The sequence below is a fragment of the Streptomyces roseolilacinus genome (assembly GCF_014649335.1).
In the GTDB taxonomy this organism is placed as follows: domain Bacteria; phylum Actinomycetota; class Actinomycetes; order Streptomycetales; family Streptomycetaceae; genus Streptomyces; species Streptomyces roseolilacinus.
This window is the reverse complement of record NZ_BMSV01000001.1, coordinates 570950-686292: the sequence shown is the minus strand read 5'-3', so window position 1 is coordinate 686292 and position 115343 is coordinate 570950. Positions and strand designations below refer to the sequence as shown.

The 115343-nt window shown below is 74.6% G+C and carries 101 protein-coding genes, 2 pseudogenes and 1 riboswitch (1 of these 104 cut by a window edge); of the genes and pseudogenes, 65 read left to right on the top strand and 38 right to left on the bottom strand.

The features are described 5' to 3' along the window. Positions 1-106, top strand: the 3' end of a protein-coding gene (locus tag IE106_RS03050) for a hypothetical protein (protein WP_189529654.1). 575 nt of this gene lie to the left of the window's left edge; only the last 106 of its 681 coding nucleotides appear in the window; its start codon lies off the left edge, out of view; it ends in the stop codon at positions 104-106. On the opposite strand, the gene IE106_RS03045 is transcribed toward IE106_RS03050, so the two are convergent. Beyond that, complete coding sequence (locus IE106_RS03045) at positions 36-1238, bottom strand: class I SAM-dependent methyltransferase (protein ID WP_189529653.1); 1203 nt, start codon at positions 1236-1238, stop codon at positions 36-38. The two genes, IE106_RS03050 and IE106_RS03045, sit on opposite strands and share 71 nt — an antisense overlap. 93 nt (positions 1239-1331) lie before the next feature. On the opposite strand from IE106_RS03045, the gene IE106_RS03040 reads away from it, so the two are divergent. The 3 genes from IE106_RS03040 to groL all read left to right on the top strand — a co-directional run bounded on the left by IE106_RS03040 (position 1332) and on the right by groL (position 4620). Then, on the top strand, positions 1332-2306 hold the full coding sequence (locus IE106_RS03040; protein WP_189529652.1) for a polysaccharide deacetylase family protein: 975 nt from the start codon (positions 1332-1334) through the stop codon (positions 2304-2306). Between the two features lie 252 nt (positions 2307-2558). Next, positions 2559-2867 carry a co-chaperone GroES gene (gene groES / locus IE106_RS03035; RefSeq protein WP_189529651.1) on the top strand — a complete coding sequence of 103 codons (309 nt, stop codon included), beginning with the start codon at positions 2559-2561 and terminating at the stop codon, positions 2865-2867. A gap of 118 nt (positions 2868-2985) precedes the next feature. Continuing rightward, on the top strand, positions 2986-4620 hold the full coding sequence (groL, locus tag IE106_RS03030) for a chaperonin GroEL (protein WP_189529650.1): 1635 nt from the start codon (positions 2986-2988) through the stop codon (positions 4618-4620). Between the two features lie 114 nt (positions 4621-4734). On the opposite strand, the gene IE106_RS03025 is transcribed toward groL, so the two are convergent. Together IE106_RS03025 and IE106_RS03020 are read right to left on the bottom strand one after the other, a co-directional pair. Beyond that, the gene (locus tag IE106_RS03025) at positions 4735-5508 is read right to left on the bottom strand and encodes an SDR family NAD(P)-dependent oxidoreductase (protein ID WP_189529649.1); all 774 of its coding nucleotides are present in this window, start codon (positions 5506-5508) and stop codon (positions 4735-4737) included. Between the two features lie 80 nt (positions 5509-5588). Continuing rightward, positions 5589-6269 carry an MOSC domain-containing protein gene (locus tag IE106_RS03020; protein WP_189529983.1) on the bottom strand — a complete coding sequence of 227 codons (681 nt, stop codon included), beginning with the start codon at positions 6267-6269 and terminating at the stop codon, positions 5589-5591. A 100-nt stretch (positions 6270-6369) separates the two neighbouring features. Between IE106_RS03020 and IE106_RS03015 the strand changes: the two genes are divergently transcribed. Beyond that, complete coding sequence (locus IE106_RS03015; RefSeq protein WP_189529648.1) at positions 6370-7263, top strand: LysR family transcriptional regulator; 894 nt, start codon at positions 6370-6372, stop codon at positions 7261-7263. A 297-nt stretch (positions 7264-7560) separates the two neighbouring features. Here the strand turns inward: IE106_RS03015 and IE106_RS03010 are convergent, their stop codons facing one another. Beyond that, positions 7561-7881: a WhiB family transcriptional regulator gene (locus tag IE106_RS03010; protein ID WP_189529647.1), complete on the bottom strand. Its 321-nt coding sequence runs from the start codon at positions 7879-7881 to the stop codon at positions 7561-7563. Positions 7882-8248: 367 nt separating this feature from the next. Here IE106_RS03010 and IE106_RS03005 point away from each other — a divergent pair, with 367 nt between their 5' ends. The 4 genes from IE106_RS03005 to IE106_RS02990 all read left to right on the top strand — a co-directional run bounded on the left by IE106_RS03005 (position 8249) and on the right by IE106_RS02990 (position 12628). Then, a complete protein-coding gene (locus IE106_RS03005) occupies positions 8249-8860 on the top strand; it encodes a response regulator transcription factor (protein WP_003948568.1) in 612 nt (203 codons plus the stop codon). Between the two features lie 248 nt (positions 8861-9108). Further along, positions 9109-9714, top strand: coding sequence for a sigma-70 family RNA polymerase sigma factor (locus IE106_RS03000; protein WP_308427853.1), 606 nt, complete (start codon positions 9109-9111; stop codon positions 9712-9714). 169 nt (positions 9715-9883) lie between these two features. After that, positions 9884-11389, top strand: a complete 1506-nt coding sequence (gene guaB / locus IE106_RS02995; RefSeq protein WP_189529646.1) for an IMP dehydrogenase — start codon at positions 9884-9886, stop codon at positions 11387-11389. Positions 11390-11503: 114 nt separating this feature from the next. Next, on the top strand, positions 11504-12628 hold the full coding sequence (locus IE106_RS02990) for a GuaB3 family IMP dehydrogenase-related protein (protein ID WP_189529645.1): 1125 nt from the start codon (positions 11504-11506) through the stop codon (positions 12626-12628). Positions 12629-12715: 87 nt separating this feature from the next. On the opposite strand, the gene IE106_RS02985 is transcribed toward IE106_RS02990, so the two are convergent. Together IE106_RS02985 and IE106_RS02980 are read right to left on the bottom strand one after the other, a co-directional pair. Beyond that, complete coding sequence (locus tag IE106_RS02985; RefSeq protein WP_189529644.1) at positions 12716-13213, bottom strand: hypothetical protein; 498 nt, start codon at positions 13211-13213, stop codon at positions 12716-12718. Positions 13214-13505: 292 nt separating this feature from the next. Next, on the bottom strand, positions 13506-14750 hold the full coding sequence (locus tag IE106_RS02980) for a nucleotide sugar dehydrogenase (protein ID WP_189529643.1): 1245 nt from the start codon (positions 14748-14750) through the stop codon (positions 13506-13508). Between the two features lie 241 nt (positions 14751-14991). On the opposite strand from IE106_RS02980, the gene IE106_RS02975 reads away from it, so the two are divergent. Beyond that, entirely contained in the window at positions 14992-16698 is a 1707-nt protein-coding gene (locus tag IE106_RS02975; RefSeq protein WP_189529642.1) for a glycerol-3-phosphate dehydrogenase/oxidase, read from the top strand. On the opposite strand, the gene IE106_RS02970 is transcribed toward IE106_RS02975, so the two are convergent. Beyond that, a complete protein-coding gene (locus tag IE106_RS02970) occupies positions 16635-17771 on the bottom strand; it encodes a serine hydrolase domain-containing protein (RefSeq protein WP_189529641.1) in 1137 nt (378 codons plus the stop codon). The genes IE106_RS02975 and IE106_RS02970 overlap by 64 nt on opposite strands. 155 nt (positions 17772-17926) lie before the next feature. Between IE106_RS02970 and IE106_RS02965 the strand changes: the two genes are divergently transcribed. From IE106_RS02965 to IE106_RS02940, 6 genes are all read left to right on the top strand, one after another. Next, the gene (locus IE106_RS02965) at positions 17927-20272 is read left to right on the top strand and encodes a serine/threonine-protein kinase (protein ID WP_189529640.1); all 2346 of its coding nucleotides are present in this window, start codon (positions 17927-17929) and stop codon (positions 20270-20272) included. Between the two features lie 146 nt (positions 20273-20418). Further along, entirely contained in the window at positions 20419-23073 is a 2655-nt protein-coding gene (locus IE106_RS02960; RefSeq protein ID WP_189529639.1) for a serine/threonine kinase C-terminal domain-containing protein, read from the top strand. Positions 23074-23237: 164 nt separating this feature from the next. After that, positions 23238-24854, top strand: coding sequence for a serine/threonine-protein kinase (locus IE106_RS02955; RefSeq protein WP_189529638.1), 1617 nt, complete (start codon positions 23238-23240; stop codon positions 24852-24854). 30 nt (positions 24855-24884) lie between these two features. Further along, positions 24885-26534 (top strand): serine/threonine-protein kinase, encoded by a 1650-nt coding sequence (locus tag IE106_RS02950; protein ID WP_373295891.1) that lies wholly within the window; start codon positions 24885-24887, stop codon positions 26532-26534. A 103-nt stretch (positions 26535-26637) separates the two neighbouring features. Next, positions 26638-28317 (top strand): succinic semialdehyde dehydrogenase, encoded by a 1680-nt coding sequence (locus IE106_RS02945; RefSeq protein WP_189529637.1) that lies wholly within the window; start codon positions 26638-26640, stop codon positions 28315-28317. A gap of 51 nt (positions 28318-28368) precedes the next feature. Further along, positions 28369-30225, top strand: a complete 1857-nt coding sequence (locus IE106_RS02940) for a GMC family oxidoreductase (RefSeq protein ID WP_189529636.1) — start codon at positions 28369-28371, stop codon at positions 30223-30225. A gap of 83 nt (positions 30226-30308) precedes the next feature. Here IE106_RS02940 and IE106_RS02935 read toward each other — a convergent pair whose 3' ends face one another. Then, positions 30309-31313 carry a hypothetical protein gene (locus IE106_RS02935; RefSeq protein WP_189529635.1) on the bottom strand — a complete coding sequence of 335 codons (1005 nt, stop codon included), beginning with the start codon at positions 31311-31313 and terminating at the stop codon, positions 30309-30311. Positions 31314-31768: 455 nt separating this feature from the next. Beyond that, positions 31769-32134 carry a chorismate mutase gene (locus IE106_RS02930; protein ID WP_189529634.1) on the bottom strand — a complete coding sequence of 122 codons (366 nt, stop codon included), beginning with the start codon at positions 32132-32134 and terminating at the stop codon, positions 31769-31771. 329 nt (positions 32135-32463) lie between these two features. On the opposite strand from IE106_RS02930, the gene guaA reads away from it, so the two are divergent. Together guaA and IE106_RS02920 are read left to right on the top strand one after the other, a co-directional pair. After that, positions 32464-34062, top strand: a complete 1599-nt coding sequence (gene guaA, locus IE106_RS02925; RefSeq protein ID WP_189529633.1) for a glutamine-hydrolyzing GMP synthase — start codon at positions 32464-32466, stop codon at positions 34060-34062. Between the two features lie 192 nt (positions 34063-34254). After that, on the top strand, positions 34255-34764 hold the full coding sequence (locus tag IE106_RS02920; RefSeq protein ID WP_189529632.1) for a DoxX family protein: 510 nt from the start codon (positions 34255-34257) through the stop codon (positions 34762-34764). Here the strand turns inward: IE106_RS02920 and IE106_RS02915 are convergent. Both IE106_RS02915 and IE106_RS02910 read right to left on the bottom strand, forming a co-directional pair. Then, positions 34671-34934 (bottom strand): hypothetical protein, encoded by a 264-nt coding sequence (locus tag IE106_RS02915; RefSeq protein WP_189529631.1) that lies wholly within the window; start codon positions 34932-34934, stop codon positions 34671-34673. The two genes, IE106_RS02920 and IE106_RS02915, sit on opposite strands and share 94 nt — an antisense overlap. Next, complete coding sequence (locus IE106_RS02910; RefSeq protein WP_189529630.1) at positions 34921-36306, bottom strand: PspC domain-containing protein; 1386 nt, start codon at positions 36304-36306, stop codon at positions 34921-34923. The genes IE106_RS02915 and IE106_RS02910 overlap by 14 nt, the downstream gene beginning before the upstream one ends. Positions 36307-36490: 184 nt before the next feature. On the opposite strand from IE106_RS02910, the gene IE106_RS02905 reads away from it, so the two are divergent. The 3 genes from IE106_RS02905 (at position 36491) to IE106_RS02895 (ending at position 39803) form a co-directional block, all read left to right on the top strand. Further along, positions 36491-37777 carry an ATP-binding protein gene (locus IE106_RS02905; protein ID WP_189529629.1) on the top strand — a complete coding sequence of 429 codons (1287 nt, stop codon included), beginning with the start codon at positions 36491-36493 and terminating at the stop codon, positions 37775-37777. After that, entirely contained in the window at positions 37774-38472 is a 699-nt protein-coding gene (locus IE106_RS02900) for a LuxR C-terminal-related transcriptional regulator (protein ID WP_189529628.1), read from the top strand. The genes IE106_RS02905 and IE106_RS02900 overlap by 4 nt, the downstream gene beginning before the upstream one ends. 197 nt (positions 38473-38669) lie before the next feature. Then, positions 38670-39803 (top strand): alpha/beta hydrolase, encoded by a 1134-nt coding sequence (locus tag IE106_RS02895; protein ID WP_189529627.1) that lies wholly within the window; start codon positions 38670-38672, stop codon positions 39801-39803. A gap of 19 nt (positions 39804-39822) precedes the next feature. Here the strand turns inward: IE106_RS02895 and IE106_RS02890 are convergent, their stop codons facing one another. After that, the gene (locus IE106_RS02890) at positions 39823-40914 is read right to left on the bottom strand and encodes a C40 family peptidase (protein WP_189529626.1); all 1092 of its coding nucleotides are present in this window, start codon (positions 40912-40914) and stop codon (positions 39823-39825) included. A 261-nt stretch (positions 40915-41175) separates the two neighbouring features. Here IE106_RS02890 and IE106_RS02885 point away from each other — a divergent pair, with 261 nt between their 5' ends. Next, entirely contained in the window at positions 41176-41529 is a 354-nt protein-coding gene (locus IE106_RS02885; protein ID WP_189529625.1) for a hypothetical protein, read from the top strand. Positions 41530-41811: 282 nt separating this feature from the next. Next, a complete protein-coding gene (gene pcrA / locus IE106_RS02880; protein ID WP_189529624.1) occupies positions 41812-44274 on the top strand; it encodes a DNA helicase PcrA in 2463 nt (820 codons plus the stop codon). 313 nt (positions 44275-44587) lie between these two features. Here the strand turns inward: pcrA and IE106_RS02875 are convergent, their stop codons facing one another. After that, a complete protein-coding gene (locus IE106_RS02875) occupies positions 44588-46135 on the bottom strand; it encodes a M23 family metallopeptidase (RefSeq protein WP_189529623.1) in 1548 nt (515 codons plus the stop codon). Between the two features lie 219 nt (positions 46136-46354). Continuing rightward, positions 46355-47188: an esterase/lipase family protein gene (locus IE106_RS02870; RefSeq protein WP_189529622.1), complete on the bottom strand. Its 834-nt coding sequence runs from the start codon at positions 47186-47188 to the stop codon at positions 46355-46357. A 328-nt stretch (positions 47189-47516) separates the two neighbouring features. Between IE106_RS02870 and icmB the strand changes: the two genes are divergently transcribed. Then, the gene (icmB, locus tag IE106_RS02865; RefSeq protein ID WP_189529621.1) at positions 47517-47930 is read left to right on the top strand and encodes a coenzyme B12-dependent isobutyryl CoA mutase small subunit; all 414 of its coding nucleotides are present in this window, start codon (positions 47517-47519) and stop codon (positions 47928-47930) included. A 382-nt stretch (positions 47931-48312) separates the two neighbouring features. On the opposite strand, the gene IE106_RS02860 is transcribed toward icmB, so the two are convergent. Beyond that, complete coding sequence (locus IE106_RS02860; protein ID WP_189529620.1) at positions 48313-49929, bottom strand: DUF5691 domain-containing protein; 1617 nt, start codon at positions 49927-49929, stop codon at positions 48313-48315. A gap of 17 nt (positions 49930-49946) precedes the next feature. Continuing rightward, positions 49947-51284, bottom strand: coding sequence for an SWIM zinc finger family protein (locus IE106_RS02855; RefSeq protein WP_189529619.1), 1338 nt, complete (start codon positions 51282-51284; stop codon positions 49947-49949). A gap of 124 nt (positions 51285-51408) precedes the next feature. On the opposite strand from IE106_RS02855, the gene IE106_RS02850 reads away from it, so the two are divergent. The 8 genes from IE106_RS02850 (at position 51409) to sucD (ending at position 61542) form a co-directional block, all read left to right on the top strand. Further along, positions 51409-51834, top strand: a complete 426-nt coding sequence (locus IE106_RS02850; protein ID WP_189529618.1) for an MmpS family transport accessory protein — start codon at positions 51409-51411, stop codon at positions 51832-51834. A gap of 232 nt (positions 51835-52066) precedes the next feature. Beyond that, positions 52067-53191, top strand: coding sequence for an ATP-binding protein (locus IE106_RS02845; protein WP_189529617.1), 1125 nt, complete (start codon positions 52067-52069; stop codon positions 53189-53191). Beyond that, positions 53188-55536: a DUF5682 family protein gene (locus tag IE106_RS02840; RefSeq protein ID WP_189529616.1), complete on the top strand. Its 2349-nt coding sequence runs from the start codon at positions 53188-53190 to the stop codon at positions 55534-55536. Before IE106_RS02845 ends, IE106_RS02840 begins: the two co-directional genes overlap by 4 nt. Beyond that, positions 55533-56690 (top strand): VWA domain-containing protein, encoded by a 1158-nt coding sequence (locus IE106_RS02835; protein WP_189529615.1) that lies wholly within the window; start codon positions 55533-55535, stop codon positions 56688-56690. Before IE106_RS02840 ends, IE106_RS02835 begins: the two co-directional genes overlap by 4 nt. A gap of 193 nt (positions 56691-56883) precedes the next feature. Beyond that, a complete protein-coding gene (locus IE106_RS02830; protein ID WP_189529614.1) occupies positions 56884-58155 on the top strand; it encodes a hypothetical protein in 1272 nt (423 codons plus the stop codon). 94 nt (positions 58156-58249) lie between these two features. Next, the gene (locus tag IE106_RS02825; protein WP_189529613.1) at positions 58250-59125 is read left to right on the top strand and encodes a hypothetical protein; all 876 of its coding nucleotides are present in this window, start codon (positions 58250-58252) and stop codon (positions 59123-59125) included. A 323-nt stretch (positions 59126-59448) separates the two neighbouring features. Further along, complete coding sequence (gene sucC / locus IE106_RS02820) at positions 59449-60627, top strand: ADP-forming succinate--CoA ligase subunit beta (RefSeq protein WP_189529612.1); 1179 nt, start codon at positions 59449-59451, stop codon at positions 60625-60627. 24 nt (positions 60628-60651) lie between these two features. After that, on the top strand, positions 60652-61542 hold the full coding sequence (gene sucD, locus IE106_RS02815) for a succinate--CoA ligase subunit alpha (protein WP_189529611.1): 891 nt from the start codon (positions 60652-60654) through the stop codon (positions 61540-61542). Positions 61543-61618: 76 nt separating this feature from the next. On the opposite strand, the gene IE106_RS02810 is transcribed toward sucD, so the two are convergent. Beyond that, complete coding sequence (locus IE106_RS02810; RefSeq protein WP_308427852.1) at positions 61619-62536, bottom strand: RNA polymerase sigma factor; 918 nt, start codon at positions 62534-62536, stop codon at positions 61619-61621. A gap of 116 nt (positions 62537-62652) precedes the next feature. Here IE106_RS02810 and IE106_RS02805 point away from each other — a divergent pair, with 116 nt between their 5' ends. Next, the gene (locus IE106_RS02805; protein WP_189529610.1) at positions 62653-64158 is read left to right on the top strand and encodes a cell division protein PerM; all 1506 of its coding nucleotides are present in this window, start codon (positions 62653-62655) and stop codon (positions 64156-64158) included. A 91-nt stretch (positions 64159-64249) separates the two neighbouring features. On the opposite strand, the gene IE106_RS02800 is transcribed toward IE106_RS02805, so the two are convergent. After that, positions 64250-64894, bottom strand: a complete 645-nt coding sequence (locus IE106_RS02800) for a hypothetical protein (protein WP_189529609.1) — start codon at positions 64892-64894, stop codon at positions 64250-64252. A 246-nt stretch (positions 64895-65140) separates the two neighbouring features. On the opposite strand from IE106_RS02800, the gene purN reads away from it, so the two are divergent. Together purN and purH are read left to right on the top strand one after the other, a co-directional pair. Further along, positions 65141-65773: a phosphoribosylglycinamide formyltransferase gene (gene purN, locus IE106_RS02795; protein WP_189529608.1), complete on the top strand. Its 633-nt coding sequence runs from the start codon at positions 65141-65143 to the stop codon at positions 65771-65773. Next, positions 65760-67313 (top strand): bifunctional phosphoribosylaminoimidazolecarboxamide formyltransferase/IMP cyclohydrolase, encoded by a 1554-nt coding sequence (purH, locus tag IE106_RS02790; protein WP_189529607.1) that lies wholly within the window; start codon positions 65760-65762, stop codon positions 67311-67313. The genes purN and purH overlap by 14 nt, the downstream gene beginning before the upstream one ends. Positions 67314-67384: 71 nt before the next feature. On the opposite strand, the gene IE106_RS02785 is transcribed toward purH, so the two are convergent. Together IE106_RS02785 and IE106_RS02780 are read right to left on the bottom strand one after the other, a co-directional pair. Then, complete coding sequence (locus IE106_RS02785) at positions 67385-67585, bottom strand: DUF397 domain-containing protein (protein ID WP_189529606.1); 201 nt, start codon at positions 67583-67585, stop codon at positions 67385-67387. Further along, complete coding sequence (locus tag IE106_RS02780; RefSeq protein ID WP_189529605.1) at positions 67491-68405, bottom strand: helix-turn-helix domain-containing protein; 915 nt, start codon at positions 68403-68405, stop codon at positions 67491-67493. Before IE106_RS02780 ends, IE106_RS02785 begins: the two co-directional genes overlap by 95 nt. Positions 68406-68522: 117 nt before the next feature. On the opposite strand from IE106_RS02780, the gene IE106_RS02775 reads away from it, so the two are divergent. Beyond that, positions 68523-68771, top strand: coding sequence for a hypothetical protein (locus IE106_RS02775; protein ID WP_189529604.1), 249 nt, complete (start codon positions 68523-68525; stop codon positions 68769-68771). After that, complete coding sequence (locus IE106_RS02770; protein ID WP_189529603.1) at positions 68771-68986, top strand: hypothetical protein; 216 nt, start codon at positions 68771-68773, stop codon at positions 68984-68986. Before IE106_RS02775 ends, IE106_RS02770 begins: the two co-directional genes overlap by 1 nt. Positions 68987-69066: 80 nt before the next feature. Here the strand turns inward: IE106_RS02770 and IE106_RS02765 are convergent, their stop codons facing one another. Beyond that, positions 69067-69612, bottom strand: coding sequence for a hypothetical protein (locus IE106_RS02765; protein ID WP_189529602.1), 546 nt, complete (start codon positions 69610-69612; stop codon positions 69067-69069). A 240-nt stretch (positions 69613-69852) separates the two neighbouring features. On the opposite strand from IE106_RS02765, the gene IE106_RS02760 reads away from it, so the two are divergent. From IE106_RS02760 to IE106_RS02710, 12 genes and pseudogenes are all read left to right on the top strand, one after another. Then, positions 69853-70707: a bifunctional methylenetetrahydrofolate dehydrogenase/methenyltetrahydrofolate cyclohydrolase gene (locus IE106_RS02760; protein ID WP_189529601.1), complete on the top strand. Its 855-nt coding sequence runs from the start codon at positions 69853-69855 to the stop codon at positions 70705-70707. A gap of 20 nt (positions 70708-70727) precedes the next feature. Continuing rightward, positions 70728-71636, top strand: a complete 909-nt coding sequence (locus tag IE106_RS02755) for a DUF3017 domain-containing protein (protein WP_189529600.1) — start codon at positions 70728-70730, stop codon at positions 71634-71636. A 336-nt stretch (positions 71637-71972) separates the two neighbouring features. Continuing rightward, positions 71973-72140: pseudogene (locus tag IE106_RS30800) on the top strand (helix-turn-helix domain-containing protein); the annotation flags it as partial. A 335-nt stretch (positions 72141-72475) separates the two neighbouring features. Next, positions 72476-72925 (top strand): DUF2690 domain-containing protein, encoded by a 450-nt coding sequence (locus IE106_RS30795; protein ID WP_308427851.1) that lies wholly within the window; start codon positions 72476-72478, stop codon positions 72923-72925. 196 nt (positions 72926-73121) lie between these two features. Continuing rightward, positions 73122-74111 (top strand): malate dehydrogenase, encoded by a 990-nt coding sequence (locus IE106_RS02745; RefSeq protein WP_189529599.1) that lies wholly within the window; start codon positions 73122-73124, stop codon positions 74109-74111. Positions 74112-74224: 113 nt separating this feature from the next. After that, positions 74225-74482, top strand: a complete 258-nt coding sequence (locus IE106_RS02740; RefSeq protein ID WP_189529598.1) for a helix-turn-helix transcriptional regulator — start codon at positions 74225-74227, stop codon at positions 74480-74482. Further along, positions 74479-75000 carry a hypothetical protein gene (locus IE106_RS02735; RefSeq protein ID WP_189529597.1) on the top strand — a complete coding sequence of 174 codons (522 nt, stop codon included), beginning with the start codon at positions 74479-74481 and terminating at the stop codon, positions 74998-75000. Before IE106_RS02740 ends, IE106_RS02735 begins: the two co-directional genes overlap by 4 nt. A gap of 107 nt (positions 75001-75107) precedes the next feature. Next, positions 75108-76616, top strand: a complete 1509-nt coding sequence (locus tag IE106_RS02730; protein ID WP_229839956.1) for an aldehyde dehydrogenase family protein — start codon at positions 75108-75110, stop codon at positions 76614-76616. 39 nt (positions 76617-76655) lie between these two features. Next, a complete protein-coding gene (locus tag IE106_RS02725; protein ID WP_189529596.1) occupies positions 76656-78206 on the top strand; it encodes a GMC family oxidoreductase in 1551 nt (516 codons plus the stop codon). Further along, entirely contained in the window at positions 78203-79267 is a 1065-nt protein-coding gene (locus tag IE106_RS02720) for a quaternary amine ABC transporter ATP-binding protein (protein WP_189529595.1), read from the top strand. Before IE106_RS02725 ends, IE106_RS02720 begins: the two co-directional genes overlap by 4 nt. Further along, positions 79264-81597 carry an ABC transporter permease gene (locus IE106_RS02715; RefSeq protein ID WP_189529594.1) on the top strand — a complete coding sequence of 778 codons (2334 nt, stop codon included), beginning with the start codon at positions 79264-79266 and terminating at the stop codon, positions 81595-81597. The genes IE106_RS02720 and IE106_RS02715 overlap by 4 nt, the downstream gene beginning before the upstream one ends. Positions 81598-81641: 44 nt before the next feature. After that, complete coding sequence (locus IE106_RS02710) at positions 81642-82676, top strand: ABC transporter substrate-binding protein (RefSeq protein ID WP_189529593.1); 1035 nt, start codon at positions 81642-81644, stop codon at positions 82674-82676. 9 nt (positions 82677-82685) lie between these two features. On the opposite strand, the gene IE106_RS02705 is transcribed toward IE106_RS02710, so the two are convergent. Genes IE106_RS02705 through IE106_RS02695 form a run of 3 tightly spaced genes read right to left on the bottom strand, consistent with a single transcriptional unit; the run spans position 82686 to position 84572 of the window. Then, positions 82686-83216, bottom strand: coding sequence for a GNAT family N-acetyltransferase (locus IE106_RS02705; protein ID WP_189529592.1), 531 nt, complete (start codon positions 83214-83216; stop codon positions 82686-82688). Positions 83217-83274: 58 nt separating this feature from the next. Then, the gene (locus tag IE106_RS02700; protein ID WP_189529591.1) at positions 83275-84006 is read right to left on the bottom strand and encodes an isocitrate lyase/PEP mutase family protein; all 732 of its coding nucleotides are present in this window, start codon (positions 84004-84006) and stop codon (positions 83275-83277) included. Next, positions 84003-84572 (bottom strand): carboxymuconolactone decarboxylase family protein, encoded by a 570-nt coding sequence (locus tag IE106_RS02695; protein WP_189529590.1) that lies wholly within the window; start codon positions 84570-84572, stop codon positions 84003-84005. The genes IE106_RS02700 and IE106_RS02695 overlap by 4 nt, the downstream gene beginning before the upstream one ends. A gap of 47 nt (positions 84573-84619) precedes the next feature. On the opposite strand from IE106_RS02695, the gene pdxR reads away from it, so the two are divergent. From pdxR to IE106_RS02680, 3 genes are all read left to right on the top strand, one after another. Next, positions 84620-86056, top strand: a complete 1437-nt coding sequence (gene pdxR / locus IE106_RS02690) for a MocR-like pyridoxine biosynthesis transcription factor PdxR (RefSeq protein ID WP_189529589.1) — start codon at positions 84620-84622, stop codon at positions 86054-86056. Positions 86057-86117: 61 nt separating this feature from the next. Next, positions 86118-86414 (top strand): hypothetical protein, encoded by a 297-nt coding sequence (locus tag IE106_RS02685; protein ID WP_189529588.1) that lies wholly within the window; start codon positions 86118-86120, stop codon positions 86412-86414. Between the two features lie 19 nt (positions 86415-86433). Continuing rightward, complete coding sequence (locus IE106_RS02680) at positions 86434-87615, top strand: glutathionylspermidine synthase family protein (RefSeq protein ID WP_189529587.1); 1182 nt, start codon at positions 86434-86436, stop codon at positions 87613-87615. Positions 87616-87664: 49 nt separating this feature from the next. Here the strand turns inward: IE106_RS02680 and rocD are convergent, their stop codons facing one another. After that, positions 87665-88870 carry an ornithine--oxo-acid transaminase gene (rocD, locus tag IE106_RS02675; protein WP_189529586.1) on the bottom strand — a complete coding sequence of 402 codons (1206 nt, stop codon included), beginning with the start codon at positions 88868-88870 and terminating at the stop codon, positions 87665-87667. 95 nt (positions 88871-88965) lie between these two features. Beyond that, a riboswitch (ZMP/ZTP riboswitch) is annotated at positions 88966-89056 on the top strand. Positions 89057-89090: 34 nt separating this feature from the next. On the opposite strand from rocD, the gene glyA reads away from it, so the two are divergent. From glyA to IE106_RS02655, 4 genes are all read left to right on the top strand, one after another. Beyond that, positions 89091-90359: a serine hydroxymethyltransferase gene (gene glyA / locus IE106_RS02670; protein WP_189529585.1), complete on the top strand. Its 1269-nt coding sequence runs from the start codon at positions 89091-89093 to the stop codon at positions 90357-90359. A 78-nt stretch (positions 90360-90437) separates the two neighbouring features. Further along, positions 90438-91451 (top strand): tryptophan--tRNA ligase, encoded by a 1014-nt coding sequence (gene trpS, locus IE106_RS02665; RefSeq protein WP_189529584.1) that lies wholly within the window; start codon positions 90438-90440, stop codon positions 91449-91451. 106 nt (positions 91452-91557) lie between these two features. Then, positions 91558-92154 (top strand): 2'-5' RNA ligase family protein, encoded by a 597-nt coding sequence (locus tag IE106_RS02660; RefSeq protein ID WP_189529583.1) that lies wholly within the window; start codon positions 91558-91560, stop codon positions 92152-92154. A gap of 137 nt (positions 92155-92291) precedes the next feature. Further along, positions 92292-93182, top strand: a complete 891-nt coding sequence (locus IE106_RS02655; RefSeq protein WP_189529582.1) for a YihY/virulence factor BrkB family protein — start codon at positions 92292-92294, stop codon at positions 93180-93182. Here the strand turns inward: IE106_RS02655 and IE106_RS02650 are convergent. Then, positions 93151-94395 (bottom strand): D-alanyl-D-alanine carboxypeptidase family protein, encoded by a 1245-nt coding sequence (locus tag IE106_RS02650; protein ID WP_229839954.1) that lies wholly within the window; start codon positions 94393-94395, stop codon positions 93151-93153. The two genes, IE106_RS02655 and IE106_RS02650, sit on opposite strands and share 32 nt — an antisense overlap. Positions 94396-94456: 61 nt before the next feature. Here IE106_RS02650 and IE106_RS02645 point away from each other — a divergent pair, with 61 nt between their 5' ends. From IE106_RS02645 to IE106_RS02635, 3 genes are all read left to right on the top strand, one after another. Continuing rightward, positions 94457-94708 (top strand): SCO4848 family membrane protein, encoded by a 252-nt coding sequence (locus IE106_RS02645; protein ID WP_189529580.1) that lies wholly within the window; start codon positions 94457-94459, stop codon positions 94706-94708. Positions 94709-94717: 9 nt separating this feature from the next. Continuing rightward, positions 94718-96148 (top strand): metallophosphoesterase, encoded by a 1431-nt coding sequence (locus IE106_RS02640; RefSeq protein ID WP_189529579.1) that lies wholly within the window; start codon positions 94718-94720, stop codon positions 96146-96148. A 161-nt stretch (positions 96149-96309) separates the two neighbouring features. Beyond that, positions 96310-97869, top strand: a complete 1560-nt coding sequence (locus tag IE106_RS02635; protein WP_189529578.1) for an ABC transporter substrate-binding protein — start codon at positions 96310-96312, stop codon at positions 97867-97869. Positions 97870-97887: 18 nt separating this feature from the next. Here IE106_RS02635 and IE106_RS02630 read toward each other — a convergent pair whose 3' ends face one another. The 4 genes from IE106_RS02630 to IE106_RS02615 form a co-directional block, all read right to left on the bottom strand. Continuing rightward, positions 97888-98643: a TetR/AcrR family transcriptional regulator gene (locus tag IE106_RS02630; protein ID WP_229839952.1), complete on the bottom strand. Its 756-nt coding sequence runs from the start codon at positions 98641-98643 to the stop codon at positions 97888-97890. Positions 98644-98787: 144 nt separating this feature from the next. Beyond that, positions 98788-99195: a hypothetical protein gene (locus IE106_RS02625; RefSeq protein WP_189529576.1), complete on the bottom strand. Its 408-nt coding sequence runs from the start codon at positions 99193-99195 to the stop codon at positions 98788-98790. A 100-nt stretch (positions 99196-99295) separates the two neighbouring features. After that, positions 99296-99484 carry a ferredoxin gene (locus tag IE106_RS02620; RefSeq protein ID WP_189529575.1) on the bottom strand — a complete coding sequence of 63 codons (189 nt, stop codon included), beginning with the start codon at positions 99482-99484 and terminating at the stop codon, positions 99296-99298. Positions 99485-99630: 146 nt separating this feature from the next. Beyond that, complete coding sequence (locus IE106_RS02615; RefSeq protein ID WP_229839950.1) at positions 99631-100245, bottom strand: TetR/AcrR family transcriptional regulator; 615 nt, start codon at positions 100243-100245, stop codon at positions 99631-99633. 236 nt (positions 100246-100481) lie between these two features. Here IE106_RS02615 and IE106_RS02610 point away from each other — a divergent pair, with 236 nt between their 5' ends. Continuing rightward, entirely contained in the window at positions 100482-101423 is a 942-nt protein-coding gene (locus tag IE106_RS02610) for an oxidoreductase (protein ID WP_229839948.1), read from the top strand. A 99-nt stretch (positions 101424-101522) separates the two neighbouring features. On the opposite strand, the gene IE106_RS02605 is transcribed toward IE106_RS02610, so the two are convergent. From IE106_RS02605 to IE106_RS02585, 5 genes and pseudogenes are all read right to left on the bottom strand, one after another. Continuing rightward, a complete protein-coding gene (locus tag IE106_RS02605; RefSeq protein ID WP_189529573.1) occupies positions 101523-102281 on the bottom strand; it encodes a succinate dehydrogenase iron-sulfur subunit in 759 nt (252 codons plus the stop codon). Beyond that, positions 102281-104035, bottom strand: coding sequence for a succinate dehydrogenase flavoprotein subunit (gene sdhA / locus IE106_RS02600; protein WP_189529572.1), 1755 nt, complete (start codon positions 104033-104035; stop codon positions 102281-102283). Before sdhA ends, IE106_RS02605 begins: the two co-directional genes overlap by 1 nt. Before the next feature lie 24 nt (positions 104036-104059). Then, positions 104060-104539: a succinate dehydrogenase hydrophobic membrane anchor subunit gene (locus tag IE106_RS02595; RefSeq protein ID WP_189529571.1), complete on the bottom strand. Its 480-nt coding sequence runs from the start codon at positions 104537-104539 to the stop codon at positions 104060-104062. Between the two features lie 8 nt (positions 104540-104547). Further along, complete coding sequence (sdhC, locus tag IE106_RS02590; protein WP_189529570.1) at positions 104548-104928, bottom strand: succinate dehydrogenase, cytochrome b556 subunit; 381 nt, start codon at positions 104926-104928, stop codon at positions 104548-104550. Positions 104929-105120: 192 nt separating this feature from the next. Then, positions 105121-105607: pseudogene (locus IE106_RS02585) on the bottom strand (2-oxo-4-hydroxy-4-carboxy-5-ureidoimidazoline decarboxylase). Positions 105608-106177: 570 nt separating this feature from the next. Here IE106_RS02585 and IE106_RS02580 point away from each other — a divergent pair. Both IE106_RS02580 and IE106_RS02575 read left to right on the top strand, forming a co-directional pair. Beyond that, positions 106178-107740 carry a beta-N-acetylhexosaminidase gene (locus tag IE106_RS02580; RefSeq protein ID WP_189529968.1) on the top strand — a complete coding sequence of 521 codons (1563 nt, stop codon included), beginning with the start codon at positions 106178-106180 and terminating at the stop codon, positions 107738-107740. A 197-nt stretch (positions 107741-107937) separates the two neighbouring features. After that, a complete protein-coding gene (locus IE106_RS02575) occupies positions 107938-108519 on the top strand; it encodes a hypothetical protein (protein ID WP_189529569.1) in 582 nt (193 codons plus the stop codon). 125 nt (positions 108520-108644) lie between these two features. On the opposite strand, the gene IE106_RS02570 is transcribed toward IE106_RS02575, so the two are convergent. After that, positions 108645-110552 carry a hypothetical protein gene (locus IE106_RS02570; RefSeq protein WP_189529568.1) on the bottom strand — a complete coding sequence of 636 codons (1908 nt, stop codon included), beginning with the start codon at positions 110550-110552 and terminating at the stop codon, positions 108645-108647. 42 nt (positions 110553-110594) lie between these two features. Further along, complete coding sequence (locus IE106_RS02565; RefSeq protein ID WP_189529567.1) at positions 110595-111023, bottom strand: nuclear transport factor 2 family protein; 429 nt, start codon at positions 111021-111023, stop codon at positions 110595-110597. 140 nt (positions 111024-111163) lie between these two features. On the opposite strand from IE106_RS02565, the gene IE106_RS02560 reads away from it, so the two are divergent. After that, entirely contained in the window at positions 111164-111751 is a 588-nt protein-coding gene (locus IE106_RS02560; protein WP_189529566.1) for an RNA polymerase sigma factor, read from the top strand. A 52-nt stretch (positions 111752-111803) separates the two neighbouring features. Here IE106_RS02560 and IE106_RS02555 read toward each other — a convergent pair whose 3' ends face one another. Next, entirely contained in the window at positions 111804-112385 is a 582-nt protein-coding gene (locus IE106_RS02555) for a Uma2 family endonuclease (protein ID WP_189529565.1), read from the bottom strand. Between the two features lie 692 nt (positions 112386-113077). On the opposite strand from IE106_RS02555, the gene IE106_RS02550 reads away from it, so the two are divergent. Next, the gene (locus IE106_RS02550; RefSeq protein WP_189529966.1) at positions 113078-113755 is read left to right on the top strand and encodes an RNA polymerase sigma factor; all 678 of its coding nucleotides are present in this window, start codon (positions 113078-113080) and stop codon (positions 113753-113755) included. After that, positions 113755-114894 (top strand): TrbL/VirB6 family protein, encoded by a 1140-nt coding sequence (locus tag IE106_RS02545; protein ID WP_189530010.1) that lies wholly within the window; start codon positions 113755-113757, stop codon positions 114892-114894. Before IE106_RS02550 ends, IE106_RS02545 begins: the two co-directional genes overlap by 1 nt. The last annotated feature ends 449 nt before the right edge of the window (positions 114895-115343 follow it).

Genomic DNA, 115343 nt, shown 5'->3' with positions numbered 1-115343 from the left:
GGCCGTGGCCCACTACCGGCTGGCCGTACGGCTGCTCAGCCCCGCTCCGCCGGCGCCGCGGCCGGCCGCCCCACCAGCATCGTCGGAGCACCCGCCACCCGCGTGAGGAACACCGTCGCCGCGTGCGGGCCCTTCGGCTTCACCCGGCGGCGCACCTCCTCCGGCTCCACCGCCGAGCCGCGCTTCTTCACCGTCAGGGTGCCCACCTCGCGCTCCCGCAGCAGCGCCTTCAGCCGCTTCAGGTTGAACGGCAGCTCGTCGGTGATCTCGTACGCGGCGGCGTACGGCGTCGGGCGCAGCTCGTCCGCCGTGACGTACGCGATCGTCTCGTCGACCAGCCCGCCGTCCAGCCGCGCGGCGACCTCCGCGACCAGGTGCGCCCGGATGACGGCGCCGTCCGGCTCGTACAGGTAGCGCCCGACCCCCCGGACCGGCGGGGCGGGCAGCGGCGCGGACGTGGCCAGGGCGGCGCCGGACGGCAGCAGCGTCGCCCGCACGGACCCCGGAGCCGTACCGAACCACAGCACGGCCTCCTTCACGTCCCCGCCGTCCGAGATCCACTCCGCCTCGGCCTCCGGCGGCACCACCTCGTGCGGGATGCCCGGCGCGACCTTCAGCGCCGCGTACGGGGCCCGGCGGGCCGCGTCCACCGCCCACGACAGGGGCGGCGAGTACGCCTCCGGGTCGAAGATCCGGCCCCGCCCGCCCCTGCGCGCCGGGTCGACGAACACGGCGTCATACGCGGAGGTGTCGACCTCCGTGACGTCGGCGCAGCGCACCTCGACCAGGTCGGCGATCCCCAGCGCCTCGACGTTGGCGCGGGCGACGGCCGCCGTGAGCGGGTCGCGGTCGACGGCGAGGACGGCGATGCCCGCGCGGGCCAGCGCCACCGCGTCGCCGCCGATGCCGCAGCACAGGTCCGCGACGCGCCGCACGCCGAGCCGGGCGAAGGACGCCGCGCGGTGGCGGGCGACCGAGGCGCGCGTGGACTGCTCGACGCCGTTCGGGGTGAAGAACATCCGGTACGCGTCGTCGGCGCCGAACTTCGCCACCGCCCGCTGCCGCAGCCGCGCCTGCCCGAGCGCCGCCGACACCAGCTCCGCGGGGTGGTCGCGGCGCAGCCGGGAGGCGACGGCCAGCTCCTGGGCGGGGTCGTAGTGGCGCAGGTCGGCGAGGAGGCCCCGGCCCTCGTCGGTGAGGAGCGAGGAGAAGGCGGCGAGATCGGTCACCCGTCCCATTCTGGTCCAGCGTGGGCCGGCCGGGGGACGGGCGCCGGCCCGGCGGCGGTGTCGGCCGGGTGCGGGGGCGCCGCGCTGACAGGATGCGGCGCCATGCAGCTAGTACGACAAAAGCGTCCATCATCGGTAAATCGGATCAATCGGGGAGTGGCCGCGGTGCTGCTCGCCGCCGCCCTGGGGACGGCCTGCGCGGCGGAGGGCGCCGGCCCGCCCGGCACCGGCGCGGCGGGCCGCCACGGCGGGCAGGAGCAGGGCGGGCAGGAGCGGGGCGGGCAGGGGCCGCAGGCCCCGCAGGCGCGGCCGCGGACCGCGTCCGGGGCACTGGCCGCGTACGTCGAGCGGTTCCGGCGGGAGCACGCGGCCCGCGCGGCCGCCGCCAGGCGGTGGGGCCTGCGGCGGACGCCGCTCCTCCCGCCGGACCCGCCGAAGGTGAAGCCGGAGATCACCTTCCGCAAGGGCTTCGAGGTCGGCGACCCGAGCCTCCCGCCGGTCTTCACCACCGTCCCCACCCGCGACCGCGTCGTGTTCCTGACCATCGACGACGGCGCGGAGAAGGACCCCGAGCTGCTGCGGATGATGTCCGAACTCGACATCCCGTACAGCGCCTTCCTCAGCGACTACCTGGTCAAGGAGGACTACGGCTACTTCAGGCGCATGCGGGACCTCGGCGTCGCCCTGCACAACCACACCCTCACCCACCCCTACATGCCCGCGCTGTCGTACGCGGAGCAGAAGCACGAGATCTGCGGCCAGCAGGACGTCATCGAGCGCCACTACGGCAAGCGGCCCACGCTGTTCCGCCCGCCGTACGGCAACTACGACTCCGACACGCTGCGCGCCGCGCGGGACTGCGGGATCAAGGCCGTGCCGCTGTGGACCGCCGAGGCGTTCCCCGACCGCATGGAGTGGCGCGAGTGGGACCGCGACCTGCATCCGGGCGACATCGTCCTCACCCACTTCCGCGGCCGCGGCGACTGGAAGGGGTCGATGGCCGACATGGTCCGGCAGGCCATGGACACCATCACGGCGCGCGGGTACGCGGTGGCCCGGCTGGAGGACTACGTGTAGCGGCGACGCGCCGCGGCGGCGCCCGGCCCGGCTTCCGCCGCACGTCAGTGCGGGTACGGACGCGGCGCGCGGCCGGTGACTGGCACTCCGCTTGACCGAGTGCTAACCGCGGTCATAGTCTCGGCTCTGGCACTCCCCGCAGGAGAGTGCCAACACAGCGACGGGCAGGTCCGGCACCCGCGACGACGGATCCACCTGGTCGCCACCTCAGACAGTTGACCCCGTGAGATCTCCGAAGGGGGAGGTCGGATCGTGACGACCACCAGCTCCAAGGTTGCCATCAAGCCGCTCGAGGACCGCATCGTGGTCCAGCCGCTCGACGCCGAGCAGACCACGGCCTCTGGCCTGGTCATTCCGGACACCGCCAAGGAGAAGCCCCAGGAGGGCGTCGTCCTGGCCGTCGGCCCGGGCCGCTTCGAGAACGGCGAGCGCCTGCCGCTCGACGTCAAGGCCGGCGACATCGTGCTCTACAGCAAGTACGGCGGCACCGAGGTGAAGTACAGCGGCGAGGAGTACCTCGTCCTCTCGGCCCGCGACGTGCTCGCGATCGTCGAGAAGTAATCCACCACGTGCCGTGAACCGCGCCCCTGGCCCCCGCTGATGTGCTGCCGCACGTACGCCGGGCGGCGAGGGGCGCCGTTCTCTCTCCATCCAGTACCGAGAGGGCTGAATCGCTCCCATGGCGAAGATCCTGAAGTTCGACGAGGACGCCCGTCGCGCCCTTGAGCGCGGCGTCAACAAGCTTGCCGACACCGTCAAGGTGACGATCGGCCCCAAGGGCCGCAACGTCGTCATCGACAAGAAGTTCGGTGCGCCCACCATCACCAACGACGGTGTCACCATCGCCCGCGAGATCGAGGTCGAGGACCCGTACGAGAACCTCGGCGCCCAGCTGGTGAAGGAGGTGGCGACCAAGACCAACGACATCGCGGGTGACGGCACCACCACCGCCACCGTCCTGGCCCAGGCGCTCGTCCGCGAGGGTCTGCGCAACGTCGCCGCGGGTGCCTCCCCGTCCGCCCTGAAGAAGGGCATCGACGCGGCGGTCAAGGCCGTCTCCGACGAGCTGCTCGCCACGGCCCGCCCGATCGAGGAGAAGTCCGACATCGCCGCGGTCGCCGCGCTGTCCGCCCAGGACCAGCAGGTGGGCGAGCTGATCGCCGAGGCCATGGACAAGGTCGGCAAGGACGGCGTCATCACCGTCGAGGAGTCCAACACCTTCGGCCTGGAGCTCGACTTCACCGAGGGCATGGCCTTCGACAAGGGCTACCTGTCGCCGTACATGGTCACCGACCAGGAGCGTATGGAGGCCGTCCTCGACGACCCGTACATCCTGATCCACCAGGGCAAGATCGCCGCCATCGCGGACCTGCTGCCCCTCCTGGAGAAGATCATCCAGACCGGTGGCTCCAAGCCGCTGCTGATCATCGCCGAGGACGTCGAGGGCGAGGCCCTGTCGACCCTCGTCGTGAACAAGATCCGCGGCACGTTCAACGCCGTCGCGGTCAAGGCCCCCGGCTTCGGCGACCGCCGCAAGGCGATGCTCGGCGACATGGCCGCCCTCACCGGCGCCACCGTGATCGCCGAGGAGGTCGGCCTCAAGATCGACCAGGTCGGCCTGGACGTGCTGGGCACCGCCCGCCGCGTGACCGTCACCAAGGACGACACCACCATCGTCGACGGTGGCGGCAACTCCGAGGACGTCACGGGCCGCGTCGCCCAGATCAAGGCCGAGATCGAGACGACCGACTCCGACTGGGACCGCGAGAAGCTCCAGGAGCGCCTCGCGAAGCTCGCCGGCGGCGTGTGCGTCATCAAGGTCGGCGCCGCCACCGAGGTGGAGCTGAAGGAGAAGAAGCACCGTCTGGAGGACGCCATCTCCGCGACCCGCGCCGCGGTCGAGGAGGGCATCGTCTCCGGTGGTGGCTCCGCGCTGGTCCACGCCGTGAAGGTGCTCGAGGACAACCTCGGCAAGGAAGGCGACGAGGCCACCGGTGTCGCGGTCGTCCGCCGCGCCGCCGTCGAGCCGCTGCGCTGGATCGCCGAGAACGCCGGTCTCGAGGGCTACGTCATCACCTCGAAGGTCGCGGACCTCGACAAGGGCCAGGGCTTCAACGCCGCCACCGGCGAGTACGGCGACCTGGTCAAGGCCGGCGTCATCGACCCGGTGAAGGTCACCCGCTCCGCGCTGGAGAACGCCGCGTCGATCGCCTCCCTCCTCCTCACCACCGAGACCCTCGTGGTGGAGAAGAAGGAAGAGGAGCCGGCGGACGCGGGCCACGGCCACGGCCACGGCCACGGTCACTCCCACTGACGCACCGTCAGCGCCCGCGCGTCCCGGCCCCGCCGCCGGGGCGCGCGCCGGACACGGCGAGGCCCGGTACCCCCTCGGGGGTACCGGGCCTCGCCCGTACCGGTGCCGCCCGCCCTACCGCGGGCCGTACTTGCGCCCCGCCCGCGAGCTCACCCCGCCCAGCAGCCCGCGCGGCACCAGCTTCACCACGCCCATCAGCGCCTTGTACCGCGGGTCCGGGACCGACAGCGTCCGCCCGCGCGCCAGGTCCGCCAGCGCGTCCGCCACGACCCGGTCGGCGTCCAGCCACATCCACCCCGGGATGTTGTCCGTGCCCATCCCGGCCCGCTGGTGGAACTCCGTCCGTACGAAACCGGGGCACAGCGCCATCAGCCGCACCCCGCTCCCCGCCAGGTCCCGCGCCGCGCCCTGGGTGAACTGCACGACCCACGCCTTCGACGCCCCGTAGGTGCCGCGCGGCACGAAGGCGGCGACGGACGCGACGTTCACCACGCCGCCCCGCCGCCGCTCCCGCATCGTCGCCGTCGCCGCGGCCGTCAGCCGCAGCACCGCCTCGCAGTGCACCTTCAGCATCTTCAGCTCGTCGGCCATCGCCACGTCGAGGAAGCGGCCCTTGTTGCCGAACCCCGCGTTGTTGACCAGCAGGTCCACCGGCCGCTTCGGGTCGGAGAGCCGCGCCTCCACGGCGGCGATGCCCGCCTCCCGGGCGAGGTCCGCGGGCAGCACCTCCGCCTCCACACCGTGCCGGTCGTGCAGTTCGGTCGCCTGCTCCCGGAGTCGTTCCACGTCGCGGGCGACCAGGACCACGTCGTGGCCGTCGGCCGCCAGCCGCCGCGCGAAGGCGGCCCCGATACCCGCCGTCGCGCCAGTAATCAGTGCACTCGTCATACGCGGCACGTTAGTGCCCCGCCCGGACGCGCCGTAGCCCCGCCCACCGGCCCCGGCGCGCGCCCGGTGCGGGGCCCGGCTCAGGGGACCGGCACTCCGGGCGCCTGCTCCGCGTACCGCCGTGCCGCCTCCAGCAGTTCCGGGTGCGGGGCGTCGCCCGCGGCCAGGACCCGCGGCAGCAGCTCGCGCCGCGTGGTCTGCGCGCGGAACGCCAGCGCCACGGTCACGTCGTGGTCCGGCCGGTGGACGATCTCGACCGGGTCGCCGGCCCGGACCTCGCCCGGCTCGACCACCCGCAGGTACGCCCCCGGCGCCCCGTGCTCGGTGAACCGCCGCACCCACCCCTGCTCGCCCAGCCAGCCCGCGAAGGTGCGGCACGGCACCCGCGCGTCCGTCACCTCCAGCACCAGCGACGCGCCGATCCGCCACCGCTCCCCGAGCAGCGCCCCGTCCACGTCGACCCCCGAGGTGGTCAGGTTCTCCCCGAAGGAGCCGTTCGGCAGTGGCCGGCCCAGCGCCTCCTCCCAGCGGTCCAGCTCCTCGCGCGCGAAGGCGTACACCGCCTGGTCCGAGCCGCCGTGGTGGCGCAGGTCGCACACCGCGTCCCCGGCCACGCCCCCGCCGCCGACCCCCTTGGGCCCCGGGTCCGCCACCCGGACGGGCCCGCCCACCGGGACCTTCGCGATCCCGGTCTCGCCGCTCGGCGCGTTGGTGTACCCCACCTTCCTCCGCCGTCCCGTGTTGACCGTCAGCACCCGCATCGCCGTGATCTCGTCCATGGGCCGCACGCTAGCGCCGCTTCGCCCAAAGATTCCACGTCATATTTCGCGCGAACTTAAAGGGACCCTTATATTCGAGGCTGTGATCGAAGCCCGTCACCTCCGAGTCCTCCGCGCCGTGGCCGCCACCGGCTCCTTCTCCGCCGCGGCCCGAGAGCTGGGCTGCACCCAGCCGGCCGTCAGCCAGCAGATGAAGGCCCTGGAGTCCTCCGCCGGCACGCCCCTGCTCATCCGCACCGGCCGCGAGATGCGCCTGACCCAGGCGGGCGAGGCCCTGGTCCGGCACGCCGCGGGCATCCTCGCCGGACTGACCGCCGCCGAGGAGGAGGTCGCCGCCATCGCGGGCCTGCGCGCCGGCCGCGTCCGGCTCGTCTCCTTCCCGAGCGGCAGCTCCACGCTCGTCCCGACCGCCCTCGCCGCCCTGCGCGCCGCGCACCCCGGCACGCGGGTCTCCCTCGTCGAGGCGGAGCCGCCCCGCTCGGTGGAGATGCTCCGCGAGGGCGACTGCGACATCGCCCTGGCCTTCCGGTACGCGGGCGGCGCCGCCGAGTGGGACGACCTGGTGGTACGGCCGCTGCTCACCGACCGGCTCGTCGGCCTCGTCCCCGAGGGGCACCGGCTGGCCGGCGCGGACGCCGTGGCCATCGGCGAGCTGGCCGAGGAGCCCTGGATCGCGGGCTGCCCCCGGTGCCGCCGCCAGCTGGTCGAGGTGTGCGAGGACGCCGGCTTCACGCCCCGCATCGACTTCGCGACCGACGACTACCCGGCGGTCGTCGGCCTCGTGGGCGCGGGCCTCGGCGTGGCGGTCCTGCCGGAGCTGGCGGTCGAGTCCGTACGGCCCCGGGGCGCCCGCACGGTCGCGGTCGAGCCGCCGCTGGAGCGGGAGATCGTCGCCCTCACCCTGCCGGACCTGGCGCAGGTCCCGGCCGTCGCGGCCACGCTGGGCCGGCTGGCGGAAGCGGCCTCGCGCGGGTAGGGGCGGACCCAGGGGGGAGCGGCCCGGGCGGGGACGAGTCCGGGCGTGGCGCGCGGGCGGCTTCGCCGCGCGGGCGGGGACGTACCCGGGAGTCGTGCGGGGGCACGCCCGGGGACGCCGGGGGCACCGGCGGCAGCGCGTACCGGCTTCGCGCGGGCCGCGGCTTCGCACGCGGGGACGCGTCGCGGGGCGGCCTCCGGCCCCGGGGCGCGTCGGGGCAGCGGGAGGGGCGGGGCGCCACCTGCTGTGCGCGTCCCCGCTGAAACGTTCCTTCAGACGAGGGGGTCTGACCCGTGGTCAGCCGTTTCCCGCCGGTGCCGCGGACGTGGTGACCAGCCGGGTGCGCGCCCGGCCCATCAGTTCCTCGCGCTCGTCCTCGGTGAGGCCGCCCCATACGCCGTAGGGCTCGCGCACGGCCAGGGCGTGGGCCGCGCACTGGGCGCGCACCGGGCAGCGCATGCAGACCTCCTTCGCCGAGTTCTCACGCGCGCTCCGAGCCGCGCCGCGCTCTCCCTCGGGATGGAAGAACAGGGAACTGTCGACCCCTCGGCAGGCCGCGAGCAGCTGCCAGTCCCACAGGTCGGCGTTGGGTCCGGGAAGGCGGGAGAAATCTGCCATGGCGCATGTCCCCTTGGTGCCGGTACTGAGCTTACTGAGCGGACTACTTGTCGCAGTAGATGTAAATATGACTCATTGCGAATCTAGCTACAGACACCGCCAAAGGGAAGGAAAAGCCGCTAAATGGGGCATAGCTCTGAGTGGAGCGGTGGTGACCTGCGACGCTCTGCTCCGTGTGCACCCCTTCACGTAGAGTGTCGAAGGGGTGCTGGTACCCGTAACTCTTTCGAGTGACCGTCGTTGAGAGTGCGAGGCGGTTGAAAGAAAAAGCGCTCGGGCAGGCGTCCGAGGGTGTCAACCGCACAGGTGACGATTCGTAACCAGCCTGGAGGCCCAAGGTGACGCGCATCAGCTGCGGAGGACGGCCATGACATCCGTCCTCGTCTGCGACGACTCCCCGCTTGCCCGAGAAGCGCTCCGCCGCGCCGTCGCGACCGTGCCCGGCGTCGAGCGCGTGACCACCGCGGCCAACGGCGAGGAAGTCCTCCGCCGCTGGGGCGCCGACCGCTCGGACCTGATTCTGATGGACGTGCGCATGCCCGGCCTGGGCGGCGTGGAAACCGTCCGCCGGCTGCTCTCCGCGGACCCCGGCGCCCGCATCATCATGCTCACGGTCGCCGAGGACCTCGACGGCGTCGCCCTCGCCGTCGCCGCCGGCGCCCGCGGGTACCTGCACAAGGACGCCTCGCGCGCGGAGCTGCGGGCCACGGTCACGCAGGCCCTCGCCGACCCGACCTGGCGGCTCGCCCCGCGCCGGCTGCGCTCCGCCGAGATGGGCGCCGCGCCGACGCTCACGGCCCGGGAGATCCAGGTGCTGGAGGGCATGAGCCACGGCCGGTCGAACGCCGAGATCGGTCGCGAGCTGTTCCTCTCCGAGGACACGGTCAAGACCCACGCCCGGCGGCTCTTCAAGAAGCTGGGCGCCTCGGACCGTGCCCACGCCGTCGCCCTCGGCTTCCGCTGGGGCCTGGTGCGGTAGCGCGACCCGGGCCCCGAGGTGGCCGTTTCGGTCCCCGTCCGCCGCGCGGCGGACGGGGCGGCGCAGGCCCGATGTCTGTTTCCTGCGCGATGCCGCATCCTTGAGGGGTGGAGTTCCTCGGGGACGAGTCGATCGAGCGGGAGGGGAGGGCGCAGGGGATGACTTCCGGCGCACCTGCTCATAACGCTTCGGTGCACAAGGCTGGACGCGGTGCCTCGGAGCGGACGCGGTCAAGGCACCATGGACCGATGCGCGACGACCAGACGCCGACCACCCCGACGCCCCCCGCGGGGCCGGGGACGATCGGGGCGCTCGTGCACCGCGCGGTGGAGGGCGACGAACAGGCCACGCACGACCTCCTGGCCCACGTCCACCCCCTGGCCCTGCGCTACTGCCGCACACGGCTGAGCCGGCTGCCCGGCGACGCCCGCCACTTCGTCGAGGACCTGGCGCAGGAGGTCTGCGTCGCCGTCCTCATGGCCCTGCCCCGGTACAAGGACACGGGCCGCCCGTTCGAGGCGTTCGTCTTCGCCATCGCCGGGCACAAGGTCGCCGACCTGCAGCGGGCCGCCATGCGGCACCCCGGCTCGACCGCCGTGCCCTCCGACGAGATGCCCGAGCGCCCCGACGACTCGCTGGGCCCCGAGGAGCGGGCCCTCCTCAGCGACGACGCCGAATGGGCCCGGCGCCTCCTCGCCAACCTCCCGGAGAACCAGCGGGAGCTGCTCGTCCTGCGCGTCGCCGTCGGCCTCACCGCGGAGGAGACCGGCCAGATGCTCGGCATGTCCCCCGGGGCCGTCCGGGTCGCCCAGCACCGCGCCCTCAGCCGCCTGCGGGCCCTGGCCGGCCAGTAGGCGCACGGCCGTACGGGGGTGCCCCCGCGGCGCCGTCGCGGAGCCGTATGGCGGATGTCATACGTGTGAACGTACAAAGCTGCCGGGTGATCTTGCTCGTGGAATGAGACACGCACGCGGCCCGTTAGCATGGACATCCGCACCGATCAAGGCCATTGGGGAAGGTGTCATGACTGCCAACGTCGACGGAGTGCCGGAGAAATTCGCGGCACTCGGGCTGACCTACGACGACGTGCTGCTGCTGCCGGGCGCGTCGGACATGGCTCCCGACCAGATCGACACCTCCTCGCGGCTCTCGCGGAACGTGCGGGTCAACATCCCGCTGCTCTCGGCCGCGATGGACAAGGTGACCGAGTCCCGCATGGCCATCGCCATGGCCCGGCAGGGCGGCGTCGGCGTCCTCCACCGGAACCTGTCGATCGCCGACCAGGCGAACCAGGTCGACCTGGTGAAGCGCTCCGAGTCCGGCATGGTCACGGACCCGATCACGGTCCACCCCGACGCCACGCTCGCCGAGGCCGACGCGATCTGCGCCAAGTTCCGCATCAGCGGCGTGCCCGTCACGGACCCGGCCGGCAAGCTCCTCGGCATCGTCACCAACCGCGACATGGCCTTCGAGACCGACCGTGCCCGTCAGGTGCGCGAGGTCATGACCCCGATGCCGCTGGTCACGGGCAAGGTCGGCATCTCCGGCGTCGACGCCATGGAGCTGCTGCGCCGCCACAAGATCGAGAAGCTGCCGCTCGTCGACGACGACGGCATCCTCAAGGGCCTCATCACCGTCAAGGACTTCGTCAAGGCGGAGAAGTACCCGAACGCCGCGAAGGACAAGGAGGGCCGGCTCCTCGTCGGCGCCGCCGTCGGTGTCGCGGGCGACGCGTACGAGCGGGCGCAGGCCCTGATCGAGGCGGGCGTCGACTTCATCGTCGTCGACACCGCCCACGGCCACTCCAAGCTGGTCGGCGACATGGTCGCCAAGATCAAGTCCAACTCCGGCGTCGACGTCATCGGCGGCAACGTCGCCACCCGCGACGGCGCCCAGGCGCTCGTCGACGCGGGCGTCGACGCGATCAAGGTCGGCGTCGGCCCCGGCTCCATCTGCACCACCCGCGTCGTCGCCGGCATCGGCGTCCCGCAGGTCACGGCGATCTACGAGGCGTCGCTCGCCGCCAAGGCGGCCGGTGTCCCGGTCATCGGCGACGGCGGCCTGCAGTACTCCGGCGACATCGCCAAGGCCCTGGTCGCCGGCGCCGACACGGTGATGCTCGGCTCGCTCCTGGCCGGCTGCGAGGAGTCGCCGGGCGAGCTGCTGTTCATCAACGGCAAGCAGTTCAAGTCGTACCGCGGCATGGGCTCCCTGGGTGCCATGCAGTCCCGCGGCGACCAGCGCTCCTTCTCCAAGGACCGGTACTTCCAGGAGGGCGTCGCCTCCGACGAGAAGCTGGTCCCCGAGGGCATCGAGGGCCAGGTGCCCTACCGCGGCCCGCTCTCCGCGGTCGTCCACCAGCTGGTCGGCGGCCTGCGCCAGTCGATGTTCTACGTCGGCGGCCGCACCGTCCCCGAGCTCCAGGAGCGCGGCCGGTTCGTCCGCATCACGTCGGCGGGCCTCAAGGAGAGCCACCCGCACGACATCCAGATGACCGTCGAGGCGCCGAACTACAGCAGCAAGCGCTGAGCGGACCCCCGCTCGACACCACCGCAGGGGCGGCCCGGGATCGCCCGGGCCGCCCCTCCGCGCGCGCGTCGGGGATACTGGTAGGCGCAGACGCAGAGGGAAAGGCCACACATCGTGACTGAGATCGAGATCGGGCGCGGCAAGCGCGGCCGCAGGGCGTACGCCTTCGACGACATCGCCGTCGTACCGAGCCGGCGCACCCGGGACCCGAAGGAGGTCTCGATCGCGTGGCAGATCGACGCCTACCGCTTCGAGCTGCCCTTCCTGGCCGCCCCGATGGACTCCGTGGTGTCGCCGCAGACCGCGATCCGCATCGGCCGGCTCGGTGGCCTCGGCGTCCTCAACCTCGAGGGCCTGTGGACCCGCCACGAGGACCCGCAGCCGCTCCTCGACGAGATCACCGAACTCGACGGGGAGAGCGCGACCCGCCGTCTGCAGGAGATCTACGCCGCCCCGATCAAGGAGGAGCTGATCGGGCAGCGCCTGAAGGAGGTGCGCGACGCCGGCGTCGTCACCGCCGCGGCGCTCTCCCCGCAGCGCACGGCCCAGTTCTCCAAGGCCGTCGTCGACGCGGGCGTGGACATCTTCGTCATCCGCGGCACGACGGTCTCCGCCGAGCACGTCTCCGGCGCGGCCGAGCCGCTGAACCTGAAGCAGTTCATCTACGAGCTGGACGTGCCGGTCATCGTCGGCGGCTGCGCCACCTACACCGCGGCCCTGCACCTGATGCGCACGGGCGCGGCGGGCGTGCTGGTCGGCTTCGGCGGCGGCGCGGCGCACACCACCCGCAACGTCCTGGGCATCCAGGTCCCGATGGCGACCGCGGTCGCCGACGTGGCCGCCGCCCGCCGCGACTACATGGACGAGTCCGGCGGCCGGTACGTGCACGTCATCGCCGACGGCGGCGTGGGCTGGTCCGGCGACCTGCCGAAGGCCATCGCGTGCGGCGCCGACGCCGTGATGATGGGCTCCCCGCTGGCCCGGGCCACGGACGCGCCCGGCAAGGGCCACCACTGGGGCATGGAGGCCGTCCACGAGGACGTGCCGCGCGGCAAGCTCGTCGACCTGGGCGTCGCCGGGACGACCGAGGAGATCCTCACCGGGCCGTCGCACTCGCCGGACGGGTCGATGAACTTCTTCGGCGCGCTGCGCCGGGCGATGGCGACGACCGGTTACAGCGAACTGAAGGAGTTCCAGCGCGTCGAGGTGACGGTCGCGGACTCGCAGCACAGCCGCTGACACCGGGTACGGACACCGGACACGGGGAGGGGCCCGCACCACGTCGGTGCGGGCCCCTCCCCGTGTCGTCGCGCGTCCGGCGGGCCGCTACGCGGAGCCCTTCTTGGCGCCGGCGAAGGCGGTCACCGCGCCGATGCCCAGGAAGACGTACGTCATGCCGTCCGCGGCGGTCTTCCACAGGTCGGCCAGCTCGGCGAAGTTCTCGAAGAAGACCTCCGCGAACGAGGCCTGGCCGAGCTTGCTGAAGACGACCGCGATCGCGACCAGCTGGCCCAGGTAGACCGCGCCGGCCGCGAAGAGCGCCGAGCCGACCGCCAGGACCGGGTTGCGGCCGCCGACCTTGCCGGCGACGAAGCCGACGAGCAGGCCGACGCCCACCGCCGCGTAGCCGATCTCCCGCTCGATCGCGCCGCCGATGCCGCCGTACGCGCCCGCGGCGACCACGGCGGCGCCCAGCGCGGCGAGCAGCCCGAGGACGATGTTGTTCCGCGCGGGCGCCGGGGCCGGCGCCGGGTGCTGCGGGTAGGGCTGCGCGGCCGGGTCGGCGAACGGGTTGCCGGACGGAGGCGGAACGGACTGGCTCATGCTGGGAATCCCCCCTGGAGGAAACGGGCGGCCGGCATCTGACGTGTGCACGGCCGCGCGCGAAATCAGAGGCGGACACTAGCAGGCCCCTCCGACAGCGGGCGGCGCGATGGGCGACCGTGACCGGCCCGCAAGCAAGCCGAGACCAAGGCGGGGGCGCACGGGTCGCGGCCGGGCGGCGCGCCGGCCGCCGCCGAACCGCCCGTCCCCGGCCGCCGCCGAACCGCCCGTCTCCGGCCGCCGCCGCGCCGATCGTCGCCGGTCGCGTCGGTGGTGCCGGTCGCGCCGGGTGTCAGAGGCGGTGCGCCGCGCCGACCGGGGTGGCCCCGCGGGTGTCGAGCAGCAGCTGCGCCTTCACGGCCAGGCCCTGGAGGTCGTAGGTGCGGTGGTGCTGGAGCAGGATCGTCAGGTCGGCGCCCGCGGCCGTCTCGTACAGGGAGTCCGCGCGCGGGACCGGCAGGTCGCGCACCCGCCAGACCGGCACGTACGGATCGTGGTAGCTGACCGCCGCGCCCATGTCCATCAGCCGCTGCGCGATCTCGGACGCGGGGGAGCCCTCGCGGTCGGCGAGGTCGGGCTTGTACGTGACGCCCAGGAGCAGGACGCGGGCGCCGCGCACGGACTTGCCGTGCTCGTTGAGGAGCGTGGCGCAGCGCTGGGTCACGTACTGGGGCATGCGTTCGTTGATCTGGCTCGCCGTCTCCACCAGGCGCAGCGGGCGGTGCGGGCCGACCGTGTCGACGGGGACGCCGTGGCCGCCGACGCCGGGGCCGGGACGGAACGCCTGGAAGCCGAAGGGCTTGGTCTCGGCGCACCGGATGACGTCCCACAGGTCGACGCCCAGCTCGTTGCAGAGCACCGCCATCTCGTTGACCAGGGCGATGTTGACGTGCCGGAAGTTGGTCTCCAGCAGCTTGACCGTCTCGGCCTCGCGGGGGCCCCGCGCACGCACCACCTTGTCGCTGAGGCGCCCGTAGAAGGCGGCGGCGGACTCGGTGCAGGCGGGGGTGAGCCCGCCGATGACCTGGGGGGTGTGGGCGGGGTCGTGGGCGCGGTTGCCGGGGTCGAGGCGGGCGGGGGAGTACGCGAGGTGGAAGTCGCGTCCGGCGCGCAGCCCGGAGCCCTCCTCCAGGATCGGGCGGAGGACGTCCTCGGTGGTGCCGGGCGGGACGGGCGACTCGAGCAGCACGGTGGTGTGGGGGCGCAGCCGGGCGGCGAGCGCGCGGGCGGCGTCCGTGACGGCGGTCAGGTCCAGGGTGCGGGAGGCGGCGCAGGGCGGGGTGGGCGCGCAGATGACGGCGGTGCGGACGCGGCCCAGCTCGGCGGGGTTCGTGGTGGGGCGGAAGCCGGACGACAGCATCCGGCGGATCTCGGAGGGGGTGAGGGAGCCGTCGACCGGCGGCCGTCCGGCGGCCAGCTCGGAGACCGGCCGGGAGTCGGTGTCGTAGCCGATCGTGTCGATACCGGCGGCGGTGGCGGCCTGGGCGAGGGGCAGCCCGAGGTGGCCGAGGCCGATGACGGCGAGGTCTGCGGGCATGGGCGTGAGCCGTCCTTCCCAATAGCCGGAGGGGGCAAGACGCGCAAGTCCTGTGGACAGAACGAGCGGACGCAATGTCAGACTAGGCTTAAATATGACCGTTATGCGGTATTGCGCGGTCGTGGTCGCCCGAATGTTGTCCACAGGTGGTGCGGGGCCGGTGGCCGATGTCGGTGCGCGGGGACAGAATCGGGTCTGTGGGCCCGAGCACACGGGGGGACGGCGGCGACGGGAGGCAGCGGTGAGGACAGCGAGACTGGGACCCGCGGAGCGGGCCGCGGCCCTGGCGGCGATGGCCGAGCGCGAGCTCGACGTGCTGGTCGTGGGCGGTGGTGTGGTCGGGGCCGGCACGGCGCTCGACGCGGCGACCCGCGGCCTCGCCACGGGGCTGGTGGAGGCCCGCGACTGGGCGTCGGGCACGTCCAGCAGGTCCAGCAAGCTCATCCACGGCGGACTGCGCTATCTGGAGATGCTCGACTTCGCGCTGGTGCGGGAGGCGCTGAAGGAGCGCGGCCTGCTGCTGGAGCGGCTGGCGCCGCACCTCGTCAAGCCGGTGCCGTTCCTCTATCCGCTGCGGCACAAGGGCTGGGAGCGGCTGTACGCCGGGTCGGGCGTCGCCCTGTACGACGCGATGTCCGTCTCCTCGGGCCACGGCCGCGGCCTGCCCGTGCACCGCCACCTGTCGCGCCGGCGCGCCCTGCGGGTCGCCCCCGCCCTGCGCAGGGACGCCCTGGTGGGCGCCCTGCAGTACTACGACGCCCAGATGGACGACGCGCGCTACGTCGCCACGCTGGTGCGGACGGCCGCGGCGTACGGGGCGCACGTCGCCAGCCGGGCCCGCGTCATCGGCTTCCTCCGCGAGGGCGAGCGGGTCGTCGGCGCCCGGGTGCAGGACGTGGAGGCGGGCGGCGACTACGAGATCCGCGCCCGGCAGGTCGTCAATGCGACGGGGGTGTGGACGGACGACACGCAGGCGCTGATCGGGGAGCGCGGCCAGTTCCACGTCCGCGCCTCCAAGGGCATCCACCTGGTCGTCCCCAAGGACCGCATCCACTCGACGACGGGCCTGATCCTGCGCACGGAGAAGAGCGTCCTGTTCGTCATCCCCTGGGGCCGCCACTGGATCGTCGGGACGACCGACACCGGATGGGACCTCGACAAGGCGCACCCCGCCGCGTCGAGCGCCGACATCGACTACCTCCTGGACCACGTCAACAGCGTCCTCGCCACCCCGTTGACCAGGGACGACGTGGAGGGCGTCTACGCGGGGCTGCGCCCCCTGCTGGCCGGCGAGTCCGACGCGACCAGCAAGCTGTCCCGCGAGCACACGGTCGCCCACCCCGTGCCCGGCCTGGTGGTGGTCGCGGGCGGCAAGTACACGACCTACCGCGTGATGGCCAAGGACGCGGTGGACGAGGCGGTCCACGGCCTGGACGTGCGGGTCGCCCCCTGCGTCACCGAGGAGGTGCCGCTGCTGGGCGCCGAGGGGTACCGCGCGCTGTGGAACGCCCGGGCCCGCATCGCCGCCCGGGCGGGCCTGCACGTCGTCCGCGTCGAGCACCTGCTGAACCGGTACGGGACCCTGGCGGAGGAGGTGCTCGACCTCGTCGCCGAGGACCCGGCCCTCGCGGAGCCCGTCACCGGCGCCGACGACTACCTCCGCGCGGAGATCCTCTACGCCGCCTCCCACGAGGGCGCCCGGCACCTGGACGACGTGCTCACGCGCCGGACCCGGATCTCCATCGAGACCTTCGACCGCGGCACCGGCTGCGCCCGCGAGTGCGCCGAACTGATGGCGCGGGTCCTCGGGTGGGGCGAGGAGCAGGTGGCCAAGGAGGTGGAGCACTACGAGAAGCGGGTCGAGGCGGAGCGGGAGTCGCAGCGTCAGCCGGACGACCAGACCGCGGACGCGGCCCGGTTGGGTGCGCCGGACATCGTGCCGCTGTGACCCGCGGCCCCGGCGGCGGGCGGGCAGAACTCGGCTTCCAGGACGGAGCGTTCCAGGGGCGGCCCGGGGGCCGCGGCCAGGGTGTCCGTGTTCACGCGGAAGGTGAGGACGTGCCGGCCGTCGGCGGTCGCGGCGGTGCGGACGTAGCTGCCCGGCACGCGGCCGTTGTGGCCCCAGACGGTGACGCCGCAGGGGAGCCGGGTGGGGAAGAGGCCCATGCCGTAGCGGCCGTGGGCGGAGGAGGTGTCCAGCAGGGCGTCCAGCTGGGCCGGGGGGAGGAGGCGGCCGTCGAGGAGCGCGGTGTAAAAGCGGTTCAGGTCGGCGAGGGTGCTGACCAGTTCGCCCGCCGCGCCCGCGACGCGCGGGTCCAGGGCCGTGACGTCCCGTCCGGCGGAGTCGTAGCCCCGGCCGTGCGGGACGGGGAGGGCGGTGCGGGCGCCGGGGAAGGACGTGCCGGTGAGGCCGAGGGGGGTGATGATGCGGCGGCGCGCCTCGTCGGCGTAGGAGCGGCCGGTGACGTGTTCGACGATCCGGCCGAGGACGACGTAGTTGGTGTTGGAGTAGGCGAAGTCGCCGGGCGGCTTCGGGGGGTGGGAGGCCAGGGCCGCGCGGAGCCCCTCGGGCGGGGAGGCGGGGCCGGTGGGCCGTGTGAGGTCGGGGAGGCCGCTCGTGTGGGTGAGGAGGTGGCGCAGGGTGACGCGCCGGTCCAGCGGGGGAGGCAGGAGGCCGGGGGCGTGGGCGACGACCGGGTCGTCGGGGGCGAGCCGTCCCTCGGCCGCCAGTTGGAGGACGACCGTGGCGACGAACGTCTTCGTGACGCTGCCCGCGCGGAAGTGGTCGGGGCGGCCGATGGCCGGCCCCGTCGTCTCGAACCGGACTGCCTTCGGGGCCCCGGGCGCCCCGGTGGGCCGGGAGGTCCCGGAGGTTTCGGAGAGGAGCGCGGCGGCCGGGGCGTGGCCCGCCGTGACCAGCCTCGTCAGGGCGGGGGACGGCGTGGCCGCGGGATCATCCACGGTCAGTCCGCCGACGAGCAGAACCAAGGGCACCCCGAGTCTCGTCCTGCACTTCGGCATGGCGCGGCCCCCTCCTTCACGCTCATCCTGGCCGACGCCGGACCCGGGAGAACCACCGGTCCCGGAGTGAGGGACAATGAAGGCGCCACCAGGGCGGGTTGCCGCAGCGCGCGGACGCGGCAGGCGCGGGCGGAACAGGATCGCAGAGGGGACGCATGTCGGGAGCGGAGCAGTCGCGGGACGCGGCGCGGCAACCTCAGCGGGGCGCCGACGGCGAGGGCACGACCTCGAAGGGTGCGACGGTGAGGGGTGACGAGGCCGAGCAGGCCGCGACGTCGAAGGGCGGCGCCGGTGCGAAGGGCGCTGCTCCGGAGGGTGACGCCGTGAAGGGTGCCCGTTCCGAGGGCGCCCCGGCCGAGGACGCCCCCGGGAAGGCCGCGCCCGCGAGCGCGGCACCGGAGGACGAGGCACCGGTGGACGGGTCCCCGAAGGGCGAGTCCCCGAAGGGCGGTACCCCCGAGGGCGGAACCCCGGAGGACCAGGCGTCCTCGGACGGCTCCCCCGTCGGCGGGACGCCCGCCGAGGCGGCCCCGGACAAGGCGGCGACCGGTGGCAAGGGCGCCGGCGCGGCCGGGACGGACCTGGTGAAGAAGCCCGCCGGCGCCGCCCGCGTGACGGCCGAGGGCCAGTTGCTGGCGGGGCGTTACCGGCTCGGCCCCGTCCTCGGACGCGGCGGCATGGGCACCGTCTGGCGGGCCGTCGACGAGACCCTCGGCCGCACCGTCGCGGTCAAGGAGCTGCGCTTCCCCAACGCCATCGACGAGGACGAGAAGCGACGCCTCATCACCCGGACCCTCCGCGAGGCCAAGGCCATCGCCCGGATCCGCAACAACAGCGCCGTCACGGTCTACGACGTGGTCGACGAGGACGACCGTCCGTGGATCGTCATGGAGCTCATCGAGGGCCGCTCCCTCGCCGACGTCATCCGCGAGGACGGCACGCTCACGCCGCTGCGCGCCGCCGAGGTCGGCCTCGCCATCCTCGACGTGCTGCGGTCCGCGCACCGCCAGGGCATCCTCCACCGCGACGTGAAGCCGTCGAACGTCCTCATCTCGGACGACGGCCGCGTCGTCCTCACCGACTTCGGCATCGCCCAGGTCGAGGGCGACCCGTCCATCACGTCCACCGGCATGCTCGTCGGCGCGCCCTCCTACATCTCGCCGGAGCGCGCCCGCGGCCAGCGGCCCGGCCCGGCCGCCGACATGTGGTCCCTCGGCGGCCTCCTCTACGCGTGCGTGGAGGGCCACCCGCCGTACGACAAGGGCTCCGCCATCGCGACGCTCACGGCCGTGATGACCGAGCAGCTGGACCCGCCGACGAACGCCGGCCCGCTCGACAAGGTCATCTACGGGCTGCTCGCCAAGGACCCGGCGCAGCGCCTCGACGACGCCGGCGCGCGGGCGCTGCTCAACGAGGTCATCCGGGTGACCGGGGCCCCGGCCGCCCCGTCGCGGCCCGAGCCCCCCCTGGAGGCCACGCGCGTCGTACCGCTCCCGCCCGTCCCCCCGGCGGACTCGGCCACCACCGGCGCGGCGTCCGGCGCCGCCCCGGTGGGCGACGCGACCGCCGAGCGGCTGCGCGGCGCCCTGCGCTCGGTGCGGAACGCCGCCGCGGCGGCCGCCACCACCCGGCAGGCCAAGCCGGCCAAGGCGGAACGCTCCGGTCCGCCCGCTCCCGCGCGGGCGTCGCTCACCGACGTGGTGCCCCGGCGCACGCTGGTCACCATCGCGGTCGTGGCGGTCCTCGCGGTCCTCGCCACCGTCCTCGCGTTCGCCCTCGGAGGCGACGACGGCACGACCGCCCAGGACACGGGCGGCACCCAGGGCGGCGACAAGACCGCGTCGGCGGGCGCCACCACCGGTGGCGGCCCGACGGACGGCGCCGCCACCGGGGGCAACGGCGGCAGCCCGGACGGCGAGCCCGGAGAGCAGCAGGACGGCGGGTCCGGCGCCACGGGCGGCGGGTCCGGCACGACGGGCGGCACGGGCACGGGCACCAAGCCGCCCGCCTCGCCCAGCGCCGGCACCGGTACCGGTCCCGCGCTCCCCGCCGGGTACAAGACGGTCACCAACGGCCGCTTCCACTTCTCCATGGCCATGCCCGCCGGCTTCCGCATGACGGGCGTGGCGGGTCGCGGCTCCGGCGGGATATTCAGCGCCTCGGGCGGTTTCCCGCGCGTGCAGGTCGACTACACCGACAGCCCCGGCGGCGACGCCGCCGCCGCGTGGTCCTCCGCCATGGGCGCCGTCGCCGCGAGCAGCAACGGCTACAAGCACCACGGCATCAAGCCCGTCTCGTACAACGGCTACCCGACCGTCGCCGACTGGCAGTTCGAACGGAACCAGGGCGGGACGCGGGTGTGGGTGCTCAACCGGGGCTTCAAGGTCGACGCCACGCACGGCTACGCCATCATGATCTCGTGCAAGTCCAGCGAGTGGAACGGTCCGGAGTGCACCACGCTCAGGAACACCGCGTTCGCGACGTTCCGGCCCACGGACTGACCCGCGACACGTATCGTGAGAGCGCGCGGACCGTGCGCGGCTGAATCAAGCGGACAACTGCACGAGCAAGGACCAGGATCGACGGCTCCGTACGATTCCGTGCGAACGGCGGAGCCCGGGGGACAGCGCGCGGCTGGGGAGGCGTCGTGGACGACTACGCGGGAAGGGTGCTCGCCGACCGCTATCGCCTGCCTCTCGTCCCCTCCGGCGAGGACGGGGACGCCGGGGCGTACGGGCCGGTCGAGACGCGCGCCTTCGACACGTACAGCGGCCAGGAGGTCATGGTCCGGCAGCTGCCCCTGCCGGAGACCGTGGACGCCGAGGTCGTCGACGTGGACGACGCCTACCACCGCCCCTACGGGCGCGCGCCGCAGCACACGGCCGTCCGCGCCACCGTCGACCCGGCCGTCCAGCGGGCCGTCGAGGCCGTGCAGGCCGTGGCCCGGATCCCCGACCACCCGCGCCTCGACCAGGTCTTCGACGTCTTCACCGAGAGCGGTTCGCTGTGGATCGTCAGCGAGCTGGTCCCCGCCCGGCCGCTCGCCGCCCTCGTCCGCGACGAGCCGCTCAGCCCGTACCGCGCCGCCGAGATCGCCTCCGACGTGCTCACGGCGCTGCGCGCGCTGCACGCCCACGGCTGGACGCACCGCAACATCACCGTGCGCACGGTCCTCGTCTGCGACGACGGGCGGGTCCTGCTCACCGGGCTCGCGACCGGCGCCGCCGAGGAGGCCCTGTGCGGTTACGCGCCGGTGCCGCTCCCCGACGACGCGGACACCCCGTACCCGGACGCGGACGGCGACCGGTACGACGACGGGTACGACGACGGCGAGGCGGAGCCCTACGCGGACGAGGCCGAGGGGCAGGACGACGGCGCGTACGACGGCGCGTACGTCGACGAATACGGCGACGCGTACGACGACGAGGCCGACGAGGCCGAGATCGTCACCGGGCACGCGCGGGCCCACGACGAGGACGACCCGTACGACGACGTGTACGAGGACCCGTACGGCGCCCCCCGCGCCCTGGCCCCCGTACCCCTCCCGCCCGGCCCGCCGGCCCTGCCCAGCGGCTACGAACCCCAGTACGTCGACCAGGTCGCGGACCGCATCGCCGACGACGGCGAGGACGAGGACGACGAGGCCCACGGCACCGCCCGGTACGGCGCCCACGGCCCCCACGACCCCTACGGCCCCGACGACGTCCACGGCCCCGACGACGTCCACGGCGACGAGGACGAGGGGGACGACGGGGACCGCCCCCCGCGCGCGCTGCTCGCCGGCACGTGGCGGGACGGCCCGGTCCCCGCGGGCGGCGGCACCTCCCCCTACGGGGACGCCACCCCGTACGGCGGCGCCACCCCGTACGGCGGCGCCCGCGCCGCCCTGCGCGCCGACTCCCGGCGCCGGACCCCGCAGGCCGGGGAGCCCTGGCCCGCGCACCCCCGCGGCGCGTCCGGTCCCGACCAGGGCCACGCCGCCGGGGCGGACACGGCCCCGGCACCCGACGACGTCTACCGGGGCCCGACCACACCGCTGGCCGCCGAGCGCGCCCGCCAGGCCAGGATCGCCGTCGTCGGCGCCGTCACCGAGCGGTGGGCGCCCGAGCAGGCCGGCCCCGTCCACGGCACGTGGCGGCTCGCCCCGCCCGTCGGCCCCGCCACGGACCTGTGGGCGCTCGGCGCGCTGCTGTTCCGCGTCCTCCAGGGCCACGCCCCCTACCCCGAGGACAACGCCGCCGAGCTCGTCCAGATGGTGTGCTCCGAGCCGCCCGCGTTCGCCGAGGAGTGCGGCCCGCTGCGCCCCGTCGTCGAGTCGCTGCTGCGCCAGGACCCGACCGAGCGCCCCGAGTTCGAGGAGCTGCGCGGATGGCTGCGCTCCCTCGTCCGCTCGGCGCCCGAGCCCGACGCGGGCGCCTCCGTCGTCCCCATGCCGTCCGTCGACGCCGCCCGCCTGCCCATCATCCGCCGCCGCGGCGACCTGGTCCGCAGGCGCCGTACGCGCACCCGCACCCCCGCCGCCGCGGTCCCCACCGCCCCGGCGCCCGCCCGGCACCGCCACAAGAAGGCCAAGGACCCGCGGTCCGGGGGCAGTCCGCGCGCACTGGGGCGCACGCTCCTGCTGCTGATACTGCTCGGGCTCGCCGCCGCCGTCGCGTACGCGGTGCTGTTCCTGCCCGAGGCCGGGACGCGGGACCGGTCGCAGAGCCCCACCGGCACGGCCCGGCCGACCGCGACCGCCCCGCACGGGCAGGTCCCGCCCAGCCCGGAGGCGTCCGCGTCGCGCAGCCCGTCACCCGGTGACCCGGCGCCCTCGACGAACGCCGGGACGCCCACCGCGCCCGCCCTGCCGGAGGGGTACGTCGTCCGCGAGGACCCGGAGGGCTTCCGCGTCGGCGTCGACCGGACCTGGCGCCGCAGCCCCATCAACGACATCGGGCAGGTCCGCTACTCGGACGGCGACTACACGCTGATCGTCGTCCCCGGCCGCGACACCGTCCGCACGGCCGGCGCGGACCCGCTGGAGTACCAGCGCGCCAAGGAGCGCGAGCTCCAGCCGTGGCGCGACTCGACCTGGGCGTCGGCGACCGGCCTGCGCCGCGTCGACGTCGGCCGACAGGCCATGGCCGAGGGTCAGTTCACCTGGCAGGACGCCAACGGCCGCCAGGTGTACGTGCGCAACCTCGCGCTCCTCGTCGGCGACCGCTACCACGTCATCCAGGTCATCGGCCCCGAGACCGGGCGGGACAGGGTCACGGAGATCTACGAGCAGGCGACCAAGGCGTACCACGCGACACGCTGACGGAGCATCGGTTCGCCCGTTCGGACCACGGAGAGTGGCGAATTCGCGCCAATCGGAGGGGTCCGTGTCACGGTGCGGTCTCCGTGGCCGCCCCGAGGTTCCGCGCGCCGCACACCCTCCGTAACCTTGCTCCGAAGCAGCGGGGCGGGGCCGAGCGGAGACACGTGGAACAGACGCAGGGCATGGGCGGGGGGCTGGTGCTCGCGGGGCGCTACCGGCTGGGCGAGACCATCGGCCGGGGTGGGATGGGCAAGGTGTGGCGCGCCCACGACGAGGTGCTCCACCGTACCGTAGCCGTCAAGGAGTTGACGGCCGGTCAGTACGTCTCCGAGGCCGACCGGGTCGTCCTGCACGCCCGTACGCAGAAGGAGGCACGGGCCGCCGCCAGGATCACGCACCCGGCCGTCGTCACCGTCCACGACGTGCTGGAGCACGACGACCGCCCGTGGATCGTCATGCAGTACGTCGACGGCTCCTCCCTCGCCGACGCGGTCAAGTCCGCGCCGGACGGCCGGATCGCGCCGCGCGAGGCCGCCCGGATCGGCCTGCACGTGCTGGGCGCGCTGAGCGCCGCGCACGCCGCCGGGGTGTTGCACCGGGACGTCAAGCCCGGCAACGTGCTGCTGGCCCGGGACGGGCGCGTCCTGCTCACCGACTTCGGCATCGCCGCCATCGAGGGCGACTCCACCATCACCCGCACCGGTGAACTCGTCGGCTCCATCGACTACCTGGCCCCGGAGCGGGTGCGCGGCGCCGACCCCGGCCCGGCCTCCGACCTGTGGGCGCTGGGCGCCACCCTGTACACGGCGGTCCAGGGCGAGTCGCCCTTCCGCCGCTCGTCACCGATCAGCACCATGCAGGCCGTGGTCACCGAGGAGGCCGCGGCGGCCGCGCACGCGGGCCCGCTCGCCCCGGTGATCGTCGCGCTGCTCCGCAAGGACCCCGCCGACCGGCCCGGCGCCGCGGAGACGGAACGCATGCTGATCGAGGCGATGGAAGGCCGTACGCCGACCGCCGCGCAGGCGTTCGTACCGACCCGCTCCGTGTCGGCCGACGAACTGCGGGAGGTGGCGGACGGCGTGGCCCGCGCCCGGCCGGGCGACACGGCCACGGCCCCCGCCCCGCAGCCCGCCCACGGCCAGGCGACCGTCCGCGCCGGACGGGCCCGCCGGCACAGGGCCGCCATGGTCGTGCTCCTCGCGGCGGCCGTCGGCGCGGGCGCCGGGTTCGCCGTCATGCGGTACGCCGACGACGCCGGCCCCACCGACACCGTCGTCGTCGACGCCGTCTCCACGCCGAGCGCGTCGTCCGCCCCGGACGGCGGCGTGCCGGAGGGGTGGGAGCGCGTCGAGGACCCGCTCGGCTTCAGCCTGCTCGTACCGGTCGGCTGGAAGCGGCAGATGGACGGCGACCAGATCGACTACACCCCGGACAACGGCAGGCACCGCATACGCGTCAGCGTCGACGACGCGCCGGATTTCGAGAACCCGTACATGCACATGCTCGACGTGGAAAAGAGCCTGCGGGAGAGACTGCCGGAATACCGCCGGGTGAAGCTCGACCAGAATACGTTCCGTGATCAGCTGGAATCCTGTCTCTGGGAGTTCACCTGGTACGAGAAAAGGACACACCCCGGTAAGCGCCACGCGATAGACCAGGTGTACTACACGGACGACGGAACCGAGTACGCGCTGTACATGTCGTCTCCCGAGGAGGACTGGGCGACCACCCGGGAGCAGTTCGACATCGTGCTGCGCCACTGGCGACCCGCCGAGGGGTGACCTCCTCGGCGCGAGCGGAGGAGGTGGGCCGTGTCGGTCGGAGGGTGGAGGCCGGAGGAGCAGGGGGAACCGCAGCAGCAGCCGTCCGGACGGGCGCGTGAGCAGCGGCGGATCGTCGGCCGTTACCGCCTGGAGGCCCGGCTGGGCCGCGGCGGCATGGGGACCGTGTGGCGCGCCCACGACGAACTGCTGGGCCGGCCGGTCGCCGTGAAGGAGCTCCACGTGGACACCGGCGTCCCGGGCGGCGACGACGCGGCCGTCGACGCCACGCTGCGCGAGGCGCGCGCCGTGGCCCGGGTGCACCACCCGCACATCGTCTGCGTCCACGACGTGGTGGAGGAGGACGGCGTCCCGTTCATCGTGATGGAGCTCGTCGAGGGCGTGTCGCTCGCCGAGCGGATCGCCGTGCGGGGCCCGGTGGACGCGTACGAGGCGGCCCGGATCGGTCTGGCGCTGCTGTCCGCGCTGCGGGCCGCGCACGCCATCGGGGTGCTGCACCGGGACCTGAAACCGGCCAACGTGCTGGTGGAGGAGGCCACCGGGCGGGTCGTCCTGACCGACTTCGGGATCGCCCAGCTGGCGGGGGCGACCACGCTGACCGAGACGGGCATGTTCGTCGGCTCGCCCGAGTACACCGCGCCGGAGCGGATGCAGGGCCACCGGGCGGGCCCCGCGGCGGACCTGTGGTCGCTGGGGGTGCTGCTGTGCGCGGTGATGACGGGCCACTCGCCCTTTCACCGCGACTCGCTGGGCGGGGTGCTGCACGCCGTGGTGGAGGCGGAGATCCGTCCGCCCGCCGCCGCGGGGGCGCTGCTGCCCGTCGTACGGGGACTGTTGGAGCGCGACCCGGTGCGCAGGATCGACGGGGCGGAGGCGGAGCGGCTGCTGCGGGCGTACGCGGTGGGCGCGGCCCTGGACACGGCCGCCGCCGCGGCGGCCGCGTCCGCGGGGCCGGCCGACGCGCCGGCGGCCCACGCCCGGCCCGACGAGGGCCGGGCGGGCGGGCAGGACGGCCAGGGGGACGCGCCGCACCGGGCGCGTCCGCACACCGTCCCGCCCGCGCGGGCCCGGGACCGGGCCTGGCACATGGCCAGGGTGCTGCCCCACCGGTCGCCGCCCGCCGTCCCGGACGCGCCCGCCCTCCCGGACGTCCCCGCCGCCCCGGAGGTGCCGGACGTGCCGGAGGCGGCGGACGAGCCGGGGCTCTCGCCCCTGGGGCAGATGGCCGGCGTGCCGGACCGCGGCCCCGCCGCGCCCACCCTGCCCGCGCCGCCGCCCGTCGGCACCGAGCCCCAGGACGCCGTGCTCCCCGACGCCGTCTCCACCGACGGCCGGCTCCCCCCGGAGACCCCGCCGGCGGCCGGCGGGGCGCCGCTCTACCGGCCGCCGTACGGGCCGCCCTCCGACACACCGCCGTACGGCCCCTCCCCCTACGACCCCCCTCCCTACGGCACGCCGCCCTCCGCCGTCCCGCCGGCCGACTCCGCCCCCTACGGCGTCCCGCCCGCCGACTCCGCCCCCTACGGCCCGCCGCCCCCCGCCCACGCCCCGCCGGACGGCGGCCCCCGCGGGGGCCGCCGTCCGGCCGGTCCCGCCGCCGCGCCCCTCGTCGTCGCCCTCGTCGCCGCCATCGCCGTCGCGGTCAGCCTCGGCGTCGCCCTGTTGTTGTCAACGCGCTGATCAGGCCTTATTTGCCAGTGAACACTGGCGTGATGTGTGTACGCGGCGAAAAGCCGTTACCGCCGGGTACCAAAAGCGTCCGGACCCGCATACCCTCGCCCCCATGACGGACACGCAGGCCTCCGCCCACGCCATCGGATCCACGTCCCCCTCCGCGTCCACGCCGGCCGCCCCGTCGTCGCCGGCGCCCGCTCCCGGGCCCGCGAACCCCGTGGCCCCCGCACCCGCCGGCGCGCGCACCGCCGCCGACGTGGTGACGCCCGAAGTGGTCGCCCAGCTCGTCCGCGGCGTCGTCGGCTCCGGGCGGACCGCCAACCACACCCCGTTCACCGGGGAGCGGCTCGCCGAGCTGCCCGAGTCCACCCCCGAGGACGTGGCGGAGGCGTTCGCCCGCGCCCGCGCCGCCCAGACCGCCTGGGCGGCCACCCCCGTCCGCCGCCGCGCCGCCGTCCTGCTCCGCTTCCACGACCTGCTCCTGGAGCGCCAGGCGGAGGTCCTCGACCTCATCCAGCTGGAGACCGGCAAGGCGCGCCTGCACGCCCACGAGGAGGTCCAGGCCGTCACGATCGCCGCCCGCCACTACGGCGTGCGCGCCGCCTCGTACCTGAACCCGAAGCGGCGCACCGGCGCCGTGCCGGTCCTCACCAAGGTGACCGAGCTGCGCCAGCCGCGCGGCGTCGTCGGCCAGATCGCGCCGTGGAACTACCCGCTGGAGCTGTCCGTCGGCGACGCGCTCCCCGCGTTCGCCGCCGGCAACGCCGTCGTCATGAAGCCCGACACCGAGACCGCGCTGACCGCCCTGTGGGCGCGCGACCTGCTCGTCGAGGCGGGGCTGCCCGCCGAGGTGTTCCAGGTCGTCCTCGGCGACGGCCCGGTCGTCGGTCCCGAGGTCGTCAAGCACGCCGACTACGTCTCGTTCACCGGCTCCACCCGCACCGGCCGCGAGGTCGCCCGGGGCGCGGCGGCCCGGCTCGTCGGCGTCTCCCTCGAACTCGGCGGCAAGAACCCCATGCTGGTCCTGCGGGACGCCGACGTCGAGAAGGCCGCCGCCGGCGCCGTCCGCGCCTGCTTCTCCTCCGCCGGGCAGCTGTGCATCGCGGTGGAGCGGCTGTACGTCCACGAGTCGATCGCGGACGCGTTCCTGGAGCGGTTCGTCGCCCGCACGAAGGCGATGCGGCTCGGCACCTCCCTCACGTACGGCGCCGACATGGGCTCCCTCGTCGGCGAGCGGCAGCTGGAGGCCGTCACCCGGCACGTCGAGGACGCCGTCGCCAAGGGCGCCGTGGTCCTCGCGGGCGGCGTCCCCCGCCCCGACATCGGCCCCCTCTTCCACGAGCCGACCATCCTCGAAGGCGTCGACGCGTCGATGGCCGTGTGCACCGAGGAGACCTTCGGCCCGGTCGTCTCCGTGTACCGCTTCACCGACGAGGACGAGGCGATCGAGCGCGCCAACGACACCGCCTACGGCCTCAACGCCAGCGTCTGGACCAGGGACGGCCGCCGCGGCCTCGCCGTCGCCGCGCGCCTGCGCGCCGGCACCGTGAACGTCAACGAGGGGTACGGGGCCGCGTACGGCAGCGTCCAGGCGCCCATGGGCGGCATGAAGGACTCGGGCCTGGGCCGCCGGCACGGCTCGGAGGGCATCCTCAAGTACACGGAGGCCCAGACGGTCGCCCAGCAGCGCGTGATGCCGCTCGCCCCGTCCTTCGGGATGGACGACGAGAAGTACGCGGCGTTCATGAGCCGCAGCCTGAGGCTGATGAAGGCCCTGCGCCTGCGCTGACCACGGGCGGGCGCGCGCCGCCCGCCCGCCCCTTCCGGCACGAGGAGAGCCATGTCCGAGACATCCCCTGCCCGAAACCAGCCGGAGACCGGGCGGAACGGCTCCGGCGGCGCCGGTGCGCACGACGCGCACGACGACGCGTACGACTACGACGTCGTCGTCGTGGGCTCCGGGTTCGGCGGTTCCGTCTCGGCGCTCCGCCTCACCGAGAAGGGCTACCGCGTCGGCGTCCTGGAGGCCGGCCGCCGCTTCACCCCGGCCACCCTGCCGAAGACCTCCTGGGACCTGCGCAACTACCTGTGGGCCCCCGCCCTCGGCCTGTACGGCCTCCAGCGCGTCCACCTGCTCGGCAACGTCATGGTCCTCGCGGGCGCCGGCGTCGGCGGCGGCTCCCTCAACTACGCCAACACCCTCTACGTACCGCCGCCCGCGTTTTTCCAGGACAAGCAGTGGGCCGCCATCACCGACTGGCAGGCCGAACTCGCCCCGTACTACGACCAGGCCACGCGCATGCTCGGCGTCCGCCTCAACCCGACCACGACCCCCTCCGACGTCCACCTCAAGGCGGCCGCGCAGGCCATGGGCGTCGGCGACACCTTCCACCCGGCGCCCGTCGGGGTCTTCTTCGGCGACGGCCGGGACGCGGACGGCGCCACCAGGGCCGCCCCCGGCGACCGGGTCCCCGACCCGTACTTCGGCGGCGCCGGCCCCGCCCGCCGCGCCTGCACCGAGTGCGGCGCGTGCATGACGGGCTGCCGGCACGGCGCGAAGAACAGCCTCACCGAGAACTACCTGTACCTCGCGGAGAAGGCGGGCGCCGTCATCCACCCGATGACCACCGTGACGGCCGTGACCGAGGACGGCGACGGCGGCCACCTCGTGCGCACCGTCCCCACCGACCGCCGCAGGAAGGGCAGCCCGCGCACCTACCGCGCCCGGTACGTCGTCGTCGCGGCCGGCACGTACGGCACGCAGACCCTCCTCCACCGCATGAAGGACCAGGGGCTGCTGCCCCGCGTCCCCGACCGGCTCGGGGAGCTGACCCGCACCAACTCCGAGGCCCTCGTCGGCTCCCAGACCACCGACCGCCGCTACCGCCGGCGGCACGGGGTGCCCCGGGTCGACTTCACCCGGGGCGTCGCCATCACCTCGTCCATCCACCCCGACGAGAACACCCACATCGAGCCCGTCCGCTACGGCAAGGGCTCCAACGCGATGGGCTCCCTGTCGATCCTCCAGGTCCCGTACGCGAGGAACCGGGTCGCCGCCTGGCTCGGCAACGTCGTCCGCCACCCCGTCCAGACGCTGCGGTCCCTGTCCAACCACCGCTGGTCGGAGCGGACCATCATCGGCCTCGTCATGCAGTCGCTCGACAACTCCCTGACGACGTACCGTAAGCCCGGCGGCATCGGCAAGGGGCTGCTCACCGCCCGCCAGGGCCACGGCGCCCCCAACCCGAAGCAGATCCCCGAGGCGACGCGGGCGGCGACCCTGATCGCCGAGGAGATCAACGGCTTCGCCGGCTCCAACGTCGGCGAGCTGATGGGGACCCCGCTCACCGCCCACTTCCTGGGCGGCTGCGTCATCGGTGCCACCGCGCGGGACGGCGTCATCGACCCGTACCACCGGCTCTACGGCCACCCGGGCATCTCCGTCGTGGACGGCGCGGCCGTCTCCGCGAACCTCGGGGTGAACCCGTCCCTCACCATCACCGCCCAGGCGGAACGCGCCATGTCCCTGTGGCCCAACAAGGGCGAGGCGGACCCCCGCCCCGCCCAGGGCGCCCCCTACGTGCGCGTGACCCCCGTCGCGCCCAGGTCGCCGGCCGTCCCGCGGGACGCCTTCGCGGCACTGAGGCTGCCGTTCCTGGGCATGCCGAAGGTCCCGCCGAGGAAGGCCGACGCCTGACGGCCGCCGCCTGACGACGGAAACGCCAGAGAGGCGCTGCACCCCCCTCCGAGTGCAGCGCCTCCCTTGTCTCAGGCCGTCCGTTACGCGACGGCACCGCCCTGGCGGCGCTTCAGGGCGAAGACGACACCGGCACCGGCGACGACGGCGATGCCGCCGGCGATCCCGATGACCGGCAGCGCGGAGTTGGAACCGGTCTCGGCGAGCGTGCCGGTCACCGGCAGCTCGGACAGCTCGCCCTGCGGCTTGGTGCCCGGCTTGTTGTCGCCCTTGCCCGGCTTGCCCTCGGCGTCGTCGACGTCGCCCGGCTTCGTGCCGGCGGCGAGGATCTCGAACTCGTAGAGGGTCTCCTCACCGAACTCGCAGAGGCCGTCCTTGGTGAAGCTGACGCCGGAGGCGAAGGCGACGCCGAAGCCCGAGGGGGCCTTGGAGTCGACCTTCAGGCGCATCTTCGCCTCGCTGTACTCGCCCTTCTTCAGCGAGCTGGAGGTACCGAAGTAGCCGTCCTCCTCGCTGACGTCGGTCCACTCGTTCCCGACGTACGCCTGGACGGTGATGAACTGCGCCATGTCGTCGAAGTTCTCGCCGTCGACAGCCGCCGTGTACAGGTAGGCGTCGACGCCCTCGACCTCGTGCCCCGTCTTGTTCTCGACGCGGAACGTGAAGTCCTGCCAGCCGGAGCCGGCGACGACCTTCGACGGCAGGCCGCGCAGCTCGGTGTGGACGCCCGCGTTGTCCTCGAACTCCTCGCACTGCTCCGCCGGCCCGGACGGCGACGGCGAGGTGCCGGCGCTCGTGGACGGGGCGGGGGAGGACGCCGGGGCGCTGACGCCGGCGCTGGCGGACGGGGCCGGCGTCTCGGTCTCCGTGTCGTCGGCGGACGGCGTCGGGCTGGCGGACGCGCTCGTCTCGTCGGACGGGGTCGGCTCGGCCGACTTCGTCTCCTCGTCGGACGGGTCCGCCGCCGGCGAGGACTCCGCGGCCGACGGCGTGGCGCCCGCCGCGTACGCGGCCGGGGCCATGAGGAAGGCGGCGGGCGTGATGACGGCGGTCGCGGCGGCGACGGCCATGGCGCGGCGAAGCTTCAAGTCAACCTCGTGGTCGGAGGCGTACCACTGGGTGCGGCACGGAGTGTGGTGGGCCCGCGTCCCGTCGCGCGTGACGGGCGTGGCCGTGGATTCGCATACATGACCTGCGACGGGAGGGAATGGTTGCCCGTGAACTCACAGGTTCTTTATGTGTGCTGCGTCACGCCGTCGAGGGCGGCCGGCCGCGGTGGGCCCGATCCGGACGGGGCCGGCACGCATGGGGGGCGGCACGCACAGGGGGCGGCCGGCGCCGGGCGTCCCCGGTGCCGACCGCCCCTCGGGGTGACCGGGCTGCTGTCCCCTGCCGTCCGGTCACGCACGCCGGAGCGTGGTCCCACGGCGCACACGCGTTGCGCCACACCCTCCGGCGAAGTCACGCGCTGGCGCGGACACCGGGACCAACGACGTGCTGTGGCCCGGGTCACGCGCCGTACGGGTGAGAGGCGCGCCCGGACTCAGACGCGGCCCCGGCACAGCTCCAGCATCGTCATCGCCAGCGCCGTGCCCGGCCTGCCCAGCGCGTCCCTGTAGCGGCCCAGCACCTCCATCTCGCGCGCGAGGTTCACCCGGCGGCCGCCCGAGCCGATGCGCGCCTCCTGGATGACGGCCGAGACGGCCGCGCGTTCCTGGATGAGGCCGATGATCCGGTCGTCGAGCGCGTCGATGCGCTCCCGCGCGTCCGTGATCAACAGGGCGGCGTCGTCCGTGCGTGCGCCGGTCCTCTCCGCGGCGGTCTTCCCGGCGCCGGGCGTCCGCGGGCCGGTCCCCTCCGCGTCGGTCCGGGCGGAGGTCGGGAGGGCGGTGGTGTCCGTCGTGGTCATGGCGGGGCTCCTGGTGTCTCACGGGGCCCCGGGGCGGCGGTACGGCCCGGTGGAGACGACAGGCGCCCCGGGCCTTGTCGGCCCGGGGCGCCTGGGAAGTCGCTTGTCAGTGAATGCTCAAGCAGCACGACCATGGCAGCCGGACCAGCCGGTGCCATAGGTAAAGACGAAGGTCGAGTGCGTGTGCATGGCGGCCAGTATGGACCTCCGGACGACGCCGCGGCCAGCCGGGCCGCCGACCGGTTCGGATGGTGAGACGAAACGATTGCCGGCCACGCCGGTAGAATTGACTGATACCGACCCCCTCCCACCGCCGGAAGGCCGCCGTAGTGTCATCAGCGACCCCCGCTGCCGCCTCGCCCGACACCAACCCGGACGTAGTCCTCGTTGTCGATTTCGGCGCGCAGTACGCCCAGCTCATCGCCCGCCGCGTCCGTGAGGCCCGGGTCTACAGCGAGATCGTCCCGTCCACCACGCCGGTGGCCGAGATGCTGGCCAGGAACCCGAGGGCGATCATCCTCTCCGGCGGCCCCTCGTCCGTGTACGAGGAGGGCGCCCCCCGCCTCGACCGCGAGCTCTTCGAGGCCGGCGTCCCCGTCTTCGGCATGTGCTACGGCTTCCAGCTGATGGCGGAGACCCTCGGCGGCACGGTCGACAACACCGGCGCCCGCGAGTACGGCCGCACCCCCCTGCACGTCAGCAGGAACGGGTCGACGCTGTTCGAGGGCACCCCCGCCGAGCAGTCGGTGTGGATGTCGCACGGCGACGCCTGCTCCGCCGCGCCCGAGGGCTTCGCCGTCACCGCGTCCACGGACGTCGTGCCGGTCGCCGCCTTCGAGAACGACGAGAAGAAGCTGTACGGCGTGCAGTACCACCCCGAGGTGATGCACTCCACGCACGGCCAGCAGATCCTGGAGCACTTCCTCTACCGCGGCGCCGGCATCGAGCCGTCCTGGACGACCGGGAACGTCATCGAGGAGCAGGTCGCGGCCATCCGCGAGCAGGTCGGCGACCGGCGGGCCATCTGCGGCCTGTCCGGCGGCGTCGACTCCGCCGTGGCCGCCGCGCTCGTCCAGCGGGCCATCGGCGACCAGCTCACCTGCGTGTACGTCGACCACGGCCTGATGCGCAAGGGCGAGACCGAGCAGGTCGAGAAGGACTTCGTGGCCGCCACCGGCGTCCAGCTGAAGGTCGTCGACGCGCAGGAGCGGTTCCTGAACGCGCTCGCCGGGGTCTCCGACCCCGAGGAGAAGCGCAAGATCATCGGCCGTGAGTTCATCCGCGTCTTCGAGCAGGCCCAGGCGGAGATCATCGCGGAGGCGTCGGGCGACCAGCCCGTCGAGTTCCTGGTGCAGGGCACGCTGTACCCGGACGTCGTCGAGTCCGGCGGCGGCACGGGCACGGCCAACATCAAGTCCCACCACAACGTGGGCGGCCTCCCCGAGGACCTCGAGTTCAAGCTGATCGAGCCGCTGCGGAAGCTGTTCAAGGACGAGGTCCGCATGGTCGGCCAGGAGCTCGGCCTGCCGGAGGAGATCGTCCAGCGGCAGCCGTTCCCGGGCCCCGGCCTCGGCATCCGGATCGTCGGCGAGGTCACCCGGGAGCGCCTGGACCTGCTGCGCGAGGCCGACGCCATCGCCCGCGAGGAGCTGACCGCGGCCGGCCTGGACCGCGAGATCTGGCAGTGCCCCGTCGTGCTGCTCGCGGACGTGCGGTCCGTGGGCGTGCAGGGCGACGGCCGCACGTACGGCCACCCGATCGTGCTGCGCCCGGTCTCGTCCGAGGACGCCATGACCGCGGACTGGACGCGCATGCCGTACGACGTGCTGGCGCGCATCTCGACGCGGATCACCAACGAGGTGAAGGACGTCAACCGCGTCGTCCTCGACGTCACCAGCAAGCCCCCGGGCACCATCGAGTGGGAGTGACCCCGCGGGTCCCCGGGCACCGGGGGCCCGCGGAGTCACCCCGACCGGTCAGCGAGCCGCCGTCCACAGCCGTGGGCGGCGGCTTCGTCGTTCCGGGGGCACCCTGTGGTCAGCTGGACCGACGCGGCCCCCGCCCCGCACCCCGGGGGACGGGCCGCGGCGGCGGACGGCGGACGAGCGAGGGCGAGGACCATGGCGCACACGGTGGACGGGGAGCGCCCGGACGGGCGGCGCGGCGGGCGGCGGGCGGTCGCCGCGCGGTACGCGCTGCTGCCGCTGCGGGTGTTCCTCGGGGTGACGTTCGTGTACGCGGGCCTGGACAAGCTCACGGACGCCCGGTTCCTGGCCGCGTCCGGCCCCGGCTCCCTGGGGGAGCTGATGCGGTCCGTACGGGACGGCTCGGCCGTGCCGTGGCTGGTGGACCAGGCGCTGCGCGACCCGGTGCCGTTCGGGTACGCCATCGGCGCCGGCGAGGTGGCCGTGGGGCTGGGCACGCTCGTCGGGCTGCTGGCGCGGGTCGCCGCGGCGGGCGGCGCGCTGATCTCGCTGAGCCTGTGGCTGACGGTCACCTGGCAGAGCGACCCCTACTACTACGGCAACGACCTGGCCTACCTGATGGCGTGGCTGCCGCTGGTCCTGGCCGGGGCGTCCGCGCCGTCCGCCGACGCGGCCCTCGCGGCGCGCCGCCGCCGCACCCGGTAGCCGGCCCAGGCCGCCGCCGCGGCCAGCACCAGGCCGCAGAACAGGATCGGGACCGCCGCGTACCAGGGGACGTCCCAGGAGCCCGCCGCGTCACCCCCGTACACGGTGGCGACGACCAGGCCCGTGACGCCGGCGACCAGCCGACCGGGGCGGAACTCATGACGCAGCACGGGCCACCTCCACCTGTCCGACGGCGATCCGCAGGTCCAGGTCCAGCGTGCCGCCCGGCGCCACGTCCGCAGGCGGCGGGAGGGTGCGGGTGACCTCCAGGTCCACCGCCAGGTCCGGCCCGTCGGCCGGCGCCGGGTCCGCCCGGCCGGAGGCGGGGACCGGGGCGGGCCGGTCCGGGAGCCGCAGGTCGCCGAGGCCCACCTGCGCGCGGACCCGGACGGTCACGCCGGCGGGCACGACCACGACGAGGCGGCCCGCGCCGGCCCGGGCGGCCACCTCCACCGCCCGGCCGCGCGGCACGTCCAGCGCGGACAGGTCGAGCGTGCCGACGCCCGAGTCGATCGCGTAGCGCGGCCGTACGTCCGCGAGGGACGCCGGAGCCCACTCCCGGCGGGTCCACTCCGTGCCGATCTGCGGGGGCACCGCCGACGCGGCCGCCAGGAGCAGCGCCGTCACGACCGTCACGAGGAGCGTGCCGAAACCGGTGCGGCCCAGGTACGAGCTGACGGCCAGGCCGAGGGCGAACACGGCGAGCGCGGCCACGAGGCCCGCCTGGAGGCTCGCCCCGAGCGGATGCCCGCCCCAGGCGGCCAGGGTGCCCGCGCAGCCCGCCAGCACGCCCAGGAGCAGCACGGGGCCGCCGACGGACCGGGGCCCGCGCGGGGCGGCCGGGGACCGGGGCGGTACGGCCGCGCCCGCGCCCCGCGGCCCGTACGGGTGGGGCAGCCGGTCGACGGGCGTGTCGGCCGGCCCCCACAGGTAGCCGACCGGCACGGGGCCGGTCGAGCCGTCCTTGACGATCGGGTCGCGCCACCACGACGGGGCGCCCGGCGGCGGCGGCGCCTTCGTCTCCGGCGGGGCCTTCGTCTCCGGTGGGGCGTCGGGGCCCGCCGGGTGCGCCGCGGTGGCCGCCGGCTCCCGGCCGCCGGCCAGGCGGCGCCGCTGCGACCAGACGGCCGCGCCGCCGACCGCGCACACCAGCAGGATCGCGAAGCCGATCGTCTCGCCGTTGCCGCCCACCATCGACAGGAACAGCCCGCAGCCGACCAGCGCCATGAGGACGGCGACGAGGGACGCGCCGTCGACCCGGCCGGTCAGCAGCCGCCGTGCCTCGTTCTCGTCCTCGCCGTCCGCGGTGACGGACAGCCAGGCGAAACCGTAGAAGATCAGGCCGATGCCGCCCGCGGCGGCGAGCACCCCCGTCACGACCCGGAACACCACCGGGTCGAGGTCGAAGTGCCGCCCGAGGCCCCCGCACACCCCGGCCACCACCTTCTGCCGCGGCGTGCGGCGCAGCGGCGGGTGGTCCGGTGGCGGGGGGTGGGGCGGAGCCCCGGGCGCCTCCGGCGAGGTGGGCGTCGCGCTTGTCATACGACCATGGTGACCGGCCGCCGCCCGCGGCGGGACCCGCCGCGACCCTGGCCGGTCCCTGATATTCCACGGGCCCGCCCCCAGGGGCGCCGGGGCGCTCCGGGGTGCGGCCGGGCCGTTTCTCAGGGTCGGGGTCGGGGCCGACCCTGATGTCCCGGTGGGCGGGGCGTGTGACGATCGGTCCATGCCCGCCGCCGCCCGCATGCCCGAGACGACCGACGACCCGCCCGTGCGCAGGCTCTACCGCAGCGCCGACGGGCGGATGCTCGGCGGTGTCGCGCGCGGACTGGCCGGGCACCTCGGGCTGCCGGTGGTGTGGCTGCGGCTCGCGTTCCTCGGGCTGTTCCTCGCCGACGGCCCGCTCGGCGTCCTGCTGTACGCGGCGTTCTGGATCGCCGTGCCGCTCGGCGTGGGCGGCCGCTCCCACGAGCCGCGCACGCTGTTCGAGACCACGCCGGACGGGCGCCGCCGCCTGCGCAAGCCCGACCGGGGGCAGGTCGTCGCGCTGGTCCTGCTGCTGGTCGGCGCGGCCGTGTTCGTCGGCACGGTCGACCTGGGCGGCCGGGCCAACCGGTACGTGTGGCCGACCCTCCTCGTCGGCGTCGGCGTCGTCCTGGTGTGGCGGCAGGCCGACAACGCGCGCCGCGCCCAGTGGACCGAGTCGGGCCGCCGCAAGCGGCTGTTCCAGCTGGCCCGCGGCCTGGCCGGGGTGGCGCTCGTCGGCATGGGCCTCACGGTCTTCCTGGTGGTGCGCGGCTCCGCCGCCCAGCTGGGCACGGCGCTGACGGCGGCGATAGCGGTGCTGGCCGGCATGGCGCTGCTCGCCGGGCCCTGGCTCGTACGCATGTCGCAGGACCTGTCGGAGGAGCGGACCATGCGCATCCGCGCGCAGGAGCGCGCCGAGGTCGCCGCGCACGTCCACGACTCGGTGCTGCACACGCTGACGCTGATACAGCGCAACGCCGAGGACGCCGCCGAGGTCCGCCGCCTCGCCCGCGCCCAGGAGCGGGAGCTGCGGAACTGGCTGTACCGGCCCGAGGGCACCGGCAAGGACGAGGCGGAGGAGCCGGACACGCTCGCCGACGCCGTCCGCACGGCCGCCGCCGAGGTCGAGGACAAGCACGGGGTGCCGCTGGAGGTCGTGGTCGTCGGCGACTGCCCGCTCGACGAGGGGCTGGCCGCGCAGATGCAGGCCGCGCGCGAGGCGATGGTCAACGCCGCCAAGTACGGTGGCGGGGGCGGCGCCGTGCAGGTCTACGCGGAGGTCGAGGGCCGTACGGTCTTCGTGTCCGTACGGGACCGGGGGCCCGGCTTCGACCTCGGCTCCGTGCCCGCGGACCGGATGGGCGTACGAGAATCGATCATCGGCCGGATGCAGCGCAACGGCGGCACCGCGCGCGTGCGGTCGGCGCCGGGCGACGGTACGGAGGTCGAGCTGGAGATGGACCGGGCACAGGAGGCGGACGGATGACGACGACCGGACAGACGGCCGGAGGGACGGCGGAGCGCCGGGTGCGGGTGGTGCTCGTCGACGACCACCGGATGTTCCGCACCGGCGTGCAGGCCGAGATCGGGCGCACGGAGGAGACCGGGGTGGAGGTCGTCGGCGAGGCCGCCGACGTGGACCAGGCGGTCACCGTCATCCACGCGACCCGCCCCGAGGTGGTCCTCCTCGACGTGCACCTGCCGGGCGGCGGCGGGGTGGAGGTGCTGCGCCGCTGCGCCCCGCTGTCGGCGGCCGCGGAGAACCCGGTGCGGTTCCTCGCGCTGTCCGTGTCGGACGCGGCGGAGGACGTCATCGGCGTCATCCGGGGCGGCGCGCGCGGGTACGTCACCAAGACCATCACCGGTGCCGACCTGATCGACTCGATCTTCCGGGTGCAGGAGGGTGACGCGGTGTTCTCGCCGCGCCTGGCCGGCTTCGTGCTGGACGCGTTCGCGTCCACGGAAGCCCCGCCCGTCGACGAGGACCTGGACCGGCTCACCCAGCGGGAGCGGGAGGTGCTGCGGCTCATCGCGCGCGGCTACGCGTACAAGGAGATCGCGAAGCAGCTGTTCATCTCGGTGAAGACGGTCGAGTCGCACGTCTCGGCGGTGCTGCGCAAGCTCCAGCTGTCCAACCGGCACGAGCTGACCCGCTGGGCGACGGCCCGCCGGCTGGTGTGACGCGCGGGCCGGGCGGCCGTGCCGGGCGGTGGGTCGCGCCGAGCGGTGGGGCGTGCGGGCCGGTGGGGTGACGCACCCGGCCCGGCCCCGCCCGGCCCGGCGGTGGGGTGTTCCGGGGCCGGTTGCGCGCTTTTGTGGGGTGATCGCCGCGTGGGCGCGGCAACCAGCGGGCCCCCGGCGCCCTCCTACTTGCCGTGATGAGCCTGACGGGTACTCCCTTCCTCGTGACCGCGGTCGCGCTCGCCGTCCTGGCGGTCGTCCTGCCCTTCGCGCTGTGGGGCCGGGTGCGGGGGCCGCTCCTCGTCCGCGGCCTGGCGCGGCTGGCGATGGTGGGCTTCGCCCAGGTGACGGCGATGTTGGTGGTCTTCGTCGCGGTGAACAACGCCAACGGCCTGTTCAGCGGCTGGGACGACCTCCTCGGCCGCGAGGACCACGTCGACGCGGCCCTCGACCTCGGCCCGGACGGGCTCGGCGGCCGCAGGATCGCCGAGCTGCCGAGGACGGAGCAGACGTTCCGGCCGGTCCCCGCGCCGCTCGACGGCCGCGTCCGGACCACCCTCCTCAAGGGCCAGGTCTCGGGCGTCACCGCCGAGGTGTACGTCTGGCTGCCGCCGCAGTACGACGACCCCGCCTACCGGAACGTGCGGTTCCCCGTGGTGGAGCTGTTCTCCGGCTACCCCGGCACCCCGTCGTCCTGGTTCGCCGGGCTGCACGTCACCGAGCAGCTGGAGCCGCTCATGCGGGACGGGAAGGTGGCGCCGTTCATCCTCGTCGCGCCCCGCACCAAGCTCCTCGGCGACGCCGACGCGGGCTGCGCCAACGTGCCGGGCGTCGTCAACGCCGAGACGTGGGTCAGCGTCGACGTGCGCAAGATGGTCACCGACCACTTCCGGGCCGTCACCACGCCCGACGGCTGGGCGGCGGCCGGCTTCTCGGCGGGCGGCCACTGCGCGGCGAAGGTCGCCCTGGCCCACCCCGACCGCTACCGGTACGCGGTCAGCATGTCCGGCTACAACGACCCGGCCGCCGAACCCGACTCCGTCACCGGCCGGGACCCGGCGCTGCGGCGGGCCAACGACCCGCTCACCCTCCTCCGCGAGGCCCCCGCCCCGCCCCGCCTGTCCCTCCTCTACACCGGCGACGGCGACGACGGCTACCGCCAGGGCCTCGACCTGCGCGCCGCCGCCCAGCCCCCGACGCGCGTCGAGGTGCGCCGCGTCGTCGGCGGGCACCGCACCTCGACGTGGGCGGGGGAGGTCCCGGCGGTGTTCACCTGGCTGACGGAACGGCTGGAGGGCGCGGGCGCGGCCGCCTCGTCGGTCCGCCGGTGAGCCCGCGGGGCGCGGCGGGTCAGCCGACGCGGGCGGCGCCCGCCCAGGGCATCTCGTCGATCGACGCGACGCGCACCGTCGAGCCCGTGCGCGGCGCGTGGATCATCCTGCCGCCGCCGACGTAGATCCCGACGTGGCTGACGCCCGGGTAGAAGAAGACCAGGTCACCCGGCGCGAGCTGGGAGCGCGAGACCCGCTGCCCGGCGTTGATCTGCGAGTACGTCGTGCGGGGCAGTTTCACCCCGGCCGCCCGCCACGCCGCCTGTGCCAGCCCCGAGCAGTCGTACCCGGACGGGCCGGTCGCGCCCCACAGGTACGGCTTGCCGATCGCCCCGTACGCGTACGAGACGGCCCGCGCGGCGCGGGGGTTCGGCGCCCGGACCCCGCCCGGCACCGTACGGGCGCCGTCACCGGCGCGGCCCGCGAGGCCGGCTCCGGCGGTGGCGCCCAGGGCACCGCCGCCGTCCCGGGCGAGGGCGGCGGCCCCATACGCGGCGCGCTCGGCGGCGGTGAGGCGCGCCAGGAGCCGCTCGGCGGCGGCGAGCCGGTTCCGGACGGCGGCCTTCTGCCGGCGCAGCTCGGCCTCGTGGGTCCGCAGCTCGCGGATGCGCCCGTCCCCCTCCTTCCGCAGCCGCTCGATCCCGACGAGCCGGCCGCGCAGGGACGCCGTCGCGTCGGCCTGCCGGTCGCCGATCCGCTCGGCGAGGGCGGCGCCCCGCAGGTACCGGTCGGGGTCGGAGGAGAACACCAGCTGGAAGGCGGGGCTCAGCCCGCCGGTGCGGTACTGCGCGGCGGCGGTGGTGCCGAGCGCGTCGCGTTCCGCGTTGAGGCGCTCGGTGCGGCGGGCGGCCTCGTCGCGCAGCGCGTCGAGCCGGGCCCGTGCCGTGTCGGCCTTCTCCTTGGCGCCGTTGTACTTCTCGGTCGCCGCCTCCGCCTCGCCGTGGAGCCGGTCGACCTGGGCCCTGACCTGGGCCGCGGTGAGGCGCGGGTCGGCGTGCGCGGGGCCCTCGAGGACGGTGGCGGTCGCGGCTCCGGCCAGGGCCAGGGTGGCGGCCGTACGGCCGGCCTGTCCGCCGAACCCGCGCTGCCTGGGCTTCCGATGCGCTGCCACGGGGGCGCTCACTTCCCTTCGGTGCTGTGGTGCGGGGCGGTGACCGGTGGGGGCCGGGCCGCCTGGGGGAGGACGCTAGGCGCGGGGCCCGAGGCGAGGTGACGGGGTGACCGGTATTGGTCGTAATCGGAGGTTCCGGTACGGGTTCCGGTCACGCGGTGACGGTCGGAACCACACACTCCGTATCGCCCGTGACCGTTGTGGCGAAAGAGGCGGACCTGGCTGACGGGCGGTGGTATGGCCGGGATTAGGCTCCGCCCCATGAACGTCCTCATCAACGTCTTCGTCGCCCTGCACGTCATCGGCATCGCCGCCCTCCTCGGAGGCTTCCTGACCCAGGCGAAGGCGATGGGCACGGGCACGGCCCGCATGGTTCCGGCCATGCTGCACGGCGCGCTGACCATGCTCGTGACCGGCATGGTCCTGGTGGGCCTCAACCAGGCCGAGGGCGCCACCGTCGACCACGTCAAGATCGGCGTCAAGCTGACGCTGCTGGTGGTCGTCCTCGGCCTGGTCTACGTGAAGCGGGACGACGAACGCGCCGGGAAGGGGCCGTTCGCCGCGGTGGGGGCCCTGACGGCGGCGAACGTCTTCATCGCCACCCTCTGGACCTGACCCCGCCCGCTCCCGGCCCGGCCGTCCGCCGCTCCCCGGCGGCGGCCCCCCCGCTCCCGGCCCGGCGGCCCGCACGCCCCGGCCGGCTTCGCCCGCACGGTCCGCCCGGCGCTCCGCTGCGGGGTCCGCGCGACGTCCGCCGCCTCCGCGTGACCGGCACGCTCCCGTGGCCCCGCCCTGCCCCGTGCCGTCCTGCCCCGTGCCGTCGCCGCCGCGTCGCTGTGCGTGAGGGGGCCGGTTCCGTCCCGGACTGTCGGTGGGTCCGCCTAGACTCGGTAGGCGATGAGCAGCCTCTTTGACGACAGCTTCCTGGCGGACCTCCGCGACCATCCCGCGGAGGAGCCCCCGCCGCCCGAGGACTCCGAAGCCCCCCCGGCCGCGGAGGAGGTCCCGCACGACCTCTTCGAGGGGAAGTTCGACGTGCCCCCGGCCCGCGACGCGTACTACCGGGACGGCGCCCCGCGCCCGGTCGTCGCCCCGGAGGCGCTGCTGGAGGGGCTGAACGAGCAGCAGCGCGCCGCCGTCGTCCACACGGGGACGCCGCTGCTCATCGTCGCCGGCGCGGGCTCCGGCAAGACCCGCGTCCTCACGCACCGCATCGCCCACCTCCTCGCCACCCGGGACGTCCACCCGGGGCAGATACTGGCCATCACGTTCACGAACAAGGCCGCCGGCGAGATGAAGGAGCGCGTCGAGCAGCTCGTCGGCCCGCGCGCCCACGCGATGTGGGTGATGACCTTCCACAGCGCGTGCGTCCGCATCCTGCGCCGCGAGTCCAAGAGGCTCGGCTTCACCTCGTCGTTCTCGATCTACGACGCCGCCGACTCCAAGCGCCTCATGGCCCTGGTCTGCCGCGACCTGGACCTCGACCCGAAGCGGTACCCGCCGAAGTCCTTCAGCGCCAAGGTCTCCAACCTCAAGAACGAGCTCATCGACGAGGAGACCTTCGCCGACCAGGCGGCGGACGGCTTCGAGAAGACCCTCGCCGAGGCGTACCGCATGTACCAGGCGCGGCTCCGCGAGGCCAACGCCCTGGACTTCGACGACATCATCATGACGACGGTCCACCTGCTCCAGGCGTTCCCGGACGTCGCCGAGCACTACCGCCGCCGCTTCCGGCACGTCCTCGTCGACGAGTACCAGGACACCAACCACGCCCAGTACACGCTCGTGCGCGAGCTGGTCGGCCCGTCCGGCGACGCGGAGCACCCGCCGTCGGAGCTGTGCGTCGTCGGTGACGCCGACCAGTCGATCTACGCCTTCCGCGGCGCGACCATCCGCAACATCCTCCAGTTCGAGGAGGACTACCCGGACGCGACGACGATCCTGCTGGAGCAGAACTACCGCTCCACCCAGACCATCCTGTCCGCCGCCAACGCGGTGATCGAGCGCAACGAGAGCCGCCGTCCCAAGAACCTCTGGACGAACGCCGGCGCGGGCGCGGGCATCACCGGCTACGTCGCGGACACGGAGCACGACGAGGCGCAGTTCGTCGCCGACGAGATCGACCGCCTCACCGACGCCGGCGAGGCGAAGGCCGGCGACGTCGCCGTCTTCTACCGGACCAACGCCCAGTCGCGTGTCTTCGAAGAGGTCTTCATCCGCGTCGGCCTGCCCTACAAGGTCGTCGGCGGCGTCCGCTTCTACGAGCGCAAGGAGGTCCGCGACGTCCTCGCGTACCTGCGCGTCCTGGCCAACCCGGAGGACGCCGTCCCGCTGCGCCGCATCCTCAACGTCCCGAAGCGCGGCATCGGCGAGCGCGCCGAGGCCATGATCGAGGCCCTCGCCCTGCGCGAGAAGACCACCTTCCCGCAGGCGCTGAAGCGGGTCGACGAGGCGTACGGCATGGCGGCCCGTTCCACGAACGCCGTCAAGCGGTTCAACACGCTGATGGAGGAGCTGCGCACGGTCGTCGAGTCCGGCGCCGGCCCCGCCGTCGTCCTGGAGGCCGTCCTGGAGCGCACCGGGTACCTCGCGGAGCTCCAGGCGTCGACGGACCCGCAGGACGAGACGCGGATCGAGAACCTCCAGGAACTCGCGGCCGTCGCCCTGGAGTTCGAGCAGGAGCGCGGCGAGGGCGAGGGGACGGGCACGCTCGCCGAGTTCCTGGAGAAGGTCGCCCTCGTCGCGGACTCCGACCAGATCCCGGACGGCGACGAGGACGGCGACGGCGTCATCACGCTCATGACGCTGCACACCGCCAAGGGCCTGGAGTTCCCGGTGGTGTTCCTGACGGGCATGGAGGACGGCGTCTTCCCGCACATGCGGGCCCTCGGCCAGGCCAAGGAGCTGGAGGAGGAGCGCCGCCTCGCGTACGTGGGCATCACCCGCGCGCGGGAGCGGCTCTACCTGACGCGCTCGTCGATGCGCAGCGCCTGGGGCCAGCCCTCGTACAACCCGCCGTCGCGGTTCCTGGAGGAGATCCCGCCGCAGCACCTGGAGTGGAAGCGCACGGGCAGGACGTCCGCCGCCCCGGCCGGCCCGTCGAGCCCGGCGTCGGGCGTCGCCGCCTCCCTGTCGGCGTCCCGGTCCCGCTCGGGTCCGTCCGGCTTCGCGACGCGGCGTACGGCGGACAAGCCGGTGATCGCGCTGACCGTGGGCGACCGGGTCACGCACGACCAGTTCGGCCTCGGCACGGTGACGGCGCTGGCGGGGTCGGGCGGCGACGCGCAGGCGACCATCGACTTCGGCGACGGCAAGCCGAAGCGGCTGCTGCTGCGGTACGCGCCGGTCGAGAAGCTGTAGGGACTCGCGGGCACGGGGCGGGGTGCCGGGCGGGTCGGAAACGGCCGCTCGGCGCGTCGGCCGTCGAGACCGGTGGACCGGTCCGGCGGTGGGCCGTGCGTGGGTGGACCGGTCCGGCGATGGATCGTGCACGGAGGGGCGCTCGGGTGGTGAGCCACACGGACGGGGGAACCCTCGGGCGGTGAGCCGGCCGGGTGCGGTGCCGGTCCGGCAACCGGCCGGCGGGCCGGCAAGTCCGCCGGCGGGCCGGTGAGTCCGCCGGCGGCCGGGAGGCCTGTCGCCGGGTCGGGAGGTCCGCCGTCGGGGCGGCGGGTCAGCCGGTCGGGTTGAGGCCGTGCCCGCGGAGCCACGCCTCCGGGTCGATCGCGGTGCCGCCGCCCGGCCGGACCTCGAAGTGCAGGTGCGGGCCGGTGGAGTTGCCGGAGTTGCCCGAGTACGCGATGACGTCGCCCGCCTTGACGGAGCCCGAGCGGATCTTGGCGCTGCTCAGGTGGCAGTACCAGGTCTCGGTGCCGTCCTTGGCGGTGACGATGACCATGTTCCCGTACGCGCTGTTCCACTGGGTGCGCACGGTGCCGTCCGTCGCCGCCATCACGGGGGTGCCGTACTGGACGGGGAAGTCGATGCCGGTGTGCAGGGACATCCAGTTGACGCCCGCCTGGCCGTAGCCGGCGCTCAGCTGGCGCAGTTGCACCGGGAGCGCGAACTTGGGGCGCATGGCCTCGCGGAGCTTCGCCTCTTCCTCGCGCTTCTTGCGCTCCGCCTCCTGGCGGGCCTTGAGGTCGATGCGCTCCTGCGTGCGGCTGGCGCGGTCGCCGAAGTCGAGGGCCTCGGCGTCGAGCGCGGCGAGCTGGGTGTCGAGGGCGCTGTTGACGACGGCCGGCTTCAGGGAGGCCGGGTCGGCGGCGGTCACCGCCTTGTCGTCGTCCTTCTGCTCGGCGCCGGTGAGCCCGCTGACGGACGCGGCGGCGATGCCGGCGACACCCATCACGCACGCCGACGGCACGGCGACGGTCAGCAACGCGGAGCGCCGGGCGGGGGTGCGCCGCCTGCCGCGGCTGCCGCCGGCGCGGCGGGCCGGGCGCGGGCCGGGCGCGACGGCGACGGTCTCGTCGAGCGCCTCCAGCGACTCCGTCGACGGGCCGCCGTCGGCGAGGTCGTCCGCCTCGGAGGCGAGGTCGTCGGCCTCGGACGCGAAGTCGTCGGCCTGCGGCCCGTCCTCGTGCCCGGTCTCCGGGTCGGGGTCCGCCTCCGGCCCGGCCCGGAGGGCGTCGTCGACGGTGGAGTAGTCGTACTGCTCGGGGACGAACGTCCCGGCGGGGGCGGCCTCTTCGGGCGCGTGGTTCCACGCGGTCGCGTCGTAGGCGCCGGTCTCGTAGGAGCCGGTGTCGTACGAGCCGGAGCCGAAGGCCGTGGCGTCGAGGGAACCGGTGTCGTACGTCCCGGTGCCGAAGGACGCGGTGTCGAAGGAGCCGGTGTCGAAGGACTCGGCGCCGTAGGACTCGGTGCCCGGCGCGTACCACTGGCCGGTCGTCTCGTACGTGGCCGCCGTCGTCGCGTACTGCTGGTCGTCCTGCGGCTGGGCCCAGGCCGCGGTGTCCCACTGGTCGGCGTACGCGGTGTACGCGGAGGTGGCGGACGCGTCGGGCCACTGTGCGGCGTCGTACTGGCCGCTCTGCCCGGTGTCGTAGCCGCCGTAGAGGGGGTCGGCCGTCTGGTAGGCGCCGGTGTCGTAGGACCCGGTGTCGTACGCGGGGGCCTGGTGGCCGCCGTTGCCGAAGCCGTTCTCGCTGGTCGTGAAACTGCCTGTGGCGTACACGTCGTCTCCGACGTAGCCGGCGTGGGGGTGCTGGTCGTTCACCAACTTCTCTCTCGCCTCGGCAGCAGGACCAGTTCCGGGCCGGCCCAGAGGGGACCCGGAGGGGAAGCAGTGGGCGCGACTGTACCCGGCGGTATGCGCAACCGACAATCTTCGGTGGGGTTTACGGCTTGCGGAAACGGGCATTCGGTCGCCTTTCGGCGGAGCGCACACCGAGCCTTGGCGGTACGTTCGAAATTCGTTCGACGTGTGCTGGCGGCTTCACGCCACGATCATGGAGCCCGTGGTTCCGGAAGCGGGGGACCCGCGGTCGAGTTCCGCGACGATCCTGGCGGTCACCGACGGGTGGACCGGGAGCGCGAGATGGCCGATGCCGCTGACCCTGACGTTCACGGTGTCCAGGTCGGGGTGGTCGAGGCGGGCCGTCTCGACGGGGGACATCCAGAGGTCGAGTTCGCTCCAGAAGCTGACGAACCGGGTGCGGCAACCGGGCGCCGGGGCGGCCAGCTCGCGCAGGACGGGGGAGTCGGGGCGCATCTGGCGGACGAGCGGGTGCACGTCGGCGAGCGGGAGGGCGGAGGTGCCGCCGTGCGGCGTGCCGAGCGTGACGACCGTGCGGACGTGGGCGGCGCCGCCGAGCCGCTGCACGTAGTACCGGGCGACCAGGCCGCCCAGGCTGTGCCCGACGAGGTCGACCTCGTCCCGGCCGGTGCGGGCGCGGAGCTCGTCGACGTGGCCGGTGAGCCGGTGGGCGGCGGCGCGCAGGTCGAGGGTGAGCGGCGAGTGGTTGACGGCCCGCACGTGCCGGGTGCCGTCCCGCGCGAGGGCGCGGTGCAGCGGGACGAAGACGGAGCGGTTGTCGGAGAGCCCGTGGAGCAGGACGACGGGCGGGCGGGCGACGTACGGGATCGCGCCGTGCGGCGCGGGGGCGGGGCACCGGCCGGGGTGGAGGCGCGCGGGGACCAGACCGGCGGGGACCAGGCCCGTGGGGTAGAGGAGCAGGTGCCCGGCGAGGACGGCCGCCTCCAGGACGGCCGACCTCAGGGCGTCGGCGCGGAGGGCGGTCGCGGTGACGGGTGGTGGTGGTTCCCGCATGGCCGACCTCCTGGCGAGCGGCACACAGAGGGCGGCTCCGTCCCCCGTATGCCCTCAGGTGGGGCCGCGGCCGAGGGTGGGGATGCGCCGAACCTCCGTGCCGCGCGGCTGGCGGCGCGGGAGTACGACGGCCTCGTCGCGGCTCCGGATCGCGTTCGCCCCGACCTGCCCGTGGCGTGCCCGGTGCGGGTACGACGCGTGGCGAACATGTCCCACGTGTGATTTCCCCCTCCCTCTTGACCGCGAAACGGCCGGTTGCGGGATGCTGGCGATAACGTTCGTTCACCTCCCCGGCATACAGGTACGGGGGACGCATGTGGAGGCAGTGATGGGTGTGACCGGTCCGATCCGCGTGGTGGTGGCCAAGCCGGGTCTCGACGGCCACGATCGCGGCGCGAAGGTGATCGCGCGGGCGCTGCGTGACGCCGGTATGGAGGTCATCTACACCGGCCTGCACCAGACGCCGGAGCAGATCGTGGACACCGCGATCCAGGAGGACGCCGACGCGATCGGGCTGTCGATCCTGTCCGGCGCGCACAACACGCTGTTCGCGCGCGTGCTGGAGCTGCTGAGGGAGCGCGACGCGGAGGACATCAAGGTCTTCGGCGGCGGCATCATCCCGGAGGGCGACATCCCGCCGCTGAAGGAGAAGGGCGTCGCGGCGATCTTCACGCCCGGCGCGACGACGGCGTCCATCGTCGACTGGGTCAACGCCCACGTCCGCCAGTCCACCGAGGCCTGACCCCGAGGGGGCGCCCCACCGCTGAGCGCCCCTTCCCACCGGCCCGCCCGGATCGGCCGACCCGCTGCTCTGACCGGCCCGGTGGATCGGCCCGCTGGCTGCTCTGACCGGCCCGGCCGTTCCGCCGGGCCGGTCAGCCCCCGCCTGCCCCCGGCCCAGGCCCCCCGGCCCAGGCCACCCCCTTCGGCCGGGCCGTTCCCCCGTCTGGACCCCCGGCCCAGCCAGCCCCCCCCGGCCCTGGCCACCCCCCGGCCCAGCCACCCCCCGGCCCAGGCCCCCCGGCCCAGGCCGCTCTCCTCCGGCCTGGGCCGCCCCCGGTCCCCCCGGCCCGGACCACCCCCCCCCGATCCAGCCCCCCGGCCCCGATCGGCACGCAGGCCGGTCAGGTCTCCGGTGGGGACAGCTCCGCGTGCATCGCCGCGCGCAGGCGCAGTGTGGCGACCAGCCGCTGGAACGCCTCCGCCCAGTACCCCCCGGCCCCGGGCGCCGTGTCCTCCCCCTCGTCGGACGCCGCCGTCAGCACCTCCAGCCGGTTCGCCTCGCGGGGGTCGAGGCACCGCTCCGCCAGCCCCATCACCCCGCTGAAGCTCCACGGGTAGCTCCCGGCCTCCCGCGCGATGTCCAACGCGTCGACCACGGCCCGCCCCAGCGCCCCGGACCACGGCACCGCGCACACCCCGAGCAGCTGGAACGCCTCCGACAGCCCGTGCGCCGCGATGAACGCCGCGACCCACTCCGCCCGCTCCTCGTGCGGCAGCGTGGACAGCAGCGCCGCCGACGACGAGGCCCCCGGCCCCGACGCGGGCGGCGCCGAGGCGGGGCCGAGCAGCGCCCGCGACCACGCCGCGTCCCGCTGCCGTACCGCCGCCCTGCACCACGCGGCGTGCAGCTCCTCGCGCCAGTCGTCGGCCACCGGCAGGGCGACGATCTCCCCGGGGGCGCGCCCGCCGAGCCGCTCCCGCCACAGCCCGAGCGGGGCGGCCTCCACCAGCTGCCCGAGCCACCAGGACCGCTGGCCCCGGCCGGAGGGCGGCTGCGGCACGACGCCGTCGCGCTGCATCTCCGCGTCGCACTCGTGCGGCGCCTCCACCGTGATCGTCACCTGCCGGCCGGTGTGGTCCAGGCCCACGCACGACGCGGCCCGCGCGGCCATCCGCGCGGCGAACGCCGACCCGGGCAGCGCGGACAGCAGCTCCGCGGCCGTGGACCGGACGTTGCGGCTGCGGTCCGGCAGGGCGCGCTCCAGGAACTCCTCGTCGTCGGCGGACAGCCCCGTCCGCAGCGAGTCCAGGAACATCAGCCGGTCCTCGGCCCGCTCCGTCGCCCACGTCGACGCCAGCAGGTCCAGCGCCACCGCCGGGTCGTGCGCCCGTACGGCCGCCAGCAGGGCGACCCGCTCGGCGAACAGGCCCTCCTCCCACAGCCGCCGCACCCCCTCGGCGTCGTCGGGCGCGGGCAGGGCCGCTCCGCCGGACGCGCCGCGCAGGGCGAACTTCCACTCCGGGTTGAACGTGGCCAGCCACAGCGCGCGCGGCCCGCCGAGCGCCAGCGCCTGCGGCCGCAGGTCGGTCCGGGCGCGTGCGGCGTCGAGCAGCGCGGGCAGGGCGGACGCGGGCACGCGGTAGCCGTACGCCTGGGCGGCGGCCAGCCACTGCGGCAGCAGCTCGGTCAGGTCCGGGGCGGCGCCCCGGCGGCCACCGCCGCTCGCCGACGGCCGGTCGGCGAGCAGCTGCACCAGCCGGCGCGCGGCGGCCTCGGGCAGCGGCGGCCGCTCGTCGCGCGGCGCGGGCCGCGGCAGGGGCGCGGCGGGGGCGGGGAGGAGCCCGGCCCTTCGCCGCACGGTCTGCACGGCGGCGGCGTCCAGCAGCGCGACCGGCGCGTCGACGACGCCCCCGCCCCCCGGACCCGCCGCGTCCGCCCCCGCCGGGAGCGGCAGCGGGCGGCGGTCCGTGCCCAGGAGGGCCGAGGTGACGAGGTCTTCCCACGTCGTGGTGGTCATGTCTTCTCCTCCAGCCGTCAGGTGAGCGGGACCGTGCCCGGCGCGTCGGGGGACCAGGCGGCCAGCGGGGTGAAGCCGCGGTGGCCGCACTCGCCGAACACCGTGACCGGCGCGCCGCCGGACACCGCCGCCAACCGCCACAGCCCCGGCCGCGCCGGGGCCGACCCGGTGACGGGCAGCGCGGCGCCGCCGTCCGCGTCGGCCAGCTGCCAGCCCTCCGCCGCCGGCACGGGCACCACGTCCCGCAGCGTCACCGGCCAGGAGTCCAGCCACGGGTCGTCCCGCAGCGCCAGCCCGTACGCCGTGAGCGCGTCCCCGACCGTCCCGCCCGGCGGCGGCGCGTCCCCCGGTACGGGCGCGGCGAACCGCTCGCCCAGCTCCGCCCGCAACTGCCCGGCCCCCGGGTGCCGGAGGAGCTCCGCGTCGACGACCACGCCCACCGCGAGCGTCGGCTCCGGAGCGCGGCCCGCCACCCCGAACGACAGCAGCAGCGCCGTGCGCCCCGTGTCCCGCCCGTGCAGCCAGGTGCGGCGCGTCGTCAGCTTGCCGTCGGACGTGTCGTACTGGGCGAGGACCAGCCAGCGGTCCCGGACCGCGGGGCCCTCCGCCGACGAGGGCAGGCCGACCCGCGTGCGGACCGTCGCGGCCAGCGGCTCCGGCAGCCGGTCGACGCCCAGCCACGCCCGGTCCAGCAGGTGCGTCAGCGCGCTCTCCTCCAGCAGCCGCACCGGCCAGCCGGGGCCCGAACCGGGTAGCGCGCCCAGCTCCCGGACCCGGCCCGCCAGGCCCGGCGCCTGCGCGTCGACCATGCGGCGCGCGGTCTCCTCCCACAGCCCGTACCCGGCCTGCTCGGCGGCGGCCAGCCCGCCGCGCACCAGGTCCGCGAGGCGCTGCTCCAGCTCCTCCGCGCCGGCCGTCACGCGGGCCGACCTGGCCGCCGCCCGGCGCCGCGCCGCCTCGGGGTCGGCGGGCCCGGCGTCGTCCTTCCGCTTCCGCGCCTCGGCGCGCGCCCCGCGGCTCTCCAGCCACTGCTCCGCCCAGTCCGGGGCGGACGCCCCGGCCGGTACGGCGGCGGCGTCCGCCGCCCAGAGCAGCAGCAGCCCCAGCGCGTGCTTGCACGGGAACTTCCGGCTCGGGCAACTGCACGTGTACGCCGGGCCCGTGACGTCGACGACCGTCCGGTACGGCGTGCTCCCGCTGCCCTTGCACAGGCCCCACACGGCCCCCGCGTCGCTGCACCCCGTGCCGGACCACGGCCCGGCGACGCCCAGCCGGCCTCCCGCTTTGCGCGAAGCGGCGTCAGGCGCCAGGGCCAGCACCTGCTCCGCCGTCCAGCGCACCCCCTGCTCAGTCATGCCGCCGACGGTAGGGCCCGCCACTGACAATCGGCTCCGACCTGCGACGACGGGCCCCGGCAAGGGAGTTGGCGAGGGGCGCTCGTACCGTGGTGCCACCACCACTCGACCTTCGGGGGAGCACATGAACCGCACCAGCCGATCCGTCGTCGCCGCCCTGGCCGCGGCCGGTCTCGCGTTCGGCCTGGGCGCCTGCTCGCAGGCCGCCGACGATGCCGCCGAGCGCGTCGACAGCGCGCTCAACGAGACGTACCAGGTGACGTACGAGGTGACCGGCGCCAACATCGAGTCGATCAGCTACAACGGCGGCGGGGGCGACGCGATGAACCCGAAGCTGGAGACCGTCGAGAAGCCGACCCTGCCGTGGCGCAAGACGGTGACGCTGCGCGGCGTCGAGGCGCCGCTCGTCACGCCCGTCGCCATCCGGTACGAGGGCGCCCAGGCCAGCTGCAGGATCACCCACGAGGGCAAGGTGCTGAAGGAGGCGACCGGCAAGGGCGCGGCCGCGACGCTCAGCTGCGTGGCGGTCTCCCCGGTCGCCGCCGAGTGAGCGGACCGGCGGCCGCCCGGTGACGCCGCGCCGGGCGGCCGCCGGCCCCGCGGGGCGGCCGCCCGGACCCGCCGGGGCGGAGCCGCCGGTCCGTCCGCCGACACCCCGCCAACTCCCTTGGTACCGCCCGGTTTCCCGCTCCGACCTGCGGAAACGGTCGATTGTCAGTGGCGTGGTGCACGGTGGTTCCCAGACCCGGTCGAACGATTCGAACGATCTGGAGGGGGATCCCATGACCGTGCCCGGAACCACCGAGGACCACCGCGCCGAAACCGGCGCCGACGCCCTGCGGCCGCACGCGGAGGACGCGTTCGCCCACGAGCTGAGGGCGCTCGCCGCGGCCGACGACCGGCCCCGCCCGGAGCGCTGGCGGCTCTCTCCGTGGGCCGTCGCCACGTACCTGCTGGGCGGCACGCTCCCGGACGGCACGGTGATCACACCGAAGTACGTGGGCCCGCGCCGGATCGTCGAGGTCGCCGTCACCACGCTCGCCACCGACCGCGCCCTGCTCCTGCTCGGCGTTCCCGGCACGGCCAAGACCTGGGTGTCCGAGCACCTCGCGGCGGCCGTCAGCGGCGACTCGACGCTCCTCGTCCAGGGCACGGCCGGAACACCGGAGGAAGCCATCCGCTACGGGTGGAACTACGCCCGGCTCCTGGCCCACGGCCCCAGCCGCGACGCCCTCGTGCCCAGTCCGGTCATGCGCGCCATGGCCGACGGCATGACGGCCCGCGTGGAGGAGCTGACCCGCATCCCCGCCGACGTGCAGGACACGCTCATCACGATCCTGTCCGAGAAGACGCTGCCCATCCCGGAGCTGGGCCAGGAGGTCCAGGCCGTCCGCGGCTTCAACCTGATCGCCACGGCCAACGACCGCGACCGCGGCGTCAACGACCTGTCGAGCGCCCTGCGCCGCCGCTTCAACACGGTCGTCCTGCCCCTGCCCGAGACGCCGGAGGCCGAGGTCGACATCGTCTCCCGCCGCGTCGACCAGATCGGCCGCTCCCTCGACCTGCCCGGCGCGCCCGAGGGCATCGACGAGATCCGCCGCGTCGTCACCGTCTTCCGCGAGCTGCGCGACGGCGTCACCACGGACGGCCGCACCAAGCTCAAGTCGCCCTCCGGCACGCTCTCCACCGCGGAGGCGATCTCCGTCGTCACCAACGGGCTCGCCCTCGCCGCGCACTTCGGGGACGGCGCGCTGCGCCCCGCCGACGTGGCCGCCGGCATCCTCGGCGCCGTCGTCCGCGACCCGGCCGCCGACCGCGTCATCTGGCAGGAGTACCTGGAGACCGTCGTCCGCGAGCGGGACGGCTGGAAGGACTTCTACCGTGCCTGCCGCGAGGTGTCGGTGTGAGCGGCCCCCTGCTGCTCGGGGTCCGCCACCACGGGCCCGGCTCGGCGCGCGCGGTCCGTGCCGCCCTCGACGCGGCCCGCCCCGGAGCCGTGCTGATCGAGGGGCCGCCGGAGGCCGACGCGCTGCTGCCGCTCGCCGCCGACGAGCGGATGCGCCCGCCGGTCGCCCTGCTGGCGCACGCCGTCGACGATCCGGGACGGGCCGCGTTCTGGCCGCTCGCCGCCTTCTCGCCCGAGTGGGTCGCCCTCCGCTGGGCGCTCGACCACGGCGCCGCCGTCCGCTTCGTCGACCTGCCCGCCGCGCACTCCCTCGCCATGACGGGCGACCCCACGTGGGGCGACGAGGACGACGACGACACCGGCGACGGCGACGCGGGCGAGCCGTCCGCCGTCGGGCGGCGCGGACTGCGCCTCGACCCCCTCGCCGTACTCGCGGAGACCGCCGGGTACGACGACCCGGAGCGCTGGTGGGAGGACGTCGTCGAGCACCGCGCGGCGCCCGCGGACGACCCGCTGGCGCCGTTCGCGGCCGTGGCGGAGGCGATGGCGGCGCTGCGCGAGACGTACGGGCACGGCGGCAACGCCCGCGACCCCGTCCGCGAGGCGTACATGCGGCTCCAGTTGCGCGCCGCCCGCAAGGAGCACGGCGACGACGCCGTCGCCTTCGTCTGCGGCGCCTGGCACGTCCCGGCGCTCGCCGCGAGGACCGCCGTCACCGCCGACCGGGCCCTCCTGCGGGGCCTGCCCAAGGTCAGGACGGAGACGACCTGGGTGCCGTGGACGCACCGCAGGCTCGCCCGCCGCTCCGGGTACGGCGCCGGCATCGCCTCGCCCGGCTGGTACGGGCACCTGTTCGCCGCGCCCGACCGGCCCGTCGAGCGGTGGATGACGAAGGTCGCCGGGCTGCTGCGGGACGAGGACCGCCTCGTGTCGTCCGCCCACGTCATCGAGGCCGTGCGGCTCGCCGGGACGCTCGCCGCGATGCGCGGCCGCCCCCTGCCCGGCCTCACCGAGACGACCGACGCCGTCCGGGCGGTGATGTGCGACGGCTCCGACGTGCCGCTCGCCCTGATCCGGGACCGGCTCGTCGTCGGGGACGTCCTGGGCGAGGTGCCCGACGGGGCGCCCGCCGTGCCGCTCCAACGCGACCTGAACCGACTCCAGCGCACCCTGCGCCTCAGACCGGAGGCGGCGGAGCGGGAGCTCGACCTCGACCTGCGCAAGGACACCGACGCCGCCCGCAGCCGCCTCCTGCACCGGCTGCGCCTCCTCGGCGTCGACTGGGGCACGCCCGAGCGCGCCCGCGGCACGGGCACCTTCCGGGAGACCTGGCGGCTGCGCTGGGAGCCCGAACTCCACGTGCGGGTCGCGGAGGCCGGCGTGTGGGGCACCACGGTCCTGTCCGCCGCCACCGCCAAGGCCGAGGCCGACGCCCTCGCCGCCACGGCCCTCGCGGAGATCACCGCCCTCGCCGAGCAGTGCCTCCTCGCGGACCTGTCCGAGGCGCTGGGACCGGTGATGAAGGCCCTCGCCGACCGCGCCGCGCTCGACGCCGACGTCGGCCACCTCGCCCGGGCCCTGCCCGCCCTCGCCCGCTCCCTCCGCTACGGGGACGTGCGGGCCACGGACACCACAGCGCTCGCGGAGGTCGCCACCGGCCTCGCCCTGCGGATCTGCGTCGGTCTGCCGCCGGCCTGCGCCGGGCTGGACGCGGACGGCGCCGCCGAGATGCGCGGCCACGTCGACACCGTCCACACGGCGATACGGCTCCTCCCGGACGCCGACGAGGTCGCCGCCCGGTGGACGGCCGTCCTGGAGCGGCTCGCCCGCCGCGACACGATCCCCGGCGCCCTGCGCGGCCGCGCGGCCCGGCTCCTCCTGGACGACGGGCGGCTCGCCGAGGACGAGGCCGCCCGCCTGATGGGCCTCGCCCTGTCGCCCGGCACGGCGCCGGCCGAGGCCGCCGCCTGGATCGAGGGCTTCGTCGGCGGGGCGGGCGGCCCCGGCCGGGACGGCTCGGGCGGCATGCTCCTCGTCCACGACGAGCGGCTGCTCGCCCTGGTCGACGCGTGGCTGACGGCCGTGCCCGCCGAGGCGTTCACGGACGTGCTGCCGCTGCTGCGCCGCACGTTCTCCGCGTACGAGCCCGGGGTGCGCCGCACGCTCGGCGAACTCGTCCGGCGCGGCCCCGCCGAGGGCGGCGGGGCGGTGCTCGCCGGGGCGGGCGCGCCCGGCTTCGGCACCGGCCTGGACGAGGCCCGCGCCGACGGGGTGCTGCCCCTGCTGGACCTGCTGCTGGGCCGCCGGCGGGCGGACGACGACGAACGTGTGGGGGTGGACCGATGACCGGTGACGAGGAGCGGCTGCGGCGCTGGCGCATGGTGCTCGGCGGGGGAGCGGCGGACGGCACGGGCCGCGCGCTCACCGGCACGGACGCCGCCATGGACGGCGTGCTGGGCGCCCTGTACGGCGGGGCCGCCGGCGAAGCGGACCGGCAGGGGCGCCGGGACCGGTCGGCGGGACTCGGCGGGTCGGCGCCGTCCGTGGCGCGCTGGCTCGGCGACATCCGCACGTACTTCCCCAGCTCCGTCGTGCAGGTCATGCAGCGCGACGCGATCGACCGGCTCGGCCTGTCCGCGCTGCTGATGGAGCCGGAGATGCTGGAGGCCGTCGAGGCGGACGTCCACCTCGTCGGCACGCTGCTCTCCCTCAACAAGGCCATGTCCGAGACGACGAAGGAGACGGCGCGGGCCGTCGTCCGCAAGGTCGTCGACGACCTGGAGAAGCGCCTCGCCACGCGCACCCGGGCCACCCTCACCGGCGCCCTCGACCGCAGCGCCCGCGTCAGCCGGCCCCGGCACCGCGACATCGACTGGGACCGCACGATCCGCGCCAACCTGAAGAACTACCTGCCCGAGTACCGCACGGTCGTCCCCGAGCGGCTGGTCGGCTACGGGCGCGCCTCACAGGCCGTCAAGAAGGAGGTGGTGCTCTGCATCGACCAGTCCGGATCGATGGCGGCGTCCGTCGTGTACGCGTCGGTGTTCGGCGCGGTCCTGGCGTCGATGCGGTCGATCGCGACCCGGCTCGTCGTCTTCGACACGGCCGTCGTCGACCTGACGGACCAGCTCGACGACCCGGTGGACGTGCTGTTCGGCACCCAGCTGGGCGGCGGCACGGACATCAACCGGGCGCTCGCGTACTGCCAGTCGCAGATCACCCGTCCCGCCGACACGGTCGTGGTGCTGATCAGCGACCTCTACGAGGGCGGCATCCGCGACGAGATGCTGAAGCGGGTCGCGGCGATGAAGGCGGCCGGGGTGCAGTTCGTGACGCTGCTCGCCCTGTCCGACGAGGGCGCCCCCGCGTACGACCGGGAGCACGCCGCCGCGCTGGCGGCGCTGGGGGCACCGGCGTTCGCGTGCACGCCGGACCTCTTCCCGGAGGTGATGGCGGCGGCCCTGGAGAAGCGCCCGATACCGGTGCCCGACCCGGTGTGACCCGCGAGGGCGGACGGACGCGTGCCGGGACCCGCGCCCTGCCGGGGCCGGGCCCCATAACGGACATGGTGGCTCATCAGGAACACGGAGCTTGCGTGACCGGGGGAGGATCGTGCGAGCATCGTCGCGACATGACGCGGACGCAGTCATTCCGCATCCCGGTTCCCCCAGGAGAGTCCCCAGCCTCGTGCCCATGGCAGCAGCGGTCGTCCCCGCCCCCGCACCGCGCCCCGCGCGCGGTGCGGCGGCCGGGCGCGCGCTGACGCTCCTGGTGCTCCTCGGCGGCCTGCTGGCCCTGGCGGCCCTCTTCGCGGGCGACGCCCGGGCGGCGGGCACGACACCGGCCGCCGGCACGGCGACCGAGCGGACGGTGACCGACGTACGGCAGGCCGACGAGGCGTTGCCGGCCGTCGGGCCGCTGCCCTCCGTCGGGCCGCTGTCCCCCGGCGGGACGGGAACGGACGCGGGTGCGCTCGGCGCTCCCGAGGCGTCCGCCGACCGGGAGCCCCTCCCCGCCCGTGAGCCGTCCCGCGACGCGCAGCCGTCCCTCGACACGCAGGCACCCCGCGACCCGAGCACGCCCCGCGATCCGAGCACGCCCCACGCCCCGAACACGCTCCGTGACCCGGAGGCACCCCGCGACGCGGAGGTGTCCCCGGACCCGGAGCTGTTCCGTGGTCCGGAGGCGCTTCGCGGCCCGGGGGCGCCCTCCGCGCCGGAGGGGGACTGCGGTGCCGGGGCGCTTCCCGGTCCGGAGCCCCTCTGCGGCGCCGCGGAGGCGGCGGCCGGCCCGGCCGGTTCCGTGACGAGCGGGGCCGTGCGGGACGCGGGCGCGGGGGCGGAGACCGGCGCCGGGGTCGTACGCGACGCCGGGGCGGCGGTCGTCGGGGCGGTCACCGGGCCGGGTGTTCCCCTCGTGCCGGCACCCGTCCTCCCGATCACGCCCACTCTCCCGATCACGCCCGTCCTCCCCGTGCCGCCCGCGCTGCCGGTGACCCCCGCGCTTCCGGTGATCCCCGGGGCGCAGGGGCCGGTCCCGCAGGCGCCCGCCGTCCCGGACGGCCGGCCCCGGGGCGCCACGGCCGGCGCGCAGGACGCCCCCCGGACCCGTACGGCCTCCGTCGCGTCCGGCGCGGAAGTCCCGGCGCCGCACACCGCCGCCCCGGTTCTCACCACCGCCCCGGTTCTCACCACCGCTCCGGCCCACCCCGCCACCCCCGGCGCGTCCGCCGCCCGGCCCTCCGGTGCCACGGACGACGGCCCGGCCGCGCCCGGCCGGGCGCCCTGCGGCGGCACCGCCCCGCACACCGCCGGCGACAGCGGTTCGCCGCGCGGCGCCGGCGACCAGCACGGGGTGGCGGACCGCACCGCCGGCCCGGCCGCGCCCGTGCGCGGCGCCACCCTCCCCGCCACGGCCGCGCCCCTCCGGGACCGGCCGCACGACGTCCTCGAATTCCCCGGCTAGGGCAGCCCTTCCCCTGCACCACGACCTGCCGCGCGGGGGCGGGACAGGTCTGCCCGCCGACACCACACGTTCGAATTCGAAGGACTCACGCACCGTGAACAAGAACATCCGCCGTTCCATAGCCGTCGCCGCCACCGCCACCGGCATGTGGGCCCTGGGCACCGCCGCCGCCAGCGCGGACGAGCTGCCCGTCTCCGCCCCGCTGTCCTCCCCCGACCAGGCGGTCGAGGCCGCCGACGGCCTGGCCGGCGACCTGGCCGACGGCCTCGGCTCCCCGGTGCCGCAGGCCGACGCCGTCGAGGTCGCCGTCCCGTCCGTCTCCCCGGACGCGCAGCTGCCCACCTTCCGGACCCCCGACCTCCAGGCCCCGACCTTCCAGGCCCCCGACGCCCCCACCGCCCCGTCCTTCCAGGCCCCGGCCGTCACCGACGCGCCCGACACCGACGAGCACGTGGACTACCTCTTCGGCCCCCTCGCCGCCTTCGCGTCCGACCTCGACCCGCAGACCCCCACCGCCGACGCCGCGTACCGCTCCACCACCCCCGTCGTGGACGGGCTCGCCGCCGACGCGCTGCCGCCCATCGCGGCGCGGGCCGTGACGGCGGTGACGCCGTTCGCCGGGCAGACCGTGGACGGCACGGTCGACCTCGCGGGCGGCACGGTCGCCGGCGTCGTCGGGGGCGTCCAGCCGCTGGCGACGGGCGTGGTCTCCGAGGTGGACCCGTTCGCCCACGGGGTGGTCGGCGCCGTCCAGCCGCTCGTGGAGACCGTCGTCGACCAGGTCCAGCCCGTCGCGACGGGCGTCACCACCAGCGCCACCGCCCTCACGGAGGGCGTCGTCTCGCACGCCACGCCGTTCGCCCACGACGTGACCGCCACGACGATGAGCGACGCCCAGCCGTACACCGGGACGACCCTCCAGGGTGCCTGGACGGCGGTCGACACCATCACTCCGGACTACCTCGGCTGAACCTCCGCCGGGGGCCGGCCGGCCCGTTCGGCCCACACGCCTGATCTGCTACGGAATCCGTAGCCACGGGCGGTCTCACAGCCGGTGGGGCCGCCCGTTCGGGGTTCCTGCCTGTGACAGGTATCACCGCTCCGGTGTGATCTGCGATTTAGGGTGGCACCGCCTCCGGGGATAACCTGCGAGGCGGACATGCCGCGTCCACGGACACCGTGTACGCCTCCCTTGTGACAGAGCAGTCACGTTGCCCTCCGCCCGCACGACGGGCGCGCGGCACGCCCACGCATGACAACGAACCGCGATCACCAGAAAAGGGACGGACGCGCGTGGACCTGTTCGAGTACCAGGCGAGGGACCTCTTCGCCAAGCACGGTGTACCGGTGCTGGCCGGTGAAGTCATCGACACGCCTGAGGCGGCGCGCGAGGCGACGGAGCGGCTGGGCGGCAAGTCGGTCGTCAAGGCGCAGGTCAAGGTCGGCGGCCGCGGCAAGGCCGGCGGCGTCAAGCTGGCCTCGGACCCGCAGGACGCGGTCGAGAAGGCCCAGCAGATCCTCGGCATGGACATCAAGGGCCACACGGTCCACAAGGTGATGATCGCCGAGACCGCTCCGGAGATCCTTGAGGAGTACTACGTCTCGTACCTCCTCGACCGCACCAACCGCACCTTCCTGGCCATGGCGTCCGTCGAGGGCGGCATGGACATCGAGGAGGTCGCGGCCACCAAGCCCGAGGCCCTCGCGAAGGTCCCGGTCGACGCCAACGAGGGCGTCACGATCGAGAAGGCCCGCGAGATCGTCGCGCAGGCGAAGTTCCCGGCCGAGGTCGCCGAGAAGGTCGCCGAGGTCCTCGTGACCCTGTGGGAGACGTTCGTCGCGGAGGACGCCCTCCTCGTCGAGGTCAACCCGCTCGCCAAGGTCGCCTCCGGCGACATCCTGGCCCTCGACGGCAAGGTCTCCCTGGACGCCAACGCCGACTTCCGCCAGCCCGAGCACGAGGCGCTGGAGGACAAGGCCGCCGCCAACCCGCTCGAGGCCGCCGCCAAGGCGAAGGGCCTCAACTACGTCAAGCTCGACGGCGAGGTCGGCATCATCGGCAACGGCGCGGGCCTGGTCATGTCCACCCTGGACGTCGTCGCGTACGCCGGTGAGGCGCACGGCGGCGTGAAGCCGGCCAACTTCCTGGACATCGGCGGCGGCGCCTCCGCCGAGGTCATGGCGAACGGCCTGGAGATCATCCTCGGCGACCCGGACGTCAAGTCCGTGTTCGTCAACGTCTTCGGCGGCATCACCGCCTGCGACGAGGTCGCCAACGGCATCGTCCAGGCCCTGGAACTCCTCAAGACCAAGGGCGAGGAAGTCACCAAGCCGCTGGTCGTGCGCCTCGACGGCAACAACGCGGAGCTGGGTCGCAAGATCCTGTCGGACGCCAACCACCCGCTGGTGCAGCGCGTGGACACCATGGACGGCGCGGCCGACAAGGCCGCCGAGCTCGCGGCTGCGAAGTAAAAGGGACGAGGTCACAGACACACCATGGCTATCTTCCTCACCAAGGACAGCAAGGTCATCGTCCAGGGCATGACCGGCGCCACGGGCATGAAGCACACCAAGCTCATGCTCGGTGACGGCACCAACATCGTCGGTGGCGTGAACCCGCGCAAGGCCGGTACGACCGTCGACTTCGACGGCACCGAGGTACCGGTCTTCGGCACGGTCGCCGAGGCGATGGAGAAGACGGGCGCCGACGTCTCCGTCCTCTTCGTGCCGCCGGCCTTCGCGAAGGCCGCCGTCGTCGAGGCGATCGACGCCGGGATCCCCCTCGCGGTCGTCATCACCGAGGGCATCGCCGTCCACGACTCCGCCGCCTTCTGGGCGTACGCGAAGTCGAAGGGCAACAAGACCCGCATCATCGGCCCGAACTGCCCCGGCCTGATCACGCCCGGCCAGTCCAACGCGGGCATCATCCCCGGCGACATCACCAAGCCGGGCCGGATCGGTCTCGTGTCGAAGTCCGGCACGCTGACCTACCAGATGATGTACGAGCTGCGCGACATCGGCTTCTCGTCCGCCGTCGGCATCGGTGGCGACCCGGTCATCGGCACCACCCACATCGACGCGCTCGCGGCCTTCGAGGCCGACCCGGAGACCGAGCTGATCGTCATGATCGGTGAGATCGGCGGCGACGCGGAGGAGCGCGCGGCCGACTTCATCAAGGAGAACGTGACGAAGCCGGTCGTCGGCTACGTCGCGGGCTTCACCGCGCCCGAGGGCAAGACGATGGGCCACGCCGGCGCCATCGTGTCCGGCTCCTCCGGCACGGCGCAGGCGAAGAAGGAGGCCCTGGAGGCCGCCGGCGTCAAGGTCGGCAAGACGCCGACCGAGACGGCCAAGCTCGCCCGCGAGATCCTGAACGCCCAGGCGTGACACCCGCCTGAGCACGCCCCGAAGCGGGCCCGCCCCCCGGTGTCCCCGGGAGGCGGGCCCGCTTCGTGTGCGGGGGTCAGCGGGCCGAGGGGACCAGGCGGGCCGGGCCCGTCACCGGTGCGCTCTCCAGGTGGGTCCGGAGGCCCTTGTCCTGCCGCGCCGGCTGCTGCGGCCCGCTCAGCACCGGCACGCCCGCCACCGCCTCGCCCGGCGCCAGCGGCGGCTCGTACCGGGTGGGCGCCGTCGCCAGCGTGAAGGCCGTCGCCGCGGCGATCAGCACCGACAGCGCCGCTGTCCCGCGCGTCCACAGCCACACCCGCCGCTCCCCGCCCGCCCGCACCGACCGGGGCGTGGCCAGCGCCGTCGCCGCGCCCAGCTCCAGCAGCTCCGCCAGCCGCTCCCGCAGCGCCTCCGGCTCGGCCAGGGACGGCACCCGCTCGGCGACCGCCTGGCGCGCGTGCAGCAGGCGGTGCGCGGCGGCCGGACTGCTGGCCTCCGTCTCGGCGGCCACCTCCGGCAGCCCCACGCCCAGCCCGTCGTAGAGCAGCAGCGTCCGCCGGTACGGGGCGGGCAGCTCCAGCAGCGCCCCGCGCAGCGCCCGCACCGCGGCGCACCCGGTGGGCGGGTCGGGGCGGCGGTGCGCGCGCCGCAGCCGGTGCCAGGGGGAGAGGGCGTAGTCGTGCGCGGCCGCCCGGACCCAGCCGGTCGGGTCCCGGTCGACGGCGACCTCCGGCCAGCGGTCCCACGCCTGGTGGAACGCGCACTCGACGGCCTCCCGCGCCAGCCGCCGCCGTCCGGTCAGGACGTACGCCTGCCGTACGAGGTCGGGTGCGGCGTGCGCGTACAGCGCGTCGAACGCCTCGACGGGCGTCGCGGGCGGCGCACCCGCCGCCCCCGGCCCGGTCACCGCCCCCGGCCCGGTCGGGACCGCCGCTCCGGGGGGCGGGTCCGGCGTCCTCGCCGCCCGCGTCCCGCCGATCGTGCCCTGCGTCATCGCCAGCCTCCGCGAACACCCTGCGTAGCGGAAAAGTACATAAACGTATATTGAGCGACACAGCGGGCATCCGCCTGTTGCGCGGCTACAGCGCGTGTCGTTGGCAGCATGCTTCCGTGACCGCTTCCGTGTCCGTTCCCGCTTCCCCGCCCGCGCCCGAGCCCGGGGCGCCGGCCCCCGTGGAGTCGCAGCCCGTCGTGTACGGCGGCCGGCCCGCCGCCGCGGCGGCGGGGGCCTTCGCGCGCGGGGTGACCGCGGCGGTGCTGGGCCTCGGCGCGTTCGTCGTCCTCGTCATCACCGCGTGGGTCAGTTCCCCCTACCCCGACAGCGGCCCCGCGGGGGCCCTGCACGTCGCGGCCGGCCTGTGGCTGCTGGCCCACGGCGTGGAGCTGGTGCGCCCGGAGACGCTGTCCGGCGTCCCCGCCCCGGTCGGCGTCGTCCCGCTGCTGCCCGCCGTGGTCCCGGTGTGGCTGGTGTACCGGACCGCGCGTGACGCCCTGGAGCCGGGCGGCACGCGGCCCAGGCCGACGCCGACCGGGGCGGTATGCGCGGTGACCGCCGGGTACCTCGTGGTCGCCACGAGCGCCGCCCTGTACGCGGCGGGCGGGCCCCTGGAGGCGGATCCGCTGAGCATGGTCGGGCACGTTCCGCCGGTCGTGGCGCTGGCGGTGGCGGCCGGGGCGTGGAGCGCGTACGGCCGGCCGCTCGGGCCGCTGCCGGAGCGGCTGCCCGCGTGGGTGCGGCGGGCACCGGCGCGCACCCGGTCCCTGGCGGCGGTGCGGGCGGCGGGCGGGGCGCTGCTGGTGCTGCTGGCGGGGGGCGTGCTGTTGGTGGCGGGGTCGCTGGTGTGGCACTGGGAGGCGGCCCGCGGGTCGCTGCTCGGCCTGTCGGGTGACTGGGGCGGGCGGGCGGTGGTCGTGGCCCTGGCGCTGGCCCTGCTGCCGAACGCCGCGGTGTGGGGCGCGGCGTACGGCCTGGGGCCCGGGTTCGCGCTGGGCGCGGGGGTGTCGGTCACGCCGCTGGGGGTGGTGGGGGTGCCGGCCCTCCCGGACTTCCCGCTGCTGGCGGCCGTGCCGGGCGGCGCGCGGGGCGGCTGGGTGACGTGGATGGCGGCCGCGGTGCCGGTGGCGGCGGGGGTGGTCGCGGGGTGGCGTACGGCGGGGGAGGCGGCGCCTCCGCTGGTCCGCCGCGACGAGGCGTGGAGCGTGCGCCGCACGGCGGGGGCCGCGGGGCTGGCGGCGGTGGTGTGCGGGGTGGCGGTGGCCGTGCTCGCGGCGGCGGCGTCGGGGCCGCTGGGGGAGGGCCGGCTGTCGGAGTTCGGCCCGGTGTGGTGGCGGGTGGGCGGGGCGGCCCTGGCCTGGACGGCGCTGGTGGCCGTGCCGACGGCGCTGGCGCTGCGGGTCTGGCACATCCGTGTGACGGAGGACCGGCTGGCCGAGCCCGCGCCGCTCTCCCCGTCCTCCCCGGCGCGGGCCCCGGAGCACCGGCTGCGGGCGTGGCTGCCCCGCCGGTCCTGGCTGCCCGGCTGGGCCCGGTCGCCGCGCCGGGGCCTGCCGCCGCGCCGAGAGCCGGCCGCCGCCCCGCCGGGGACCGGGGAGCCGCGGGGCGACGACGAGCCGTAGGGCGGGCCACGCGGCGCCCGGAACGCCGAAGGGCGGCCCCGCGCCGCCGCCGGAGCGGTCGGGCGGGGCCGCCCCGGTGGGCGGGGGGGGCCTACCGCTTGACGCCGATGAGGTCGCGCAGCGGGTCGGGCAGCTGCTGGTTGCAGGACAGCTGGCCCTCCTTGGTCAGGGAGTCGTCCACGCAGGTGTAGAAGTCCCGGTACACCAGCTGGAAGGTGAACATCGTCGCCACGATGACCAGCGCCAGCGCGCCGGTGATCAGGCCGCTCACCGCCGCCGTCGTCTGGGACTTCGCCGCCCCCGCGGCCGCCTCGCCCCGGCTCCGCTCGCGCAGCGAGCTGATGCCCCAGTACAGGGCCAGCGCGCCCAGCAGCAGGCCCAGCTCCGGGAAGTCGAAGACCGCGAAGAAGAAGCCCCACATGCCCGCCAGCAGCGCGTACCGCGCGCGCCGCTGCGAGGGGTCGGTCGGGTCCCAGCGCAGCTGGGGCCCCTCCTGCTGCGGGCGCCCCTGCCGGGGCGGCTCGCCGCCGAAGTCGTCCGACGAGCGGCCCGGCTGGCGCGGGCTCCAGCGACTGCCCCAGCGCCCCTCGCGGCCCTCGCGGCCCCCTTCGCCGTCCCCGGACCCGTCGCCCTCGTCCGCCGGGCGGCGCGGCTGCCAGGGCTGGTCGGGGCTCCCCTCCGGCGGCGGCGCGAACGGGTTGCTGTCGTCGGTGGACTGGCGGCCTCGGTCCGGCATGTGGTGAACGTCTTCCCCTGTTGTCGTGATCCGTCCGTCCCCGTCCGTCTGCGGTACGGGGAACGGTTCCGCCCCAGACGCTACCGCCCACCCCGGCCCCCGTCCCGCGGGGGAGGTGCGGTGTGCCGGTATCGTTGCTGACGGTCGGCGCGTTCGTAGAGTTCCCCGTATCGGAGCACACGGCCCGTTCGTACGACCATACAAAGCCGCACCTCGCACGTACCGCTCACGCGAAAAGAGTCCCCCGTGGCCACCGCCCCCGCCACCCGCATCGTCGTCCTGGTCTCCGGCTCCGGAACCAACCTCCAGGCCCTGCTCGACGCGATCGCCGCCGACCCCGAGGGGTACGGCTCCCGGGTCCGCGTCGTCGCCGTCGGAGCCGACCGCACCGGCATCGCGGGCCTGGAGCGGGCGGAGCGCGCCGGGGTGCCGACGTTCGTCCGCCGGGTGAGGGACTACGCGACGCGTGACGAGTGGGACCGCGCGCTGGCCGAGGCCACGGCCGCGTACGAGCCGGACCTCGTCGTCTCGGCCGGCTTCATGAAGATCGTCGGGAAGGAGTTCCTGGCGCGCTTCGGCGGGCGGACCGTCAACACCCACCCCGCCCTGCTGCCCAGTTTCCCCGGTGCCCACGGAGTGCGGGACGCGCTCGCGTACGGCGCGAAGGTCACCGGATGCACCGTCCACTTCGTCGACGACGGCGTCGACACCGGCCCGATCATCGCCCAGGGCGTGGTCGAGGTGCGGGACACGGACGACGAAGCCGCTCTCCACGAGCGCATCAAGGAAGTCGAGCGCACGCTGCTCGTCGAGGTCGTGGGGCGTCTCGCCCGGCACGGCTACCGCATTGAGGGACGAAAGGTTCATGTCGGTGAATAAGCCCATCCGTCGCGCGTTGATCAGTGTCTACGACAAGACGGGACTGGAGGAGCTGGCCCGCGGCCTGCACGAGGCGGGCGTCGAGCTGGTCTCCACGGGCTCCACGGCCGCGAGGATCGCCGCCGAGGGCGTCCCGGTCACCAAGGTCGAGGAGCTGACCGGCTTCCCCGAGTGCCTGGACGGCCGCGTCAAGACCCTCCACCCGCGCGTGCACGCCGGGATCCTCGCCGACCTGCGCCTCGACGCGCACCGCGAGCAGCTCGCCGAGCTGGGCGTGGAGCCGTTCGACCTGGTCGTCGTGAACCTGTACCCGTTCGAGGCGACCGTCGCGTCCGGCGCCGCCCCCGACGAGTGCGTCGAGCAGATCGACATCGGCGGCCCCTCCATGGTCCGCGCCGCCGCGAAGAACCACCCGTCCGTCGCCGTCGTCACCTCCCCGGCCCGGTACGGCGACGTGCTCGCCGCCGTCGCCGCGGGCGGCTTCGACCTGGCGGCCCGCAAGCGGCTTGCCGCCGAGGCGTTCCGGCACACCGCCGCGTACGACGTGGCCGTCGCCTCCTGGTTCGCCTCCTCCTACGCCCCGGCCGACGAGTCGGCGTTCCCCGACTTCACGGGCACCACGTACGACCGCCGCAACGTCCTGCGGTACGGCGAGAACCCCCACCAGGGCGCCGCGCTCTACGTCGACGGCACCGGCGGCCTGGCCGAGGCGGAGCAGCTGCACGGCAAGGAGATGTCCTTCAACAACTACACGGACACCGACGCCGCCCGCCGCGCCGCCTACGACCACGCCGAGCCGTGCGTCGCGATCATCAAGCACGCCAACCCGTGCGGCATCGCCGTCGGCGCGGACGTGGCGGAGGCCCACCGCAAGGCCCACGCCTGCGACCCGCTGTCCGCGTTCGGCGGCGTCATCGCCGTCAACCGCCCGGTGTCCGTCGCCATGGCCGAGCAGGTCGCGGAGATCTTCACCGAGGTCATCGTCGCCCCCGACTACGAGGACGGCGCGGTCGAGGTCCTCGCCCGCAAGAAGAACATCCGCGTCCTGCGCTGCCCCGAGGCGCCGTCCGCGCCCGTCGAGGTCAAGCCCATCGACGGCGGCGCGCTCCTCCAGGTCGCCGACCGCCTCCAGGCGGAGGGCGACGACCCGGCCGCGTGGACCCTCGCCACCGGCGAGGCCCTGTCCGAGGCCGAGCTGGCCGAGCTGGCCTTCGCCTGGCGCGCCTGCCGCGCGGTCAAGTCGAACGCGATCCTCCTCGCCAAGGACGGGGCCAGCGTCGGCGTCGGCATGGGCCAGGTCAACCGCGTCGACTCCGCCAAGCTCGCCGTCGAGCGCGCCGGCGAGGAGCGGGCGCGCGGCTCGTACGCCGCGTCCGACGCGTTCTTCCCGTTCCCGGACGGGTTGGAGATCCTCACCGCCGCCGGCGTGAAGGCCGTCGTCCAGCCGGGCGGCTCCGTCCGCGACGAACTGGTCGTCGAGGCCGCGAAGAAGGCGGGCGTGACCATGTACTTCACGGGCACGCGCCACTTCTTCCACTGAGCGCCCCGCCACCGACGCACCGAGGCCGCCCGGCGATCACCGGGCGGCCTCGGCCGTTTCCGCCGTACGGGCTACTTGAGCGAGCCGACGAACGCGCCCCAGGCGCCGTCGGAGACGATCAGGGCGGGGTGGTGGGGGTTCTTGCTGTCACGTACGGGCACGATGCCGGTGAACCCGTCAGCGACCTCGACGCAGTCCCCTCCCGCCTGGTTGCTGTAGCTGGACTTGCGCCAGGCGGCGGCGCCGAGCTCGGGTCGGGATACGTGGGTCACGGTAGTCCTCCATCGCGGAACGGATCAGACGGGCTGACGCCTGCGGTGACAGGGCCTGAGCCTGCAAGTGATCGAATGCAAGGGCGTACTCAGCGACTGTCGCGGCGTTCTCGACCAGTTCCCCTGAGTAGGCACTCTCCAAGTACGCCACGGCCGGTCGGTCCAGGAACGACAGGACAGTTGTCGAACCACCCGTCACGGCGTGCGCTCCCCGACTAAAGGGAAGCACTTGCAGCGTAACGTTCTCCAACTCGCTTGACAGGTCAAGAAGATGGCCAAGTTGCTGACGCATGACGGCAAGGCCGCCGACGGGGCGACGCAGGACCGCTTCATCCAAGACGGCCCATAGGGCAGGAGCACTCTCGCCATTGAGGAGCTGCTGCCGCTTGAGTCGAGTTTCGAGCTTGCCCTCCAGCTCCTTGCGCACGCTGGGGATCGCGACACTCAGCAGTGCGCGGGCGTACGCCCGCGTCTGGAGGAGTCCAGGCACGGTGTCGGCCGAGTACTTGCGGATCCTGTACGCCTGCTTCTCCAGCAGTACGTACTTCCGCGCCCAGTCCGGGATCGGGGTGCGCACCACGTGGAGCCACAGGTCCACGAGGTCGCCGTCGGCGTGCAGCAGGCGGTCCAGGGCCTCGGCGACCTGCTGGGTCGGGGTCTCCGTACCCAGTTCGAATCTGGCGATCATGCTGTGGGCGATCGGGATCATCGCGCCGAGCTGTCGCTGCGTCAGTTCGGCGGCGTTGCGTAATTTCCGCAGCTTCGCGCCGAAGAGGGCCGAGAGGGACTCGCTGGGATCGAGTTCTTTGGCTGTGGGCATGGCTGTTCCCTGGTTTCCGCTCACCGCGTCGAAAGTCGTTACCCCTGGTGAACGTAGCGCTACCCGCCGATGCTGAGGGCGCGGAAGAAGGAAGTGAACCGGAAAGGGGCAACGCGCATGGGAATCGCCGAACGGGCGGCGGCGGCCGAGCGGATCAGGGAGGCGGAGGAGGCGTGCGACGAGCTGCGCGCCGCGCTGTCCGGGGCGGGGGTCACCCTGCCGTCGCTGGGGCTGGACTGCGTCTCGCTGGCGGCGGACCCGCCCTACCCGCTGGTGGAGTTGGGCCGGTGCGCGCCCAGGACGGCCAGGCGGCTCGCGCGGGCGCTGTCGGGGGCGGGCGGCACGGCCCCGGACGGGGGCCGCTGATGTCCCGGCTGACCGTGCGCACCGTGGAGGTCACGGGGGACCAGGTGCGGGTGGGCGACGTGATCGCGGTGGGCGGGCTGCCCCACACGGTGAGCGACGTGCGGCAGGTGCGGCCGGACCGCAGGCGGCTGGAGTTCGAGGACGGCAACGCGTACGTGCTGGGGCGGGGCCGGTCGATCCGGGTGGTGCGCACGTCCACGGACCGGGGGCGCTGAACCGGGCACGGCGGCACGGCGGTACGGCGAAGGCCGTGACCCACGCGAGCGGAGCGCGGGGTCACGGCCTTCGGGTGGGATCAGTAGCGCGGGCGCTTGAACCAGGCCGCCGTGTCGCCCTTCGCGGCGAACACGATCAGCAGGATCGCGAAGAGGATCGTCCCGATGCCGATCGGCATCTGGAAGATGCCGCCGACGATGGCGAACGAGCCCCAGACGATCGCGCAGGTGCGGACGGCGCTGCCGCCCTTCGCCCACTTCAGGGCGATGACCAGGCCGAGGGCGGCGAAGACCAGGGCGAAGACGGCGAAGACGACGATGATGCCCTTGCCGATGTCCGAGGCGATCTCGGTCTCCGTGCTCGACAGGCCGGTGCCGCTCTGGTTCACGGCCTCCTCGACGGCGCCCATCTGGGTGAACGCGTAGACGGCGAAGACGAGCTGGAGGGCGATGATCACCCAGACGAAGATGCGGGCCGTCTTGGCGCCGCCGGGCATCTCCATCGGCGGGGCGGGGTAGCCGGCGCCCGCGCCGTACGGCTGGGCCGGCGGGGCCTGCGGGTAGCCGTAACCCGGCTGCGCGGGCTGCTGCTGACCGTAGGGGTTGTTGGGGTCGCCGAAACTCATGGCGGTCTTCCTCCGTGGGACGTGCGGGGACGCGCGGTCCGCGCGGAGGAACTGACTGCACTCGAATATGCGCCGCATCGTCCCCCCGGCACTGCCCGCGGCATTGCGCCGTCATCGTGGTATTAAGATCCGCTTTTTGTCCAGTCAGATTGGGGGACCGTTGTGCAGATGCAACCTCTCCCGGTCGGGCGGGCGGCCCGGAATTGGAAGAGGGCGGGGGTCATCCGCGAGTATGGGCACATGAGCGCCCAGATTCTCGACGGCAAGGCCGCAGCCGCAGCGATCAAGTCCGACCTGACCGCCCGTGTGGCGGACCTGAAGGCCAGGGGCGTCACGCCGGGGCTCGGAACGCTGCTGGTGGGCGAAGACGTCGGCAGCCAGAAGTACGTGGCCGGCAAGCACCGCGACTGCGCCCAGGTGGGCATCGCGTCGATCCAGCGGGAGCTGCCCGCGACGGCGACGCAGGAGGACATCGAGGCGGTGGTCCGCGAACTGAACGAGGACCCCGCGTGCACCGGCTACATCGTGCAGCTGCCGCTCCCGAAGGGCGTGGACACCAACCGGGTGCTGGAGCTGATGGACCCGGCGAAGGACGCGGACGGCCTGCACCCCATGAACCTGGGGCGGCTGGTGCTCGGCGAGCCCGCGCCGCTGCCCTGCACGCCTGCGGGCATCGTGACGCTGCTGCGGCGGCACGGCGTGGAGATCGCCGGGGCGCACGTGGTGGTCGTGGGGCGCGGCGTGACCATCGGCCGCCCGATGCCGCTGCTGCTGACGCGGCGTTCCGAGAACGCGACGGTGACGCAGTGCCACACGGGCACGCGGGACCTGTCCGCGCACCTGCGGCAGGCCGACATCGTGGTCGCCGCGGCCGGTGTGCCGCACCTGATCAAGCCGGAGGACGTCAAGCCGGGCGCGGCGGTGCTGGACGTGGGCGTGAGCCGGGACGAGAGCGGCAGGATCATGGGCGACGTGCACCCGGGCGTGCGCGAGGTGGCCGGCTGGGTCGCCCCGAACCCGGGCGGCGTCGGTCCGATGACGCGCGCGCAGCTGCTGGTGAACGTCGTCGAGGCGGCCGAGCGCGCGGCGCTCTGACATCCGGAGAGGCCCACCCCATGCCGAACGACGGATCCGCCGCCGCGGGCTCCGCTCACCCGGGTACGACACCGCCGGACCCGGAGGCCGACACCGGGACGGCCGCCGCCGGGTCCGGTGCGGCGGAGCCCGGCGACACCGCCCGGACCGCCGCACCGGCTGAAGCCGGGGCCGGTGCCGCAGCGGGCGCAGGTGCCGCCGGGTCGGGCGCCGCGGTGGAGGACGCCGGGACCGACGCCGACGCCGACGGTGCCGACGCCGCCGCCGGGGCGGAGGCCGTCGTCGGGACGGGCGCCGCCGCCGGGGTGCTCGCCGCCGCCGGCGCCGCCGTGGCCGGGGCCGTGGTGGTGTCCGGGCATCCGGGCGGGAGGCCGCCGCGGGACGAGGCGCCGTCGGGCCGCAGCCCCGCCGAGGGCGACGCCGACGGGGACGCGAGCCCCCGTCAGGAGGCCGAGCAGAAGGGCGCTCCCGCCGGGAGCCCCGCCGGGACCGACGCGTCGCGGGACGGCGGGGCCACCGCTCCGGGCGCCTCGCGGCGACCGCCGCCCACCGTGGTGACCGAGGGGACCGTCCCGCCCGAAGGGGGCGGACGGGCCGCCCCCGGCGACGCGCCCGCGCCCGCACGGCAGTGGCCGCTGCTCACCGTGCTCGGGATCACCGCGCTCGGGCTGCTGATCGTCGGGATCGACCCGTTCCCGCACGCGCCGCGGATCGGGGCGCTGCTGATCGGCGCCGCGCTGCTGACGGGCGCCGGGATGCGGCGCGCGCTGCCCTCCGTCGGGATGCTCGCCGTGCGGTCCCGGTTCACCGACATGATCACGTACGGGGTGCTGGGCGGCGGCATCGTCCTCTTCGCCCTGATGACCCAGCCGGAACCGTGGCTGGACATCCCCTTCCTGAAGGAAGTGGTCCGCTTCACGGTGCGCTAGGGAGTGTCTTCAAAGTGGCGTCGTTCGCCCGCCCGGCAGACGAGACTTTGAAGACACGACCCAGGAGCCGTCGTACGGCTCCTGGACGGCGGCGCCCATCCCCTCCCCCGAGTACAGGACGGGCGCCGCGCGCACCAACAGCGTCACGGACGCGCCAAAATTGATCAAGGTGTGTCCGCCCCCTGTGGCACGGAAGTGACCATTCCGGAACTGTGTGAGCACGGGGCCACAAGTGGGAAACCGACTGCCGGAACTGTCATCCTGGGCGCGCGCGCCCGGACGGGCGCGCCGGGTGGTCCGGGTGGTCCGGAGCGCCCGGGGACGCAAGGGGGGAGCATGCCTCGCTGGAAGGCGCTGCCGGAGCAACTGGACCCGCGGATACGGGAGTTCACCGACACGCTGCGCAGGCTGGTGGATCGCGGCGGGCTGGGGCTCGGCGCGCTCGCGGACCGCACGGGGTACGGCAGGAGCTCCTGGGAGCGGTACCTCGACGGACGACTGCCCGTCCCCGAGGGCGCCGTCCTGGCCCTGGCCGAGGCGACCGGCACGGACCCGGTGCACCTGACCACCCTGTGGGAACTGGCCGAACGCGCCTGGAGCAGCGCCGAGATGCGCCGCGACCGGACCGTGGAGGCCCTCCGCGCCGCCCAGGCCCGCGCCGCCCTCGACGCCCCGGCCGCCCGTACTCCCGCCGCCCCGCACGCCCCCGTGCCCGCGCGCGGCACCCGCGCGGGCGGCCCCGGGGCCGGCCCCGCGCCGGCGGCCGCGCACGACACCCCGGCCCGGCGCGCCGGGCGCACCGTCGCCATGTTCTTCGCGGCGCCTTCGGCACCCTCCTCGTGTTCGCCGCGGCCCTCTACCTCTCCGGCTTCGGCGAGGACCGGACGCGCCGGCCCGCCGGTCCGGCCGCCGCCCCCGGGCCCGCCGCGCCGCCCGCCGCCTCCGGCCTCCCGGTCGGCGTCGGCTGCCACCGGGGCGCCTGCGACGGACAGGACCCGCACGCCATGGGCTGCGGCGGGTCGTACGGCGCCACCGTCGCGTCCACCGTCGTCGGCACCGCCCTCGTGGAGGTCCGCTACAGCAGCGCGTGCGACGCCGCCTGGGCCCGCATCAGCCGGGCCGCCCCCGGCGACACCGTCGAGGTCACCACCGCGGGAACCGTCCGGAGCGCCGCGGCCGACGCCGACGGCGACGCGTACACCCCGATGGTCGTCGTCCCCGCGGGTACCGACGCGGGCGCCTGCGCCAGGCTCCGGAGCGGCACGGAGGGCTGCACGGCGGCCCCGTGACGGCGCGGCGGTCACCCGTCCGGGTGAGCTGGACCACAAGGGGGCGGGGGTTCAAGGGGGGTCGGGTCGGATAGCCTGACCGCTGGATATCTCCACGTCGAGAGAGTGCGCGGCGACACCGGGCATCCTCGGCGCGGAAGACGTCCGCCACCCGGGGCAGGGACCCCCACCGCCAGCTGTCTTACGGAGATCGCACATGACCCGCACTCCCGTGAATGTCACCGTCACCGGCGCGGCCGGCCAGATCGGCTACGCGCTGCTGTTCCGCATCGCCTCCGGTCACCTGCTCGGCGCCGACGTGCCGGTCAAGCTGCGCCTCCTGGAGATCCCGCAGGGCCTGAAGGCCGCCGAGGGCACCGCCATGGAGCTCGACGACTGCGCCTTCCCGCTGCTGCGCGGCATCGACATCACCGACGACCCGAACGTCGCCTTCGACGGCGCGAACGTCGCCCTCCTCGTCGGCGCCCGCCCCCGCACCAAGGGCATGGAGCGCGGCGACCTGCTGGAGGCCAACGGCGGCATCTTCAAGCCCCAGGGCAAGGCCATCAACGACCACGCCGCGGACGACATCCGGGTCCTGGTCGTCGGCAACCCGGCCAACACCAACGCCCTCATCGCCCAGGCCGCCGCCCCGGACGTACCGGCCGAGCGCTTCACCGCGATGACCCGCCTCGACCACAACCGCGCGATCTCGCAGCTCGCCGCCAGGACCGGCGCCGCCGTCTCCGACATCAAGCGGCTGACGATCTGGGGCAACCACTCCGCCACGCAGTACCCGGACATCTTCCACGCCACCGTCGGCGGCAGGAACGCCGCCGAGGTCGTCGACGACGAGAAGTGGCTGGCCGACGAGTTCATCCCGACCGTCGCCAAGCGCGGCGCGGCCATCATCGAGGCCCGCGGCGCCTCCTCCGCCGCCTCCGCCGCGAACGCCGCCATCGACCACGTCCACACGTGGGTCAACGGCACCGCCGAGGGCGACTGGACCTCCATGGGCATCCCGTCCGACGGCTCGTACGGCGTGCCGGAGGGCCTGATCTCCTCCTTCCCGGTCACCTGCAAGGACGGCGCGTACGAGATCGTCCAGGGTCTCGACATCAACGAGTTCTCCCGCACCCGCATCGACGCGTCGGTGAAGGAGCTGGAGGAGGAGCGCGACGCCGTGCGCGGCCTCGGCCTCATCTGACCCACCCGCGTCACCCCGCACCACCCCGTACCACCGGAAACGCCCCCGGACGGCCTCGCGCCGCCGGGGGCTTTCTGTTGCGTGAACACGATCGAATGTAGTACTTCTTATACATGAGCGAGCAGGTGCACAACAGGCTGGCCGTCGTGCGGGCCGAACGGAAGGTGTCCAGACAGGCACTGGCCGAAGCGGTGGGCGTCCACTACCAGACCATCGGCTACATCGAGCGGGGCCAGTACAACCCCAGCCTCGACCTGGCCCTGAAGCTGGCCGCCCACTTCCGGCTCCCCGTGGAGGCGCTGTTCTCCCTGGAGCCGTTCCCGCCGCTCACGCAAGAGATCTACGGGGAACACGGGAGGACCACCTCATGAGGACCGCGACGCGCTACGACCGGCAGATGTACGCGCTCATGAACCGGCGCGAGGCCGCGCCGCTCCACGCCACGGCCGCCCGCAGGCGCGCGCTCGTCGCCGTCCACGTCGCGCTGACCGCCGCCGCGGCCGCCGCGTGGCTGGCGACGGTCGTCGCCGACGTCTTCTGGGCGACGTTCGCGATGCTCGGCCTGCTGCTGCCCTGGGTGGTCGCCACCGGGGGCATCAACGCCGCCACGCGCGGCCTGCTCGAACTGCGCGGCCGGATGCTCGACGAGCGTCAACTCGCCGAGCGCGACAGGGTCCGCGCCATCGCCCACCGCGTCACCACCACCCTCCTCCTCCTCGGCACGGCCGTGTTCGGGGTGCTGCTGTGGACGACCGGCGTGGAGGCGGACGGCGGACTCGTCTTCGCCGTCCTGTTCACCGCGCTCGTCGTGCACTGGCTGATGCCGCTGTGGGTGGCCGGACTGCGCGCCGAGGACGACGTGCACGGCGACGCCGACGACCTGGCGTGAGTGACCCCCGCCACTTTCGCGCATGCTTTCCCCCACCCCGGGCAGGGGGCCCGATCGCCGGTCACGGAGAGTCCTGACCGCGCCGGGCAGGGAAGGCAACGCGCGAAGTGTCGGAGCACCAAGAGAAGAGCATCCACGTGGCGGGGGAGTGGCGAACGGCCGCTTCCGGAGCCACCCGCGAGGTCCTCGACCCCGCCGACGCCACGGTCCTCGCGGTCGTGGCGGAGGGCGGGGCGGAGGACGCCGACGCCGCGATCGCCGCCGCACACGAGGCGTTCGGCAACGGCCGGGGGCCGTGGCCGGCCACCCCGGTCGCCGAACGGGCCGCCCTGCTGCGGCGCGTGGCGGACCTCCTCCGGCGCGACCGCGAGGAACTGGGCCTGCTGGAGAGCCGCGACGCCGGCAAGACCCTCGAAGAGGGCCGCGTCGACGTCGACTGCGTCGCCGACGCCTTCCGCTACTTCGCGGACCTCGTCGCGGGCGAGAGCGGCGGCCGCGTCGTCGACGCCGGGTCACCCGACGTCCACAGCGTCGTCGTCCACGAACCGGTCGGCGTGTGCGCCCTCATCACCCCCTGGAACTACCCGCTGCTCCAGGCCAGCTGGAAGATCGCGCCCGCCCTCGCCGCCGGCAACACCGTCGTCGTCAAGCCGAGCGAGATCACCCCGCTGACGACGATCGCCCTCGTGCGGCTCCTCGTCGAGGCGGGCCTCCCCGACGGCGCCGCCAACCTCGTCACCGGCCCCGGCGACCCCGTCGGCGCCCGCATGGCCGAACACCCCCTCGTCGACCTCGTGTCCTTCACCGGCGGCCTCGCCAGCGGCACCCGGGTGATGCGCGCCGCCGCCGACACCGTCAAGAAGGTCGCCCTCGAACTCGGCGGCAAGAACCCCAACGTGGTCTTCGCCGACGCCTGCACCACCGCCGAGGGCTTCGACACCGCCGTCGACCAGGCCCTCAACGCCGCGTTCGTCCACAGCGGCCAGGTCTGCTCGGCCGGCTCCCGGCTCATCGTCGAGGAGTCCCTGCGGGAACGGTTCGTCGCCGAACTGGCCCGCCGCGCCGACCGCATCCGCATCGGCCGCGGCACCGACCCCGGCGTCGAGTGCGGCCCCCTCGTCTCCGCGGCCCAGCTCGCCCGTACCGAGGACTTCGTCGCCTCCGCCCTCGCGGAGGGCGCCGTCCTGCGCGCCGGCGGCGAACGCCCCGACGAACCCGGCCTGGCGGACGGCTGGTTCTACCGGCCCACCGTCCTCGACCGCTGCCACCGCGGCATGCGGATCGTCCGCGAGGAGGTCTTCGGACCCGTCCTCACCGTCGAGACGTTCCGCACCGAGGACGAGGCCGTCGCCCTCGCCAACGACACCGAGTACGGCCTCGCCGGAGCCGTCTGGACCGCCGACGCCGGCCGCGCCCGCCGCGTCGCCGGCCGCCTGCGCCACGGCACCGTCTGGATCAACGACTTCCACCCCTACCTGCCGCAGGCGGAGTGGGGCGGCTTCGGCAAGAGCGGCATCGGCCGCGAACTCGGCCCCGCCGGACTCGCCGAGTACCGCGAGAGCAAGCACGTCTACCAGAACCTCGCCCCGCGCCCCGTGCGCTGGTTCAAGGGCTGAGCGGCGACGACCACACGGGACGCAGGAAGCACACACACCATGAACACCACCCCTGAGCACACCCCTCCCTCCGCCGAGTACGACTACGTCGTCGTCGGCGGCGGCACCGCGGGCTCCGTCATCGCCCGCCGCCTCACCGAGGACCCCGGCGTCACCGTCGCGGTCGTCGAGGGCGGCCCCGACGACCGCGACCGGCCCGACGTCCTCACCCTCCGCCGCTGGCTCGGCCTCCTCGGCGGCGACCTGGACTACGACTACCCCACCGTCGAACAGCCGCGCGGCAACTCCCACATCCGCCACAGCCGCGCCCGCGTCCTCGGCGGCTGCTCCTCCCACAACACGCTCATCTCGTTCAAGCCGCTCCCGTCCGACTGGGACGAGTGGGCCGAGGCGGGCGCCGAGGGCTGGCACGCCGCCGCCATGGACCCGTACTACGACCGGCTCCTCAACCACATCGTCCCCGTCGCCGAGAAGGACCGGAACCCCATCGCCCGCGACTTCGTCGACGCCGCGCAGCGGGCGCTCGGCGTCCCGCGCGTCGAGGGCTTCAACCGCAAGCCGTTCCACGAGGGCGCCGGCTTCTTCGACCTCGCCTACCACCCGGAGGACAACAAGCGCTCCTCGGCGTCCGTCGCCTACCTCCACCCCGTCATGGACGAGCGCCCGAACCTGCGCGTCCTGCTGGAGACCTGGGCGTACCGGCTGGAGCTCGACGGCACCCGGGCGCGCGGCGTCCACGTCCGCGCCGCGGACGGCACCGAGACGCTGCTGACCGCCCGCCGCGAGGTGGTCCTCTGCGCCGGGGCCGTCGACACGCCCCGCCTGCTGATGCACTCCGGCATCGGCCCGGGGCGGGACCTGGAGGCGCTGGGCATCCCCGTCGCCCACGACCTGCCGGGCGTCGGCGAGAACCTGCTCGACCACCCCGAGTCCGTCATCGTCTGGGAGACCCACGGCCCCATCCCCGACAACTCCGCCATGGACAGCGACGCCGGGCTGTTCGTGCGCCGCGACCCCGACGGGCCGGGCCCCGACCTGATGTTCCACTTCTACCAGATCCCCTTCACCGACAACCCCGAGCGCCTCGGCTACGAGAAGCCCGCGCACGGCGTGTCGATGACGCCGAACATCCCCAAGCCGCGCAGCCGCGGCCGCCTCTACCTGACCAGCGCCGACCCCGAGGTGAAGCCCGCCCTCGACTTCCGGTACTTCACCGACGAGGACGACTACGACGCGCGCACCCTCGTCGACGGCATCCGCGCCGCCCGCGAGATCGCGCGGACGCAGCCGCTCGCCGGCTGGCTCAAGCGCGAGGTCTGCCCCGGCCCCGAGGTCACCGGGGACGAGGAGCTGAGCGAGTACGCCCGCCGGGCCGCCCACACCGTCTACCACCCCGCCGGCACCTGCCGGATGGGCGCCGCCGACGACGAACTGGCGGTGGTCGACCCCGATCTGAGGGTGCGCGGAGTGGACGGTCTGCGCGTCGCCGACGCGTCCGTCTTCCCGACGATGACCGCCGTCAACCCGATGGTGGCGGTGCTCATGGTCGGGGAGAAGGCCGCCGAACTGCTGGGGGGTGGGGCCCGGTGAACACCACCGCCACGACGCCCGTCTTCGGCGTCCGCAACCTGTGGAAGGTCTTCGGCCCCCGGGCCGACCGCGTCCCCGGCGACCCGCTCCTGGCCGACCTCCCCCAGGCCGACCTGCGCGCCCGCACCGGCTGCACCGCCGCCGTCCGGGACGTGTCCTTCGACGTCCGCAAGGGTGAGGTCTTCGTCGTCATGGGCCTGTCCGGCTCCGGCAAGTCCACCCTCGTCCGCTGCCTGACCCGGCTCATCGAACCGACCTCCGGCACCCTGGAGATCGACGGCGACGACGTGCTCGCCATGGACGGGAGCCGGCTGCGCGAGCTGCGCCGCCGCCGCGCCGCCATGGTCTTCCAGCACTTCGGCCTGCTCCCGCACCGCTCCGTCCTCGACAACGTCGCGTACGGGCTGGAGATCCAGGGCGTGGGCCGCGCCGAACGGCGCGCCCGGGCCGCCGGGTTCGTCGAGAAGGTCGGCCTCGCCGGGCTGGAGCACCGCAGGCCCGGCCAGCTGTCCGGCGGGCAGCAGCAGCGCGTCGGGCTCGCCCGCGCCCTCGCCGTCGACCCCGAGGTGCTGCTGTTCGACGAGCCGTTCAGCGCGCTCGACCCGCTGATCCGGCGCGACATGCAGGAGGAGGTCGTCCGGCTCCACCGCGAGGAGGGCCGCACGATGGTCTTCATCACCCACGACCTCGGCGAGGCGCTGCGCGTCGGCGACCGGATCGCCCTCATGCGCGACGGGCGGATCGTCCAGCTGGGCACGCCCGAGGAGATCGTCGGCGCCCCCGCCGACGACTACGTGCGGGACTTCGTCCGCGACGTGCCGCGCGAACAGGTCGTAACCGTCCGCACGGCCATGCGCCCGATGCGCGCGGACGACGCCGGCAACGGACCGGCGCTGCCGCCCGGCGCGACCGTCTCCGAGGCCATCACGGCCGCCGCCCACGGCGGCGGCACCCCGGTCCGCGTCGTCGAGAACGGCCGCTGCCTGGGCGTGGTCGACCCCCAGACCCTCCTGGGAGTCGTCGCGGGGGTCACGCCCCCGGCCGGAAAGGCGGCGGCATGACCCCCACCACCACCTCGAAACAGGGCCCCGGCGAGAAGCGCCCCACCGCTCCTCGCCCCACCGCCCCCCGCCGCCCCGCGAACGCCGCCCCGGGGGAGGCCCCCACCACCCCACGGCCGGCCCCCGCGGCCCCCACCCCCACCACCACCGGCGCCGGCGCGACGGACGACGGGTCCCCCACGACCGTCGTCCCCCCGCGCGTCCCGGACGACGGGTCCCCCACGACCGTCGTCCGCCCCCGAACGCCGGAGGGCGGTGGCGCCCCGCCGGCCGCGCGGGGCGCCACCGCCCCGGCCCCGTCCACCGCCCCGCCCGCACTCCGCCCCGGCACCCCCACGCCGGACGGCGGCACCACGGCGGCCTGCACCCCCGCCCCGGCCGGCACCGGCACCGCGGCGGCGGGCGGGCGCCGGGCCCCGTGGCGGAGGCCGCGGGTGCTCGGCGGGGCCGCGTCGGCCCTCGTGCTCGGGCTCGCCGGGGCCCTGCTGCTGGGAGGGGGCGGATGGCCCGCGGGGCTGACCGTCGACCTCTCCGCACCGCTCGACGACGCCAACCAGTGGGTCCTCGACAACCGGGACACCCACCCCCTCTTCCTGTACTTCCTCCTCCACCTCTCCAACACCGCCGTGGACGCCGTGAACGCCGTGTACGGGGTGCTCGCCGCCATGGGCTGGCCCGGCGTCCTCACCGCCGGGGTGCTGCTCGCCTGGCGCGCCGCCGGGTTCGACCGGCGCGGCGCGCGGGTCGCCTGCGTGGCGTTCGGGGCGTTCGCCCTGTGCGGGCTGCTCGGCATGTGGGACGCCACGCTGCTCACCCTCGCCCTGATGGTGGTCGCCGTGGCCGTCGCCGCGCTGCTCGGCGCGCTCATCGGCCTCGCCGCCGGACTGTCGGACCGGGTGGACCGCGCGCTGCGGCCGGTCCTCGACACGATGCAGGTGCTGCCCGCGTTCGCGTACCTGCTGCCGTTCGTGCTGGTCTTCGGCACCGGCACCCCCGCCGCCCTGTTCTGCACGGTCATCTACGCGGCCCCGCCCATGGCCCGGCTCACCGCGCTCGGCCTGCGCTCCGCCGACCCGGGCGTCCTGGAGGCGGCCGTGTCCCTCGGCGCGAACGGCCGCCAGCGGCTGTGGACCGCGCGGCTGCCGCTGGCCCGCCGCCGGATGCTCCTCGGCCTCAACCAGACGATCATGATGGCGCTGTCCATGGTCGTCATCGCCGCCCTCGTCGGCGCGGGCGGCCTCGGCGAGGAGGTCTACTCGGCGCTGTCCACCGTCGACGTGGGCAAGGCCCTCGCCGCGGGCATCCCGATCGTGCTGATCGCCGTCTGGCTGGACCGCACGACCGCCGCGGCCGGCGACCGCCTGGGCGCCACCGCGCCGCGCCGCGGCCTCCTGCACGGCCGCTCCGCGTGGGCGCTCGCCGCCGGGGGCACCCTGGCCGCCACGCTCGCCGGCCTCGCGTTCGGCACCACCTGGCCGCGCGGCTGGACGTACGACATCTCCACCCCCGTCAACCGGGCGCAGGACTGGATCGTCGACCACCTCTCCACCGGCGTGCCCCTCGTCGGCGGCACCCAGGTCTGGTCGGACGCCTTCACGGTGGGGCTGCTCAACCCGCTGCGCGACGGGCTCCAGTGGCTTCCCTGGTGGGCGCTGCTGCTGCTCGTCGCCGCCCTGGCCCGGCTGGTCGGCACGTGGCTGTCGGCGCTGACCGCGACGGCCGCGCTCGCCGCGACCGGCGTGCTCGGCGTGTGGACGAAGTCCCTCGACACGCTCTCCCAGGTCGTCGCCGCCCTCGCCGTCACCCTCGTCGTCGGCGTGCTCACCGGTGTGGCGTGCGCCCGGCTGCGGTGGGTCGAGCGCTGGCTGCGGCCGGTGCTGGACACGCTCCAGACGATGCCGCAGTTCGTGTACCTGATCCCGGTCGTCGCCCTGTTCGGCGTCAGCCGCGCCGCGGCGATCACCGCGGCGGTCGTGTACGCGCTGCCCGCCGTCGTCCGCATCACCGCGCAGGGCGTGCGCGAGGTCGACCCGGCGGCGCTGGAGGCGGCCCGCTCGATGGGCGCCTCCACCCGGCAGCAGCTGTTCCAGGTGCAGCTCCCGCTCGCCCGCCCGGCGCTCAAGCTCGCCGTCAACCAGGGCGTCGTGCTGGTCCTCGCCGTGGTCGTCGTCGGCGGTCTCGTCGGCGGTGGCGCCCTCGGCTACGACGTGGTGAAGGGCCTGTCCCGGGGCGAGATGGGCACCGGCGTGACCGCCGGCCTCGCGATCGTCTGCCTCGGCCTGGTCCTCGACCGGATCACGCAGCCCACCGCGCGCGGCCCCCGGCCCTGACCGCCGCCGCCCCCGCCTTCCCGAAGCCCCCCAGGAGCGCCCCCGTGCCCACCGGAAGTCCCACCGGCAACACCCGCCCCACCCACGGCCCCCGCCCCCCACGCGGCGCCCGTACCGCCCGTGCCCGCCGTGCCGCCCGTACCGCGACCGCGGTCGCCGGCGCCCTCGCCGTCCTCGCGCTCAGCGCGTGCGGCGCCGCCGAGACCGGCAGGTCCCAGCGGGCGGGCGACACCGAGAGGACCGTCACCCTCACCGTCCCCTCCTGGGTCGGCGCCCAGGCCAACACGGCCGTCGCCGCGTACCTCCTGGAGAACGAGCTCGGCTACGAGGTCAGGACGCAGCAGCTGGGCGAGGTCCTCGCCTGGGACGCGCTGTCCAGGAGCGACGTGGACGCGGTCCTGGAGGACTGGGGCCACCCCAAGGAGGAGAAGCGGTACGTCGAGGAGCGGAAGACCGTCGTCAGCGGCGGCGACCTCGGCGTGACCGGGCACATCGGCTGGTACGTCCCGAAGTACTTCGCGGACGCCCACCCGGACGTGACGGACTGGAGGAACCTCGACAAGTACGCCGAGGAGTTCGCGACCGCCGAGAGCGGCGGCAAGGGCCAGATCCTGGAGGGCTCGCCCGACTACGTCACCCACGACGAGGCGATCATCAGGAACCTGGGGCTGGACCTCAAGCCCGTGTACGCGGGCTCCGAGGCGGCGCAGATCACCGCCATCAGGAAGCACGTCGCCCAGAAGAAGCCGTTCCTCACCTACTGGTGGACCCCGCAGTGGCTGAACGCGCAGGTCGACCTCGTCGAGGTGAAGCTGCCCGCGTACCGGGAGGGGTGCGACGCCGACCCGGCGAAGGTCGCCTGCGCCTACCCGCGGACGCCGCTGCGGAAGTTCCTCAACGCCGACTTCGCGAAGGACGGAGGCAAGGCCGCCGCCTTCCTGAAGAACTTCACGTGGACCACCGAGCAGCAGAACGAGGTCGCCCTGATGATCGCCGACCGGAAGCTCTCCCCGGAGGCGGCGGCCGAGGAGTGGGTCAAGGACAACGAGGCCGTCTGGAAGACCTGGCTCCCGAAGTGACCCGCGGGGTCAGGCCGTCCACTCCTCCGCGAGCAGGCCGAGGATCACCTCGTCGGCGAAGCCGCCGTACACCCAGGCGGAACGCCGCAGGGTCCCCTCGACGACGAACCCGGCCCGTTGCGCGGCCGCGATCATCGGGGCGTTGTCGGCGAGGGTCTCGACCTGGAGCCGCCGCATCCCGCGCACGGCGAACCCGTACGCGCACAGCACGCGGACCACGTCGGTGGCCAGCCCCCGTCCCCGGAAGGCGGGCCGCAGCGAGAGCCCCAGGTGGGCGTGCCTGTTGTGGGGGTCGATCCCCCACAGCACGGCCCCGCCCGCCAGCTCGCCCGACCCCAGCTCCACCACCGAGAAGGGGGCCGCGGCCTCCCCGTACCCGGTACCCGCGAACGGGGAGTCCTCCGCGTCCGCCGGGACCGGCACCCAGGGGCGGGAGTCGGTGCGGGTACGGGTCACCACGTCGTCGTACAACTCCGCCTGCAGCACCGGGACGTCGTCCTTGTGCCGGGCCCGCAGCCCGACCTTCTCGCCTCGCAACATTCCCCCTTGCTATCCCGGCCGGCCCCGCCCGCTCAACCGGTTTGCGGGGCGGCCGGGGTCACAGGGCCGCGGCGATGTCGCGCAGGGCCTCCGTCGCCCGGTGGTGCAGGACCGGGCCGTACGTGATCCGGGCGGCGCCCAGCCGGCCCAGCTCGGCGGGCGGCGGGCCGTCGGGCGAGGCGAACGCGTTGAGCGGCACGTCCACCTCCGCGCGCAGCACCGGCAGCAGGTCCGGCGGCGCCAGCAGCGGGTACACGCAGTCCGCGCCCGCCTCCACGTACAGCCGCGCCCGCCGGACCGTCTCCCGCGGGTCCGGCACGCCCCGCACGTAGGTGTCCACGCGGGCGTTGAGGAACACGGCGCCGCCGGTGGCCGCGCGGAACTCCGCCAGCCAGTCGGCGTGCGCGGCCGCGTCCCGCAGCCCGCCCTCCCCGCCGTCCTCCAGGTTCACGCCCACCACGCCCGTGTCGAGGACCCGCGCCGCCAGCTCCTTCGCCGGCAGCCCGTACCCGCCCTCCAGGTCGGCCGAGACGGGCACGTCCACGGCGCGGACGATGCGGGCCACCGCCGCGAACATCTCCTCCGCGGGCGTGTGCCCGTCCTCGTACCCGAGCGACGCCGCCACCCCCGCGGACGGCGTCGCGAGCGCGGGGAACCCCGCCTCGGCGAAGACCCGTGCGCTCGCCGCGTCCCACGGGCCCGGGAGGACCAGCGGGTCCTCCGGGGCCCGGCCGCGGTGGAGGGCCCGGAACACCTGCGCGGGCCCCGCCGCCCCGTGCGACCGCGTCACGCGGTGTGGCCCTTGTGCTGGCCCGGCGCGTAGTGGCCCGGCACCGAGCGGGACGTCACGGCGAACCGGTTCCACGCGTTGATCACGGTGATCGACGCGATCAGGTGGGCCAGTTCCGTCTCGTCGAAGTGCCTGGCGGCCAGCTCGTACACCTCGTCCGGGACGAAGCCCTCCGTCAGCAGGGTGATCGCCTCGGCGAGCTCCAGCGCGGCCAGCTCCTTCTCGGTGTAGAAGTGCCGCGACTCCCGCCAGGCGCTGAGCTGCACGATCCGGCCGATGCTCTCCCCGGCCGCCAGCGCGTCCTTGGAGTGCATGTCCAGGCAGAAGGCGCAGTGGTTGAGCTGCGAGGCGCGGATCTTGACCAGCTCGACCAGCACCGGGTCGAGTCCCTTGTGGGCGGCCGCGTCCAGCCGGACCATCGCCCTGTACACGTCCGGGGCCAGCTCGGAGAGGTTCAGGCGGGCCGGGTGCTCGGTGGCGTGCCCGTCGCCGGTCGGAAGGGTGTCGGGGTGGTGGTCCGCCGGGGTGCCGGCGGGGGTTTCGGTCTGCTGCGTGTCCGTCGTCATGTCCTCGACCGTACGCCCGTGTTGGAGCCCCGGTATGGTCCATTTCCATGACGGAATCACGGGCCATTTCCGCGGCCTTCGGCACCGACCTCCACCTGGAGATCAAGGGTCCCGGCCTGCGCGCCGGGCTCATGGAGGCGCTCCGCGAAGCCGTCAGGAACGGCCGCCTCGCCCCCGGCACCCGGCTGCCGTCGTCCCGCTCCCTCGCCACCGACCTCGGCGTCGCCCGCAACACCGTCGCCGACGCCTACGCCGAACTGGTCGCCGAGGGCTGGCTCACCGCCCGCCAGGGCTCCGGCACCCGCGTCGCCCGCCGCGCCGCCGCCGTCCCCGCCCGGCGGGCGCCGGCCCCCGCGCCGCTGCCGTGGCAGCACGGCCGCCCCCGCCCCGGCAGGCCCCTCCACACGCTCCACCCCGGCACGCCCGACCTCGCCTCCTTCCCGCGCGCCGAGTGGCTCAAGGCCGCCCGCCGCGCCCTGACCGACGCCCCGCACGAGGCGTTCGGCTACTGCAGCCCGCGCGGCCGCCCCGAACTGCGCGCCGTCCTCGCCGAGTACCTGGCCCGCTCGCGTGGCGTGCGCGCCGACCCCGACCGGATCGTCGTCTGCTCCGGCTTCGCCCAGGGGCTGCTGCTGCTCGCCGCCGTCCTGCGGGGCCGCCGCGTCCGGGACGTGGCCGTCGAGTCGTACGGCCTCGACGCGCACTGGGACGCCCTCACCGACGCCGGGCTGCGCACCCCGGCGCTGCCGCTGGACGCGCTCGGCACCCGCACCGAGGCCCTGACCGAGGACGGCGGGCCGCGGCCCGGCGCCGTCCTGATCACGCCCGCCCACCAGTTCCCGCTCGGCGGCGCCCTCCCGCCGGACCGGCGGACCGCGCTCGTCGACTGGGCGCGGGCCTCCGGCGGGCTGGTGCTGGAGGACGACTACGACGGCGAGTTCCGCTACGACCGGCAGCCCGTCGGCGCCCTGCAGAGCCTGGACCCGGAGCGGGTCGTCTACCTGGGCACCGCCAGCAAGTCCCTCGCGCCCGGACTGCGCCTCGGCTGGATGGTGCTGCCCCCGCAGCTGGTCGACGAGGTGATGGCGGCGAAGGGCACCATCGAGTGGGCGTCGAGCACGCTCGACCAGCTCACCCTGGCCGAGTTCATCTCCTCCGGCGCGTACGACCGGCACGTGCGCGGCATGCGGCTGCGCTACCGGCGCCGCCGCGACCAGCTCGTGGCGGCGCTCGCCGAACAGGCGCCCGGCATCCGCGTCACCGGCATCGCCGCCGGGCTGCACGCCGTCCTGGAACTGCCGCCCGGCAGCGAACGGGCCGTGCTGCACGCCGCCGCCCTCCAGGGCCTCGCCCTCCAGGGCCTGGACGCCTTCCGCCACCCGGACGCCGCCCCCGGCCGCGACGCGCTCGTCGTCGGCTACGCCACCCCCACCGACAGCGCCTGGCCCGGCGCCCTCGACGCCCTGTGCAGGGTCCTGCCGTAGCACGCGCCGGCGGCGCCCTCTAGTCTGTGCGGCGTTCCACGCGTCAACGGGGGAGAACCACATGCGCAGACTGCGATCGAGCCACGTCGTGCTCGGAGGGATGGGCGCGCTCGCGCTGACCCTCACCTCCTGCGGAAGCTCCGAGCCGGACAAGCGGTGCGTCGACCGGATCACTCGCGAGGTCCTGCCCGACTACAAGTGCCGCGACGGCGGCGGCGGAAGCAGCAGTGGCAGCGGCAGCGGCGGCTCGTACTACTACGGCGGGTCCTCCTCGAGCGGCCGGGTCGAGGGCGGCAGCTTCGACAAGGCGGCGGTCCAGCGCGGCGGCTTCGGCTGCTCGGGCAGCGGCGGCGGCTGAGCCCGGAGCCGTACGCACCATGGAACGCCACACCATCGAGCCCCGCCCCGACTGGCAGCGCGTCGTCGAGGAGCAGGGCTGCGTCTACCCGCTCACCCGCCACCCCGACGGCTCGCTGCGCCCCTACTGGGACGAGAGCGCCTACTACTCCTTCTCCCTCCCCGAGGTGGAGGCCCTGGAGGAGGTCGTCGAGGAGCTGCACGGCATGTGCCTGGCGGCCGCCGCGCACATCGTCGAGAAGGAACGATTCGCCGACCTCGGCATCACCGACGGGCGGCTCGCCGCGCTGGTCGCCGAGTCCTGGCGGCGCCGCGCCGAACTGCCCTCCCTGTACGGCCGGTTCGACCTGCGCTACGACGGCCGGGGCCCGGCCAAGCTGCTGGAGTACAACGCGGACACGCCCACCTCGCTCGTCGAGGCGGCCAGCCCGCAGTGGTTCTGGATGGAGGACCGCTTCCCCGGCGCCGACCAGTGGAACTCGCTCCACGAACGGCTCGTCGACGCCTGGCGGCGGCAGGCCCGCCTCCTGCCGCCCGGCCCGCTGCACTTCGTCCACTCCGAGGGCGACGAGATCGGCGAGGACCTGATGACGGTCGCGTACCTGCGCGAGACCGCCGAACAGGCCGGGATCGCCACCGAGGCCCTGTCCGTGGAGCAGATCGGCTGGGACCGGCTGTCGGGCCGCTTCGTCGACGACCGGCTGCGCTTCATCCGCAGCTGCTTCAAGCTGTACCCCTGGGAGTGGCTGGTCACCGACGAGTTCGGCCCGCACGTCCTCGACACCCTCGACAACGGCGGCGGCACCGGCAGCACCTGCTGGATCGAACCGGCGTGGAAGATGCTCCTCTCCAACAAGGCGCTCCTCGCCGTCCTGTGGGAGCTGTACCCGGGCCACCCCAACCTGCTGCCCGCCTACCTGGACGGCCCGCGCGAGCTGGCCGACCGGGGCGGGTACGTCGCCAAGCCGCTGCTGGGCCGCGAGGGCGCCGGGGTCACCGTCCACGAGCCGGGCGCCCCGCCCGCCGTGCGCCCCGAGCCGTGCTGCTACCAGGGCCTCGCCCCGCTGCCCGACTTCGACGGCAACCGGGTCGTGCTCGGCGCGTGGGTCGTCGAGGACGAGGCGGCCGGACTCGGCATCCGCGAGTCCTCGGGCCTGGTCACCGACGGGTACGCGCGCTTCCTGCCGCACGTCATCCTCTAGGCGCCCGCGTGCCGCCGGGACGCCCCGGCGGCACACGCCCCGGCCGGCCTCAGTCCGCGAGGACCTCCCGCAGCCGCTCCAGCCCCCAGTCCAGGTCCTCCTTGCCGATCACCAGCGGCGGGGCGAGCCGGATCGTCGACCCGTGGGTGTCCTTCACCAGCACCCCGCGCTCCATCAGCCTCTCCGTGATCGCCCGGCCCGTGCCCCTCACCGGGTCGACGTCCACCCCGGCCCACAGGCCGCGCCCGCGCACCTCGCGCACCGCCCCGGCGCCCACCATCAGCCCCAGCTCCCGGTGGAGGTGGTCGCCCAGCTCCGCGGCCCGCTGCTGGTACTCGCCGGTGCGCAGCATCGCCAGCACCTCCAGCGCCACCGCGCACGCCAGCGGGTTCCCGCCGAACGTCGACCCGTGCTCGCCCGGCCGGTGCACGCCCAGCACCGCCGCGCTCGACACGACCGCCGACACCGGCACGACCCCGCCGCCGAGTGCCTTGCCCAGCAGGTACACGTCGGGGACGACGCCCTCGTGCTCGCACGCGAACGTCCGGCCCGTCCGCCCGAGGCCCGACTGGATCTCGTCGGCGATGAACAGCACGTCCCGCTCGCGGGTCAGCCGCCGCACGCCCTGGAGGTAGCCCGGCGGCGGCACCAGCACGCCCGCCTCGCCCTGGATGGGCTCCAGCAGCACGGCGACCGTGTTGTCGGACAGCGCCGCCCCGAGCGCCGTCAGGTCCCCGTACGGGACGATCTCGAAGCCCGGCGTGTAGGGGCCGTGGTCGGCGCGGGCCTCCGGGTCGGTCGAGAAGCTGACGACCGTCGTCGTCCGGCCGTGGAAGTTGCCCGCCGCCACGACGATCTTCGCGGTGCCGTCCGGGACGCCCTTGACCCGGTAGCCCCACTTCCGGGCGGTCTTCACGGCGGTCTCCACCGCCTCCGCCCCGGTGTTCATCGGCAGCACCATCTCCATGCCGCAGAACTCCGCGAGCTGCGTGCAGAAGTCCGCGAACCGGTCGTGGTGGAACGCGCGCGACGTCAGCGTCACCCGCTCCAGCTGCGCCTTGGCGGCGTCGATCAGGCGGCGGTTGCCGTGCCCGAAGTTCAGCGCCGAGTAGCCGGCGAGCATGTCGAGGTAGCGGCGCCCCTCGACGTCGGTCATCCACGCGCCCTGCGCCGTCGCGACGACGACGGGCAGCGGGTGGTAGTTGTGCGCGCCGTGCGCCTCGGCGGCGGCGATCGCGTCCTGCGTTGTCGACACGGGGTCTCCGTTCGTCGTCGTACGGCCGGTCGTCTCCATCCTCGCTCGCGACGGGGGCGGGGAAACCCGGCCGGCGCGGCGGCGACTAGGGTGGCCGTACGCGCGGCGACTGGCGTACGGGGAAGCGACCCCGGGGGAGCCGCGCGCGGCAGACCGCACGGAGCGCCGCCCGCCTGGGCGCCCCAGGACGACACCCGCGCTGCCCACCCCGGAGGACCCCGTGACCGGACCCCTCACGCACCCCGCCCTCGCTGCCGCCGACCCCGAGCTGGCCGGCCTCGTCACCGCCGAGGAACGCCTCCAGGCGGAGACGCTCCGCCTCATCCCCAGCGAGAACTACGTCTCCGCCGCCGTCCTGGAGGCGTCCGGCACGGTCCTGCAGAACAAGTACAGCGAGGGCTACGCCGGCCGCCGCTACTACGAGGGCCAGCAGGTCGTCGACCGGGTCGAGCGGCTCGCCACGGACCGCGCCAAGGCCCTCTTCGGCGTCGACCACGCCAACGTCCAGCCGTACTCCGGCTCGCCCGCGAACCTCGCCGTGTACCTGGCGTTCGCCCGGCCGGGCGACACGGTGATGGGCATGGCGCTGCCCATGGGCGGCCACCTCACGCACGGCTGGGGCGTCTCCGCGACCGGCACCTGGTTCCGGGGCGTCCAGTACGGCGTGCGGCGGGACACCGGGCTCGTCGACTTCGACGAGGTCCGCGACCTCGCCCTCAAGGAGCGCCCGAAGGTGATCTTCTGCGGCGGCACGGCGCTGCCCCGCACGATCGACTTCCCGGCGTTCGCGGAGATCGCCCGCGAGGCCGGCGCGGTCCTCGTCGCGGACATCGCGCACATCGCCGGCCTGGTCGCCGGCGGCGCCCACCCGTCGCCCGTGCCGCACGTCGACGTGGTGTCCACCACCACCCACAAGACGCTGCGCGGCCCGCGCGGCGCGATGCTGATGTGCCGCGGGGAGCACGCCGGGGCGATCGACCGGGCCGTCTTCCCCGGCCTGCAGGGCGGCCCCCACAACCAGACCACCGCCGCCATCGCCGTCGCCCTCCACGAGGCGTCCCGGTCCTCCTTCCGGGACTACGCCCACCAGGTCGTCGCCAACGCCCGCGCGCTGGCCGCCGCGCTCCTCGACCGCGGTTTCGACCTGGTGTCCGGCGGCACCGACAACCACCTGGTCCTCATCGACCTCACCGGCCGGGGCGTCCCGGGCAAGGCCGCCGCGAAGGCCCTCGACCGGGCGGGCATCGTGGTGAACCACAACACGGTCCCGTACGACCCGAGGAAGCCCTTCGACCCGTCCGGCATCCGCGTCGGCACCCCCTCCCTCACCTCCCGCGGCCTCGGCACGGAGCACATGGCGGCCGTCGCGGAGTGGATCGACCGGGGCGTCACCGCCGCGCACGGGGGCGACGAGGACGCCCTGGCGGCGATCCGCGCGGAGGTCGCGGACCTCATGGCGCGCCACCCGGCACCGGGCATCCCCGCCTGACGCGAAGGCCCGCCTGCGGTCGGCCGGTTGTCCACAGGCAGTGCCGAGCTGCCCGCCGAACCTGAGAGAATGAGGGACATGGCCTCTGCTGACCCTCGTGTGCTTTCCGGAATCCAGCCCACCGCAGGCTCCTTCCACCTCGGCAACTACCTCGGCGCGGTCCGTCAGTGGGTCGCGCTGCAGGAGTCCCACGACGCCTTCTACATGGTCGTCGACCTGCACGCGATCACCGTGCCGCAGGACCCGGCCGAGCTCCGCGCCAACACCCGTCTGGCGGTCGCCCAGCTGCTCGCCGCCGGCCTCGACCCGGAGCGGTGCACCCTCTTCGTCCAGAGCCACGTCCCGGAGCACGCGCAGCTGGCCTGGGTCATGAACTGCCTCGCCGGCTTCGGCGAGGCGTCCCGGATGACGCAGTTCAAGGACAAGTCCGCCAAGCAGGGCGCGGACCGCGCCACGGTCGGGCTGTTCACGTACCCGATCCTCCAGGTCGCGGACATCCTGCTCTACCAGGCGAACCAGGTCCCGGTCGGCGAGGACCAGCGGCAGCACATCGAGCTGACCCGCGACCTCGCGGAGCGGTTCAACACCCGCTTCGGCGACACCTTCACCGTCCCGGCGCCGTACATCCTCAAGGAGACGGCGAAGATCTACGACCTCCAGGACCCGACGGCGAAGATGTCGAAGTCCGCGGCGACCCCCAAGGGCCTGATCAACCTCCTGGACGACCCGAAGGCGACCGCGAAGAAGGTCAAGAGCGCCGTGACGGACACGGACACGGTGATCCGCTTCGACCCGGAGGGCAAGCCCGGCGTCAGCAACCTCCTCACGATCATGTCGACGCTCACCGGCACCCCGGTCGACGACCTGGTCAAGGGGTACGAGGGCAAGATGTACGGCGCCCTGAAGACGGACCTCGCGGAGATCGTCGTGGACTTCGTCACGCCCTTCCGGGCGCGGACGCAGGAATATCTCGACGACCCGGAGACGCTGGACTCGATCCTGGCCAAGGGTGCCGAGAAGGCCCGCGCCGTCGCCGCCGAGACCCTCGCCCAGACCTACGCGAAGGTGGGCTTCCTGCCCGCCAAGCACTGAGCCGGACGGCTCTGGCCACGGGGCCGGTCGAAGCGCCACACTGGCGAGCGACCCGCGAGGCACCCCGGCGCCCGCACGGACACGACCGAAGGATGAGGAGAACGACGTGGGGACCGTAACGCTCGGCGTTTCGATCGCGGTCCCGGAGCCCTACGGCAGCCTGCTCCAGGAGCGGCGCGCGGGCTTCGGCGACGCCGCGGCCCACGGCATCCCCACGCACGTCACGCTCCTCCCGCCGACGGAGGTGGACGCCGAGCGGCTGCCGGGGATCCGGGCCCACCTGGCCTCGGTCGCCACGGCCGGCCGCCCCTTCCCGATGCGGCTGAGCGGCACGGGCACGTTCCGGCCGCTCTCCCCGGTCGTCTACGTGCGGGTCGTGGAGGGCGGCGAGGCGTGCGCCCGGCTCCAGCAGCGCATCCGCGACGCGTCGGGGCCGCTGGCACGGGAACTCCAGTTCCCCTACCACCCGCACGTCACGGTCGCGCACGGCATCCCCGACGAGGCGATGGACCGCGCCTTCGCGGAGCTCGCCGACTTCGAGGCGGCGTGGACGGTGTGCTCCTTCGCCCTGTACGAGCAGGGCCCCGACGCGGTGTGGCGCAAGCTGCACACGTACGACTTCGCCGGCTGCGGCCCCGCCCGGACGGTGCCCGCCCAGAGCTCACCGGTCGACGAGCCGGCCGCCACCCCGCAGGGCGGTTGACCCTCCGCCCGCCCACCGGCGCCCGTCCACCCGCCACCGGCGCCCGCCCGGACCGGGCCGCCGCCCGCCCGGACCGGGCCGGCACCCGGCGGGTGAGCGAGGCGGTACCCGGGCCGTCCGGTGGTAGGCGTACCGCCATGGACTGGCTGACCACGCTCCCCGTCATCGGCCCCTGGGTCGCCCGCCTCATGCGCACCCACGTCTGGTACGCGTACGAGACGCTGGACCGCGTCCACTGGACGCGGCTCGCCGCCGCGATCACGTTCATCAGCTTCCTGTCCCTCTTCCCGCTGATCACCCTGGGCGCCGCCGTCGGCGCCGCCCTCCTCGGCGACGAGCAGCTGCGCACCGCCCAGGACAAGATCAGCGAGCAGGTGCCGGGCATCTCCGACCAGCTCGACCTGGCCTCCCTCGTCGACAACGCCGGCACGGTCGGCCTCGTCGCCGGCGGCGTGCTGCTGTTCACGGGCATCGGCTGGGTCGGCTCCCTGCGCGACTGCCTGCGCGCCGTGTGGGCCCTCGACGACACCGACGACGGCAACGTGGTCGTCCGCAAGGGCAAGGACGCCCTGCTCCTGCTGGGCCTCGGCGGCACGGCCCTCGTCTCGCTCGCCGCGTCCACGCTGGGCGCCACCGCCGTCGGCCGGACCGCCGACCGGCTGGGCATCCCCGAAGGCGGTGCCGGCGGCGTCCTGCTCCACGCGGCCGCGCTCGCCATCGCCGTCCTCGCGGACTTCCTGCTCCTGCTGTACCTGCTGACGCTGCTGCCCGGCGTGGAGCCGCCGCGCCACGACCTGGTCCGCGCCGCGCTGATCGGCGCGGTCGGCTTCGAGCTGCTGAAGCTGCTCCTCGGCGGCTACATCCGGGGCGTGGCGGGGAAGTCGATGTACGGGGCGTTCGGCGTGCCCGTCGCCCTGTTGCTGTGGATCAGCTTCACCGCCCGGCTGCTGCTGTTCTGCGCCGCCTGGTCCGCCACGGGCGGCCGCCGGAAGGAGGCTACCGGCCCTTCGCCGGCCACCGCCGGTTGATCAGGAACGCCCCGCCCGCCAGCGTCGCCAGCACCCCACCGGCGACCCCGAGGGCGACCCCGGCCCCGTCCCCCGCCTTCGCCGGCCCGGTGACGGCGGCCTCGGCCGCGTCCCCGGTGACCCGGGGCCGGACCTCGCCCGGCCGGACGGGGGAGGCGCTGGGAGCGGTACCGGTCCTCGCGGACCTCGGCGGCACCAGCTCACCGACCGGCCGCACCTTCCCCGACGCCGCGAAACCCCAGTCCAGGAGCCGCGCGGCCTCCTTGTAGACGGCGTACGGCTCCTTCGACGCCGGGTTCATCACGGTCACCAGCAGCACCCGGCCGTTGCGCTCGGCGACCCCGGTGAACGTCGAGCCGGCGTGCGTCGTCGTCCCGTTCTTCACGCCCGCGATGCCCTTGTACGGCATGACCCCGTCGGCGCCGGTCAGCAGCCGGTTGGTGTTCTGGATCTCGAAGGTCCCGCGCTTCGCGCCGGGCTTCTGCTCGCCGGGGAACTGCGTCCGCACGGTCGAGCAGTACTCGCGGAAGTCCCTGTTCTGCATGCCGCTGCGGGCGATCAGCGTCAGGTCGTACGCCGAGGAGACCTGGCCCTGGGCGTCGTACCCGTCCGGGGACACCACCTCGGTGTCGAGCGCCTGGAGCTCGTCGGCGCGCGCGTTCATCTCCCGCACCGTCTTCGGTATGCCACCGTTCATCTCCGCCAGCGCGTGGACGGCGTCGTTGCCGGAGCGGAGGAACACCCCGAGCCACAGGTCGTGGACGGTGTAGGTCTGCTTCTCCTTTATCCCCACGAGGCTGGACCCGTCGCCCAGCCGCGCCAGCTCGCCCGCCCCGACGAGGTGCTTCTGCGTCTTCGGGAACCTCGGCAGCAGCGTGTCCGCGAACAGCATCTTCATCGTGGACGCGGGGGCGAGCCGCCAGTGGGCGTTGTGCGCCGCGAGGACGTCGCCGCTCTCCGCGTCCGCCACGATCCAGGACCGGCCGCTCAGCTCCTTGGGCAGGACCGGCGCCCCGGCCGCGAGGTCCACCTGCGTGCCGGGCCTGCCCAGCCGGGGTCCGCCGACCGTCGACATGGCGGCGGGGGGCCGGGGGTGCGGCGACGGGGCCGGCGTCGGCTTCGGGGACGGCGCGGCGAGTGCGGGACCGGCGGCGACGAGGGGCAGCAGCACGGCGGTGGCCACGGCGGCGGCGGCCTTCTTGAAAGCGGGCACGTTCGAGAACGTACAACCACCCGGCGCGGGCGCCGACACCGGTGCACCGGATACTGGACCCATGAGACTCAGCCGCTCCGCCTCCTGGTTCCTGCTCGCTTTCGGAGTCTGGAGTTGGTTCATCTGGATCACTTTCGTCAAGAACTTGTGGAACGACGCGAGCGGCCTCGCCTTCGACGACGCGGGTGACCCCACCGGATACTTCTGGGTTCATCTTCTGCTGGCCGTCACGTCCTTTCTCCTGGGGACGGCCATTGGCGTGATGGGGTTGCGCGGAGTGCGGGCCCTGAAGCGCGAACGCGACGAGAAGTAGGAGGACCCGGTGGTCCTGCTGGTCATCCCGCTGGTACTGGCCCTGCTGGGCCTCGCGCACTGGTACGTGTGGCGCCGCCTGGTCCGTGACGTCACCCGCCCCGGCGGCGGGCCGCGCCGCGCGGGGACGGTGGCGGTGTTCGTCCTGCCGCTGCTGGCGCTCGCCGCGCTGACGGCGGGGCGCGCGGGGGCCCCGTTCCCGCTCCAGCAGGCCGTGGCGTGGCCGGGCTTCCTGTGGCTGGCGACGCTCCTGTACCTGGTGCTCTCCCTCCTGGTCACCGAGGCCCTGCGCCCCCTCCTCCTGCGCCGGCCCCGGCCCCGCCGCGAGGACCGCGCCGCCGCGGGCGGGACGCCCCCCGCCGAGGAGCCCGCCGAGCATCCCGCCGAGGAGCCCGCCCGGGAGGCGGCCCCGGCGGGGGCGGGCGGGCCCGGCGGCCCCGCGGGGAGCCCCGCCCGGGACGCCGGGCCGCAGGAGGGCGGGCTCGCGACGGCGGTCGCGGCCCCCGGGGTCCCCGACGTCCTCGACCGGTCCGGGGCCCCCGGCGCCCCCGAGGTCCCCGACGTCCCGCCCGCAAAGCCGCGGCGGGAGGACCCGGAGCCCGCGTCCCCCGCGGTGTCCCGGCGCCTGTTCGTGTCGAGGGCGCTCGCGGTGACCGCGACGGCCGCCGCCGTGGGCACGGTCGCCAACGGCGCCCACACCGTCCTGCGCGGCCCCGCCGTCAAGCGGGTGACCGTCCCCCTCGCCAAGCTGCCGCGCTCCGCCCACGGCTACCGCATAGCCGTCGTCAGCGACATCCACCTCGGCCCCACCCTCGGCCGCGCCCACGCCCAGCGCATCGTCGACGCGGTCAACTCCACCCAGCCGGACCTGATAGCCGTCGTGGGCGACCTCGTCGACGGCTCCGTCGAGAACCTGGGCCCGGCGGCCGAGCCGCTGGCGCGGCTGCGCGCCCGCCACGGCAGCTTCTTCGTCACCGGCAACCACGAGTACTTCTCCGGCGCCGAGCAGTGGGTGGAGGAGGTCCGCGACCTCGGCATGCGCCCGCTGCGCAACGAGCGCGTCGAGATCGCCGCCGGCTTCGACCTGGCGGGCGTCAACGACGTGGCCGGCGAGAACCACGGCGACGGCCCCGACTTCGTCCGCGCCCTCGGCGACCGCGACCGGGCCCGTACCGCCGTGCTCCTCGCCCACCAGCCGGTGATGATCCACGACGCGGTGCGGCACGGGGTGGACCTCCAGCTGTCCGGCCACACCCACGGCGGCCAGCTGTGGCCCGGCAACCTCCTCGCGGAGCTGGCCAACCCGACCGTCGCGGGCCTGGAGCGGTACGGCGACACGCAGCTGTACGTGTCGCGCGGCGCGGGCGCCTGGGGCCCGCCGGTCCGCGTCGGCGCCCCCTCCGACATCACGGTCGTGGAGCTGGCCTCCCGCGGCGCCTGACCGCCCGCCGGGACCCCGGCAACCGCCCCCGCCCCCGCCGCCTGCCCCGCAGGTTGTGGGGGCGATGTGCTGGAGAAGTGAAGGTTTACCTTTCACGAGGGGACGAGCTGTGGTTGAGTGTGCGCCGTCGCACCGGGGAGGGCGTGAAAGGAATCACGGCTATGCGATCGATCCCCCTTCGGATCATCATGCTCTGCGCCGTTCTGGCGGCGGTCGGGGCAGGGGCCTGGCAGCTGTTCCCGACGGACGGGGGGAGGAACCGGCCGATCTCCGTCGGCACCACCGACGACGTGTCGTCCCTGGACCCGGCCGGCGCGTACGACGCCGGCTCCTGGGCCGTCTACGGCAACGTCTACCAGTCGCTGCTGACCTTCAAGCCGGGCTCCACGTCCCCGGTGCCCGACGCGGCCGACTCCTGCGGGTTCACCGACACGTCGCTCACCACGTACGCGTGCACGCTGCGGGAGGACCTGGTCTTCCCCAGCGGCCGCGAGGTGACCGCGCGGGACGTGAAGTACTCGTTCGACCGGATGCTCGGCATCGCCGCCGACGTCGGCCCGGCGGCGCTGTTCCCGACGCTCAGGAGCGTCACCGCCCAGGACCGCAGGGTCGTCTTCCGGCTGGGCGCGCGGGACGCGACGTTCCCGCTGAAGCTCGCCACGGGCGCGGGCGCGATCGTCGACAGCACCCGCTACCCGAAGGACAGGCTGCGCGAGGGCACCGCCGTCGACGGCTCCGGCCCGTACCTGCTCGCCGCGTACGAACCGGGCGTCCGCGCCCTGCTGGAGCCCAACCCGCACTACCGGGGCGCCATGGCGCGGCCCCGCACGCCGGTCGAGGTGCGGTACTTCACCGAGGGCGAGCAGCTCGCCGCCGCCTGGCGCCGCGGCGACGTCGACGTGACCCACCGGCAGCTCCCGCCGCGGATGATCTCCACGTTCGATCCGGGCGAGGAGGGCGTCCAGATGACGGAGGCCCCCACGGCGGAGATCCGCAGCATCGTCTTCGACGTCCGCGAGGGCGCGCCGACGGCGGAGCGGGCGGTACGGCAGGCGGTGGCCGCGCTCGTCGACCGCGACAGGATCGCCGGCGGCCCGTACCACTCGACGGTGGAGCCGCTGTACTCGCTGATCCCGCGCGGCTTCGTCGGCCACAGCACGCCGTTCTTCGACCGCTACCCCGACGGCGACGGCGCCGCGGACCGGGCGCGGGAACTGCTGCGCGACGCGGGCGTCGACCTGCCCGTCAGCCTCACCTACGGGCACCGCGCGGGGGAGACGTGGGCGGCGGAGGCGGCCGAACTGCGCCGCCAGCTGGAGGCGTCCGGACTGTTCCGGGTGAAGATCGTCTCCGCGGAGTGGAAGGAGTTCCAGAAGGGCTACGGCAGCGGCGCGTACGACGCCTACGGGCTCGGCTGGCTCCCGGACTTCCCCGACTCGGACAGTTTCACGCAGCCCCTCGTCGGCCGGGACAACGCCGTGCGGAACACCTACGCCAACGCCCGCGTCGACCGGCTCATCGCCGCCACCCAGCAGCACGGCGACCGGGCCGGGGCCGTGGACGACTTCAAGGAGATCCAGGCGCAGGTCGCCGAGGACGTGCCGCTCGTGCCGCTGTGGCAGAAGAAGGACTACGTGCTGAGCAGCCCGGACGTCACGGGCTCCCAGTACCTGTCCGACGGCACGGGCATCTGGCGCCTCTGGCAGCTCGACTGGCTGTAGCCCGCCCCGGAGGCGCCCCTACGCCGCTCCGCCCCCGCCGGGCGCCCGGGTCGCGCCGTCCGCGACCGCGTCCCTCTCCAGCGCCTCCCCGGCGCCCGGCATGAACTCCGCGATGACGTCGTGGGCCTGGCGCACCAGCGGCCGCAGCACCCGGAACCGGGATAGCGCGACGGCCCGCGCGACCAGCGGGGCCGTCCGCTCCACCAGTCGGCGGCTCCGCTCGGCGCCCTCGCTCCGGTCGTACACCCAGAACAGCACCAGCCCCATGTGCATCAGCCACAGCATCGGCGGGAGCTGACCGGCCAGTTCGGGCGCGGTCTTGGTGTCGGAGCCGTCCAGCACCCGCTCGTGGATGGAGATCGCGGCCCGGCGCGCCTCGATCGACTCGGGCGAGAAGGGGCTGAGCGGGCTCTCCGGGTCGGCGGCGTTCTTGAAGAACTGCGCCGCGAACCGGTGGTACGGCTCCGCCACGTCCAGCCAGGCCAGCAGCGCGCCCCGGATGCGCGCCGCGAGGTCCGACTCGCCGGCCAGCACCGGCTGGACCGCCGCCTCGTGCTCGGCGGCGATCCGGTCGTAGAAGCCCTGGACCAGGTGCTCCTTGGAGGCGTAGTAGTAGTAGGCGTTGCCCACGGACACGCCCGCCTCCTGGGCGATGGCCCGCATCGTCGTCCTGTCGTAGCCGCGCTCCTGGAACAGCCGGAGCGCGGTCTCCAGGATGAGGGCGCGCGTCTGCTCGCTCTTCGGCGCCTTGGCGGCCGTCTTCCGGTCGTTCACAGCACCCGAGCCTAACGGGGCGGGTCCGGTGCCCCGCACCTGCCGTCGGGGCGGGCCGGACCGGCCGACCGCGCCGCCCGCCGCGGGGCGGCGGCCGGCCGTTGCACGGGCGCGTCGGCGGGTACCGCGGGGGCGGCCACCGGGTCACATCCGGGCGGCGGGCGGGGCCCACGCCTGCGGCGGGACGGGCGGCCGCTGTTCGCGCTCCGGGGTGCCGCGGCGGCGGATCCTGCCGAGGACGAAGACGTTGCCCAGGTGCATCACGCCGAGCACGAGGAGGACGACGCCGGTCTTCACCGAAAGCCCCTCGACGAGGTGGCGGACGGTGTCGATGGTGCCGTCCTGGCGCAGGTAGAGCGCCACGAAGCCGAAGTTGACGAGGTAGAAGCCGACGACCAGCAGGTGGTTGACGGCCTCGGCCAGCTTCTCGTCCCCCTTCAGGACGTCGGCGAGGAAGATCCTCCCGTTCCGGCTCAGCGTGCGGGCCACCCATACGGTGAGAACCACGCTGATCAGCAGGTACACGATGTAGGCGACCACCGTGAGGTCCATGCCCCACCCCCCTTGAACACGTTCAAAAATGATGTCGTGACGACTCTAGACCCTCTTTTGAACGCGTTCAAGGGCGGGGTGTGCGGAACGGGCGCGCCCGTCAGGAGTCGGTGACCGTGATGGCGTGGACCGGGCAGGAGCGGGCCCCCTCCCTCGCCATCGGGTCGTCCGGGTCGTGCCCGGGGAGCAGGGTGCCGTAGCCGTCGTCGTCCTGGGTGAACACGCGGGGGGCGGCGAGGGCGCACTGGCCCGCGCCGATGCAGAGGTGGGGATCGATCGAGATGCGCATGGCCCCACCTTCCTCGCCGGGCCGCCGGCAACTCCACCACCCCCGGCACGTGTCGCCGGATTCGGGAGAAGTCTCCCCCGCCGGGACCGCCGGGACCGTCAGGGCCACCGGGGCCGTCGGGGCCGTCGGGGCCGCCGGGGCCGCGGTCAGGTGGCCGGCAGGGCGCCCGCGTGCGCGGCGGCCAGCGCGATGCGCGCCGCCCGGTCCGCGGTCGCCTCGTCGACGGGCTCGCCGGTGAACACGAGCCGGAAGTAGATCGGGGCGGCGAGGGCCTTGAGGAGTTCGGCGGGGTCGGTGTCCGCGGGCAGCTCGCCGCGTTCGACGGCCCGGGTGACCACGGGCTCCGCCCGCCGGAAGCGGTCCTCGAAGAGCGCGTGCTTCACTTCGGCGAACCGGGGGAGGCGCGCGGCGTCCGAGAGGACGGTCGTCAGCAGGGCCCGGCCCGCCCGTGTGGTCATGGCGGCGACGAGGGAGCGGGCCAGCGCGCGCAGGTCGTCCTCCACCGCCCCGGTGTCGGGGATCGGGATGTCGGTGGCGAAGTGGCCGGCCAGTGCGTCGGCGACGAGGCCGTCGGAGTCCTTCCAGTTCCGGTAGATCGTCGTCTTGTGCACGCCGGCCCGTCGGGCGACGCCTTCGACGGTCAGGGCCGCGTACCCGCTCTCCGTGAGCTCGGCGAGGGTCGCCTCCAGCACGGCGGCGCGCATCCTGTTGCCCCGCCCGGCGGCGGGCGCACGCTTCGAGGGCGACTCGGCGGACTCCATTGCAACTCCTAGTTGCGTTGATGGCGGAACATGCAGCAGGATCAGGCTATCGCAACTCGGAGTTGCAATGCGGCCGTGCTCTTCCGGGACCGCAGGCACTCCCGACCCACGGATCGGAGCTCTCCATGACCCGCACTTCCCGGGCGGCCTCCCGAGCCCCGCTGCGCGGCCCCGATGACACGGCCGCGCGCGGCGACCACCGCTGCGCGACCCCGGTGCCGCGGACCGTTCCGCGCGTGAGCTGGACACCGGACTCCATCCCCGACCAGTCGGGGCGGCTGGTCGTCGTCACCGGCGCGAACAGCGGCATCGGGTACGTCACCGCCCGTGAGCTCGCCCGCCGCGGCGCCCACGTCGTCCTGGCCTGCCGTAGCCGCGAGCGGGGGACGGACGCGGTGGAGCGGCTGCGAGCCGAGGTCCCCGGCTCCCGCGTCGAACTGCGCGTGCTCGACCTCGCCGACCTGGGGTCCGTCCGTGGTTTCGCCGAGGACTGGGGGTACGGCCGGCTCGACCTCCTGGTCAACAACGCCGGCGTCGCCATGGTGCCGTTCTCCCGTACCGCCGACGGCTTCGAGTCCCAGTTCGGCATCAACCACCTCGGCACCTTCGCGCTCACCGGCCTCCTCCTGCCCCACCTGCTGGCCGCCGACGATCCGCGCGTGGTCACCGTCAGCAGTGAGGGCCAGCGGTTCGCCCGGTTCGACATGACCAACCTCAACGCCGAACGCCGCTACCGGACGGCGTTCGCCTACGTGCAGTCCAAGCGGGCCAACCTCTACTTCGCCACGGAACTGCAGCGAAGGGCCGACGCCGCCGGCCTGAGGCTGCGCAGCATGGCCGTCGCCCCCGGGCTCACCCGCTCCAACGTGCTCACCGGCGGCGCCCACCGCGACCGGGGGCGCGTGTACGGCCTCCTCACGCGCCTGCTCCTGCGCACCGCCTTCCGCCCCACGCCGGAGGGGGCCAAGACCTCCCTGTACGCCTCGACCGTCCCCGACCTGCCCGGGGGGAGCTACGTCGTACCCGACGGACCGCTCCAGCTCCGGGGCGAGCCCGTCCTCCGCGACCGGGAACGGGCCCTTCGGGACTCCTCCACGGCCCACGGGCTGTGGGTCCTCTCCGAACGGCTCACCGGCGTGCGCTACGCGTTGCCCGCGGCACCGCCCTCCCGGGAGTGAGCGGCTCCGGGAGACCGCGGAGCCCTGCCGCCCGCCCGGAAACCACGAACGGCCCGCCACCCGTACGTGTGTACGGGTGGCGGGCCGTCCGCCGGGACGTCAGTAGCGGCGGGTGATCAGCGCGCGCTTGACCTCGGCGATCGCCTTGGTGACCTCGATACCGCGCGGGCAGGCGTCCGTGCAGTTGAACGTGGTGCGGCAGCGCCACACGCCGTCCTTGTCGTTGAGGATCTCCAGCCGCTGCTCCGCCGCCTCGTCACGCGAGTCGAAGATGAAGCGGTGGGCGTTGACGATCGCGGCCGGGCCGAAGTACTGGCCGTCGTTCCAGAACACCGGGCAGGACGAGGTGCAGGCGGCGCACAGGATGCACTTCGTCGTGTCGTCGAAGCGCTCCCGGTCCTCCGCGCTCTGCAGGCGCTCCCGCGTCGGCTCGTTCCCGGACGTGATCAGGAAGGGCATCACGTCCCGGTACGCCTGGAAGAACGGCTCCATGTCGACCACGAGGTCCTTGAGGACCGTCATGCCCTTGATGGGCTCGACCGTGATCGGCTTCTCCGGGTTGATGTCCTTGATCAGCGTCTTGCAGGCCAGCCGGTTCTTGCCGTTGATCCGCATCGCGTCGGAGCCGCAGATGCCGTGCGCGCAGGAGCGGCGGAAGGTCAGCGAGCCGTCCACGTCCCACTTGATCTTGTGGAGACCGTCGAGCACGCGCTCCTTGGGGTCGATCTCGATCTGGAAGTCCTGCCACTGCGCCTCGTCCGACAGCTCGGGGTTGAAGCGGCGGACCCGGAACGTGACCGTGATGTAGGGGGAGACGTCGGTCTTGGCGGCCGTCTTCTCCATGGTCGGGGTAGCCATCAGTACTTACGCTCCATCGGCTGGTAGCGGGTCTGGACGACCGGCTTGTAGTCGAGACGGACGGTCTCGGTGCCGTCGTCGCCGACCTCGCGGTACGCCATGGTGTGGCGCATGAAGTTGACGTCGTCCCGGTTCGGGTAGTCCTCGCGGTAGTGACCGCCGCGGGACTCCTTGCGGGCCAGCGCGGAGACGGCCATGACCTCGGCCAGGTCGAGCAGGTTGCCCAGCTCGATGGCCTCCAGCAGGTCGGTGTTGAACCGCTTGCCCTTGTCCTGGATGGCGACGTTCCGGTAGCGCTCGCGCAGCTCGCCGATCTTCTCGACCGCGGTCTTGATCGTCTGCTCGGTGCGGAACACCATGACGTTGGCGTCCATGGTCTCCTGGAGCTCGCGGCGGAGCTCGGCGACCCGCTCGGTGCCCGTGGAGTTGCGCAGGCGCTCGACCTGCTCCTCCACGAAGGAGGCCGGGTCCTCCGGCAGCTCGACGTAGTCGGCCTTCGCGGCGTACTCGGCGGCGGCGATGCCCGCGCGCTTGCCGAAGACGTTGATGTCGAGCAGCGAGTTCGTGCCCAGGCGGTTGGCGCCGTGCACGGACACGCAGGCCACCTCGCCGGCCGCGTACAGGCCCGGGACGACGGTGGTGTTGTCGCTGAGGACCTCACCCTCGACGTTCGTCGGGATGCCGCCCATCGCGTAGTGCGCGGTCGGCTGGATCGGGATCGGGTCCGTGTAGGGCTCGATGCCGAGGTACGTCCGCGCGAACTCGGTGATGTCCGGGAGCTTGGCGTCCAGCTGCTCCGGCGGCAGGTGCGTCAGGTCCAGGTAGACGTGGTCGCCCTCGGGGCCGCAGCCGCGGCCCTCGCGGATCTCCGTGTAGATGGAGCGCGAGACGACGTCACGGGACGCGAGGTCCTTCATGACCGGCGCGTACTTCTCCATGAAGCGCTCGCCGTCCTTGTTGCGGAGGATGCCGCCCTCGCCGCGGGCGCCCTCCGTCAGCAGGATGCCCATGCGCCAGATGCCCGTCGGGTGGAACTGGAAGAACTCCATGTCCTCCAGCGGCAGGCCGCGCCGGTAGCAGGCGGCCTGGCCGTCACCGGTCAGGGTGTGCGCGTTGGACGTCACCTTGAAGAACTTGCCGGTGCCGCCGGACGCGTAGATGACCGCCTTCGCCTGGAAGACGTGGATCTCGCCGGTGGCCAGCTCGTAGGCGACCACACCGGCGGACTTCTTGACGCCGTCGACCTCGGTGATCAGCTGGTCCAGGACGTAGAACTCGTTGAAGAACTCCACGCCCTCCTTGACGCAGTTCTGGTACAGCGTCTGGAGGATCATGTGGCCGGTGCGGTCCGCGGCGTAGCAGGACCGGCGGACCGGGGCCTCGCCGTGGTTGCGGGAGTGGCCGCCGAAGCGGCGCTGGTCGATGGTGCCGTCCGGGGTCCGGTTGAACGGCAGGCCCATCTTCTCCAGGTCGAGGACGGCGTCGATGGCCTCCTTCGCCAGGATCTCGGCGGCGTCCTGGTCGACCAGGTAGTCACCGCCCTTGACCGTGTCGAAGGTGTGCCACTCCCAGTTGTCCTCCTCCACGTTCGCCAGCGCGGCGGCCATGCCGCCCTGCGCGGCGCCCGTGTGGGAGCGGGTGGGGTAGAGCTTGGTCAGCACGGCGGTGCGGCTGCGCTTCGTCGCCTCGATGGCGGCGCGCATGCCCGCGCCACCCGCGCCGACGATGACGGTGTCGTACTTGTGGATCTTCATGGCGTGGATTACCTCAGCCCGTGCCTAGCGGATGTTCGGGTCGAAGGTGAAGATCACCAGCGTGCCCAGAAGGATGGTGAACACCGTCGCGGTGTACAGCAGGCCCTTGAGCCACAGGCGCGTGCTCGGGCGCTCGGCGTAGTCGTTGATGACGGTACGCAGGCCGTTCGCGCCGTGCAGCATCGCGAGCCAGAGCATCAGCAGGTCCCAGACCTGCCAGAACGGGGACGCCCAGCGGCCCGCCACGAAGGCGAAGCCGATCTTGGAGACGCCGCCGTCCAGCACGAGCTGGATCAGCAGGTGGCCGATGACGAGGACGACGAGGACCACGCCGGACAGGCGCATGAACAGCCACGCGGCGAGCTCGAAGTTGCCCCGCGCCGACTTGGGGCTGCGCTTGGTCCGCTTGCGGGGCGGATCGATCAGCGGCGCCGGGTTGTCGACGTCGTAGAGGCTCACGCCCTCTACCGGGCCGACGGCGGTCTTGGAGAGGTCAGCGGACATGTCTGGCGTCAGCTCCCGAACAGTTCACGTGCGGCGTGGCCGAGGACGGGGTAGACGGCGCCCGCCATCAGCACGATCCAGATGCTCATGACGGCCCAGAGCATCTGCTTCTGGTAGCGGGGGCCCTTGGCCCAGAAGTCCACGGCGATGACGCGCAGGCCGTTGAGCGCGTGGAAGAGGATGGCGGCCACCAGGCCGTACTCCAGCAGCGCGACGATCGGCGTCTTGTACGTCGCCACGACTTCGTCGTAGGCCTCGGGCGAGACGCGGACGAGAGCGGTGTCCAGTACGTGTACGAACAGGAAGAAGAAGATGAGGACGCCGGTGACTCGATGAGCCACCCACGACCACATCCCTTCCCGGCCGCGGTACAGCGTTCCAGCCGGCACGGAAAAACCCTCCGAGAGCGGGGATCAGGGTCGGCCGGCTTCTCTGTCGGTCAGACCCGGCCGGGTACGGTCCACCGGCCCCGGTCATGGTAGCGACGACTTGTCGGTTCCCTCGCGCGGGGTCCATAGGTGTGATCAAACAGGCAATCAAACAGGCACGGACGGCCTATCGTACCCGCTCGAATCATTCCTTCAGGTCACAAGTCGGACAAGTCGCGTCCGGGTGAGGCGGCGGAGTTCGTCGGCGGCGACGGCCCGTTCCTTGTCCGGTTCGTTGCCGAGTCGTGACCGGATGCCGCCGAGGACCCGGTCCAGGTGCTCGTCGGGCCGGTCGGCGTCGAGGCAGACGACGAAGACGTGGCCGAAGCGCGCCACGTAGGCGTCGTGCGCCGCGCGCAGCGCGGTGCAGGCCACCGGGCAGGTGCCCGGCGGCAGCATGGGGGCCGCCTCGTCGCCCAGTGCCTCGTCGAGATCGGCGCCCGACAGGGTCGTATGCGGCCTCGTCGGCGGCGGCGAGCAGCGCCTCGACGGTCGGGTACGGGCGGTGGGCGGCCATGCGGCGCGCCCAGCGGCGGCTTCCACAGCAGGCCAGCAGGGACGCCTCCGTTTCGGCGGCGGGTGCGGCGTTGAACAGCGCCAGCCGGTCGAGGGGGCGGGGGGCGTGGGCCTGAGCCGCCATGGCCGCAGTGGCGCCGGGGGCCTGCGGGATGCCGGAGACGGATTCGCGGGACAGCGTGGGCTCCTCGAGCGGAACAGCGGGGGGTGGGTGCGGAACTCGTGCGGAATCTGCGAGGCAAGCGACACAACGTTACCGAGGGTGAGCAAATGTGGTACGAAGCCTTTCCGTATTTCACCCGGAAGACAGAGTTTCAACGCAAGGAATGGACGCACTCGGCGCGTCGGTACCGGGGCCCGTCGGCTCCGGGGAGGAGGCAAGCGCGTGACCGCCCGCAACGAATCCGCAGGTAAGGGTCCGATACCGGACACCGCCAGGTCTTTTGTTACGCCCTCAGGCGGGTACGCCGCCTCCCTTTGCCCCATCAATCACCCGAACGGCCCTGCGCCCGACGCGCCCGACGCGCCCGGTCGCGCTCCGGAGGCACCGGCCGGTGCCTCCCGGTCCGGTGCCTCCCGGTCCGGTGCCTCCCGGTCCGGTGGTGGCGCGGCCGGCGGCGGCCGATGGTCCGGCGGCGGGTCCCCGGCGGGTCCCGGGCGGCGGGGCAGGGGGGCGCGGTGGGCGGTCGGCTCCCTGGCCTTCGCGCTGGTCCTGGGGCTCGGCGGGTGCGGGGGCGGCGGGGACGGCGGGGCGGCCAGCCCCGGCGCGGCGACCGACTCGCCCCGTGCCGCCGACGCTTCCCCCTCGCCCAGCCCCACGCGGACCTATCCGCTCTCCACCGCGCCGCGCACCATCCCCGCCGTGCGGGAGCACGTGCCCGCGCGGGGGCCCGGGTGGCGGCCCGGCGCCGGGAGCGGCGTGGTCGTCGCGCGGGGCAGCGGCGTGCTGGCCGACGAGGCACGGCTGCTCGCGCGGGAGCTGGGCATCGCGAACCGGGGCGAGGCCTCCGCCCGCCCCGGGGACGTCGAGCTGGCCCTCGGCGGCGGCGGGGCGTCCGGCACCCCCGAGTCGTACACGCTGACCACCCGCGACGGCCGGGTCCGCATCACCGCGCCCGACGAGGCGGGCGTCTTCTACGGCACCCGGACCGTCAAGCAGGCGCTCCGCTCCGGCGGTGCCGTGCCGGAGGGCGTCATCCGGGACCGCCCCGACCGCCCGCAGCGCGGACTGATGGTCGACGTCGCCCGCAAGCACTTCACCGCCGCCTGGCTGGAGGCCCGCGTCCGCGAGATGGCCGACCTGAAGCTGAACCAGCTGGGGCTGCACTTCTCCGACGACCAGGGGTTCCGCATCGAGTCGGACAGCCACCCCGAGGTCGTGTCGCGGCAGCACCTCACCAAGGCGGAGGTCCGCCGGATCGTGGCCCTCGCGTCCAGCCTCCACATCACCGTGATCCCCGAGATCGACTCGCCCGGCCACCTCGGCGCCGTCCTCGCCGCCCACCCCTCCCTGCGGCTGCGCAACGCGCAGGGCGCCGTCAGGCGCGGGGCGATCGACATCGCGCGGCCCGAGTCGGCGCGGATCGTCGACGAGCTGCTGCGCGAGTACGCGCAGCTGTTCCCCGGCCGGTACTTCCACGTCGGCGCCGACGAGTACCAGGCGCTCATGGTGGCGAACCCGGAGGCCTCGTACCCGGCGCTGGCCGCCGAGGCCCGCCGCCGGCACGGCTCCGGGGCGCGGGTCCAGGACCTGGCGACGAGCTGGCTCAACGAGCGGGCCGCGGTCGTGCGGGCGGCCGGGAAGCAGCCCAAGGCGTGGAACGACGGGTTCTTCCGCGGCGGGGTGGTCGACGCCGACGAGCGCGTCGAGGTCGAGTACTGGACGGGCCGCGAGATCGGCGCGCGGCCCCCGGCGGAGTACCTGAGCGAGGGCCGCAAGGTCGTGAACGTCAACGACCGGTACCTCTACTACGTCCTGGGCGAACCGAACCAGTTCACGTACCCGACGGGCCGGGAGATCTACGCGTCGTGGACGCCTCTGGTGCTGCGCGGCACGCAGGCGGTGCCGGCGCGGTACTCCGGGCAGATACTGGGCGCCCGGTTCGCCGTGTGGTGCGACCTCGCCGGCTCCCAGACCCAGGACCAGGTCGCCGCCGGTATCCGGATGCCGCTGCGGGCCCTGGCGCAGAAGGTGTGGGACCCGCGTGAACCGGCCCTCTCCTGGAGTGAGTTCTCGACGCTCGCGGGACGGCTGTGACGCGCTGCGGGCCTGCCCGGGGGTAGTGCGGGCCCGCAGCGCGGGTCTGGTGCGGGCAGAATGTAACAGACGTGTGGGGGAACCGTGTTCGGGCCCGCCGGGCCGATACCGAAGCGGCATTTCACGCCACGGGCAGTGACGATTTCCCGCCAGGCGGCGCAGAGAGGGAGAAGACCGCGTCCGCGACGGGAGACGTCATGAGCACGAGCACGACCCCGAGCCTGGTGGAACTGATCGCGCGGGCCGACGAGCGGGGGCTGGCCGCCGCCGCGTTGGCCTGCCTCGACCGCTGCCTGCCGCTGCTCGCCCCGGAGGCCACCGACCAGCTCCGTCCCCTGTGGCTGGGCGTCGCGCGCGGGGGCACCGGCTGGGCGGACCGCCTCGCGGAGGCGCGGGCCGCCGTCGAGGCGGCCCGCACGGCCCCGGCGGACGCCGAGGAGGCCGCGCTGGTGCGGCGCATGCTGGACGCCGCGCCCGGCGCGTGGGCGCGGGAGCCGCTCCGGGAGTGGGCCGACACCTGCTCGCTCGCCGCCCTGGAGCTGCACCACCGGCTGTGCGCCGCCCCGTCGCCGGGGCTCGCGGAGGTCCTGGACCGCTGCCGCACGGGTGGGCCGCAGGGCGCGGGCCCGCTGGCGGACGGGGAGCTGCGCCGCCAGACACGGGTCCTGGAGATCCTCGCGGACGGCGCGGCGGGCGGGCTGCGCCGGGCCCTGGACCTCTCGGCCGAGGGCCGCCGCGTCCTCCAGGCCGTCCTGTCGCGCCGGGCCCGTACGGCGTAGGGGCGGCCCCGGGCCCGTACCGGACAGGAGCCCGGCGCGGGGCCGCAGGACGGCAGGGGCGCGCCGGGCCGTACGCACCGGCGGCGCGCCCGGACCGGCGCCGCCGCTCAGGCCGGCGCCGCCGCTCAGAGCAGCAGCACCGCCGCGCCCCACAGCACCGACACGGCCGCGACGAGCGGCCCCAGCGGCATGCCCTGCTGCCCCGGCGTGGCCTCCTCCAGGGGCCGCAGCCCGGGCCTGCGCAGCAGCGCGTGCGCCTCGTCGGCGGCGCGCGGCCCGTACGGCTCGCGGCCCAGCAGCCGCTCCAGCCATGCCCAGCCGACGGGGGAGAGGATCACCTCGGTGTCCTCCTCCCGCGCGACGACGAGGTCGCTGCCGTGGTTGTGGCGCACGGTCAGCACGTCGTCCCACAGCACGCGCCGCACCCGCCAGGGCCCGGCGACCCACAACCCGTCGCGGTCGGCGGTGAGCCGCCAGTTGAGCGCCGTCGACGCGGACGTGACGACGAAGAACAGGCCGACCAGCGGGAACACCGACAGCCACGACATGTCGTCGTCGAGCAGCGCCCACACCCCGCCGCCCTGCACCAGCAGCAGGAACACGCCGACGGCGCGCGACACGCCGTGCGCGCCCCACGTCCGGGGCGCCGCGGAGGGCTCCAGCGTCGCGGCGACCTCGTCGACCGGCCGCGGCTGCCGCCGCCCGCCACCGGGCCGCCGGGCAGCGGGGTCGTGATCCGGCAGGCCGCCGAAGAGGCCCGCCACGGCCGGTTTCACGGCGGTGACGCTGCACTCCACGGCCACCTCGGCGGGGTCCTCGTCGTCGGGGGCGACGAAGGCGAGCTCGGTACCGGTGAACGGCAGGCCGTACAGGACGGCCTCGCGCACCGGGGGCGGGGGGTCCTCGCCCTTCAGGATGGCGCCGACCCTGCGCAGCCCCTCGGCGAGTTCGTCGCCGTCGTCCTCCTCGTCCTCGTCGTCCTCCTCGTCCTCGTGCGGGTCCTTCGGGCCGTCCTCGAAGGCGTGCAGGGAGTGGAAGTGGAGGAGGGGCCGCTCGGCGGCGGGGTCGTCGGCCGCGTACACCCACGTCCTGCCGTCGTCGTGGTCCTCGCGGACCAGCACCCGCAGGGCGGGCAGCGGACCGCGGTGCAGCTGCCGGGACCGGGTCCGCCCGTCGACCGCGTTGGCGAGGAACGCCAGCCCGCCGACGAGCCCGCCCAGGACGAGCAGCTCCCAGCCGAAGACGTCGTACGGCTCCGCCACCAGCCGCGCCCAGTCGCCGTCCACCAGCAGCTCGGTCCTGCTGTCGACGGGGTGGTCCTCCGAGTGGGCGGTCTCCACCCGGTGGACCCGGCCGCCGACGGCGACGTCGATCAGCAGCCCGTCCGGGTCGGACGCGGTGACCGTGCCGGTCACGGGCGTCAGCCCGGCGGCCCGCCGCTCGTACTCGCCGGCCACCCGCTGCGCCTGCCAGTACCCGAACACGGCGACGGCCAGCAGCAGCGACGCCAGCACGAAGGAGAGGCGCCCGCGCCGGAAGGCGAGGGCGGCGGCCGGTACGGGGTGGACGGCCGGGCCCGCCGCCTCGCGGGCCAGCGCCCGCTGCCGGGCGGTGGCGGCGAGGCGGTGGAGGATGCCGGCGGCGGCGAACGCGACCGCCACGACGAAGGCGAGCCACGACGGCTCCTCCGGCGCGGCGGTGGCGTCCGTCAGGTGCCCGAGGAGCACCACCGCGAGGCCGGGCAGGGCGAGCCGGGGCTGCCGCGCCACCCAGTACAGGGTGAGCAGCAGCGCCGCGGCGAACCCGAGGCCCGGCCAGTCCGTCCCGCACGGCTCGGCCGGGGTGCAGGGGACGGCGGGGGCCGTCACCATCCACCACGCCGCCGTGAGGGCCAGGCCCAGCACGGCCCACAGCGGGTGCGCCCACGTGGCGGGCACGGCGGCCAGCCACCTCCGGGCGTCGGAGGACCGCCAGTCGGCGGTGCCGGGCGGTATGTGCCCGGCGGGCAGCGGGACGGGCGACGCGGTGTTCACCCGCGTATTATCGCGGCGCCCCGGACGCTTTCCGGAGGCTTGTCAGAGGGTGTCGCCCCAGCCGCCCTGGATCATCGTCTGGAACGCCCAGGCGCCGCCCCGCTTGATCAGGACGTCGGCGTACCGCAGCCGCCGCGTCTCGCCGCCGGCGGTCATGGTCGAGTCGGTGAAGACGACGGCCATGGCGGGGGAGAGGAAGACGGGCGTCCGCGTCGACTCGAAGGCGATGTCCTCGGAGCCCTCGCCCATCACCCCGGTCATGGTGGCGACGAACCGCTCCCGGTCCCACTGCGCGGACCGCCCGTCGCCCGCCGGGTCGTCGCTGACGAGGTTCAGCGGGAAGACGGCCATGTCGGCCATCCCCGCGACGTCGCGCCGCGCGCTGCGGGCGTCGTACTCCGCGAACCACGCGTCCAGTCCGGCGCGGTCCTCGGCGGTGGGGGTGTATCCGGTCTCGGGCAGGAAGGTCACTCAGGCTCCTCGTTGGCGAGTGGTCAAGTTTGACTACGCGAGGAAGGTATCCCCGGGGCTCTGGTTAGTCAAACTTGATTAGCAGTGACGTAGGTCACCCTTCGTGTGACACTTCCGACGGAGCGCACGCAGGCTGTGATGTGGGGGGAGACGACGGCGAACTGGACGCGGCCGTCCTGCTGGCGCGGGACGGCGACGAGCGGGCCTTCGCGTACGTGTACCGGACGCTGCAGCCCGGGCTCCTGGCGTACCTGCGGGGCCTCGTCGGCGACGACGCCGAGGACGTGGCCGCCGAGGCGTGGCTGGAGACCGCCCGGGACCTCGACCGGTTCCGGGGCGACGGCGGCGGGTTCCGCGGCTGGGTGACGACCATCGCCCGGCACCGGGCGCTGGACCACCTGCGCAGGCAGCGCCGCCGCCCCCGCGCCTCGGCGCTCGGGCAGGACGCGCTGGACCTCCCCGACCGGCACGACACGGCCGTCGCCGCGCTGGAGTCCCTGTCGACGGAGGAGGCGCTCGCCCTGATCCGGAGCCTTCCGCGCGACCAGGCGGAGGCGGTCCTGCTGCGCGTGGTGGCCGGCCTGGACGGCCCGGCGGCGGCGCGGGTCCTGGGCAAGCGGCCGGGGGCGGTGCGCACGGCCGCGTACCGGGGACTGAGGCGGCTGGCCGGCGACCTGGAACGGGGCGGGCCGGACGGCTCGGGCGAGACGGGCGGAGGAAGTGACTAGCGCGCCCGGCGCTTCCGGAGGACGACCGGGGCCGCCGACCCGCCCCGGCTCCTCACCTCCTCCGAGGAGGCGTGAGCTTGTCGAGGTCGAGACTGATCTCGAAGGGCACCGGACGCCGGAGGGAGCCCCGGAAGATGCCGGCGGGCGCATAGGCGCGCGTCGGTTCGTCGAGCTCGTACACGTGGACGGCGGGTGCGCCGTCCTCGTCCTCGACGCACCAGTAGTGCGGGATGCCGGCCTCGGCGTACTTGCGGAGCTTGACCGTGCGGTCGCGGTGGGCGGACTCGGGGGAGACGACTTCCACCACGAGCTGCACGTCGCCGGGGGCGTACCAGGTGCGGTCGGGGTCGTAGGGGAGGTCCGTCAGCAGGAGGTCCGGCTCGGGCCGGTTGCGGGCGTCGAGGCGGATCGTCATCTCCCGCTCGACCTCCACGCCGGCCGGCGCCTGCGCCATGAGCGTGGTGGTCAGCGAGGTGACGAGACGGCCGAGCCAGGACCGCTGCGGCGACATCACGAACACGAGGGCCCCGTCGATCAGCTCGGTGTGGCGCGGTGCCTCGGGGAGGTGGTCCAAGTCCTCCGCGAACCAGCCTTCCGCGCGGGGCGGGCGCATCCAGTCGGGCAGTGCGGTCATGGCTTCACGGTAGCGGCTGCGGTGGCGGCGAGCCGGGGCTCCCACGGCCTCGGGTCCCCTTCCACGGCGGCGCGTGCCCACGGCGCGGGGACGGCGCATCCGTCCGGCGTCACGCGCCGGACGGGTCGCGGCAGGACGGGCCGGCCATGCGGCGCGTGTCCGGCGCTGAGGTCGGCTGCTTCCGGGCGGGTGTCCGTGCGGCAGGGGGTGGCCGTCGTTTCCCGGCATCCCGCCGCGTGGGGCCGGGCAGGGGGATCCGGGTTCGCCGGGGGCGCCCGGAGGGCTGCGGCCCGGCAGGAGGCCGACCGGTGGCACGGTCCCTGCCCGCGACCGGCCCCGCGTGTACCGTGCGGAGTCCGCGTACCGGGTCGGCTCGCGTCGACGAGGGTCCGGTTCCGGTCACGGGGGAGCCCTGCACCCGGGATGTCGCGCCGATCGGTGCGGCGCTTCCGGAGGACGACCGGGGCCGCCACCCCCCACAGGAGAGGCCCCGGTCGCCGTCCGCGGGTCCGTAGGACGGCCCCGTACTCCTATCAGCGCCACGGGTGCGTTTTCTGTCACACCATCCCGCGCCCCGTGCCGTTGCATGTTGTACAAACATGGACGAGATACGGCAGCAGCACGTAGCGTGCTCCTGCGCGCTGGGCGGACCGGCCTGATGTGCCTGCCGCGATGACGAACGGGTTGTGGGAGTGCTGGGGGACGACGCGGAGCTGACCGCCGCGGTGCTCGCGGCACAGGACGGGAACGAAGACGCCTTCCGTACTGTGTACCGCGCCGTGCACCCGCGACTGCTCGGATACCTGAGGACGCTGGTGGGCGACGTGGACGCCGAGGACGTGGCGTCCGAGGCGTGGCTGCAGATCGCCCGGGACCTCGACCGGTTCAGCGGGGACGCCGACCGCTTCCGCGGCTGGGCGGCCCGCATCGCGCGCAACCGCGCCCTGGACCACCTGCGCATGCGCGGCCGCCGCCCCGCCCAGGGCGGTGACGAGACCGAGCTGACCGACAAGCCGGCCGCCTGCGACACCGCGGGCGAGGCCATGGAGGCCCTCGCCACCGGCCACACCATGGACCTGATCGCGCAGCTCCCGCAGGACCAGGCCGAGGCGGTGATCCTCCGGGTCGTCGTCGGCCTCGACGCCAAGAGCGCCGCCGAGGTGCTCGGCAAGCGGCCCGGCGCCGTCCGCACCGCCGCCCACCGCGGCCTGAAACGGCTCGCGGAACTGCTCGGCGCCGGCGACCCGAACGGCGCCGCGCTGAGCGCCGTACCCCCGCAGCCGGGACCCCGTACGGGGTCCGGCGCGCACACCCCGGCCGCGCGCCGTGCTGTGACGCATTCGCGCCCGCGGACGCAGAAGGACATGTGATGGCCGACGAGCGGTATGAGTGGCTCGACCACGAGGCGGCGGAGCGCCTGCTGCGTGGTGAGCCGGTCGACGCCGACGACGATTACTCACGGTGGCAGGTCGAACGCCTGTCGGAGGCGCTCGACGGCGCCCGCCACACCACCGGCTCCCTCGCGGCAGGCCCCTCGGGCGAGCTGCCCGGCGAGGAGGCGGCGCTCACGGCGTTCCGTGCCGCCCGGTCCACCCGCGCGGCGAAGCCGCAGGTGACGGCCGGTTCGGATCTCGGCTCGGTACGGATAGGGGCGGCCCTGCGCCCGCGGTTCCGGCCCCGCCCGGGTGGCTGGATGCGCCCCGCCCGCTGGGGTCTGGCCGCCTCGGTCGCCGGTCTCGCGGTGGGCGGTGTCGCCGTCGCGGCCAACACGGGTGTCCTGCCCACGTTCGGTGGCCACAAGGAGCCCCTGCCCGCCGCGTCGGCCTCCGCTCCCGTGGAGCTGGACGCCCCGGCGAAGACCCCGCGCGGTTCCGCCGGGCCCGGGACGCCCGCCGACCCGGGCGGCCCGCCGGCGACGCCGCCGGGCCCGTCGGCCGGCGCGGCCGGCACGCCCACGGCCGGGGGCGCCGCCCCGGATGACAACGATGGCTCCTCCACCGGCGGTACCGCGCCCGGCGACTGGGGCCGTACGGCCACCAGGGCCCCGGACGGCACCTGGCCCGTCCGGGTGACCCAGGCGTGCCGCGACTTCCGCGACGGCCGCCTCGACACCGCGCGCCGGCAGCAGCTGGAGCTCGCGGCGAAGGGCAACGGAGGCGTCCAGAACTTCTGCGACCAGGTCCAGTCCGGTGGCGGCCGCCAGCCCGGCGGCACGACGTCCGGCGGGACGGCGTCCGGCGGGACCGGCACGGTCGGCGGCGTTCCCGGCACCGGCGCGGTCACGGGCGGCGCGGGCGCCGGTACGGGCACGGGTACCGGTACGGGCGGCGCGGGCGGCGGGGACTCGGACGGCGGCGACTCCGACGCCGACCGAGGCGGCAAGGGCACCGGCGGCAAGGGCGCGGCGGGCAAGGGCGCCGGCGGCAAGGGCACGGCCGACAAGGGGAAGCCCCCCGGCGCCCCTGACGCGAAGTCCCCCGGCAAGGACGACGCCGCCAGGACCTCCTGACCTGCGGGCGCGTGCGGGCCGCCCCGTCGGCCGGCGGCCCCCGTACGAGTCCGGCCGGATCCGCGCGGACGGGTGGGTCCCCCCGCCCGGGACCCGGCCGTCCTGCCCCGCCCGTGTACCGGCCTCCGCTTTCCCGTCCGCGGCGCCCGTCCCCCCGGACCGGGACCCCGCCGCCCCCGATCCGCTACCGGCCCCGCCGCCGCGCCGCCCCCGGTCCGGCGGTGCCCGTCGCTCGGCCCGTGCCCCCGTCCCGTACGGCGCCGGGCGGGCCCCACCGCCCTCGGCCTTCACCGCCCTCAGCGGTCTCCGCCCCCGGGGATCCCCCCCCGGGGACCCCCCTGGTGATCCCCCCGGTGATCCCCGCCCCAGCTCTCGCCACCTCATCGACAAGCCACTGACCTGCGGTTTCCTCGAGCCGCGCGGCAGGTGTGACACTTTCCGGGCCGGTG

Bases quoted from the DNA above. Each gene is read 5' to 3' on its own strand.
- IE106_RS03045 (WP_189529653.1), bottom strand. From the start codon at position 1,238: ATGGGACGGGTGACCGATCTCGCCGCCTTCTCCTCGCTCCTCACCGAC.
- IE106_RS03040 (WP_189529652.1), top strand. From the start codon at position 1,332: ATGCAGCTAGTACGACAAAAGCGTCCATCATCGGTAAATCGGATCAAT.
- groL (WP_189529650.1), top strand. From the start codon at position 2,986: ATGGCGAAGATCCTGAAGTTCGACGAGGACGCCCGTCGCGCCCTTGAG.
- IE106_RS03025 (WP_189529649.1), bottom strand. From the start codon at position 5,508: ATGACGAGTGCACTGATTACTGGCGCGACGGCGGGTATCGGGGCCGCC.
- IE106_RS03020 (WP_189529983.1), bottom strand. From the start codon at position 6,269: ATGCGGGTGCTGACGGTCAACACGGGACGGCGGAGGAAGGTGGGGTAC.
- IE106_RS03010 (WP_189529647.1), bottom strand. From the start codon at position 7,881: ATGGCAGATTTCTCCCGCCTTCCCGGACCCAACGCCGACCTGTGGGAC.
- IE106_RS03005 (WP_003948568.1), top strand. From the start codon at position 8,249: ATGACATCCGTCCTCGTCTGCGACGACTCCCCGCTTGCCCGAGAAGCG.
- IE106_RS03000 (WP_308427853.1), top strand. From the start codon at position 9,109: ATGCGCGACGACCAGACGCCGACCACCCCGACGCCCCCCGCGGGGCCG.
- guaB (WP_189529646.1), top strand. From the start codon at position 9,884: ATGACTGCCAACGTCGACGGAGTGCCGGAGAAATTCGCGGCACTCGGG.
- IE106_RS02985 (WP_189529644.1), bottom strand. From the start codon at position 13,213: ATGAGCCAGTCCGTTCCGCCTCCGTCCGGCAACCCGTTCGCCGACCCG.
- IE106_RS02980 (WP_189529643.1), bottom strand. From the start codon at position 14,750: ATGCCCGCAGACCTCGCCGTCATCGGCCTCGGCCACCTCGGGCTGCCC.
- IE106_RS02970 (WP_189529641.1), bottom strand. From the start codon at position 17,771: ATGCCGAAGTGCAGGACGAGACTCGGGGTGCCCTTGGTTCTGCTCGTC.
- IE106_RS02965 (WP_189529640.1), top strand. From the start codon at position 17,927: ATGTCGGGAGCGGAGCAGTCGCGGGACGCGGCGCGGCAACCTCAGCGG.
- IE106_RS02945 (WP_189529637.1), top strand. From the start codon at position 26,638: ATGACGGACACGCAGGCCTCCGCCCACGCCATCGGATCCACGTCCCCC.
- IE106_RS02940 (WP_189529636.1), top strand. From the start codon at position 28,369: ATGTCCGAGACATCCCCTGCCCGAAACCAGCCGGAGACCGGGCGGAAC.
- IE106_RS02930 (WP_189529634.1), bottom strand. From the start codon at position 32,134: ATGACCACGACGGACACCACCGCCCTCCCGACCTCCGCCCGGACCGAC.
- IE106_RS02920 (WP_189529632.1), top strand. From the start codon at position 34,255: ATGGCGCACACGGTGGACGGGGAGCGCCCGGACGGGCGGCGCGGCGGG.
- IE106_RS02910 (WP_189529630.1), bottom strand. From the start codon at position 36,306: ATGACAAGCGCGACGCCCACCTCGCCGGAGGCGCCCGGGGCTCCGCCC.
- IE106_RS02905 (WP_189529629.1), top strand. From the start codon at position 36,491: ATGCCCGCCGCCGCCCGCATGCCCGAGACGACCGACGACCCGCCCGTG.
- IE106_RS02900 (WP_189529628.1), top strand. From the start codon at position 37,774: ATGACGACGACCGGACAGACGGCCGGAGGGACGGCGGAGCGCCGGGTG.
- IE106_RS02895 (WP_189529627.1), top strand. From the start codon at position 38,670: ATGAGCCTGACGGGTACTCCCTTCCTCGTGACCGCGGTCGCGCTCGCC.
- IE106_RS02885 (WP_189529625.1), top strand. From the start codon at position 41,176: ATGAACGTCCTCATCAACGTCTTCGTCGCCCTGCACGTCATCGGCATC.
- pcrA (WP_189529624.1), top strand. From the start codon at position 41,812: ATGAGCAGCCTCTTTGACGACAGCTTCCTGGCGGACCTCCGCGACCAT.
- IE106_RS02870 (WP_189529622.1), bottom strand. From the start codon at position 47,188: ATGCGGGAACCACCACCACCCGTCACCGCGACCGCCCTCCGCGCCGAC.
- icmB (WP_189529621.1), top strand. From the start codon at position 47,517: ATGGGTGTGACCGGTCCGATCCGCGTGGTGGTGGCCAAGCCGGGTCTC.
- IE106_RS02860 (WP_189529620.1), bottom strand. From the start codon at position 49,929: ATGACCACCACGACGTGGGAAGACCTCGTCACCTCGGCCCTCCTGGGC.
- IE106_RS02855 (WP_189529619.1), bottom strand. From the start codon at position 51,284: ATGACTGAGCAGGGGGTGCGCTGGACGGCGGAGCAGGTGCTGGCCCTG.
- IE106_RS02850 (WP_189529618.1), top strand. From the start codon at position 51,409: ATGAACCGCACCAGCCGATCCGTCGTCGCCGCCCTGGCCGCGGCCGGT.
- IE106_RS02845 (WP_189529617.1), top strand. From the start codon at position 52,067: ATGACCGTGCCCGGAACCACCGAGGACCACCGCGCCGAAACCGGCGCC.
- IE106_RS02835 (WP_189529615.1), top strand. From the start codon at position 55,533: ATGACCGGTGACGAGGAGCGGCTGCGGCGCTGGCGCATGGTGCTCGGC.
- IE106_RS02830 (WP_189529614.1), top strand. From the start codon at position 56,884: ATGGCAGCAGCGGTCGTCCCCGCCCCCGCACCGCGCCCCGCGCGCGGT.
- sucD (WP_189529611.1), top strand. From the start codon at position 60,652: ATGGCTATCTTCCTCACCAAGGACAGCAAGGTCATCGTCCAGGGCATG.
- IE106_RS02810 (WP_308427852.1), bottom strand. From the start codon at position 62,536: ATGACGCAGGGCACGATCGGCGGGACGCGGGCGGCGAGGACGCCGGAC.
- IE106_RS02800 (WP_189529609.1), bottom strand. From the start codon at position 64,894: ATGCCGGACCGAGGCCGCCAGTCCACCGACGACAGCAACCCGTTCGCG.
- purH (WP_189529607.1), top strand. From the start codon at position 65,760: ATGTCGGTGAATAAGCCCATCCGTCGCGCGTTGATCAGTGTCTACGAC.
- IE106_RS02780 (WP_189529605.1), bottom strand. From the start codon at position 68,405: ATGCCCACAGCCAAAGAACTCGATCCCAGCGAGTCCCTCTCGGCCCTC.
- IE106_RS02775 (WP_189529604.1), top strand. From the start codon at position 68,523: ATGGGAATCGCCGAACGGGCGGCGGCGGCCGAGCGGATCAGGGAGGCG.
- IE106_RS02770 (WP_189529603.1), top strand. From the start codon at position 68,771: ATGTCCCGGCTGACCGTGCGCACCGTGGAGGTCACGGGGGACCAGGTG.
- IE106_RS02765 (WP_189529602.1), bottom strand. From the start codon at position 69,612: ATGAGTTTCGGCGACCCCAACAACCCCTACGGTCAGCAGCAGCCCGCG.
- IE106_RS02760 (WP_189529601.1), top strand. From the start codon at position 69,853: ATGAGCGCCCAGATTCTCGACGGCAAGGCCGCAGCCGCAGCGATCAAG.
- IE106_RS02755 (WP_189529600.1), top strand. From the start codon at position 70,728: ATGCCGAACGACGGATCCGCCGCCGCGGGCTCCGCTCACCCGGGTACG.
- IE106_RS02745 (WP_189529599.1), top strand. From the start codon at position 73,122: ATGACCCGCACTCCCGTGAATGTCACCGTCACCGGCGCGGCCGGCCAG.
- IE106_RS02740 (WP_189529598.1), top strand. From the start codon at position 74,225: ATGAGCGAGCAGGTGCACAACAGGCTGGCCGTCGTGCGGGCCGAACGG.
- IE106_RS02735 (WP_189529597.1), top strand. From the start codon at position 74,479: ATGAGGACCGCGACGCGCTACGACCGGCAGATGTACGCGCTCATGAAC.
- IE106_RS02725 (WP_189529596.1), top strand. From the start codon at position 76,656: ATGAACACCACCCCTGAGCACACCCCTCCCTCCGCCGAGTACGACTAC.
- IE106_RS02715 (WP_189529594.1), top strand. From the start codon at position 79,264: ATGACCCCCACCACCACCTCGAAACAGGGCCCCGGCGAGAAGCGCCCC.
- IE106_RS02705 (WP_189529592.1), bottom strand. From the start codon at position 83,216: ATGTTGCGAGGCGAGAAGGTCGGGCTGCGGGCCCGGCACAAGGACGAC.
- IE106_RS02695 (WP_189529590.1), bottom strand. From the start codon at position 84,572: ATGACGACGGACACGCAGCAGACCGAAACCCCCGCCGGCACCCCGGCG.
- pdxR (WP_189529589.1), top strand. From the start codon at position 84,620: ATGACGGAATCACGGGCCATTTCCGCGGCCTTCGGCACCGACCTCCAC.
- IE106_RS02685 (WP_189529588.1), top strand. From the start codon at position 86,118: ATGCGCAGACTGCGATCGAGCCACGTCGTGCTCGGAGGGATGGGCGCG.
- IE106_RS02680 (WP_189529587.1), top strand. From the start codon at position 86,434: ATGGAACGCCACACCATCGAGCCCCGCCCCGACTGGCAGCGCGTCGTC.
- trpS (WP_189529584.1), top strand. From the start codon at position 90,438: ATGGCCTCTGCTGACCCTCGTGTGCTTTCCGGAATCCAGCCCACCGCA.
- IE106_RS02655 (WP_189529582.1), top strand. From the start codon at position 92,292: ATGGACTGGCTGACCACGCTCCCCGTCATCGGCCCCTGGGTCGCCCGC.
- IE106_RS02645 (WP_189529580.1), top strand. From the start codon at position 94,457: ATGAGACTCAGCCGCTCCGCCTCCTGGTTCCTGCTCGCTTTCGGAGTC.
- IE106_RS02635 (WP_189529578.1), top strand. From the start codon at position 96,310: ATGCGATCGATCCCCCTTCGGATCATCATGCTCTGCGCCGTTCTGGCG.
- IE106_RS02625 (WP_189529576.1), bottom strand. From the start codon at position 99,195: ATGGACCTCACGGTGGTCGCCTACATCGTGTACCTGCTGATCAGCGTG.
- IE106_RS02620 (WP_189529575.1), bottom strand. From the start codon at position 99,484: ATGCGCATCTCGATCGATCCCCACCTCTGCATCGGCGCGGGCCAGTGC.
- IE106_RS02615 (WP_229839950.1), bottom strand. From the start codon at position 100,245: ATGGAGTCCGCCGAGTCGCCCTCGAAGCGTGCGCCCGCCGCCGGGCGG.
- IE106_RS02605 (WP_189529573.1), bottom strand. From the start codon at position 102,281: ATGGCTACCCCGACCATGGAGAAGACGGCCGCCAAGACCGACGTCTCC.
- sdhA (WP_189529572.1), bottom strand. From the start codon at position 104,035: ATGAAGATCCACAAGTACGACACCGTCATCGTCGGCGCGGGTGGCGCG.
- IE106_RS02595 (WP_189529571.1), bottom strand. From the start codon at position 104,539: ATGTCCGCTGACCTCTCCAAGACCGCCGTCGGCCCGGTAGAGGGCGTG.
- IE106_RS02575 (WP_189529569.1), top strand. From the start codon at position 107,938: ATGAGCACGAGCACGACCCCGAGCCTGGTGGAACTGATCGCGCGGGCC.
- IE106_RS02555 (WP_189529565.1), bottom strand. From the start codon at position 112,385: ATGACCGCACTGCCCGACTGGATGCGCCCGCCCCGCGCGGAAGGCTGG.
- IE106_RS02545 (WP_189530010.1), top strand. From the start codon at position 113,755: ATGGCCGACGAGCGGTATGAGTGGCTCGACCACGAGGCGGCGGAGCGC.